At 43.9% G+C, this 115,343-nt stretch carries 89 protein-coding genes, 1 other RNA gene and 2 pseudogenes (1 of these 92 running past the window's edge); 29 read left to right on the forward strand and 63 right to left on the reverse strand.

Annotated features, from left to right (window positions below):
* Positions 1–158: 158 nt before the first annotated feature.
* Positions 159–2,006, reverse strand: a complete 1,848-nt coding sequence (locus H8S63_RS10955; RefSeq protein ID WP_186926789.1) for a VWA domain-containing protein — start codon at positions 2,004–2,006, stop codon at positions 159–161.
* Positions 2,007–2,193: 187 nt separating this feature from the next.
* Here H8S63_RS10955 and H8S63_RS10960 point away from each other — a divergent pair, with 187 nt between their 5' ends.
* The 5 genes and pseudogenes from H8S63_RS10960 to H8S63_RS10980 all read left to right on the forward strand — a co-directional run bounded on the left by H8S63_RS10960 (position 2,194) and on the right by H8S63_RS10980 (position 5,509).
* Positions 2,194–2,850: a CDP-alcohol phosphatidyltransferase family protein gene (locus H8S63_RS10960; protein WP_186926790.1), complete on the forward strand. Its 657-nt coding sequence runs from the start codon at positions 2,194–2,196 to the stop codon at positions 2,848–2,850.
* A 140-nt stretch (positions 2,851–2,990) separates the two neighbouring features.
* Positions 2,991–3,131 (forward strand): annotated as a pseudogene (locus tag H8S63_RS20340) (phosphatidate cytidylyltransferase); the annotation flags it as partial.
* Between the two features lie 15 nt (positions 3,132–3,146).
* Positions 3,147–3,803 carry a lysophospholipid acyltransferase family protein gene (locus H8S63_RS10970; protein ID WP_022275454.1) on the forward strand — a complete coding sequence of 219 codons (657 nt, stop codon included), beginning with the start codon at positions 3,147–3,149 and terminating at the stop codon, positions 3,801–3,803.
* 3 nt (positions 3,804–3,806) lie between these two features.
* Complete coding sequence (locus tag H8S63_RS10975) at positions 3,807–4,376, forward strand: RNA polymerase sigma factor (protein ID WP_186926792.1); 570 nt, start codon at positions 3,807–3,809, stop codon at positions 4,374–4,376.
* Positions 4,373–5,509 carry an energy transducer TonB gene (locus tag H8S63_RS10980; protein WP_186926793.1) on the forward strand — a complete coding sequence of 379 codons (1,137 nt, stop codon included), beginning with the start codon at positions 4,373–4,375 and terminating at the stop codon, positions 5,507–5,509. Before H8S63_RS10975 ends, H8S63_RS10980 begins: the two co-directional genes overlap by 4 nt.
* A gap of 9 nt (positions 5,510–5,518) precedes the next feature.
* On the opposite strand, the gene H8S63_RS10985 is transcribed toward H8S63_RS10980, so the two are convergent.
* The 5 genes from H8S63_RS10985 to H8S63_RS11005 form a co-directional block, all read right to left on the reverse strand.
* Positions 5,519–6,688, reverse strand: coding sequence for a DUF418 domain-containing protein (locus H8S63_RS10985; protein WP_186926794.1), 1,170 nt, complete (start codon positions 6,686–6,688; stop codon positions 5,519–5,521).
* Between the two features lie 83 nt (positions 6,689–6,771).
* The gene (locus tag H8S63_RS10990) at positions 6,772–7,644 is read right to left on the reverse strand and encodes a pyridoxamine kinase (RefSeq protein WP_186926795.1); all 873 of its coding nucleotides are present in this window, start codon (positions 7,642–7,644) and stop codon (positions 6,772–6,774) included.
* A gap of 18 nt (positions 7,645–7,662) precedes the next feature.
* Positions 7,663–8,244, reverse strand: a complete 582-nt coding sequence (locus H8S63_RS10995; RefSeq protein ID WP_022275457.1) for an LUD domain-containing protein — start codon at positions 8,242–8,244, stop codon at positions 7,663–7,665.
* Positions 8,241–9,626 (reverse strand): lactate utilization protein B, encoded by a 1,386-nt coding sequence (locus H8S63_RS11000; protein ID WP_007765470.1) that lies wholly within the window; start codon positions 9,624–9,626, stop codon positions 8,241–8,243. Before H8S63_RS11000 ends, H8S63_RS10995 begins: the two co-directional genes overlap by 4 nt.
* Positions 9,623–10,363 carry a (Fe-S)-binding protein gene (locus H8S63_RS11005; protein WP_186926796.1) on the reverse strand — a complete coding sequence of 247 codons (741 nt, stop codon included), beginning with the start codon at positions 10,361–10,363 and terminating at the stop codon, positions 9,623–9,625. The genes H8S63_RS11000 and H8S63_RS11005 overlap by 4 nt, the downstream gene beginning before the upstream one ends.
* A gap of 150 nt (positions 10,364–10,513) precedes the next feature.
* Between H8S63_RS11005 and H8S63_RS11010 the strand changes: the two genes are divergently transcribed.
* The gene (locus H8S63_RS11010) at positions 10,514–10,873 is read left to right on the forward strand and encodes a YbaN family protein (protein ID WP_186926797.1); all 360 of its coding nucleotides are present in this window, start codon (positions 10,514–10,516) and stop codon (positions 10,871–10,873) included.
* Here the strand turns inward: H8S63_RS11010 and H8S63_RS11015 are convergent.
* A complete protein-coding gene (locus tag H8S63_RS11015; RefSeq protein WP_007750594.1) occupies positions 10,843–11,409 on the reverse strand; it encodes an MTA/SAH nucleosidase in 567 nt (188 codons plus the stop codon). The genes H8S63_RS11010 and H8S63_RS11015 overlap by 31 nt on opposite strands.
* A gap of 379 nt (positions 11,410–11,788) precedes the next feature.
* On the opposite strand from H8S63_RS11015, the gene H8S63_RS11020 reads away from it, so the two are divergent.
* The 6 genes and pseudogenes from H8S63_RS11020 to H8S63_RS11045 all read left to right on the forward strand — a co-directional run.
* Entirely contained in the window at positions 11,789–12,202 is a 414-nt protein-coding gene (locus H8S63_RS11020) for an HU family DNA-binding protein (protein WP_007750595.1), read from the forward strand.
* A gap of 6 nt (positions 12,203–12,208) precedes the next feature.
* Entirely contained in the window at positions 12,209–14,008 is a 1,800-nt protein-coding gene (locus tag H8S63_RS11025; protein ID WP_186926798.1) for a hypothetical protein, read from the forward strand.
* 314 nt (positions 14,009–14,322) lie between these two features.
* Positions 14,323–14,616, forward strand: a complete 294-nt coding sequence (locus H8S63_RS11030) for a hypothetical protein (protein ID WP_007750603.1) — start codon at positions 14,323–14,325, stop codon at positions 14,614–14,616.
* Between the two features lie 14 nt (positions 14,617–14,630).
* On the forward strand, positions 14,631–14,930 hold the full coding sequence (locus tag H8S63_RS11035; RefSeq protein ID WP_007750604.1) for a cell division protein ZapA: 300 nt from the start codon (positions 14,631–14,633) through the stop codon (positions 14,928–14,930).
* A 119-nt stretch (positions 14,931–15,049) separates the two neighbouring features.
* Complete coding sequence (gene rny / locus H8S63_RS11040; RefSeq protein ID WP_007750606.1) at positions 15,050–16,585, forward strand: ribonuclease Y; 1,536 nt, start codon at positions 15,050–15,052, stop codon at positions 16,583–16,585.
* A 127-nt stretch (positions 16,586–16,712) separates the two neighbouring features.
* A pseudogene (locus H8S63_RS11045) lies at positions 16,713–16,820 on the forward strand (copper homeostasis protein CutC); the annotation flags it as partial.
* Between the two features lie 65 nt (positions 16,821–16,885).
* Here the strand turns inward: H8S63_RS11045 and H8S63_RS11050 are convergent.
* Positions 16,886–17,032 carry a hypothetical protein gene (locus H8S63_RS11050; protein ID WP_186926882.1) on the reverse strand — a complete coding sequence of 49 codons (147 nt, stop codon included), beginning with the start codon at positions 17,030–17,032 and terminating at the stop codon, positions 16,886–16,888.
* A 165-nt stretch (positions 17,033–17,197) separates the two neighbouring features.
* Between H8S63_RS11050 and H8S63_RS11055 the strand changes: the two genes are divergently transcribed.
* Complete coding sequence (locus H8S63_RS11055; protein ID WP_004301914.1) at positions 17,198–17,335, forward strand: hypothetical protein; 138 nt, start codon at positions 17,198–17,200, stop codon at positions 17,333–17,335.
* 97 nt (positions 17,336–17,432) lie between these two features.
* Positions 17,433–18,611 (forward strand): aminopeptidase C, encoded by a 1,179-nt coding sequence (locus H8S63_RS11060; protein ID WP_186926799.1) that lies wholly within the window; start codon positions 17,433–17,435, stop codon positions 18,609–18,611.
* A gap of 157 nt (positions 18,612–18,768) precedes the next feature.
* On the opposite strand, the gene H8S63_RS11065 is transcribed toward H8S63_RS11060, so the two are convergent.
* The 17 genes from H8S63_RS11065 to H8S63_RS11145 all read right to left on the reverse strand — a co-directional run bounded on the left by H8S63_RS11065 (position 18,769) and on the right by H8S63_RS11145 (position 45,340).
* The gene (locus H8S63_RS11065) at positions 18,769–19,470 is read right to left on the reverse strand and encodes a DUF4627 domain-containing protein (RefSeq protein ID WP_186926800.1); all 702 of its coding nucleotides are present in this window, start codon (positions 19,468–19,470) and stop codon (positions 18,769–18,771) included.
* A 49-nt stretch (positions 19,471–19,519) separates the two neighbouring features.
* The gene (locus tag H8S63_RS11070) at positions 19,520–21,454 is read right to left on the reverse strand and encodes a heparinase II/III family protein (protein ID WP_186926801.1); all 1,935 of its coding nucleotides are present in this window, start codon (positions 21,452–21,454) and stop codon (positions 19,520–19,522) included.
* A gap of 131 nt (positions 21,455–21,585) precedes the next feature.
* Positions 21,586–22,677, reverse strand: a complete 1,092-nt coding sequence (dinB, locus tag H8S63_RS11075; protein ID WP_186926802.1) for a DNA polymerase IV — start codon at positions 22,675–22,677, stop codon at positions 21,586–21,588.
* A 120-nt stretch (positions 22,678–22,797) separates the two neighbouring features.
* On the reverse strand, positions 22,798–23,478 hold the full coding sequence (locus H8S63_RS11080; protein ID WP_186926803.1) for a hypothetical protein: 681 nt from the start codon (positions 23,476–23,478) through the stop codon (positions 22,798–22,800).
* A gap of 33 nt (positions 23,479–23,511) precedes the next feature.
* Positions 23,512–23,991, reverse strand: coding sequence for a hypothetical protein (locus H8S63_RS11085; RefSeq protein ID WP_255467651.1), 480 nt, complete (start codon positions 23,989–23,991; stop codon positions 23,512–23,514).
* A complete protein-coding gene (locus H8S63_RS11090) occupies positions 23,969–24,472 on the reverse strand; it encodes a hypothetical protein (protein ID WP_229102199.1) in 504 nt (167 codons plus the stop codon). The genes H8S63_RS11085 and H8S63_RS11090 overlap by 23 nt, the downstream gene beginning before the upstream one ends.
* A 422-nt stretch (positions 24,473–24,894) precedes the next feature.
* Positions 24,895–25,291, reverse strand: a transfer-messenger RNA (tmRNA) gene (gene ssrA / locus H8S63_RS11095).
* 227 nt (positions 25,292–25,518) lie between these two features.
* Positions 25,519–28,020, reverse strand: a complete 2,502-nt coding sequence (locus H8S63_RS11100) for a hypothetical protein (RefSeq protein WP_186926804.1) — start codon at positions 28,018–28,020, stop codon at positions 25,519–25,521.
* 31 nt (positions 28,021–28,051) lie between these two features.
* The gene (locus H8S63_RS11105) at positions 28,052–29,590 is read right to left on the reverse strand and encodes a polysaccharide deacetylase family protein (protein WP_222619556.1); all 1,539 of its coding nucleotides are present in this window, start codon (positions 29,588–29,590) and stop codon (positions 28,052–28,054) included.
* Positions 29,591–29,737: 147 nt separating this feature from the next.
* Complete coding sequence (locus H8S63_RS11110; RefSeq protein WP_186926806.1) at positions 29,738–32,086, reverse strand: beta-galactosidase; 2,349 nt, start codon at positions 32,084–32,086, stop codon at positions 29,738–29,740.
* Between the two features lie 26 nt (positions 32,087–32,112).
* Positions 32,113–32,787 (reverse strand): SGNH/GDSL hydrolase family protein, encoded by a 675-nt coding sequence (locus H8S63_RS11115; RefSeq protein ID WP_004307934.1) that lies wholly within the window; start codon positions 32,785–32,787, stop codon positions 32,113–32,115.
* A 24-nt stretch (positions 32,788–32,811) separates the two neighbouring features.
* On the reverse strand, positions 32,812–34,323 hold the full coding sequence (locus H8S63_RS11120) for a RagB/SusD family nutrient uptake outer membrane protein (protein ID WP_186926807.1): 1,512 nt from the start codon (positions 34,321–34,323) through the stop codon (positions 32,812–32,814).
* A gap of 12 nt (positions 34,324–34,335) precedes the next feature.
* Positions 34,336–37,428, reverse strand: a complete 3,093-nt coding sequence (locus H8S63_RS11125) for a TonB-dependent receptor (protein ID WP_186926808.1) — start codon at positions 37,426–37,428, stop codon at positions 34,336–34,338.
* A 14-nt stretch (positions 37,429–37,442) separates the two neighbouring features.
* Complete coding sequence (locus H8S63_RS11130) at positions 37,443–38,813, reverse strand: hypothetical protein (protein WP_186926809.1); 1,371 nt, start codon at positions 38,811–38,813, stop codon at positions 37,443–37,445.
* A 12-nt stretch (positions 38,814–38,825) separates the two neighbouring features.
* Entirely contained in the window at positions 38,826–40,442 is a 1,617-nt protein-coding gene (locus tag H8S63_RS11135; RefSeq protein WP_186926810.1) for a glycosyl hydrolase 53 family protein, read from the reverse strand.
* A gap of 75 nt (positions 40,443–40,517) precedes the next feature.
* Positions 40,518–43,799: a DUF5107 domain-containing protein gene (locus tag H8S63_RS11140; RefSeq protein WP_186926811.1), complete on the reverse strand. Its 3,282-nt coding sequence runs from the start codon at positions 43,797–43,799 to the stop codon at positions 40,518–40,520.
* 158 nt (positions 43,800–43,957) lie between these two features.
* On the reverse strand, positions 43,958–45,340 hold the full coding sequence (locus H8S63_RS11145) for a sugar porter family MFS transporter (RefSeq protein ID WP_186926812.1): 1,383 nt from the start codon (positions 45,338–45,340) through the stop codon (positions 43,958–43,960).
* 171 nt (positions 45,341–45,511) lie between these two features.
* Between H8S63_RS11145 and H8S63_RS11150 the strand changes: the two genes are divergently transcribed.
* Positions 45,512–46,405, forward strand: a complete 894-nt coding sequence (locus tag H8S63_RS11150) for an AraC family transcriptional regulator (RefSeq protein ID WP_186926813.1) — start codon at positions 45,512–45,514, stop codon at positions 46,403–46,405.
* 15 nt (positions 46,406–46,420) lie between these two features.
* On the opposite strand, the gene H8S63_RS11155 is transcribed toward H8S63_RS11150, so the two are convergent.
* Positions 46,421–47,086, reverse strand: a complete 666-nt coding sequence (locus H8S63_RS11155; RefSeq protein WP_007757971.1) for a B3/4 domain-containing protein — start codon at positions 47,084–47,086, stop codon at positions 46,421–46,423.
* A 489-nt stretch (positions 47,087–47,575) separates the two neighbouring features.
* Between H8S63_RS11155 and H8S63_RS11160 the strand changes: the two genes are divergently transcribed.
* From H8S63_RS11160 to H8S63_RS11185, 6 genes are all read left to right on the forward strand, one after another.
* Positions 47,576–47,896 (forward strand): helix-turn-helix transcriptional regulator, encoded by a 321-nt coding sequence (locus H8S63_RS11160; RefSeq protein WP_007757968.1) that lies wholly within the window; start codon positions 47,576–47,578, stop codon positions 47,894–47,896.
* A gap of 109 nt (positions 47,897–48,005) precedes the next feature.
* Positions 48,006–48,686: a hypothetical protein gene (locus H8S63_RS11165; RefSeq protein WP_007757967.1), complete on the forward strand. Its 681-nt coding sequence runs from the start codon at positions 48,006–48,008 to the stop codon at positions 48,684–48,686.
* 21 nt (positions 48,687–48,707) lie between these two features.
* Positions 48,708–49,133, forward strand: coding sequence for a membrane protein insertion efficiency factor YidD (gene yidD, locus H8S63_RS11170; protein ID WP_007757966.1), 426 nt, complete (start codon positions 48,708–48,710; stop codon positions 49,131–49,133).
* A gap of 20 nt (positions 49,134–49,153) precedes the next feature.
* Positions 49,154–50,374: an SPFH domain-containing protein gene (locus H8S63_RS11175; protein WP_186926814.1), complete on the forward strand. Its 1,221-nt coding sequence runs from the start codon at positions 49,154–49,156 to the stop codon at positions 50,372–50,374.
* A 22-nt stretch (positions 50,375–50,396) separates the two neighbouring features.
* Positions 50,397–51,152 (forward strand): hypothetical protein, encoded by a 756-nt coding sequence (locus tag H8S63_RS11180; protein WP_007757963.1) that lies wholly within the window; start codon positions 50,397–50,399, stop codon positions 51,150–51,152.
* Positions 51,153–51,186: 34 nt separating this feature from the next.
* Positions 51,187–51,765 carry a zinc ribbon domain-containing protein gene (locus tag H8S63_RS11185; RefSeq protein WP_022275465.1) on the forward strand — a complete coding sequence of 193 codons (579 nt, stop codon included), beginning with the start codon at positions 51,187–51,189 and terminating at the stop codon, positions 51,763–51,765.
* Here H8S63_RS11185 and pgeF read toward each other — a convergent pair.
* The 13 genes from pgeF to H8S63_RS11250 form a co-directional block, all read right to left on the reverse strand.
* Positions 51,762–52,583, reverse strand: a complete 822-nt coding sequence (pgeF, locus tag H8S63_RS11190) for a peptidoglycan editing factor PgeF (RefSeq protein WP_186926815.1) — start codon at positions 52,581–52,583, stop codon at positions 51,762–51,764. The two genes, H8S63_RS11185 and pgeF, sit on opposite strands and share 4 nt — an antisense overlap.
* Positions 52,580–53,743 carry a GTPase ObgE gene (obgE, locus tag H8S63_RS11195; protein ID WP_022275467.1) on the reverse strand — a complete coding sequence of 388 codons (1,164 nt, stop codon included), beginning with the start codon at positions 53,741–53,743 and terminating at the stop codon, positions 52,580–52,582. Before obgE ends, pgeF begins: the two co-directional genes overlap by 4 nt.
* A gap of 44 nt (positions 53,744–53,787) precedes the next feature.
* Entirely contained in the window at positions 53,788–54,357 is a 570-nt protein-coding gene (locus tag H8S63_RS11200) for an adenylate kinase (protein WP_007757959.1), read from the reverse strand.
* Positions 54,358–54,390: 33 nt separating this feature from the next.
* Positions 54,391–54,927, reverse strand: coding sequence for a hypoxanthine phosphoribosyltransferase (gene hpt / locus H8S63_RS11205; protein WP_007757958.1), 537 nt, complete (start codon positions 54,925–54,927; stop codon positions 54,391–54,393).
* A 150-nt stretch (positions 54,928–55,077) separates the two neighbouring features.
* Complete coding sequence (locus H8S63_RS11210; RefSeq protein WP_186926816.1) at positions 55,078–56,406, reverse strand: hypothetical protein; 1,329 nt, start codon at positions 56,404–56,406, stop codon at positions 55,078–55,080.
* 96 nt (positions 56,407–56,502) lie between these two features.
* Positions 56,503–57,861: a TlpA disulfide reductase family protein gene (locus H8S63_RS11215; RefSeq protein WP_186926817.1), complete on the reverse strand. Its 1,359-nt coding sequence runs from the start codon at positions 57,859–57,861 to the stop codon at positions 56,503–56,505.
* Positions 57,862–57,883: 22 nt separating this feature from the next.
* Positions 57,884–59,470 carry a PKD-like family lipoprotein gene (locus tag H8S63_RS11220; protein WP_186926818.1) on the reverse strand — a complete coding sequence of 529 codons (1,587 nt, stop codon included), beginning with the start codon at positions 59,468–59,470 and terminating at the stop codon, positions 57,884–57,886.
* A gap of 1 nt (position 59,471) precedes the next feature.
* Positions 59,472–60,239 carry a DUF4843 domain-containing protein gene (locus H8S63_RS11225; protein WP_017142491.1) on the reverse strand — a complete coding sequence of 256 codons (768 nt, stop codon included), beginning with the start codon at positions 60,237–60,239 and terminating at the stop codon, positions 59,472–59,474.
* Positions 60,240–60,273: 34 nt separating this feature from the next.
* Positions 60,274–61,743, reverse strand: a complete 1,470-nt coding sequence (locus H8S63_RS11230) for a RagB/SusD family nutrient uptake outer membrane protein (RefSeq protein ID WP_186926819.1) — start codon at positions 61,741–61,743, stop codon at positions 60,274–60,276.
* A 36-nt stretch (positions 61,744–61,779) separates the two neighbouring features.
* Positions 61,780–65,121 (reverse strand): SusC/RagA family TonB-linked outer membrane protein, encoded by a 3,342-nt coding sequence (locus H8S63_RS11235; RefSeq protein ID WP_007757944.1) that lies wholly within the window; start codon positions 65,119–65,121, stop codon positions 61,780–61,782.
* Between the two features lie 35 nt (positions 65,122–65,156).
* Positions 65,157–66,239, reverse strand: coding sequence for a FecR family protein (locus tag H8S63_RS11240; RefSeq protein ID WP_186926820.1), 1,083 nt, complete (start codon positions 66,237–66,239; stop codon positions 65,157–65,159).
* Positions 66,240–66,321: 82 nt separating this feature from the next.
* On the reverse strand, positions 66,322–66,867 hold the full coding sequence (locus H8S63_RS11245) for an RNA polymerase sigma-70 factor (RefSeq protein WP_007757939.1): 546 nt from the start codon (positions 66,865–66,867) through the stop codon (positions 66,322–66,324).
* Between the two features lie 155 nt (positions 66,868–67,022).
* Positions 67,023–68,567 carry a peptide MFS transporter gene (locus H8S63_RS11250; RefSeq protein ID WP_186926821.1) on the reverse strand — a complete coding sequence of 515 codons (1,545 nt, stop codon included), beginning with the start codon at positions 68,565–68,567 and terminating at the stop codon, positions 67,023–67,025.
* Between the two features lie 407 nt (positions 68,568–68,974).
* Between H8S63_RS11250 and H8S63_RS11255 the strand changes: the two genes are divergently transcribed.
* Together H8S63_RS11255 and H8S63_RS11260 are read left to right on the forward strand one after the other, a co-directional pair.
* On the forward strand, positions 68,975–70,486 hold the full coding sequence (locus tag H8S63_RS11255) for a bifunctional ADP-dependent NAD(P)H-hydrate dehydratase/NAD(P)H-hydrate epimerase (protein WP_022275474.1): 1,512 nt from the start codon (positions 68,975–68,977) through the stop codon (positions 70,484–70,486).
* A 73-nt stretch (positions 70,487–70,559) separates the two neighbouring features.
* Complete coding sequence (locus tag H8S63_RS11260; protein WP_055279131.1) at positions 70,560–71,627, forward strand: DUF4831 family protein; 1,068 nt, start codon at positions 70,560–70,562, stop codon at positions 71,625–71,627.
* Between the two features lie 33 nt (positions 71,628–71,660).
* Here the strand turns inward: H8S63_RS11260 and H8S63_RS11265 are convergent, their stop codons facing one another.
* The 15 genes from H8S63_RS11265 to H8S63_RS11335 form a co-directional block, all read right to left on the reverse strand.
* The gene (locus H8S63_RS11265) at positions 71,661–72,011 is read right to left on the reverse strand and encodes a PqqD family protein (RefSeq protein ID WP_186926822.1); all 351 of its coding nucleotides are present in this window, start codon (positions 72,009–72,011) and stop codon (positions 71,661–71,663) included.
* Positions 72,012–72,016: 5 nt separating this feature from the next.
* A complete protein-coding gene (locus H8S63_RS11270) occupies positions 72,017–73,405 on the reverse strand; it encodes an MFS transporter (RefSeq protein WP_186926823.1) in 1,389 nt (462 codons plus the stop codon).
* A gap of 187 nt (positions 73,406–73,592) precedes the next feature.
* Positions 73,593–73,988 (reverse strand): preprotein translocase subunit SecG, encoded by a 396-nt coding sequence (gene secG / locus H8S63_RS11275; RefSeq protein WP_007765299.1) that lies wholly within the window; start codon positions 73,986–73,988, stop codon positions 73,593–73,595.
* A gap of 6 nt (positions 73,989–73,994) precedes the next feature.
* Positions 73,995–74,753 carry a tetratricopeptide repeat protein gene (locus H8S63_RS11280; RefSeq protein WP_186926824.1) on the reverse strand — a complete coding sequence of 253 codons (759 nt, stop codon included), beginning with the start codon at positions 74,751–74,753 and terminating at the stop codon, positions 73,995–73,997.
* 5 nt (positions 74,754–74,758) lie between these two features.
* The gene (lptE, locus tag H8S63_RS11285; RefSeq protein ID WP_007758308.1) at positions 74,759–75,286 is read right to left on the reverse strand and encodes an LptE family protein; all 528 of its coding nucleotides are present in this window, start codon (positions 75,284–75,286) and stop codon (positions 74,759–74,761) included.
* A complete protein-coding gene (locus tag H8S63_RS11290) occupies positions 75,273–76,502 on the reverse strand; it encodes a sigma-54-dependent Fis family transcriptional regulator (protein ID WP_186926825.1) in 1,230 nt (409 codons plus the stop codon). The genes lptE and H8S63_RS11290 overlap by 14 nt, the downstream gene beginning before the upstream one ends.
* 7 nt (positions 76,503–76,509) lie before the next feature.
* Positions 76,510–77,604 (reverse strand): 4-hydroxythreonine-4-phosphate dehydrogenase PdxA, encoded by a 1,095-nt coding sequence (pdxA, locus tag H8S63_RS11295; RefSeq protein WP_007758311.1) that lies wholly within the window; start codon positions 77,602–77,604, stop codon positions 76,510–76,512.
* A 4-nt stretch (positions 77,605–77,608) separates the two neighbouring features.
* Positions 77,609–78,649 carry a DUF4837 family protein gene (locus H8S63_RS11300; protein ID WP_007765287.1) on the reverse strand — a complete coding sequence of 347 codons (1,041 nt, stop codon included), beginning with the start codon at positions 78,647–78,649 and terminating at the stop codon, positions 77,609–77,611.
* Between the two features lie 18 nt (positions 78,650–78,667).
* The gene (gene rlmN, locus H8S63_RS11305; protein WP_186926826.1) at positions 78,668–79,702 is read right to left on the reverse strand and encodes a 23S rRNA (adenine(2503)-C(2))-methyltransferase RlmN; all 1,035 of its coding nucleotides are present in this window, start codon (positions 79,700–79,702) and stop codon (positions 78,668–78,670) included.
* Positions 79,703–79,973: 271 nt separating this feature from the next.
* Positions 79,974–82,115 (reverse strand): peptidylprolyl isomerase, encoded by a 2,142-nt coding sequence (locus H8S63_RS11310; protein WP_055279127.1) that lies wholly within the window; start codon positions 82,113–82,115, stop codon positions 79,974–79,976.
* A 119-nt stretch (positions 82,116–82,234) separates the two neighbouring features.
* Positions 82,235–83,491: a hemolysin family protein gene (locus tag H8S63_RS11315; protein ID WP_007758316.1), complete on the reverse strand. Its 1,257-nt coding sequence runs from the start codon at positions 83,489–83,491 to the stop codon at positions 82,235–82,237.
* A 3-nt stretch (positions 83,492–83,494) separates the two neighbouring features.
* Positions 83,495–84,106: an LPS export ABC transporter periplasmic protein LptC gene (gene lptC, locus H8S63_RS11320; RefSeq protein WP_007758317.1), complete on the reverse strand. Its 612-nt coding sequence runs from the start codon at positions 84,104–84,106 to the stop codon at positions 83,495–83,497.
* A gap of 43 nt (positions 84,107–84,149) precedes the next feature.
* Entirely contained in the window at positions 84,150–85,472 is a 1,323-nt protein-coding gene (locus tag H8S63_RS11325) for a hypothetical protein (RefSeq protein WP_186926827.1), read from the reverse strand.
* A 62-nt stretch (positions 85,473–85,534) separates the two neighbouring features.
* Positions 85,535–86,824: an outer membrane protein gene (locus tag H8S63_RS11330; protein WP_022275373.1), complete on the reverse strand. Its 1,290-nt coding sequence runs from the start codon at positions 86,822–86,824 to the stop codon at positions 85,535–85,537.
* Entirely contained in the window at positions 86,811–87,542 is a 732-nt protein-coding gene (locus tag H8S63_RS11335) for a type III pantothenate kinase (protein ID WP_186926828.1), read from the reverse strand. The genes H8S63_RS11330 and H8S63_RS11335 overlap by 14 nt, the downstream gene beginning before the upstream one ends.
* A 457-nt stretch (positions 87,543–87,999) precedes the next feature.
* On the opposite strand from H8S63_RS11335, the gene H8S63_RS11340 reads away from it, so the two are divergent.
* From H8S63_RS11340 to H8S63_RS11360, 5 genes are all read left to right on the forward strand, one after another.
* Entirely contained in the window at positions 88,000–89,172 is a 1,173-nt protein-coding gene (locus H8S63_RS11340; RefSeq protein WP_186926880.1) for a DUF4105 domain-containing protein, read from the forward strand.
* Positions 89,172–90,746 carry an alkaline phosphatase family protein gene (locus H8S63_RS11345; RefSeq protein ID WP_186926829.1) on the forward strand — a complete coding sequence of 525 codons (1,575 nt, stop codon included), beginning with the start codon at positions 89,172–89,174 and terminating at the stop codon, positions 90,744–90,746. Before H8S63_RS11340 ends, H8S63_RS11345 begins: the two co-directional genes overlap by 1 nt.
* Positions 90,747–90,941: 195 nt before the next feature.
* Entirely contained in the window at positions 90,942–94,262 is a 3,321-nt protein-coding gene (secA, locus tag H8S63_RS11350; protein ID WP_007758327.1) for a preprotein translocase subunit SecA, read from the forward strand.
* 162 nt (positions 94,263–94,424) lie between these two features.
* Positions 94,425–95,531 carry a DUF6340 family protein gene (locus H8S63_RS11355; RefSeq protein WP_186926830.1) on the forward strand — a complete coding sequence of 369 codons (1,107 nt, stop codon included), beginning with the start codon at positions 94,425–94,427 and terminating at the stop codon, positions 95,529–95,531.
* Between the two features lie 61 nt (positions 95,532–95,592).
* Entirely contained in the window at positions 95,593–96,039 is a 447-nt protein-coding gene (locus H8S63_RS11360) for a hypothetical protein (RefSeq protein WP_007758332.1), read from the forward strand.
* A gap of 175 nt (positions 96,040–96,214) precedes the next feature.
* On the opposite strand, the gene H8S63_RS11365 is transcribed toward H8S63_RS11360, so the two are convergent.
* Positions 96,215–98,851 (reverse strand): valine--tRNA ligase, encoded by a 2,637-nt coding sequence (locus H8S63_RS11365; protein WP_186926831.1) that lies wholly within the window; start codon positions 98,849–98,851, stop codon positions 96,215–96,217.
* A 156-nt stretch (positions 98,852–99,007) separates the two neighbouring features.
* Here H8S63_RS11365 and H8S63_RS11370 point away from each other — a divergent pair, with 156 nt between their 5' ends.
* The gene (locus tag H8S63_RS11370) at positions 99,008–100,063 is read left to right on the forward strand and encodes a DUF3810 domain-containing protein (protein WP_186926832.1); all 1,056 of its coding nucleotides are present in this window, start codon (positions 99,008–99,010) and stop codon (positions 100,061–100,063) included.
* A gap of 104 nt (positions 100,064–100,167) precedes the next feature.
* Here H8S63_RS11370 and H8S63_RS11375 read toward each other — a convergent pair whose 3' ends face one another.
* The 8 genes in view from H8S63_RS11375 to H8S63_RS11410 are tightly spaced (at most 27 nt apart) and all read right to left on the reverse strand, a layout consistent with a single transcriptional unit that may run on beyond the window.
* A complete protein-coding gene (locus H8S63_RS11375) occupies positions 100,168–102,915 on the reverse strand; it encodes a sugar-binding domain-containing protein (protein WP_186926833.1) in 2,748 nt (915 codons plus the stop codon).
* 5 nt (positions 102,916–102,920) lie between these two features.
* Complete coding sequence (locus tag H8S63_RS11380; protein ID WP_186926834.1) at positions 102,921–104,519, reverse strand: right-handed parallel beta-helix repeat-containing protein; 1,599 nt, start codon at positions 104,517–104,519, stop codon at positions 102,921–102,923.
* Between the two features lie 27 nt (positions 104,520–104,546).
* Positions 104,547–107,399: a beta-galactosidase GalA gene (galA, locus tag H8S63_RS11385; RefSeq protein ID WP_186926835.1), complete on the reverse strand. Its 2,853-nt coding sequence runs from the start codon at positions 107,397–107,399 to the stop codon at positions 104,547–104,549.
* 12 nt (positions 107,400–107,411) lie between these two features.
* The gene (locus H8S63_RS11390; protein WP_186926836.1) at positions 107,412–108,650 is read right to left on the reverse strand and encodes an alpha-L-fucosidase; all 1,239 of its coding nucleotides are present in this window, start codon (positions 108,648–108,650) and stop codon (positions 107,412–107,414) included.
* A 7-nt stretch (positions 108,651–108,657) separates the two neighbouring features.
* Positions 108,658–109,998 carry an alpha-L-fucosidase gene (locus tag H8S63_RS11395; RefSeq protein WP_186926837.1) on the reverse strand — a complete coding sequence of 447 codons (1,341 nt, stop codon included), beginning with the start codon at positions 109,996–109,998 and terminating at the stop codon, positions 108,658–108,660.
* 22 nt (positions 109,999–110,020) lie between these two features.
* On the reverse strand, positions 110,021–112,507 hold the full coding sequence (locus H8S63_RS11400; protein ID WP_186926838.1) for a hypothetical protein: 2,487 nt from the start codon (positions 112,505–112,507) through the stop codon (positions 110,021–110,023).
* Between the two features lie 11 nt (positions 112,508–112,518).
* Entirely contained in the window at positions 112,519–113,454 is a 936-nt protein-coding gene (locus H8S63_RS11405; RefSeq protein ID WP_186926839.1) for a hypothetical protein, read from the reverse strand.
* A gap of 19 nt (positions 113,455–113,473) precedes the next feature.
* Positions 113,474–115,343: the 3' portion of a RagB/SusD family nutrient uptake outer membrane protein gene (locus H8S63_RS11410; protein ID WP_186926840.1), read on the reverse strand. Its footprint extends 14 nt past the window's final position; 1,870 of the gene's 1,884 nt are visible here — the last part of the coding sequence; the start codon falls outside the window, past its right edge; its stop codon occupies positions 113,474–113,476.

Here is a 115,343-nt window from a genome sequence, read left to right on the forward strand (position 1 = left end):
AATATCTGCGCCGGCAACACGAGGCTGGCTAGCATGGTCAAATAATCGTTTTTCATAATGCGAAGTAAGCAATACTTCACGAGTATAAAAAATAATCCCCACTAAATTTCTACTGACCCGTTACTACTCTCGGCTCAGTTTGAAAACTCTCTCTTATACTAATTCTTACTCGTCTTTTCCAATCCTTTAGCAGCCTCAACCAGTCGGATAAACTCTCTTCGATATCCTCTTTCATCATTATTCAACCCCTGTTTAGCTAGCTTAATGACTTTGTCATAATCGGCAGTTCCTTTAAAGTCAGAATCACGAAGCAACTGTCCGAACATGGCTACTGCCGAAGCGAAACGGAAGTCGGAAGAAACACTATCTCCTTTGTTATCTACAAAAGGAAGTTCCATTTTCCTGCTGACATCCTTATCCGGAGCTTTGTAGCGCAATTTCACAGTAAGGAGTTCATCAGATCCGGTCGGCTTCAGCGTCATTTTTTCTTTCTTTTGGTATTTCAAGTCGTCTACTTTACCTACATATTCATTCTTCACACCTGCGGGAATCACTTCATAAAAAGCTGTTACCGTATGTCCTGCTCCCATATCTCCGGCATCTTTCGCATCATTATTGAAATCTTCGTCTTTCAGCAGACGGCTTTCGTAACCAATCAGACGATATGCCTGAACTTGAGAAGGATTAAATTCCACTTGCAGTTTGACATCTTTTGCCACAGTATGCAATGTAGCACCGAATTCGCCTACTAAAACACGGTTGGCTTCCTGCAAGTTATCTATATAGGCATGATTCCCATTTCCTTTTTCAGCCAATACTTGAATTTTCTTATCTTTATAGTTACCCATTCCATAGCCTAGTACAGTAAGGTGTACGCCACTTTTCCGTTCTTTTTCTATCAATTGTTCCAATCCTTCGGCGGAAGAAACACCGACGTTGAAATCACCATCGGAACAAAGTATGATACGGTTATTGCCATCAGAGATAAAGTTCTTTTTAGCTATCTGATACGCCAAATGAATGCCCGCGCCTCCTGCAGTAGATCCGCCTGCGGTCAGTTCATCTATCGCTTCACGGATCTTCTGTTTATCACCGCCCGAAGTAGCTTCCAGCTTCACACCGGCACTGCCTGCATAAGTCACGATTGCCACCTTATCTTTATTCCGCAGATTATTCACCAATAGTTTGAGCGATGACTTTACCAAATCCAACCGATTAGCCCCCCACATAGAACCGGAAACATCAATCAAGAATACAAGATTGGACGCCGGCAACTGCTCCGTCGGAATTTCCTTAGCTTTCAATCCGATACGAACAAGCCGATGAGCTGTATTCCAAGTACAAGTTCCGGCTTCCACAGTTATCTTCACAGGATCGTTGCCCGTTGGTTTCGGATAGTCGTAAGAAAAGTAATTCACTAATTCTTCCGTACGGATTGCATCGGCAGGAGGCAATTCTCCTCTATTGATAAAACGACGCATATTGCTATAAGAAGCAGGGTCCACATCAATAGAAAAAGTAGAAAGCGGAGTATCGGCTACACTTTTGAAACCATTCTCCTGAATCCGGTCATACTCTTCCGTATTCATTCTCGTATCCATATCATACATGGCAGTCGGACACACCGCTACATACGCACCGCTCATTGCCTTTGTTTTCATTGTACCGTATCCCACTACGACACACTCCTCCAACGCCACATCATCAGTCTTCATTTTAACATCCAGTTTGGCCGACTTAACCACTCTTTTTTCTTCTTTATACCCGATAAACCGGAATAACAATACGTCCCCTTTTTGGGCCTGAATGGAATAACGACCGTTCACATCTGTGATTGCCCCACTTTTGGAACGGTTATTCACTACCGAACAACCGGTAATCGAAGTTCCATCCGCTGCGTCCGTCACAATACCGGTCACGGTAATAGTTTGCGCATTCATTGTTCCTAAGCAAATAACTGCCATCAGCAGTACGAGCATGATTGCTCTGAATTGGTTTGTTCTCATAACTTCATTATTTTAAAATGTTACTATTCATCGCTTTTACTATAGAGATGCAGATTTCACACAGATTCCATAATTTGCCTGAACTTTTTTTACCCGAGCGGAAAAAAGTCACTTAAAAATTCCTACTTATTCCTTTGTAACTCTTAATATGATATGTATATTTGCCAAACATAAACATATCATAAATATGAAAAACGAAGTTGATGGAAGGCGGGAAATAGCCTCACGAAACACGGTCTGGGCCACTATTATCGCCCGCAAACTAACTCGTTGGGGTATCACTCCCAATCAAATTTCCATGATGAGCATATTCTTCGCTATGGTGGGATGCCTTCTGTTGATCGGCACAGTCATTGATCCCGGTTTTAACAAGTATGTAGCCTACATTCTGTTCATCGTTTGCATGCAGTCGCGGTTACTCTGCAACCTGTTCGATGGGATGGTAGCTATCGAAGGAGGGAAGAAAAGCGCCAACGGGGATCTCTACAATGATATGCCCGACCGCTTTGCTGATGCTTTGTTCATCATTCCCGTCGGATATGTAGCAGGCGGATTCGGTATTGAACTAGGATGGATGGCTGCTCTTCTTGCTGTGATGACAGCTTATTTCCGTTGGATAGGAGCCTACAAAACGCACCAGCATTTCTTTAACGGCCCGATGGCCAAACAACACCGCATGGCATTGCTCACGCTTGCCTTTGTAGCAGCCACCTGCACCATTCACGCAGGATACGACCGGATGGTATGTCTCATAGCCCTGATAATTATAAATGTCGGTCTTGTCGCAACACTGATACACCGTCTGTACCTCATGTCACACACAACAAACAATGAAATAAAATGAAAGAACTACTGGATACCATATTTCCTACGCTAAGTGATGAACTGATTATCGTCATTTCGCTCATCATCGGACTGCTCATTACGGCAAGCCTTATTCTTTTTCTCGTAAAGAAGATCTTTCCAAAAACAAATATCAGCGAACTCTCCGCCATCAAAAGGGATAAAGGAATTAAGGATATGGGGAACAGTATTCCCGGTCATGGAGGAGTATTCGACCGGATAGACTCTCTGTCCTACACCGCTCCCGTCTTTTTTCATTTAGTTTATTACATTGCATATTAAATGGAAAAGAGATTCATGCAAGCTGCTATCATGCAGATTATATATAAAGGTATATGCCAATGGTTCTTGAAACTGATCGTAGGAGTTCAGTTCACCGATTGCCGATTCCTCAAGAAAGAAAAGCAGTTCATCATTCTTGCCAACCACAACAGCCATTTGGACACTTTAAGTTTATTATCTTCTCTGCCCGGAAAACTTTTATGGAAAGTCAAACCTGTAGCAGCAGAAGATTATTTTGGTAAAAACCGCTTTCAGGCTTCCATAAGTAACTATTTCATCAACACACTGCTAATCAGAAGGAAAGGAGAAAAAGATTCGGAACATGACCCGATCCGCAAAATGCTTGAAGCCATCGATGCAGGATATTCACTGATTCTTTTTCCCGAAGGAACCAGAGGAAAGCCGGAACAGATGGGAAAAATTAAATCTGGCATAGCCCGTATCCTGTCTCTGCGACCTGAAGTAAAATATATTCCCGTATTCATGACCGGCATGGGACGTTCTCTGCCCAAAGGCAAAATGATACTGTTGCCATATAAAGCATCTATCTATTACGGTATGCCCACATTGGTAAAGAGCACGGATATACATGAAATATTGGAACAGATTGCAGATGATTTTGAAATAATGAAAGAAAAATATCAAGTCATTATTGACGACGAAGAAGAATAGGCATTGTTTTTTAAAAGAACCATATCCAAACTGTCGGACGAGGAGCTACTCACACACTACGCTCAGTCCGGTGATACGGAATATTTCGGTGAATTATACAACCGCTATATCCCGTTACTGTATGGACTATGCCTGAAATATCTGCAAGACGAAGACCGGGCACAGGAAGCGGTCATGCAGTTGTTTGAAGATTTATTGCCTAAGCTGCGAAATTATGAGATCAAAGTGTTCAAGCCCTGGCTCTACCGGGTGGCAAAAAATCATTGCTTGCAACTTCTGCGGAAGGAGAATAAAGAAATTCCGTTAGATTACACCATTAATATTATGGAATCCGATGAATTTCTGCATCTATTAAGTGAAGAGGAAAGTTCGGAAGACCGGTTAAAAGCATTACATCACTGTCTCGAAAAGTTGCCCGAAGAACAACGGACGAGCATTACACGTTTCTTTTTAGAGGAAATGTCGTATGCGGATATTGTCGAGCAGACCGGATTTACTCTGAATAATGTAAAAAGCTATATCCAGAACGGAAAGCGAAACTTAAAAATCTGTATCAAGAAACAAACCCTATGAGACTATCGGACTACATACAAGGACTCCGCAAAGGAAAAGAAGCACATCGGTTGGAAAAAGAGTCGATGAAAGACCCTTTTCTGGCTGATGCGATAGATGGATACAACCAAGTGGAGGGAAATCACGAACAACGGATTGAGCAACTGCGGATACAAATCTCTGCCCGTTCTACAAAGAAAAGAAATACCTACGCTATCATTTGGAGTGTTGCCGCCTGTCTGGTAATCGGATTCGGAATCAGCAGTTATTTCCTGTTCCTGAAAGAGACACCAGAGCCTGTCATTCCGATAATTCCACAAAAGGAAATCGCACTAGTTCCCACAAAGACAAAGACGGATTCCACTCCTATTTCCCCAGTTTCCACGAAACAAGCGGATAAGAAAGATATCATCGCCAAAAGCCGGACTACCATTTCCAAGCCTCCAAGTGCTCCCATTACAACAATGCCTATGGAGGAGGAAACTTCGGGTCAAATGGTTGCAGCAACAGACGAAGAAGTAATAATGACAACAGGAGCTTCTGATCCCGAATCCGTCAAAAAAATGAGAATAGCTAAAATGGCAGTTATTCCCACCAATGATATAATCAAAGGAAAAGTGACCGACCAAAAAGGGGAACCGCTTATCGGCGCCAGCGTAATGTACAAAGGAACGAATATCGGAACCGTTACAGATGTGAATGGAGAATTTTCATTACTCAAAAAAGCAGAGAACAAGCAGTTGACAGCACAGTATATCGGATATGACCCGGTAGAAGTTCCGGTAGATACCAGCCGGACAATGCTCATTGCCATGAACGAAGACCAAAAAGGACTCAGCGAAGTGGTGGTAGTGGGACACGGAGTCAATAAAAAGGCAAATAAAGATAACACTCCGCAACCCGTTGACGGAAAACGTAAATATCTGAAATATCTGAAAAAGAATCTGGTCCGCCCAACAGACGAAACGTGCGCACAAGTGAAAGGAAAAGTAGTATTGACCTTTCTGGTCAATAGGGACGGACGGCCTTTCCACATTAAAGTAAAGAAGAGTCTCTGCGAATCTTCCGACAAAGAGGCAATCCGTCTGGTTCAGGAAGGACCGGACTGGACATACGGGAACAAGCAGGCGGAGGTAACCGTCAAATTCGATTAACGCAAACCACTAAATCCAGGTACCCTTGCGCCATAAGAATTCAAGTGGTCCTTGCCTGTGTCGAACAAGCCACCAACGGCTGAAGACCAACTGAACGGTAAAGATAAGCAATGCAATAAGCAGGCTTGCCGTTGCTCCGGCATATTTGTACATAGACAACCCGAATCCATAATAGATAGTGACTCCCATAACAGATTGGGAAATATAATTCGTCAGACTCATGCGCCCGTAAGGAATCAGCAGGCTTTGCCAGCTATATCCTGTCTCTTTCTTAAACCAAAGCAGGGTGAAGAGAGAAACAAGAATCACCATGAACGCAAAATTAGCATAAGACGGAACAGCTATATTATAAGGAATCAGTGCGGAGGAATCCGTAATAAAATCCGGAACAAAAATTCTAAGGCAATAGAGAGGAATGAAGGCAATGACAGCACCTATCAACATTCTTTTCCAGAAACGTACGGACTCTTCACTCTTTATCAAATATTTCCGGCGTCCCAACAACATCCCGAACATGAACAGAGCAACCGTCTGGAACAAGCGTCCATTTTCCACCTGCCAGATATTGCTATACAACTGTCCGTCAATGATATTAGACTGTAATACATCAAAGAAACTGCCGTTGGCTGTCGCTGCCTCAGCACGCATAGCATAAGGAATAAAATGACCGGTCACCGCCACATAATCCGGATTTATCAGCGCATAGATGGCACGTCCCCACTCGTATGGCTGTAAAAGCAGAATCAAAGCAATCCAGAAAACCGTCTTATCCTTCAACTTACAAACCGGAATCAGTGCAAACCCGACTACTGCATATAGCAAAAGAATATCACCGTTATAGAACAATGCGTGCAACTGTGCAAACAGGAGAAGCAGGCACATCCGCCATGCAAATCGTCCCCTGAAATCGATTCCCCGTTTCTCCGCATTGTGAAACTGAATATAAAAGCTAAACCCGAACAACAATGAGAAAGTCGCATAAGCCTTTCCCGCAAACAAGAAAAATATAGTATCCCATGCATACTTATCAATTGTTTGCAACCATGCGGGTACATTCTCCGGCATAAAAAACAGATTGTAATGCTCCAGATTATGTAATAATACAATAGCTAACAAAGCGAACCCACGCAGAGCGTCCACTACTCCAAGCCGTTCAGTCGTTTTCAGTGTTTGAGTCATTAGATACAATTATTTCAGATTAATTCAACAACCGCAAAAATAAAAGAAATACCTGAAAAACAAAAGCTTACGAGTGTTAAATATTAAATCAGTTCATAACTGGCCATTTGTATCGGCATATCCAGATTATGGAGTACTTTTTCCAACAAAATACCCTCGCGGTTATCATACTCATATCCGAAAGTAGCGCGAATACCCTGTAGAATAAACTGCGTGGCACGGTCCAACGCCATTGGCAAACTGTCACCCTGCATCAAAGCCCCCGTGATAACACTTGTAAAAGTATCCCCTGTACCCGGATAATGGGCAGGCAGATAAGGACAAGTCACCTTCCAATAACGGTTTCCCTGACGGTTATAAGCATAAACAGAAGTTTTATGAGGTTCACCATGTACGGGAACACTGGTTATGATAACCACATCAGGACCTTTATCAGACAAGAGCCGAAGATATTCTTTCAACTCCTCATCTGTATTGTCCGCTTTATAAGGCCTGTCCAACAGATAAAACAGTTCTGTCAAATTCGGGGTAACTACATCCGCTTTTGTAATCAAGTGACGCATCTCCTTCACCATCTCCCCATCAAAATTAGCGTACAACCGACCGTTATCTCCCAACACGGGATCAGCCACGATTAAACTATCCGGCTGCCGGAAGTCCCTGATAAAATCGGAAACGATCTGAATCTGCTTCGGAGAGCCCAGATATCCCGTATAGATAGCATCGAACTGCACTTCCAGTTTTTTCCATTCGGCAATAATCTTCGGCATTTCGTCCGTCAGATCGAGAAAAGAGAAACCGGGATATTGCGTGTGATTGGAAAGCACAGCCGTAGGCAGCGGACAGACTTGAAAGCCCATAGATGAAAGAATAGGGATAACGACCGTGAGAGATACGCGTCCCATCCCCGAAAGGTCATGAATGGCAGCTATTTTCTTTACTTTATTGGCATACATATCATTTACATTTAACAACTACATCAATATTACCAATACGTCCCTTGCTCCATGCGCTCCCATCACCAAAGCCTGTTCGATATCAGCAGTCTTTGAAGGACCGGAAATAAACGTGCCGAATTTATATTCCTGCCCGTCCAATTCACGGTAAGCGTCATACATCGTATCTACTATTTTATTCCGGTCGAGCAAAATAACCAACTTCTCTGAAATGAAATAAACAGCTTTATACTTTACTGTTTGCGGAATCCAGACAGCCCCGTTCTCAGCAACTCCGATTTCTCCTTTCACCACAGCCACATCCGTGCCGTCCAACTCTTTCGGGTCATCCAGATTATCGGGATTGAACGTCGCGCACGAAATATCCGGCAACACGGAAGCAATGCGCATAGCCTCCGGATAGGTCCGGCGAATCACCGCATTCACATCTTCTCCCTCACCCAATACAACAGCCATACCTCCCACCGCACGGCTGATAGCACAAAACTGTTCTATTTTATCGGGATATGACAACCGTTTCATATCCGCAATATCCGGCTTATCATAACGAACTTGCGTATTTTTGCGGATACTGGCTAATATTTCTTCTCTACTGCTCATTTAGATTCCTCCTTTCCCTGCACTTTGTTCTTCTTCCACATCTCATTAAACGATTCTTTGGCAAATTCCGGCAACTCGCGTCCCTTTCCCCAATCATCGAAATCATTGTATTTCATAAATCGTGGCAGGCTGTTTATCATCGGAGCCGCCCACAAAGCAGCATTGAACAATGCCGGACGCTCCATCAGGAACTTCATTCCACCGGACATGATCTTCTTTCCCGTATTCGCCTTGCCCAGTCCGTCCAAATCCTGACGCCACTTATAAATCTGTTCGGCAAGATCCACTTTCACCGGACAGACATCAGAGCAGGACATACACAGAGAGCAGGCAGAAAGATTATCATAATATTTCTCCGGATCATGGGCCATACCCAGATTGATCCCAATAGGACCGGGAATAAAATAAGTATAAGAGTATCCACCGCTTCGACGATATACGGGACAAGTATTCATACACGCACCGCAACGAATACAATTCAGTGTCTTGATATGGTCGGTCTTGGACAGCAATGCACTCCGGCCATTGTCCACAATAATGATGTGATATTCACCTCCTTCGCGAGGGCGACGGTAATGGGAAGTGTAGGTTGTAACCGGTTGTCCGGTAGCCGAACGTGCCAGCAAACGGGTAAATACCCCCAACGCCTCCAGGTCCGGCACAATCTTTTCCATACCGAAAGCAGCAATATTCAACTTCGGATATGAAGTTCCCATATCGGCATTTCCTTCATTGGTACACACCACGATATCACCGGTCGAAGCTACGGCAAAGTTAGCGCCAGTCATGGCAGCTTCGGCATTCAGAAAAAGATGACGCAGGTTCTTACGGGCGGCATGAGTCAGATAAGTAGGATCAAAGTTACCTTTTTCCGTTCCCATCTCTTTCTCAAAGAGTTCACCCACCTGTTCCCGTTTGATGTGGATGGCAGGCAACACGATATGACTCGGTTCGAGATGCATCAATTGCAGAATACGCTCGCCCAAATCGGACTCCACGACATCGATACCACGCTCCATCAGGAAAGGATTCAACCCACATTCCTCTGCGAGCATGGATTTACTTTTGATGAAATGATGCACATTATGTTCATTCAGTATCTCGTACACAATGGCACAATATTCATCAGCGTCTTTCGCCCAATGCACGATAGCGCCATTGGCGGTAGCATTCTTTTCAAACTCCAGCAGGAGCTCTTCGAGGTGGCTGTTGGAATATAGTTTCAGTTCACAGGCCTTGTTGCGCAACTCTTCCCACTCGGGAACTTCTTTACTCATCTTATCCCTCTTGGCACGGACCATCCAAAGGGTTTCGTTATGCCATGCTGCCATCTTGCTGTCCTGCAAGAACTTCTCGGCAGCCTTTGAATGTTTTGTACTCATAATTGCGATGCTAGAATTTCTACAATATGGATAATCTGAATGGGCAGATGTTCCCGTTTGATAACGCCTTGCATATGCATTAGGCAGGAACTGTCGGCTCCGACAATATACTCGGCTCCGGTAGCCATGTGGTCTTTCACCTTATCGCGTCCCATACATACGGAAACAGCCTGCTCTTCTACGGCAAACATTCCGCCAAAACCGCAGCACTCGTCAATGTGGCTGGGTTCGAATACCTCGATTCCTTCTACCAGATTGAGCAAATCACGCAATTTATTGTAATAAGGGATATTTAATTCGCTGGGGGCGGAGTTGAACAATTCACGCACACCGTGACAACTGTTGTGAATACTGACTTTGTGTGGAAAGCGTGCAGGCAGTTTCGTGGGTTTGATCACATCGTGGATGAAATCGCAAAGGTCATAAATCTTTCCCGCACTTTGACAGACATGACCTTCTTTCTCTAAAATACCCGGATGATTCTCTTTCACAAAAGCGACACAACTGGCGGAGGGACCGACAATGTAGTCATATTGTTGAAACAAGTCATCAAAACGGAGTGCCAGCTTCGTTGATTCATCTTCAAAACCGGCATTCGCCATCGGTTGTCCGCAACAAGTCTGATCCAACGGATAATCGACGTCTACTCCCAGACTTTTTAATAGCTTATACGATGCCACTCCCACATTGGGATATATAGCATTGATATAACAAGGAATAAACAAACCTACTTTCATAATATATCATGTAATAATTAAGCTTCTTCCGCTGCATTGTTTATCCAATTGAGCAGTATTATTACAACAAGGCCGGAGGAAAAAATGTTCGCCACCGCACATATACTTTTATGATATTGCAGAATCCCTTTTTTACACTATCTTTGCCGCATGAAGACTCTATATATTGTTATAGGAACGATTTCCCTGGCACTCGGCATTCTCGGCATTTTTCTGCCGCTATTGCCTACCACGCCTTTCCTGCTACTTACTGCAGCCCTTTATTTCAAAGGGTCGTCCCGTCTCTATAACTGGCTGCTCAATCATCGTTATTTTGGTCCTTATATCCGCAACTACCGTGAAAACAAAGCGATTCCTCTCCGCGCCAAGATAGTTTCCCTCGTACTAATGTGGGGAACCATGCTTTATTGTATTTTCTTCCTGATTCCCCTGATATGGGTAAAGGTTCTCTTGGGACTGATTGCCGCAGGAATCACTTATCATATCCTTTCTTTCAAGACATTGAAATAATCAGATAGCCCCTGGCGTGCATCTGCAAGTTTATCTTCCCAATGTTTCACAGAATTCTGACCGATGATGTCTGTCACGTATTTCACGGAAATAAAAGGAATCTCTTTCGAACGGCAAACGAATGCCTGTGCATAAGCTTCCATATCTACAACGTCTCCATTTATATGGGTTAATTCCGTCAGGAATCCGTCTCCGGTATTACAAATCCCGTTTTCCGTCCAATGCTTACAGAAACCTTTTTCTTCGAGCAGAGCCGATGAATCAATCTCGCACTCCAATCCGAACTCTTTCATCTTCTGCATATCACGATCCACAAACTTACGGCAGACAAAAATATCTCCTACCTGATGATTGACTGTCCCGGCACTTCCCATATTCAACACCAAATCCGGCTGTACCTGGCGAATTGCTTCTGCCAGATGAAAAGCCGATTTTACTTTTCCAATGCCTGTGCGCACATAATACGGTTCGACATCAGGCCATTTTATCTCTACAAATTCGCCTTGAACGGCGTAGGTCACTAATATTTTCAACATATATTCTTTAATTCATTCCATTACTCACTATATATAGACAAAGATATGAAAATCACACTAGATACACAAGTAGATAAAATATTATCTATTTTACATATAATATAATAATGAATAATAGTAACCTACATAATAAGAAAAGTCCTATCTTTGTACCGTCGAAACCGACAAGATGTTTTTACCGACTCATAAGGAAGATTTAATAAATTCTACTGAACAGATTAATAACTTCCCCTTATCTTTTAGCAAAATCATCCGCACGAATTAATCTGTTGCACTTGAGCAACCATCCAGCCGCACTTGTGCAACTCGCCAGCTACACTTGTCCTACTCGGAAGTTACTCAACTGCAAACAAGTAGTAACCATAAAAAACGATCACTCGTGAGCATACTTTATAAATCAACCCGTTTTGCAGATACCTTTACGGGTAACAAAGAAACGAACGTACGCGTACAACTCCTGTCATGGGATACATTGGACACCAAAGCCTTCGTTGAGTACCTGGCGGACAAGAACAATCTATCGAAAGGGGATGCATACAAAAATCTTACTATGGTATTGGAAGGTATAGAAGCTGTTCTGAAAAACGGAAACATCCTCAATCTGGACGACTTCGGCAGTTTCTCACTGAACGGCAGTTTCTGCAAGGACAAACAACCCGGTGAAAATCATCGGGCGGAATCCATAGAAATAAAGAATGTTGTATTCAAAGCTGAAAAACAACTGAAGAAACGTATAGCAACGGCCGGATTTGAAAAGTACAATCCCGAAAGACACAACAAACGCAAATACTAGAACAAAATGGAATACACCAGAACTTACTCCATCCGGAAAGGCGAATACTTTGCGGATGCGTTGAAGCGTGCCGGGAAAGAATTTATACCGACAAATTGTATCATCAACAAGCTACTGCCCGGACTGGGTGCTACGCATTGCGAACTGATAGCTCCACGAAAATCAATCATCATCGAGCCTAATGTGCCTGTCATCGAATCAAAAGCTAAAAAACATAAGAATGCATTAGCCGTCTACAAAGGAGTGACTGTCCGGAAAATTATAGATTTCCTGGAAGATAACCACGACAGGCATTACAAACTGCTGACTACTCCCGAAGGTTTCGCCAAGATAAAAGAGGCGATGCAAACGGTAGGCATAGATATATACGAGGAATGTTTCATTTTATTCGACGAATGTGAGAAATTAGTGCAGGACGTACACTACCGTGACTCTATCCGTGAACCGATGAACGATTTTTTCCTCTTTCAAAATAAGGCGCTGATTTCCGCAACTCCCATTATTCCCGAAAAAGACAATCGTTTCGACGGCTTCGCACGGGTACTAATCCAACCGGACTATGCATACCGGCAGAAATTAAAACTAATTACTACAAATAATGTGCTGGAGACACTGCAGGAAGTAATCGAAGCCAAACGAGGAACAGTCTGCATTTTCTGCAACAGCATTGACTCGATAGACAGTTTCTACCGTCTGATTCCGGAACTGAGCAACGCCTGTACCTTTTGCAGTGAAGACGGGCAATATAAACTTTGGAAAGGCAACCGCCGGAAAAAGTCAATGATGATTACCGAACTGGAACGTTACAACTTCTTCACCTCAAGGTTTTACTCGGCTGTAGATATCATCTCTCCCAACCCTCCGCACGTGATTTTCATTAGCGATTTGTTTGGTGCTACCCAATCGGTTATCGATCCTGCTACCGAAGCGATTCAGATTATCGGTCGGTTTCGTGGCGGAGTAAATAGCGTGACACATATCGCTTCCATCCGTCCGGATCTGGAATGTATGTCATCCACAGAAATCGACGACTGGATTCGTGGCGCTTCCACCGTCTACAACAATTGGAAATTCCAACTGGCACGTACCTCTAATATTGGCGAACGGACTCTATTGCAGGAAGCGATCGGAGAAAATTCATACCTCCCCTATCTGGACGACAAAGGCAAACCGGATCCGTTCCTGATTGCCAACTTTTACGAAAAGGAACAGGTGAAACGACTATACACTTCTACTGACCTGCTTTGCGATGCCTATCGGCAGACCGATTATTTTGTTTTCTCTCATGAAGAGCGTCTAATGCCTGTTTCCGACAATGAACGCATGGCGATACAACACCGGCTGGCAAAGAAAAAAAGGACGGAACTTATCGTCCGCAAACTGGAAGAGATGGAGAAAATGAGCAGGACAACTGACAAAAAGTTACAAAAACGCTACCAGCGTATGCTAGGCAACCTGATTACTTCGACTGCCGACAGATACATATACGATTGTTTCTGCTGTTTCGGAGCGGATTTTATCCGCCAATCCGATTATAACGAGAATAAGTTGCGCACGGCATTGAACGCAAGCAGCGAACACACCATCAAGAAATCGGCACAAATGCGTATATCTATCCAACGAACTTTCCCCATAGGCTCCGAACTTTCCGTTCAGGAAGCGAAAAGTATGCTGAAGCAAGTATATAAAAAAATGGGACTGAACACGGGAAGAGGTATCACGACAAAGGAGTTGGAACAATATGCGGAGATAGAAAATAACCGAAATCGCACAGAAAGAACAATTAAAATACTGAAATTCAAATAATTGACTATAAAGTGCAACTTTTCTAGCGGAAAAGATCTGATTCTCTTATAGTTTTTTGTAAACTTCGCTTATTTGGGGGCTATTTTAGGTACTAATTAATTGATTAACAGCGATGTGACATTTTTGTTTTTCCCCGTATAATACTTAAAATAAAAACAAAAATGTCACACCGAACTACCACACATTCAAAGTCTATATCTTTCACACCCTAACGCTGAAATACAACTAATTTGAGCTAAAAAGAACATTTTATCCCGAAAAGTTTTTGTAATATCAGAGTTAATCGTATTTTTGTGTACAATTTTGGTGTAGTAATGACAGAAGAAGAAAAAAAGTTATTGAATACCTTTGAAACGCGGCTACGGCATTTGCTCTATTTGCATGATGAGTTAAAGCGTGAGAATGTCGAGTTGAAAAAGCTTCTTGATTTCGAAAAACTGAAAAATGAGAAGATACAGGCTCAATACGATGAATTGGAAGTCAACTATACGAACCTAAAAACAGCTACGGCAATCAGCCTTAACGGCAGCGACGTAAAAGAGACGAAGCTGCGATTGTCAAAATTAGTGCGTGAAGTCGATAAATGCATCGCTTTGTTGAATGAATAAGAAAGAAAGGATGTATGAGCGATAATATAATAAGAATAAACCTGCATATGGCAGATGCGTGTTATCCGGTATTTATCAATCCAGAGAATGAGGAGATAGTACGGGCGGCCGCCAAGCAGGTTAATACCATACTTGGTGAGTACCGGGAAAAATGGGGGCATCTGAATTTGGAACCGGAAAAAATTATAGTTATGGTAGCCTATCAGTTCTCATTAGAGAAACTGCAATTGTTGCAACGTAATGATACCGCTCCCTATACGGAAAAGGTAAAAGAACTGACTGAATTGCTGGAGGATTATTTCAAGAAAGAATAAATTTTATCCGGTTATTCGCTGATAAGAGAAAACAACCACGCACTGCACAATATCCGAGCAAGAACTTGCTTAGATATTTGGTGGTGCGTTTTTATTTATATACTTAAATTAAATGTAGAATGATAGTAATAATAGCAACAGCAATTGCTTGCTTCATCGTAGGTGGAGTACTCTCGTACATACTGTTCAGGTATGCTTTAAAGTCCAAATACGACAATGTCCTGAAAGAAGCAGAGACGGAAGCGGAAGTAATTAAGAAGAACAAGCTGCTGGAAGTGAAGGAGAAATTCCTGAACAAGAAAGCAGATCTTGAAAAAGAGGTAGCACTCAGAAATCAAAAGATTCAGCAAGCGGAAAATAAGCTGAAACAACGCGAAATGGTACTCGGACAGCGCCAGGAAGAAATTCAACGCAAGAAGATGGAAGCCGAAGCTGTCAAAGAGAATCTGGAAGCGCAACTTGTCATTGTAGACAAGAAAAAAGAAGAACTTGACAAACTGCAACAGCAGGAAATCGAGAAGTTGGAAGCAATCTCCGGATTGTCCGCCGAAGAGGCAAAAGAACGCCTGGTGGAATCATTGAAAGAGGAAGCTAAGACACAAGCCCAGTCCTATATCAACGACATCATGGATGATGCGAAACTGACTGCTAACAAGGAAGCGAAACGTATTGTAGTACAGTCTATCCAACGGGTAGCTACGGAAACGGCTATTGAGAATTCCGTTACAGTATTCCATATCGAGTCGGATGAAATCAAAGGACGTATTATCGGACGTGAAGGTCGCAATATCCGTGCATTGGAAGCTGCTACCGGCGTTGAAATCGTTGTTGACGATACTCCGGAAGCGATTGTTCTTTCTGCTTTCGACCCAGTTCGCCGTGAAGTAGCCCGTCTGGCTCTCCATCAGCTGGTAACCGACGGACGTATCCACCCTGCCCGTATCGAAGAGGTAGTGGCGAAAGTACGCAAACAAGTGGAAGAAGAAATTATCGAAACCGGTAAACGTACAACAATCGACTTAGGTATTCACGGTCTGCATCCTGAATTAATCCGTATTATAGGTAAGATGAAATATCGTTCTTCATACGGTCAGAACCTTTTGCAACACGCACGCGAAACTGCCAATCTTTGTGCAGTGATGGCTTCAGAACTGGGATTGAACCCGAAAAAAGCTAAACGCGCAGGTTTGTTGCACGATATAGGTAAAGTGCCCGACGAAGAGCCGGAATTGCCGCACGCATTGCTGGGTATGAAGCTTGCGGAAAAGTATAAGGAGAAACCGGATATATGCAATGCTATCGGTGCCCACCATGACGAAACGGAAATGACCAGTTTACTCGCTCCTATCGTACAGGTTTGTGACGCCATCTCAGGTGCACGTCCGGGTGCTCGCCGTGAAATCGTAGAGGCGTATATCAAACGTCTGAACGATCTTGAACAGTTAGCTATGTCTTATCCGGGTGTGACAAAGACATATGCTATTCAGGCCGGTCGTGAACTTCGCGTTATCGTAGGTGCGGATAAGATTGACGACAAACAGACTGAAAACCTGTCTGGTGAAATCGCCAAGAAGATTCAGGATGAAATGACTTATCCGGGACAAGTGAAGATCACCGTTATTCGTGAGACACGTGCGGTTAGCTTCGCTAAATAAAAAAAACAGAGAATAATTTCACCACAGATTACACAGATTCTCACAGATTATTTTCATTAAAAAACAATAGTTTAATGATTAATCTGTGAGAATCTGTGTAATTTGTGGTGAGTAGTCTTATTAAACTATGAAAGAGTATCAATTCGAGGTCTGTGCCAATTCCGTAGAAAGTTGCCTGGCAGCTCAGACAGGAGGTGCCAATCGGGTAGAACTATGTGCAGGTATTCCGGAAGGCTATGGGCGGAACCGTAAATATTGACGAATACGAACGAAACGTAACTACCGTCCGGAGAATAATGACTACAATCCACGAATATTCTTCATCAGTTGCTCGCCAAGACCGATAGTATACCCTTGCGAGACAAAGACTACCCGATTGAATGTGTCGGCAATAATGAATACGGAATAACTCTCTGTAAATAGATGTAATACGTTTGTAACATCCACCGTGTTCGGACCTCTTATAAAAAGTTTTTTTAAAGGATAAAGAAGATTTTTATGTTTTACAGCATATAATCCAAAAACATTTTGTACCTTTGCAGTGTTAATAAAGAAAACAAGATGTAAAACCGCTCTTCAAAACGTGGAGGGCAAAAAAAGAGGAAACAAATTATGAAAAAGAATGCAAATGAAAAGATTATGATGTTACAGTACCGTATCAAACGCTATCAAGCAATGGGAAACGGCGCTATGTGCCAAACCTTGAACGGTAAACTTCAAAAACTGCTGTCACAGCAGGTAGCCATGTAAATAAACACACTAATTATATTGAAAAAAGCGAGGAACTTTCGAGTATCCTCGCTTTTTTTATACATTTGTACTCAATAAATAATAAAACACATAGATTATGAAGAAACTATTGATGTCGGTTGCAGTACTTTTATTAGCCGCAACCACCTTTGCACAAACACCCGGTTATGAATTCACAACCATTGTATCGCACAAAGCGACTCCCGTCAAGAACCAGGCTTCCACCGGAACCTGCTGGTGCTTTGCCACCGCTTCTTTCATGGAATCCGAATTACTTCGTATGGGAAAGGGGGAATACGACCTCTCGGAAATGTTTATTGTCCGCCAAAAATACATGAACCAAATGGAAGACAACTACCTTCGCCGGGGCAAAGGAAACATTGGAGAAGGAAGTCTGGCACATACTTTCAAAAATGCCTATAAACAGGTGGGGATCGTACCGGAAGAAGCCTATTCCGGTCTGATCAATGGTAATACGGATCATAATCACGGAGCATTATGCCGCTACTTCAAAGCTTTGGTCGATGCCAATATCGCTTCCAAGAAACGTACACCACAGTATTATTCACTTATTGATAATCTATTCGATACGTATCTGGGCAAACTACCAGAGAAGTTCACTTATAAAGGAAAAGAATATACACCGCAGTCTTTCACTGAAAGTCTGGGACTGAACATGGATAATTATATCGAGTTGACCAGTTTTACCCACAAACCTTATTATGAAACTTTCTCACCGGAAGTACCCGATAATTGGGAAAACCAGCCAATGTATAACCTCCCTCTGGATGAATTGATAGAAGCCATCGACTATGCATTAAACAAGGGGTATACCGTATGTTGGGATGGGGACGTCAGCGAACAAGGTTTCTCTTTTAAGAACGGAATTGCCATCAATCCGCAAGTGGAAGATATAAAAGACTACTCCACTACCGACCGTGCCCGTTTTGAAGAGATGCCTAAATATCAACGTCTGGATGAAGTTTTTAAGTTTGAACATCCTTATCCGGAAATCAAGGTAACACCGGAAATCCGCCAAGAAGGCTACGAGAAATTTGTAACAACAGATGACCATTTAATGCACATCACCGGTATTGCCAAAGACCAAAACGGCACTAAATACTATATAACTAAAAACTCTTGGGGAGCGGACGGTAATAAATTCGGGGGATATCTTAATATGTCCGAAAGCTATGTACGCGCTAAAACAATCTGCGTCATGGTACACAAAGACTCCCTGCCGAAAGAATTGAGAAAGAAACTCGGAATCAACTAAAAGATATAAGTCCTATAATTGAGATAGGGATATTCTGAAAATAAAAAAAGCAACTACTTCATTGCGAATTAGTTGCTTTTTTTAGGGATATTCAGAAATGTCCTTGAAATAATCTGTGATAATTTGCGTTAATCTACGCTTTAACCACTTTTTCCTCTTATTTCTTTCTTAATGTGACATCACTGATTTCTACAACGCCACCTTTATTCTGAGCAAGAATAGCTACATAGCAGTCTTTCAAAATAGCAGCGTCATCATCCGTATCAGATACTTCCAAATCTGCATTCGCTTTCTTACTGCTGATAGCGTTCACAACTTGTCCCATATCGTAATAAACTACCACTTTCGTCCATTTGTCTGCATCCTTAATTTTGAAGTTGTACTGTGCTCCCGAAGCATTCGGTTGAGAATCAGCATCATAATCACGACGCATAAAGAAGGTGGTATTGTACTTGCCATTATCATTCTTTTCTTCATTCGTCTGCTTGATATATACACTTACCGGAGTACCGGCTTCTTTTGCTTTCGCATAGAAAGTAAGGACATAGATACCTTTCTGCAACCCGTCTGTAACACGCTGTCCCAAGAAAGCCTTGTACCAGGAAATGTTCTTTGCAGCTCCGGAGTTGTCTATCTTCATGGCATTAGGATATTTGGCATCACCCGTCTGTTCCCAAGCAATGGTAGTTGCACCGTCAGCTTCATTATTCATGATGAACCATTCACCGGCTGTCGCCTTATTCGGATTGGTCACCTTGTTCGTTACTTCTGTTGCGAATTTCTCGTTTTTAATCAGATTCTGAGCACTTACGCTTACTCCTGCAATAGCCAAAAGGCCGACAAATACTACTTTTTTCATCTTACTGTGATTTAATTGTTTAATACCTTTATAATTCTAAGTCCTTATTTTACTTCACTTGTTGAATGACAAACTTATAATTCCCAGTCGCTTTCTTTTCTTCTGTCTTCAGTGTGATGCGATAAATCTCCTTGCCCCAAACATTAGAAAGGCGAGGATCATCCAATTTAATAGTTTCCAGTTCTGCTTTAAACTGAGACGGATAATCCAACTCTACTTTCTGCCCTTTCACTTCAACACGCACTTTGCCGGGAGAAGGAAAACTAACCTTTCCCCAAGTCAGGAAATTTAGCTGATTGGGAGCCAGTGCCTCATTCAGTGTATAGTTGTCCGTAATCATCAGCTTACGGTCGTCCAATGCATACGAACGAATCCAACTCTTTACTTTTGCTTCTGCCGGATAAGCTGTGGCAATATCTGCAGAGAAAGTACGCTTCTTTTCATTGCAAACAGTATTGGTCGCTTTATATTGCTGACCGAATTTCTGCGGAACTCCATTTATCATCGGTAAGTTATGATAATTGCTTTGCATGGTCCAGATAGTATAACGGTCTTTTCCGAACGTCTGCTTGGTATAGGTACCGACTCCGGCATCAATAAATACAGGAATCGTGTTTACATACAAAGAGAACGTTCCTACATCATTATGGTTATGGCTTTCGTTATTGAATCCGCCTTTGGCAGCGAGCAGCATACCATTCTTATTTTTCATGTAGCAGAATTCAGTTTCGGGATACCAGGTAACATCCGGCATATCGTGTTTCGGAGTCGCTTTTGCCAGGTCATTACAGCAAAGCAGGGATTGAAGGGAACGGAAAGCGTCATTGCCCATAGTAGCGTACGGCTTTCTGCCATTCAGCAAGTAAGCTGCAAAATGCATCATTTCATCACTGCTGACCGCTTTACCGAAACGGAAAATCAACAGAGGGTCACCCCCACCCTGTGCCGAAGCATCGGCGAAGTTCACTACCCAGCCATTGCCTACGTAAGAACGGGACATATATTCCCCCATCCGGCGAATCATCGGTTCATTAAACAAGGATATCTTGCCTCCTGTACCATCGGAAAGAATTTGGAGATAATCATAGAGTTTTCCGGCAGCATGTCCCCAATAAGAGGTTCCTTCTTCACAAGCGCCATCGGACTTTACGAAATTAATGAATTTATCCACAGACTTCATAGAACGATAAACGGCTTTGGCCAGCTTGTCCTTATTATTTTCCATCAAGAGGAAACATTGCAAAGCATTGGAATTACACCAAGGATTCCAGTTATTGATAATTTCTCCCGGTTGCCAGTTGAAAGCCATCCACCACATTTCATCATCATTCATATAAGGATCGAGAATACGTTCTTTGATTGCTTTACGCATTTGTAAGGATACTACAGGATTGATCTTATCGAATGGCTTACGGAAAAAATAGTGTACCCACGCCATCAAAGCTCCATACCCCCCTGAGCCCAAATCAATAATCTGTTCACGGAAATCGGGAAGCGAACGTTTACTGCTCTGACGGGGCAAGTGTGCGGATAAAACCCATGAATTCATTTCGCAGCTCATATAAGCTCCATTGAGCAATTGGTCGATAAAGCGTCCTTTTCCCTCCGCCAGTTCGGCAAGCATCAGGGTATTAAGTGCTCTACGATTATCGTCGTAAGGAACCTCCATCACTTTCCGGTTGCCGCTACGCTCGTATTCCAAATAAGCGGTGGCAGGAATCAGTTGCCATTTGTAGTTGAGAAGTTTTTCACCGGCTTCGATAAGACGTTGTTTGTTGGGACCCATCAGCGAATCCCAAGCGGCACGATCCGTATAAGCAGGATAAGGCACCCACGCTTGTTTCATCACTAACACATTTTTCAATGTAGATTCGTCTGCCGCTTTTTGCAGCATATTGCGTTCGGTGCAAGCATTGGCTTTGAAAGTGAAACTTCCTAAAGCGGCTACTAAAAGAACACAAAGCAAATGTTTCATTCGATTCATGGTATTTTTGTTCATTTAAGTAAGGCAAAGATAGTGTATATCTTATGAAATAAAGTGAGTAAATCATACGAACCTAATGACAAAAAAGTACATACCTCCAAAATCGTACTCATCATTGCCTTATTTTAAGTTCAATCCCAATCACTAAATTCAAAACTCAACTGTTCCCAAACGCCGTGTTGTTCATCAGCCTCCTCCTTCGGATTAGAGACGGAAAGTCCGATAAGGCGAATCGGGTGCTGTTCATATTCCACACTTTTAAGCAATTCTTTTGTAAGCGGAAGTATACGGTCCAGGGTTGTTAACTCTTGCGGCTGGGTAAGACTTCGGGTTATCTGACTAAAATCATGAAACTTGATTTTCAGCGTTAGGGTGTTTCCTTTGAAATCCTTATGGTTGAGTCGTTCGACGAGCTCCACTGCCACATGGTATAGTTCGATAATCACCGATGAACGGGTAGAGATATCCCGCTCCAATGTACGTTCACATCCGATAGATTTACGAATACGGACAGCCTCCACCGGACGTTCGTCAATCCCCCGTGCACATTCGTAATAAAGAGCCCCTACCTTTCCAAAATGCGCTGTCAGCATTTCCAAAGAGCATTTCCGTAGTTGGAGCCCGTTACGAATGCCGAGTAGATGCATTTTCTTGGCGGTCACAGGACCTACTCCCCAAAATGATTCGATAGGGAGACGAGCGATAAAATCAAGCGCTTGTTCCGGATGAATGGTACATAATCCGTCCGGTTTGCGATAGTCTGAAGCTATTTTAGCCAGAAATTTATTATAAGAAACTCCGGCAGATGCAACGAGATTGAGCTGTTCACGAATCTTTTGCTTTATTTCTTTGGCTATGTCCACTGCCAATGAAATGCCTTTCTTATTCTCCGTCACATCCAGAAAAGCCTCATCTAAAGAAAGAGGTTCAATAATATCCGTATACTCATGGAAGATTTCATGTATCTGCCGGGAAACTGCTTTATAGACATCCATCCGCCCATGCACAAAGATCAACTGCGGACAAAGGCGTTTCGCCTTTTGAGAGGACATGGCCGAATGGACACCATAACGCCGGGCTTCATAGCTGGCAGCAGCCACAACTCCCCTTTCCTCTGCATGACCTACCGCCAAAGGCTTGCCACGAAGTTCAGGATTATCACGCTGTTCTACTGAGGCGTAAAAAGCATCCATGTCGATATGTAGAATCTTTCTATGAATCATTTATTCGATTATTACAGCAAACTTACTATAAATTCCCGAATAAATCCTCTCATCACTTTTAGAAATTAATGTTATATGGCAATCGCGTCTATTAAAAGCACATCATTATGTGTATCATAATCATCTGAGAGGATGAGTATCATACTGCGTGATCACCACCTTTACCGGCAAGTCCTTGCCACGCTGGTAATGCCCCTCAAAGAAATAATCGGGAATGCTAAAATGAAAATCAGCAGTCTCGCCTTTCTTAGGATATTTCGCCTTATAACGCATGGTCGCCTCACGGGAAGGGACAAAAGCCTGATAGTAATCGCTGAAACGATAATTCATATAGAACCTCTTTGAATTATAAGCTGTACCTGCCATATCACATAAATCCGTAGTCAGCCCTACATAGCCCAAATCGTATTCTCTTTCAAAATTCACATTAAAAAGAATCTTGCCGTTCAAGAGGATGCTACCATCTTTATCCACCTCTGTAATCACGAATTTGTCTATACTAAAGTAATCAGTTCGGCAATCTACCGGAATTTCACGCCCCACTATCTCATCCACTTTCTCGTCACGAAGTGTTTGGGGCAGTTCTTTGTGCAACAAATCCTCTTGTTCTTTCGTGTATTTTCTTCTCTCATCACCACTACTCCTATTGATTCGCAGCTGCAACGTATGCGCCTTATTATCATACCGGCACACGATGTCGGGCACCTTGCCAAATGTAGGCTCCGATTCATAATGAGTACACCCCGACAACAGACACAGAATAAATCCTCCTACAACTAAAAACCTCTTTGCTTTCACCATAACATACTATTCTTATATATATCAATTTACAATTCATTCTTCGCGTCGCATGGCTTCTTCCACTTGCTTATTCATCTTTTCAAACTCAGTCGATTCTTTTTCTTCACCGCCACTGTTCACTCCACGCAACCATAGAAATATCCCGATGATAAAAAACAATGAGACGTAATAGCCCACCGACAACCCAGACGGATAATCTTTAAATCGGAGATACACAAAAACATGACAACACAGAGCCATAAAAAAAGCTACCCAAAGCTCCCAACCAGGCATCTTTCTTTTCCACTTTAATGATGCGATGCAAGCATAAAACGCAACGTATGAAACGTAGATCGCATAACGTATCAATTGGTCATCTCCATCACTGCTATTGTGATAAAAGTCATACACCCTACTACCCGATTTTGCAAACGGCAAAAACGCTAAAAAGAAAACGGCTATTATCAATAAGAGAATGCCTATCCTGTTTTCAATCGGGATTTTACTTTCATCAGGCAATGTGGCATAAGCCAAGCAGAGATAGAATAGCAGCAAATTGAGAAGAATTATACTTATTGATCCGCTTGGCCCAATCTGTAACTTCATAATGATAGCCCACCAATGCAATCATATAACGAGAAGTATCATAACCTGCCGGTCCGGCACTTATGAAAGAGATACCATCCAAATGAGGATTGGCATAAACATATCGCGCATTATCTTCGTTTACTTCTATAAATTTATCATTATATTTGGGATTTAATTTGCTCCAATAAACACCACCTGGCAATAAGATGCCGTCTTTGATAAGTGCTTGGCGCGGGGTTCGTTTCAATTTAAAATTATATGAATCCAAAGCAGAACCAATACTCACTCCAAAAACGAATTTATCAATTTTCGGTTCCAGCCGGATTTGGCTCAAAATCTCACTTTCAGCTGGCATGGGCGGCTTAAAAGTACATCCAACCCAAAGGAATACTCCCAAAAGAGTTAAATAAAAAGGCTTGTTTTTCATAAGACAATCATTAGATCCTCCAGTTCTTTCAGAATCCTGATAATAAAACAAAAAGCGTAGAACTGCGTACCACCATTTGTCATTGAAGGTCCTGAGAAAACCCGAAAACACAAAATGGATGGATAGCAGTCCCACGCCGGAAACCAGCGTAGGAAACATACTATGCCATTCTTGTGTTTTCTTGAAAGTTTCTCAGGTTTTCAATGACAAGAATAAAGCACAACGCTTCTTACAATTTTTTCTCCACTAAAAATAAAGCCACAAACTCTTTTGTGCTTTGGCTGCAAATATATCAAAATATTCTTAGAAGCAAGAATTATATATAAAAAACATACGATACAAAACAAAAGATCCGACTTTACTACATCTCTGCATGTAAAATCGGATCTTTCATTTCCACCAATTCATTGATTACCAATATTTTGTGGAGCTGGAGGGAATCGAACCCTCGTCCAAACGAGGAAATCATAAGCTTTCTACATGCTTATCTTTGCCTAATTTTTCGTGCAGGAACAGAACCAAAGCCATCAATTCCTGCCTTATCCTCTAAAGTTTCATTAAAAGCGCAAGGCCACTTCCAACTATCCCCGATGTAACTGCACCACTAAACCGGAATGCTTCGGAGCAACAGCTTCCGAGTGATGTCTCGTCCTGGCACCTTGTGCCTGGATTAAGCTAATCTACTATGATTCGATTAAGCAGCAAGAGCGTAATTAGTTTCGCCAGATAAAATTTTGATAACTGAGATTTAAGTGGAAATTACCGACCCACTGCATGCTTACCTACCATTTCTGCCCGCTGTCAAATCCAGTCAACCCCAAATTTTTATTCGTACAAAATAGCGATTATTCAGAACACTTTCTTAGGATTGCAAAGATAGAAAATGTTTTCGGAATTACGAGAAGACATTAGCAAATATTATATTATATCAAAGCATTATCTTTACCATATAGATAAATTCGTGCATACCATGCTAAAGCCTCGCATCGATGAGCACATCGTGCTGATTGCCCGATATGCCCATCATATATGTCCTATTCTATCTGTCATTGAAATAACAATTCTATCTTCTCTACAACAATCCCCTTGTTCTTCCAGTTGCCTACATCGTACAATTCCTCTCGAAGTGAAACTTGAACAAAGTCGATAATCTTCCAATCCAACGCAATACCATTATTCTCTTGTGCAGAAGCCGGATACCAATAAGGATTCACTCCCGGCCAATCCTGCGGTAACATAGCCGCCTTAGTCGGTACAAGGTCGGATACCGGAATCAGAATATCCGATGCTTCAGCCTTCAAATTAAACGCAGCACCATATCCTCTTCCCTCTTTATCTACAAAATTGCAAATGGCTTTATCAGTATTGTTCAATCCATAAGCGCGAATACGAATATATGCAGGAGCCGTCTTACTTTTACTCCGACAAGTTATCCGATCACCTATATAATGGGAAAAAGTCACATCACAAGGAGCTATATAATCTCCCTTTTTCTCCAAATCAGGAACAGAAAGCTGAAAGGCAGGCAGCAATTCCGGTCCTGATACTACCGAGCTGAATTGTGATTCAGGGCTCCTGAACGTGCGTGTACGACGGATATGCTTCCAATTGTCCTGTGGTCCTAAAAGAGACAAAGGAGTTGTTTCGTTTATCAGACGCATGGCGTAAGTAGCTTGTTCATAATAGTCCCACCGTTCGGGAGTGCAATACGTCTTTTCCGGAAACAAGATTGTATCATCTCCCGTATCTATGCCGAAATGATACTCATAATCCCCCTTAGCAAGCCAGCTTATATCGGCTTTCGCCGTATAGAAGAAGCCGTCTTCCGCTGTCATCGGTATGCGCTTGCATCCCCAAGGTTTCAGCATCAGATAAACATCTACCTGTTGAGGACGTTTGGGACCGAACACTTCACACCGGAATGTCACCTCTTTATCAGCAGTAAACTCCGGCCATGTATGATTGGCTATTTTCCACTCTTTCATCGGAGTCTGATAGAATTTTTTGGCAGGAAGTTCTTCCCTGCTAACTATCTTTCCATCTGACAGCAGATATTTTCCGGGCAATACAGTCATTTCAGTTTCCAGACCGGGAAGCTTTATTTGAATGTTCCGTTCATTGTACGCTGATTTTCTTGACACCCTGTGTTCATTCAGCATTTTATAAGGATCATCTATATCCATTATATCAGGGTAGATTTCCAGTTGCCAAGTATTATTATCCTGTTTGTCAAGAAAATAAATACCTGTTCCCGAGTAACGGACTACCGGAGAAGAGCCGACTCCGGCAATATGCTTCAATGCTGCCGGATTTTTGGGACGGGTGGACGTAGTATTTGAATAATAGAACATATCTCCGGAGTTCAATTCGCTCAACTGCTCATCGTAACTCACCCGGAAATCACCGAAAGTTCTGTTGTCCGGATAATACCCGAAGTGTTTGCCACGCGGAATACAACGCATCACTTCAGCGGCAATCATACTGCTTACCGCCTTTGAAGGAGTAAAGACCATATTGAAAAAATGAGTCTGCCAACCTAAATTCATCGGGGCTATACGCAGCATATCATAAGAAAAGATGGCAGCAAACTGGATACCGCCCCTACGGAACTCACGCACCATAGCCGGGAGCATAAAACCGGAAGCCATATCCGTTGCATCAAATTCATAAACGATTTTTGCTTTTCCACGTAAATCAGGATGAAGCATTTGCTCGTAACGGTCAACGAACAACAAGCCGTTTCCTTCAATGGAATAATTGTTATTCAACGCACTCGGATACCAAGCGTGAGTAGAACCTTGTACATCCGATTTCCGAATAGCAGAAGCTACACGGAAGTCCTGACTGACATTGTAGAAAGTCAGTTTTTTACAGCCCGTACTGCGGATTGCCTTGCACATCCGGTTGATATAACGCACCATACCGGAAATGTCTTCCGGAAATTGGGTCGGTTCGTTGATTAGCTCGACAAACAATATGTTCGGCTCATCCTTCAGGCAGCGACCAGTGTAAGGATTACGATGATTGAGCAGTTGCTTCATGTAATTTTCCTGTGCACGAATAGCTTCCTCGTCGTGTATAAGTGTATTTTTAGGATAATATTTGGCCAGACCGGTATTTGTTGTATCACTCATTTCCGGCCATTGTGAATTATAGGTCACGATAGGGCTAAGCAACATATAAATATCCCGTTTATCCGCTTCGGCAATCAGATAGTCCAACAGATGCAAATGTTCATTCTCCAGCAAATTTCCCTCACGATCCGTATTCTGATAGTCTCCCCAAAAGCAGAGACGTAATCCGTCCCAGTTCATTCGCTTGAAATGTTCCAGGTCTTCCACAATCATTTGCTTACGTTCACCGCCAACATAACCTGCCGCACGAAAATCGCAAGCAGAAGGCAGGCAATAATTGGCACCGAATAAGGCTACTTCCTTTTTATTCTCCGTCCAACGTATCACGCCCTGCTTGTCCATATATACCTTCTCGGCACAATATCCCATTGTGCCGAGAAGAGTTATTAATAATGTAAATAAGCTTTTCCTCATGATATTTATGATTATGATACTAATTTCAGGGCTACAAACCCATTACAAATTGTTCTCCCCAATGCATTAACAGATTATGACCGGCGTTATTAAGATGAGCATTGTCATCTTTCCCTTGAAAATAGCGTGACCGGAAAACCGGGTCATTGGGATTGATACCACTAGTATATGCAGCATTTAAAACTTTGACGTCATTTTTACGGCATATTTCCTCTATGATGTTTATTGTCACCGGAAATCCTTCATAGGCTACATTCCAGGGAGTGACCCAACCAATTTTGGCACCGGAATACTTCCTTTTCAACCCTTTCAGCAGTTCATCCAAACGTTGGCACAACACTTTTTGCCGATCAATATCTCCGTTTACCAAATATGCATCATTATGACCGGCAATGATGAGTATATAGTCAGCGTTTTCCGGAATAATACTGTATCGCTTATATAATGGTGCTCCATATATACTGTCACGCTCGAATGCGATACTGTTGCCGTTTTGTCCGAGATTCTGATACTTCATGCCATGCTTTGTTGCCAGTTTATAATGCCAAGTCTCTGAAACAGGACAACCATGGTTATACACATAACTATCTCCAATAACGCACATCGTTTTTCCTTCAAGCGTTTTTTCCTTCATATAACTCACTGCGACCGGTGATCCATAAGGATTGATATCAATAGTAAGATAATCCCCCCGATATGATACTTGAAGGTTTTTGCTGTCCTGAACAGCTTTCATGCATCGATTCTTTTCCATTCCGGCAATCTTCAAGGTGAGTGGCATACGGAATATTTTGCTGTCAAGACTCAAGACGGGAGTTATTATGAAGGAATCATTACACCAGCGGGTTGTCAGAGTGACAGCATTCCGTTCTTTCACATAAGCTTGTATGTTCGAGAAAGTGTCAACCCATACCGAGTCTTTCTTGAAAGCAAGTTCACGGAAGAAGTTCCATAGAGCCCACGGTTCATCCCACTGGTCCCATGCTGTATAAATCCCGTGAGTCATGGTCACACCCCACCGCCTGTCATTAATAAGTTGACGTAACCAAGTATCTATTGATGCCGCAGTGCAACCTGAATTCCGTTGTCCGAGTCCGAACTGTTCAAGGCGTGCCCCTACTTTTCCTTCCTCGCATACAGCTCTCACCTGAGGTGTCATTGCATTGAAAGGGTAAAGAATACTTGTGGGTTTTACTCCTGTCTCGGCCTTAATAATGGAATCATTCTTTCTAATTTCCATTAAAAGAGTACGCCTGTCTATAGCTGTCAAGTTAGGATGACTCCATGAATGGTTACATATCTCGTGACCGTCAGCCACCATGCGCCTACATTCTTCCCAAGTGAGTCGAGGGGCAAAATGGTCATCAATATCCCCCATAAATTTGCCATTTATCCCGAACGTGCCCCGAAGTGCATACCGATTCAAATGGGGAGCTACTAAAGTATAATGCTCTTGGATACCATCGTCAAAAGTAAGGCTCACTGCGGCTTGACGATCACCCAAGAAATCAGCAACACTTACTGTTTGTGACTTGACAGAAAGAGACAAAAAAAGAAAAAAGATTGTCATGCAGAAAAACTGCTTATTTCTTGTTACCAAGTACTCCGTTCTACAATCTGGCATATCGCTGCACATTTTTTTGATTTTCATGATTGGATACGAATCAGTAGTTGAAAGTTCGGTTTCGATTTATATTCAACTACTGATTCACGTGAACTATTTACTTATCTCCACTTGATATTGAGGAATAATCTCCACGTTCTTAATTTCAAGCACCTGGTTATTTCCTTTAAAATCAGGAATAGCAGACTGGGGCAAATCTTGCAGACAAGTAGCATCCGAACGCAAAGGACGGAAGTAGAACGACATAGCTTCTTTGTTCATCATCTCTTTATGGCGGTTAAGACCAATCATCCATGGTTGGGCATGCCAGAATTCATCCTGTACCATTTTTCCACCGAGGAAAGCCATTGCCACATCACCCGTGTAATCTATCTTCATGAAGTATTCATTCACTTGCGGGGTATGAACGGTATCACTGAAAGCTACGGTAATACGACGAGTGGTTATCTTCTCTACACGACATTCGGGGCTGACAGGCTGAACCTGTACTGTTTGTGATTGCCATCCTTTTGCCGAAGGGTACAAGATATAATCAAAGGCGTTATTTCCAAGTTGTTGCAGGGTGATACCTTCTGCCGTCGGTAATACGGTAGCTGTCGTTATCAATAGTTGCCCGTCCACCTTGATGGCATTGAGTGCCTGTTCATGATTCAGTGTCGTAATTTTTATTTTCTTACCGCTACGGGGTGTGACAGTAATAGTACTTTTCAGACCGCTTGTGACGGTGTATTTAGCCTTACCTTTGACGGTGCGGGCATCAAAACAATACTCCGGTTTCATACCTTCCGGGGCGAAGAAAATATAATGGTCGATACCGTTATCATTGATTTTCATCAGAGGTTGTGCCGTAGCATAACGGAGTCTGGCACTTCCGAGCATCAAGTTGAATGGCAGAATCATGCTTTCATCTTTCGGCAATGTAAAAGTTCCCTGTTCAGGTATGCGCAGTGTTTCATTCCGAAGATTCAATTGTAGTTGCAGACCGTCCATATCATGCCGCAATGTGTCATGGTCCTGAAAGTTTATCATGAAAATGAATCCGCTGTCGTCTTTCATCCGGGCAGCATAACGCAGGTCATCACGATTTTCGGGTGTCATTTTATCCCAACCTTCCGGTAATACGGTTTCCATAGGAGCAAGATTACTGCCGAAGTCGGCAAGAAACGAATGGATGGTGCGCAGGTAACGATAAGACGGATGCTCCAGTCCGAATTCGCCAAGAGGAGCCTGGAAATCATAGGAAATCTTGGGCATACCCATCGGCTCATCTTGATAGCTTCCTATGTTATCTTGACGTAGCGGAGTGCTTCCTCCGTGATACATATAATATCCAATGCCGTTGCTTCCGCTACCGAGCGTACGAATCATCAACGCCTGTGCCGCACGTGCCGTAACGATAGGTCTGCGTCGGTAAATCATCTGTATACCTGCACCCATTTCCGCACAGAATGAAGGGAATCGTTCTGCGTCGTAACGCACCGGAGCATAATCAGGTACACGGTGTATGTCTTTGAACATGCAGAACGGCGACATTCGCGGTTCTTCCCAAAAAGGATAGGTGTAGGCGGATGTCACGGGGATTGCTTCATTGTCGATAACAGCCGCATTTCCCCAGCCGGTAGCAGTATAGAAGGGAGTGATGATACCTTCTTCTTGTGCCATTTTTTTAAGGGTACGCATGTGTTCCTCTCCAAGTTCGGCGGTAGTGACTTTCTTGTCCATCACACTTACGCCAATCATGGCATAGTCTATGTCATAACTTGCCACTGTAAAATCCAACGGTTCACCGGGATAATTCACTCCCCAGGGAGATGCAGAATGCTGCATCTCATTTTCCAACTGGCAACCGATGATCGGACCGCCATCCTTATAATACAATCCTTGCAGTTGCCGGCCTATCTCGCCATAAAGTCTTTTTACGTAAGAGAGGTATAGAGGCTGATTGCTGCGTACATCCACCGGACGGGCGAAAAGCCAGTCGGGTATGGAGCCGTTACGTATTTCACCGTGACAGAAAGGGCCGATACGTACGATGACCGGCATGTCATGTTTCTTGCAAAGTTCTATAAAATGGCGTAAGTCTTTATTGCCGCTCCAGCAGAACTTGCCTTCCTCTTCCTCATGTAATCCCCAGAAAATATAGGTTGGCAATACATTCACTCCACCGGCTTTCATCTTAACAATCTCCTGTTCCCACTGTGCACGGGGATAACGGGTAAAGTGGAACTCTCCCATAACAGGTATCACAGGCTTTCCGTCTATAGACATATAATAGCTGTTTACGGAAATATTTCCACCCGACGGGTTACTGCCCCCCATCTTGAGGTGTCCCGTATATATAGTCTTCTCTTTCGCCGGAGCGGAAAGCTCATAAATCTGCTGTGCATGAAAAGTGGTTGCATATAGAGCAAACGCTAAAGCTGCATAAATTTTCTTCTTCATAATATGTGTTTTTAATGATGTAATTCTTATTTAATCAGAGTCAATACTTGATTCGCAATTGTTTCCATTCCTTTTACAGTAGGATGCCCACTTTCTTTCTCGATTCCTTGCAGTTGTACGTATTTTATTCCGTAATGTTCGCAAACAACCTTGGTCGATTCCACAATCTCCGTTTTCAAGTCATCACTGATGATAAAGTAAAGCGTCACATTGGGATAATGCTCTTGAGCCAACTCTATCAATTTAGCCAATGCAGGACGATAGGTATACAGATCGGCACGCTTGAAATCTTCATATTTGTACTCACCGATAGGAGTGTTTGCCCAATTGTCATTGATTCCACCGAAGATGAGGATGATATCAGGATTCCCCAAACGGGGAACCCTTGTAATAAATGAACGGTCGGCATAGTCCTCATCATTATATCCCGAATAGGATACAGTAGCCCCGCTATAGGAGTCGTTTGCTCCCAACTTGAAACCGGCTTTCTTGATGACCTGCCACCACCACGTCTGTTTCACATTCACTACCCCTGTCTTAGACCAATCGGTAGTTGTGTAATATGTTTTATTGGTGTCCGGAATATACTTTTCAAAGGTAGAATATGAATCGCCCAAGACCGCAACAGTCGGTCTGATACTTTGCGCTACCGCATTTACCGTAAACAGGCAGGCAAGGATATATAAGAATATATATTTCATGGTTTATCTACTTACTACTATTTACTATCTATCATAATCATTTTGCTTGATAGCCCCTTTGGACTCATCAATGAAACTCTGCGGAATCCAGAAACGGTTGTGTCCTTCGTGTACATTGAAGTAGCCGCGTCCTTCGGATTTATTAATGGCATCAATGCGGTTATTGGCATATTCCACATACTTTCCAAAGCGAATCAAATCTTGACGGCGAAGCCCTTCAAGATAGAACTCATGACCGCGTTCCAGAAGGATGGCTTCATTGAAGGCTTCACCGGAAGCTGTTTGAGCGTCATCCAGTTCCGGCAATCCGGCACGCTTGCGTACACGGTTTACCAAACCGACGGCTTCCGTCGTAGGACTGCCCTCATTACGGTTGATACACTCGGCAAGTGTCAACAGCACATCAGCGTAGCGATAGATAACCACGTCAATGCCGCTTTGCCCGTCTTTCATATCCGGATCCATACCGTATTTCAAGGGTAGCGCACCCTTTGCCAACTGACTGCTATTTGAGCGGTCTATCTTTTCTCCATTTTTATTCGTATAAGCAGTCACTACGTTTTTCAGACGCAAATCGCCTTCTTCAAATGTGCCATAAAAATCCCAAGGCATTACATAGCCACCCCAACCGGTTGCCTTTTCAGCCCAAGGATAATCGGCGGGAAGCACTTCGGCAGTCATGTAGTTGGAGTACCAACTGGCGGTATTGTTGCAAGCCAGTTGCAGAATCACTTCATTGTTACCTATTCCCTCTTTGGAGAAGATATAGTTATAATCAGGTTGCAGGCTATACACACGTCCTTCCATCTCCAACAATTCACGGGCTAAAGTTTCCGCTTTATCAAAGTAGCCTTTTATCATGTAATACTTCAACAGAATCATACGTGCCGCCCCTTTCGTCATACGTCCGCGTGCCTCCGCCACTTCGGGCAAATCACGGATTGCATCGCGCAAGTCCGCTTCCATCATCGCGTCATATTCTTCTTCCGTCAGACGGGGAAGATAGACAAAAGTCTGCGGGTCGTCTAGCACCTCATCCGAAGCCACCGGCACAGGACCGAACATATCATAAAGGTAAAGCCCCATCCATCCGCGCAAAGCCTTCGCCTCACCTGAATAAAGCGCTTTTGCGTCTTCACTCACCGGAGAGTTTTCAATACGACGAATGGTATTACGTGCTTTCGAAAGAAAATTATAACGCTCGAAATTCGAATAAGCATGATTCTGAATACTGCCTCCCACAGTAGCATACCACTGCTGGAAATAAAGTTCATCTGACTCCCACGCCCAGCAACACCAAAGCACATCAGTCGTCATATCACCTATTACTTGATATCCCATATAATCCGCCGAATAAACAGCCTTGAAATCACCGGGATTAAAATCATAGTAAAGCGAGTTTACCGCCAGTTTCAAGTCAGTCTCCGTCTTAAAGAAGTTTTCCGGAGAGATTTCGGTATAGTCCAAACGTTCCAGTTCACAGGAAGTCATCGATAACAGCATCAAGGCTGTTGCTATATATTTCATTGTTTTCATACCCAGTATATATTAGAATTTCACATCCAGACCAATAGCAAATGAAGACTGATTCGGATAAGCTCCGATACCGTTTCCGGTTTCAGGATCCATTCCCTTATAAGGAGTAAATACGGCCAGATTGCGCCCCGCGGCATACAGCCTGACTGAACGAATCTTATTCTTAAACCATTGGGCAGGGAAAGTATAACCGATTGACACATTATCCAAACGCAGATACCAAGCCTTTTCGAGGAAAAAGTCACTCTTCTTGGGGTCAACGCCCGAAGAAGCTTCCGCCACACCCGGCAATGTACCCATAGGATTGGCAGGCGACCAACGGTTCTTCACCTCATCCAAAACATTGACGCCATACGTTATGTCTTCGATACCATAGATGGACTGTAACTTAATGTCGTTCACCTTCCATCCGTTCAGCGAACCATAGAGGTAGATGTTGGCATCCCAGTTTTTCCAGCGGAGAGTGTTGTTGATACTGAAAGGAATCGGGGTACTATTTGCCAGTACCACCATGTCAGCTTCGTCGAGCACGCCATCCTCTCCCGTTGTACGGATATAACGTCCTTCACTATCTCGCATCTTTTCACCCTTCTCATCCAGTTGGTAACCATTCAAATCCTGATACAGAATAGCTCCGGCACCGGATTTCTGGAGATGGTTGTAAGTCCGGTCCATCTGAATCAGACCATTCGTTCTGTATCCGTAGATGTTGTCCCATCTTTCCACATAATCCTGGTAGACAGCAGGAATGAAGTCCGGGTCGCGTTTCGTTGTATGATTGCGGTAATAGGAGAAATTGATGTCGGTAGTCCAACCAAAGTTCTTATTATCGAAATTCACGCTGTGGATACCAATATCTATACCACGGGCTCGGTAAACGGTCGCCGAATTGTAATCTATCTTCTTCACTTCATGATAGGACATCAAATCTTTCTCCAGAATAACATCCTTACGCAGACGTTGGTAGAGGTCGACAGACCCGGACAGACGGTTGTTGAAGAAACCGAAATCAATACCGAAGTTATAGTCGGTCAGCGTCTCCCATTTCAATTTATCATTGCCCAGTTTGGAGATAGCCATACCGTTTACCAGGCTTCCGTTAGGGGCAAATGCGCCTTGCGAAACTTTATAATAGGTATTGATACCGGTGAGGTTACCCGCATTACCAGTTTGCCCCACACCCGCACGGAGTTTCAGGTTGCTCAACCAACCGATATTCTTCAGCCAGTTTTCTTCATTCATACGCCAAGCTGCCGATACTCCCGGAAAAGCGCCCCATTGATGCTCTTTCGAGAAGTTGGACGAACCGTCTACGCGGAGATTCACAGTCAAGATATATTTGGATGCCAGCGAATAATTCAGACGTGCAAGGAATGAAGCCATTTCACTAGCTCCCTTATACGAGCTGATAGTCGGTTTTTCCTGCTCACTTGTCCCGATATTGTTCATCAAAGAGCCGTCGTATGGGAATTGCGAAGCGACGATCCCCATCCCTTCCCAAGACGACTTCTTATATTCAAAACCAGCCATCAGGTTCACGTCATGTATTTCATTGAATACTTTCGTGTAATTGGCAATCACGTTGAACAGGTTCATTTGAGATTTCGCGTTTTGCTTGGAAGCCTGACCGTCCACACTATATCCTTTTTTGGTCGTGGTAGGAATGTATTGGTCGGCCTGCACATCTTTCATATCAAAACCGACAGTAGCTTTCAGCAACAAGTCCTTGATAGGCCGGAACTCCAGATAACCACTGATAAAAAGGTCACGGCTCACTGTCTGGTCAGTAATATCTAATAACGAAACCGGATTCGGATAGATGTCACGAATCGGATTAACGGAATATTTACCCTCTTCATCACGTACCGGTACGGTAGGAATAAATGTCATAGCCGAATATATCAATGCTGAATTATCCTGCCGGGCATCACCCAACGGTACATCATGATACTTTATCTGTGAGAAAGTAGAATTAATGCCAGCTTTCAACATACGGTTGATAGTCTGGTCAACATTCAAACGCCCGGTGATACGGTTCATCGAATTATTCTTTGCGATTCCCTGGTGGTCATAATAACTCAATGAGAACAAGTATTTCGTGGCGTCCGTACCAGCAGAAACCGAAAGATTATGTTCATTAACGATACCTACACGGGTTACTTCATCCATCCAGTTCGTTCCATCACCTACGAAATTAGCAATCTGTCCATCAGTATATTTCTTTTCATCTCCACGCCCCAGTTCATCAAACACTTTATTCTGTTCAATCATGAAATCACGTGCCTTCAAGAAATCCGGCGCATCCTTGATATACTGGAAAGCAATCGAACCGGAATAAGAGATATCGGGCTTACCAGTTTTTCCTCGTTTGGTGGTAATCAGAATCACCCCGCCCGAAGCATCCGAACCGTAAATGGCAGCAGCCGAAGCGTCTTTTAAAATATCAATTGTCTCAATATCATTGGGATTAAGGTTAATCAGGGCGTTGTCTTTTTCACCGCCACTATATGCCGTTCCTGCTGTCACTGTTTTTGTTGACAACTGCGGCACACCGTCAATGACGATCAACGGACTTTGTCCCGAAAGTCCACCACGAATGGAGATATTCATCGAACCACCCGGATTGGCACTGTTTTGTGTGATATTCATTCCCGACGAACGTCCACGCAACATGGAACCTACCGAAGCAGACGCAGCCGTCGGCAATTCATCGGCTTTTACGGAAGCTACCGCACCGGAGATACTACTCTTTTTAGTCGTACCATAGCCGACTACTACAATCTCATCCAATGTTTTCGTATCTTCTTTCAAGATAAACTCCATCGGTGTAGCGGACGCTTTCTTCTCTTGAGAAATGTAACCGATATACGAAACGGTAATCGTTGCTCCCGAAGGTACGTCCGACAAGCTGAACTTACCGTCCAAATCGGTAATGGAGCCGTTGGTAGTACCTTTCACGACTACACTCGCACCAATAATAGCTTCACCAGCCGGGTCTTTCACCAGTCCCTTCACTTGGATATGTTGTGCCATCAGTGAAGTTGCCAATAACAGGAAGGTAAAAAAGAATCCTGTCCTCGCACATATTGAATATATTGTTTTCATAGTTGTTCTCTTTTTTAGTCTGTTACTTTCTTGATTGTAGCCCAAAGAATAGCTGTATCGAAGGTGATTTGCACTGCACCGTCATAGTCACTTGCATAGCTTGCCACACTGCCACCTGCGCTTGTAGTATCTTCCCACCAGCCGCATCCGGTTGCGTCGCCCCAATAGCGGAGAACATATCCCCAGTCGGACACACGGGCTGCATAGTATTGGCGCGTACCTGAATAACTGCCGATTTGGTGCAAAGTATAAGTATAGCGATATCCATTACGCGCCATCTCTGTAGCAGGCGTACCCCAATCGGCAAAATCACTGAATCCACAGCCGGACACGGTGAGCGAGCCTGTATAGGGTGTCGCTGAAGGTTCTAGTTTCCACATGCTATAAGTATGTGCCTGCAAATCAATCCAAACGCCATAATAACCTGACTCAGCAACCGTAACAGGTACCACATAACCATTGTTATTCATCAGTTTTGAATTAACGTAAGGACTTACACCGAAGAGGTCACCGTCCATTGTCTTCTCCGCCGTAAAATAGATTTGAAAGTTCGCCTTGTCTGCATAAATTTTTCCTTCATATTGGTATTCTCCCTTGCGGGTCATCGGTGCATAGTAACCGTCGAGGTAGTCGTCAGCTTTCTCTGAAGCATTAACCACCCACATTACAGGGTAATCTTCGAAGGGATCTTCCTCCTCTGCCAACATAACAACAACCGTAGTAGTGACAACAGTTTCATTGCCTCCGGCATCCGTTATCGTCAAAGTGACTGGAAATTCTCCCGTAGTAAAATCAATAGTACGTCTCAATTCTCCACTACGCCCGGTTACTTTTACCGTCTCATCTATTTGCATACTGGGGATTTGAAGACGAATATCTTTCAACTCGCGGTCATCGGTGAACTTCACATTCAGATTCCAACTTCCTTTATTTGCAACCGCGTCGAAATCCACTGCTATCCGCGACGGTAGCTGAGTTTGCATAACCGGACTCTCCATATCCGCTACATAAGTCAGCAACACCTTTTTCTTGCTTTCCCGACCGTCTACGTCACGGATAGTAATCAATAAATGTTCTTCAAAACTAGCGTTTTTGGGCACAATGAGTTGATAATCATAATTAAAGACTTTAGGCTTTTGCCCGCCCAATTCATACACCTTATGAATCCCCCATTGTTCACAACTTAACGTGACGCTTTCCAATCCTACATAATTAGATGCGGTTCCTGATACCAAAACGGTGTCACCGGGAAACGTCTCTATCTCATCACTCATTACATAAAGACCGGGAGCCACATCTTCCTTATCATCATCGCAACCGACAACAAAATACATAAGTGCCAGCAACAAACTGATTTTTCCGAATCTACTTAAAATATTCTTCATGGTATCTTCCTTTTAATTGTTATATTTGAATGCATCCAATACTTCCAATCTATTTCCTTCATAACCAAACAAGGTGGTATTGCTTACATAATTCTTGGCACCCAGTTCCCATCCCATGCCTTCCACTTCGATAAAGATAGGGTCCCAATAAAGAAAACCAAGTATGCGGCAGTCTTTCGCTTGCTTTATTTCTTTAATTTGTTCAAGCATGAAGTTTTTCTGTCCAAGCGGAGAAAAATCCAAATACGGCCCGTTGTCCGACAACTGTCCCGGAGTCTTGTCAGGCAAAGTCTTGTCCCAGCTATATCCTGTTTCCATAATCAAAATATCCTTATCAAATTTGGCTGTGATATAATCCGCCCATTCACGCATTTGTGCTGCCGTATTTTTCGTCCAGAAAGGATAATAAGAAGTACCGATTATATCATATTTCGTATTTCTTTTTTTCAGTTCACCATAATACCAGTTATACAAGTCTTTATCTCCGGCACCTGCCGAGTGAATAATGACCTTTGAATCCGGTGATACAGCTTTCACCGCATCATAACCAGTATTGAATAGTTCGGAAAGCTGCGCAAAATTGTCACAACTTCCATCCGGATATAACATGCCGGCTTGTACTTCATTACCCAACGAGACAAATTCGGGAGTCGTCCCCTGTGCTTTCATCTTATTCATGAAATCAAAGGTAAAATTGTAGAGTGCTTTTTTAAGTCCTTCAAAATCGAGCCCTTCCCATTCATGCGGTTTGTTCTGGTCTTCTCCATTTGTCCAGTAATCACTATAATGGAAAGTCAACTGTATCTGCATGCCGGCCTGTTTGGCTCTTTTTGCCAGCCTCAAAATATCTTCCGGTCCTGAAATGCCTGCGGGCAAACGGTTGGAAGGAGAATAGTCCGGATTTCCCGGGTCATTGTACAGACGGAGACGGACAATGTTGAAACCATTATTCTTCAATATTTCGATGCAGTCCTTTTCTTCTCCGTTTTCATAGAATTTGCCACCCATCTGCTCTACGTAAGTCAGTTGTGAGATATCACCGCCTTTCAGCAGATTATACTCCTTCTCTGTTTTCTTCAAACGCAGTCCGTCAAAGCGACTCCAGTTTCCTTCAGCCGATTCGCTGTGGATTTCAATATCACATTTACCGCCTTCTACTTTTATTCCACGCACATAGGAGCGAACCCAGGTAGAGGGAGATGCTTGTAATGAAGTCATTTTCTTAGTATCAGTGCCGGCCGCCACATAACAGGATATTTGCCCTCCGGAGCTCTTATAATAGAACTCAAGGTCATAAATACCATCTTCCAAACCGTTGACAGTCTGACGGGTGGATACCGTATATGACGCAGTTGCTCCATAATGTAAAGCATAGTTGCCTTCACATCCCCCTTGCACCACTTTTGCAGCAGAATAATCCCCGCTTACTGTCCAACCTTTAGGAGAAGCTGTTTCGGCAGCGTCTTCTTCAAAATTTCCGTTAGGTACTTTCACCACTGTAACAGCAGGTTCGGGGTTAGCGACTGCTACCGGGTCGTCCGAACATGCAGCCATACTGCACACAACGGAAAAGCTAATTGCAATAAAGCCTGTGATTTTCATGATTAAACTGTTTTTAATATTTCTCATGTCATTGTTATTTAAGGTTTATATAAAAAGGAGCTTGTGACGATGTTTACAATAAAACATCGCCACTAAGTTGTCCTATCCTATCAGGCTCCGGAAAGCCTGAATCCCCTGATGATTAATATCCAATCTTTCTACCTCACTTAATAACCGGACGGATTTCTCCTTCTGGTCCAGTCCCCAATATCCTAATGCCATCATATATTTGCAGTGAATTACGTTCCTTATCGTCAAGTCATCCTCCCAAATCAACAAGTCGGGTAGCGACACTGCAAAATAATCCATTTTAATCTTGTCAAACAAGTGTTTTTCGCCATAAGAGGTCAATTTATGAAAGCGGCCGTTAGCCTCATCCATACGCCCGAGTTTCAATAATGCCAAACCTTGATAGAATATTTTATCGGGTTTCGCATCGTTGTAGTACATAGCAGCAGCCGGTTCGGTAGGCCCGATGATTGCCTGTTCCCAACACTCCGTAGCCTTGTCATGTTGCCCCAATCCTTCGTAGGCACAGCCTAGGAAGTAGTAAAAATCATTTTCCTGTGCACCATACAATTTGCCTTCACCAAGATGATGCGGATATTCCAGGCATTCTTCCAATAATGATATTGCTTTTTTATTATCACCGGCAGCTAATGCTTTCTTTGCCAATTCCACACGAGCCAGTTGATACTGGGCAGGCACTTTTCCTTCACCGCCCTCCCAGGGGTGGAAGTTATGTGCATCCAATACCGTTTTCGCCTTTTCGTACTCTCCTGTCTGATTCAACAAGGTGATTTCTTCCAGTATCAGGTCATCACGCTGCTTAATCAAATCAGGATATTGTTGTAGGAAAGCAAGACGTTCTTTGTGTGAACGACGGACACGTTTGTAAAGTTGGTCGAGTTCCATCAAGATACGTGCGTCGGTTGAGTCAAGGCGGAAAGCACGTTCCATACACTCGATGGCTTTTGCCTCCTCATTTTTCTTATTGAAGAATGCCAGAGCCAGGTTACGCCATACAGTCGGGAAGCTATCGTCCAGTCTTGCGGAAGTTTCCCATGCCTCCATAGACAAGTCGTACTGGCGCTTGTCGTAGTAAAGATTGCCCAAATAGTAAGGAGCTCTCGCATCGTTCGGATTTTGTTCCATGGCACATTGCAAGGCAAGAATTGCTTCCAACCGGTTGGGAAAACAGTAATCGGGACATGCCTTGACTGCATCGTCAAATGCTTGTTTCACTCCGGGCAGTCCTCCCTGATGCAGGCACCAACCCAAGTAATAGTAAGTCATCGGAGTAACAATACCCTCGGCAATAGCTATATTCCATAAGGAAGCAGCTTCCTGCCAGCAACCTGCGGCACAGTAGTCGAGAGCTATTTCATCATAGTTGTGAGGTTCGCCACGCATCATCTCTTTCATGACAGCCAGTTCGTCGGCTACGTTCGTAATCAGATACTTCTCATAACGACAGCCAAAGTTGAATTTATCAATAGCCAATGAATCTTCAATCAGTTGCAGGGCTTCTTCGGTTTTGTCCATCCGGCGGAGAATAGCAGTTTTCAGAGCACGGGCTTTATGATTATGCCAGTTGCGGATAAGCGAGCGGTCTATTTCGTCCAGTGCATCCTCCAAACGATTCTGCAGGATAGAAATCTGCGCGCAGGCAAAGTATCCGGCATCCTGCCAGGCGGCATTCCAACAAGATTTATAGAAACGGTCGTAAGCCTCATTGTAGCGTCCCTGGTATTTCAGGGCAAGACCGAGATTATAAATCGGTTCTCCGTCGTATGGGTTGGGGTTGCGTTTCTGTAAGGTCTTTACGGCTGTAAGCAGATATTGCTCCGCTTTATGGAAACGACCTTTACGGATATACCACAGACCGAGTGCATTGTTATTGCGCACATCAATCGGGTCACGACGCAATGCTTCTTCGTAGTACTCTACGGGATTGTATGTGGCGTGTCTATACTGTTCCAAATGCAAGCCGGTCAGATAAAGCTGCTCGGTGGTCTTTATTTCTTCCGGGAGCAAGGCTGCTTCAGCAGCGTCGGGAATAGGTTTCACTTCTTCCGGTTCTGCATGCCAATAAAGTAATTCCTTTCCGTTTGCTGTGATTTCAAGAATCAGTTTATCGAGTTTCTCACCTTTCACATTTACTGTTTCATCCAGTAGTTCTTCCGGGGTGATAGTCACTTCCTTGCCATAATATATTTTCCCGTCTTCACCTTTCAAGACGACGTTTACCGTCTGGCGTGAAGTAGCAAATATCTTGAAACGTACGCTGTCCTCTCCTTCCGGTTCAATATTCATCAACAAATCCTTGCTGGCATTCTTCACCACTCCCAATTCCCGATAAGGCAGGAAATATTGAACAAAACTCTTTTCTTCGTAAGGTTGGAGCCAGGTAAAGTCCGGTTGATTTTCGGTATATACGCCTGCCATCAGTTCAATGTACGGCCCGTCTTCGTCTGTCAGGTTGCGGTCCCATGCGCGGCCGAAATCACCATTTCCCCAAGTCCACTGTTTCTTGCCCGGAGAAATGTGGTGGTTGGCTACATGAAGCATGCCGGCACGGGTATCGTTCTCATATCCGCCCTCGAAGTTAAAACGGGAGTTGACGGCCATATAGGAAGTAGGAACCTTGATATTCTTATAGTTCGAGATATCTACTCCGGCAGAATAGTCCATCTTGTAGTAAGTACCCGTTGCGATGGGGAAACTGGATACAGCACGCTTTCCATGATCGAACACGGCATTGATATCGGGCGGGAATACGCTCTGATAGTAATCGTTTACTGCTACGGCAGGGTTTGCCCACCACAGGAAAGTCTGCGGAACTTCGGTACGGTTGTAAAGCACCCCCTTGATTTCGAGAAAAGCATGTCCCGGACGAAGCGTAAAACCTGCCATTCCTTTCTGGTGGAACATACGTTCCATTTCATTCACCCATACCGTGACACTTCCGTCGGCATTTTCTTCAATAGTCGTATCTACGGGCATGTAGGTGCTAGGGCGGTGATGTTGAGGCCAGTTAAACTCAATGCCACCTGAAATCCACGGTCCCGCAAGCCCTACTAAAGCCGGCTTTATCACATGATTATAATAAATGAAATGACGTTCCCTGATTTTATCATATGCCATCTGTACACGTCCGCCCAGCTCAGGTAGAATCATCACTTTGATGTATTCGTTTTCGATAAAAATAGCATTGTATTCCTTATCCACTTTCTCATCGGACATCGATTCAATCACAGGATAAGGATATACGACCCCGCTGCTACCTTGATACACACGCTTCTCCAAGAAGATTGGATTCTTCTCTGGTTTGCCTACTTCATAAGTAGGAATAACCACTTTTTCTTTCCATGCTTTTACCATCGTATTATTGATTATAAATTTGTTTTTTTATTCGTTGACAAAGAGATCAAGAGACAAAGAGGGTCAGGGACAGGGAGATTTTACATTCTCCCTGCCTGATTGATGATGTTATCCAATACCTATTTACTTACTTGTTAATTTGCCAACCTGTTATTTTTTTATTTGATTAAATCCTTTTCCAATGCTTCCAGTGATTTGCCTTTCGTTTCGGGCAATGCACGGAAGAAGAACAGATAGCCGACAGCACAAATGGCTGCATAAATCCAGAATGTACCACTGCTTCCCAATAAATTATTCAGTAACGGGAAAGTGTATGTCAGCGTGAAACTACCGACCCACAAAGCAAACGTACAGGTTGCCATCGCAACGGCACGCACCCGGTTCGGGAAGATTTCAGCAAGCAACACCCAAGTGATAGGTCCTAGAGACATCGCATAGCAAGCGATAGCCAAAACGACGAGTACCACCATAAAGAATCCGCTGACTTCGAAGAAATAGCAAGTGCCAAGAATGAGATAAATGCCTGCCAACCCTCCGGCTCCCAACAGCATCAAGACACGGCGTCCCAAACGTTCAACCGTATAGATAGCCACAAAAGTAAAGATTACATTCGCCACACCTGTTACCACAATATTAAAGAGAACATCTCCCAACGAATATCCTGCAGACTGGAATATCTCCTGCGCATAATTGAAGATTACATTCGTACCGCACCACTGCTGGAACACCGCCACAATAATACCAAGAACAAGGACTTTGCGGAACGGACGACTGAACAATAACCGCAATCCCCCTTCCGACTTCGAAGAACCGGTTTCTTCCACCAGACGAAGTTCCTGGTCGGCATAATCGTCACCGCCTATTTTACTAAGCACATTCCATGCTTTCTCTTCTTTTCCTTTCATCGCCAGCCAGCGGGGACTTTCGGGAATGAAGCATGCCAACAACAAGAATATCGCAGCAGGGAAGGCAGCCGCCCAAAACATCCATCGCCATCCCATCTGCCCGTTCCATGAAGCACAAATATCCATAGGAGAAAAGTCTGCAGGAATAGGTTCTGCAATCAGCCAGTTAGTGATTTGAGCGCCAAGGATACCGAGTACAATTGTTAATTGGTTCAGTGAGACAAGCTTTCCCCTAATTGACGTAGGAGCTACTTCGGCAATATACATGGGAGAAAGTCCTGAAGCAATTCCTATTCCGATACCGCCCAAGAAACGGGCTGCCAAAAACCAGCTAAATATCGAAAATGCTCCGGTAGCGTAAGCGGAAGACAAGAATATGAAAGCAGAAATTATCAAAAGAGGCTTACGTCCATAACGGTCTGCCATCATACCCGCCACCATAGCGCCAATCAAACAACCGAGCAAAGCGACGCTCATAGCAAGCCCTTGCATGGCAGGTATATCAGCAATATCAAAATAGAGTTCGTAGAAAGGTTTCGCTCCCCCTATCACTACCCAGTCGTAGCCGAAGAGAAGTCCGCCCATTGCAGAGACTAAACATATAAAATAGACAAACTTTTTATTATAACTTTTCATACCATTAGAAGATTGATTAATTGATACTGCAAAGATAGAGCATGTCAAGAGCATAAAAAATAGAATTTCATTCGATAAAGATGGACAATCTTATTTTTTGCAGTTTATTTGATAGATAAGATACATTGTTATATATTTGCGCAGAACAGTCGAATCATATACTATGAGAATATGGTAAAATTAAAAGATGGATTTACCGGGGAAAGAGCCTTAGTGCTTCCCCGCATGATCGTTGACAAGATGGAAGAGGACCCTCTGACCTCTATGCTACACATCACCGACATCGGATATTATCCGAAAGCCAAACATCATTTCCGAGAACGGAAAGAGCCCATTAACCAATATGTATTTATCTATTGTATAGACGGAGCCGGATGGTACCGCATCGGCGAACAGGAATATACGGTATCCGCCAACCAGTATTTTATCCTTCCTGCGGGAATTCCTCATGCCTATGCTTCCGACAAATCGTGTCCATGGACTATTTACTGGATACACTTTAAAGGTATTCTCGCTCCCTTTTACGCTCAAGAGGCAAGCCGCCCAATGGATATCCAACCTGAATCGCATTCACGCATCAGTACACGAATCAATTTATTTGAAGAGATATTCAATACTTTGAAGAATGGTTATAGTAATGAGAACCTGCGTTATGCATTCTCTATGTTTCATTTTTATTTGGGAACATTGCGATATATACAACAATTTCGCAATGCAGCTGCAAACAATGATGCAGCAGAAGATGAAAATGTAAGCGAACTGGCTATTCATTATATGAAAGAAAACATGGAGAGACATCTCACCTTGCAAGATATAGCCGACCAAATTGGATACTCTCCTTCCCATTTCTCCTTGTTGTTCAAAAAGAAAACGGGACACAGTCCACTCACCTACTTTAATCTGCTAAAGATACAACAGGCCTGTCTGCTGCTGGACACAACCGACATGAAAATAAATCAGATATGCTATAAGATAGGTATAGAAGATACCTATTATTTCTCACGGCTATTCAGCAAGATGATGGGAATGTCACCACGTGAATACCGTAAGTCAACGAAAGGGTAATACAGGCAAAGCGGATTATTCAAAGAATAGAAGTTCGCCCCCGTCCGATTCCGCATAGTCTCTCAACAACGATTGAATCATTCCGGCAGCTTCTTTCAAACCTTCTTTGCCATTATAACCGTTGACAATAGCAAGAATATGGGTAGTATTGATATCCATTTTCGTACGCTCATGGTCACTGGTCGGTGTTCCTATCCCTCCGAAAGAATCACGATACACAGGCAATCCTTCGATATTCAGCACACCGCGTCCGATTCCCTCAAAGGGCTCTCCCGCCTTGCCGATACCCAGTTCAAGGCACGTGCCCTGTATCTTATCCGCATCGAACCCTCCGATAGAATGCCCCGTACGGAGAGAAACGAGATTTATGAGATCTACCAACGTATCAATCTGATATAAAGGAATCCCACGCATCAAACGACGGCGCAAAGCCTCTGCCGACGGGCGATAGCGTCCGGGATCCTTACCACAACGCTTATATGCCTCACGAGTGGCTGCAATCACAGGCTGCCGTTTGATGTCTTCCATCTGCGTTGTGGAAGTCAACTGTTCGGTGAAGGCATTAATTTCACGCCAGAGCCCTTCACTATAAGTTGTGTTTCTAACTTTTGCATATACAGCTGCTCCGGCAAATACCGGACAAGCCTCTTTAATCTCTTGAGAAATGGAAATAGTATACATATTCAATCGATAATAGTTTTTGGCAGTACAAAAATAGATATTTCGCCTCAATATATAACACCGATCCTGTGGTTATTATCTATATTCCACCCAAAAACTCCTCTCTAGAATCGTATTGTTTCTTTTTTTTAGTAACTTTGCAAAGCTGTGAAGAATAGAGATTCTATATCGCAGCTTTTTACATGTTAAAAAGAGAAAGCGTTTATGCTTTTATCCTAAATATCAAAAGATCGCCAATTTTTTAACAGAAAGGATAAAACAATACGACGTTCTCGCTTTGTTTTGTAGGCTCGTGGCGTCTTGTCACATTCCTATAATTCAGGCGTGGAGGGGAGTGTGTTTACTTTCTGTAGGGCGTTTGGCGATGCCTTGATATTGGTGGCACAATGAAGTTCTCCACGCTTTTTATGTCCTTTTCCATAAGGCCTCTTTTTTAAGTAATCCATCTGAGGAGAACCGGATATACGATTAATCTTAAATGAATATAAGATGAAAAAGGATGTGCATATAGGGAAGCTTATTAAACTAAAGTTATCGGAAAGTAACTTATCCATAGCTGATTTTGCAGAAGCAATTCACAAAACCCGCACCACAGTTTATGACATATTCAACCGGAAGAGTATCGACATCGACCTACTAGTCACCATATCTGAAGTGCTGCAATTCGATTTCATCTCTTATGCTTATAGCAACCGGTCTGAAACATCCTCTCCCGGCACATCCAATAGCTATCTCATCGTTAAAGTGGTGAAGGAATGCGAATTAGAAAAAGAAGAACCTATTTTATTCCGATGCAAATTAAAAACGTAGCAATTTATTGACGCTACCTGTCAGTTCTTTCGACAGATTTTCAAATCTCCATATCATTTACTCGTCTATATTTGCATTCATTATTAATCTTATATAAAATAAACATATTATGATTGGAGTTATTATTGTACTGCTTATCGTTGCCTATGTTGCTTATAAGTTTTTGGGGAACAACGACAATGATTACGTGAAACAACGTATTAAAGGAAGAAATGAGAATCAGAAAAAAGTAATCCGTTATTTCTGTAATGATGACGGCTGTTTCTCTAAAAGAATGAAAGATGAAGAATATGATGCGATGGTACGCAATGTATTGAACAGCATGGACTTCAAACAAAAAGCGCTAAACAAGATCGGTTTGGATGAAAGCGAAGTAAACGAGATCGAGCCGGTCCATTTCGAAGGATGGGTGTTTGGAAAGAAAGCATATGCACGCTTAGGCAAAGACAATATTTACCGCAGCTCAGCCTATCAGGTTTCCTGGTTATTCTTCAGTGCCAATCAGGTATATTTATACCAGTACACATTCAATATGGATGAAGACGGCAAAAAAGAAGCGACAGAAGAATATTTCTACAAAGACATCACTAACTTCTCTACTTCATCAGACACAGAAGAAACGCCACAATACGACCCGAAACAAAAGAAAAATATACTTATCAACGTGGACAGCAACCGCTTTGCACTGACTGTTCCGGGTGACAAGTTCTACTGCTCTATGGAACAGAACGATTATACAGAAAGGGCTATTCAAGGCATGAAGGCTAAACTTAGAGAGAAGAAAGCCTGAGATGTTTTAATAGATAAGTGAGTGACAGAAAAGTGCCTGCTCTCTAAAGAGCAAAAAGAAGCGAGAGAATACTGCCTCTTTCGTCCGTTGGAACGCCCGAAACTTAAATGGAGCAAAGTATTGGGCATTCTGATCGGAGTTGAAATTCTGGTAAGTTCTCTATCATATGCGCTATCTTTATGGAGGGGTACTTTTCTTATTTATTATATTCCGGGCAACTTATTATGTTTCATTTCCACCGGAAAACAAATACTCATAGGCATAGTTAAGTTATATCAACGCTATGCACCCGAAGAAACAAGAAGAAAATGCCTTTATAAACCGACCTGCTCTGAATACGCCATCCTCGCATTGAAAAAGTATGGTCTTGTAAAAGGACTATACAAAATCTACATCCGTTTATTCAAGACATGTCGGGGAATAGAATACGGCATTGATTATCCATAAACTAATACCTAAATTCATATATGGGATTCTTTAATAAACAACGAACAGACGGCCGGACATACGACGGTCAGGGGGAAGAACGAAAAGGATTTATCGATCGTATTTCATTCAATGGAGAAGCAGAAGACATTGTATGGAAGTTCCCGTACGATAATCTTTCCATTGGCACACAATTGATTGTCAATCACAGTCAGGAAGCAATATTCTTGCGTGGTGGTGCGGTATGTGATATTTTTGGCGAAGGTACACATACGCTATCAACCAATAATATTCCGGTTCTCCAAAAATTAATTAATCTACCCTTTGGAGGCAGAACTCCTTTTACAGCAGAAGTCTATTTCGTCAGCAAAACCGTACGTCGTAATCTCAAATTCGGAACAATCAACGCTGTTCCTGTATGCGACCCGCTTTACAGTATCCCCATTCCCGTACGAGCTTTCGGTGAATACGGTATCCGAGTCGTGGACGCTTCAATGTTATTAGGCGAATTGGTCGGTACACTTCATACATTCGACACGGAAAGTATCATAGAGCAATTTAAGTCTGTCGTTTTGCAGCAATTAAACGCCAGTTTCGGACAGTTCGTCAAACAGGAAAGAATCTCCGTAGTAGACTTGCCGGCTTACTCTCCGCAAATGGCACAATACTTACAAAACTGTCTGAAGAGTGAATTTGCGAGGTATGGCATCAGTCTGGAAAACTTTAATCTGGCCAGTATCAATTATGATGAAGGCCATCCGAATGTCCAAAAAGTACTCGAAGCACAAGCCAATGCCGCTGCAGAAATATTTGAAGCGCAAGGACGTGCGCAACGACGCAACATCGAACAATATACTTTCCAGGAAGAACGTCAGTTTGATGTCATGGAGACCGCTGCCGGTAATGAAGGAGGAAGCGGGCAAATGATGGGCGCCGGTATGGGGCTAGGTATGGGAGTAGGTATCGGAGGGGCATTCGGAACTCAGATGGGTAACATTGCCGGAGTGATGACCAGCCAACAGCCGTCTTCTGCCGCAACTCCGCCTCCACCACCTATGCCTGTAACGTATCATGTTCTGGTCAATAACGTACAACAAGGACCTTACGATCTCCCCACATTACAACAAATGGCACAGAACGGAACGCTTACACGTGATACTTACGTATGGAAAAACGGAATGCCGCAATGGACTAAAGCAGGCGAAAGTACCGAACTGCAATCATTATTCAGCGCAGTTCCCCCTCCTCCACCCATTTTATAATCACCCTTAATAAAATCAGGATATGGCAAATTCCAGAATATCTTTTGTATCCAATATTCTTATTCCCATCTTGACGGGTATCATAACGTTAGTATTATTCCTTTTATTCCGCCCGGAAAATGCCGGAGCTTTGTTCTACACCAATATGATATATACGTTACTACTGGAAGGCTTTTTATTCGGCTTTTTGAGTCTGCTACAAAAAGAGAGCAAGAATATTTCAGGAGCATTTTACAGCATTATCAGCGTCGGTGCAATCTACTATATCATATTCGGTAGTGGTTGGATGATAGCTTACTCATTGCTTCTGACCGCTATACTCTCATACAAAGTATATATCGCGGTTCATAGTATCATATTCTTGTTATTTATAATCGTAGGCTCAATAGTCACTCGGACCGATAATAGCTATCACGAAAAGACGGAAGAGCAGACGCAACAGATGAGAAGTATCCGGTTCTACACCGAAAAGATGAACCAATTAGCTTCCAAGTATTTGCAACAAGGGATTGATAAAGATACAGACCTTTCACAATGGGACGGATACAAGGTTCTCGGAACACTCATTACAAAGATAAATCACCTCACTCCTTCCATCTTCCGTAATGATATGGCAGTCAAACAGCTAAGCAATATGCTGGAAAATTGCGAAAAGATTGTTGCTGAGATGGAAGAAGTACCTGATTCGGATTTGAATATGATTGACCGTAAAATGAAACGATTCGCTTCAAATGCAATAGATGAAATAACGCTGTTGCGCAATCTGTCGCGAGGATAAATCACAGAATAACATTATAGATAAAACAATAATCATGGAAATAATATCACTTTCATGCCCCAATTGCGGAGCTCCCGTATCTACCCGGCAGAATAACTGCGAGTACTGTCAAAGCCCGGTTATCATCACCTCTTTTACGAACATTGCAGATATGCCTCTGCCGCAAATCAGCAAGTACGCAGACTCATACAAGAAAACATTGGCAGAGAATCCGGACAGCCAGGACCTGAATCTGTCTATCGGCATCTGCTACCTGAGGCTGAAGATGTACGAAAAGGCATCTGCCTCATTCGAAAAAGCGATGGAAGATAACTTTGATAATCCCGAACCATTCTTTCTGGCAGCAGTTTCATTGTTACGAGGAAAAAAACCGTTTGTCACTCTCCGCCCGGTAATCGACAAAATAGAAGAATATCTGAATGCCGCAGTTATGATTGAACCGCGAGCAGTTTTCTATTATTTCATGTCGTATATCAAACAGGATTATTATAACCGGAAATTTTTCAAGACATCACCCACCAGCGAGGAATTGTATGCCACAGCTATCCAATATGGATTGACAGAGACCGATATCCAGTCTTTCCATTCTATGATCGGTATGCCACGCCCCTAACCGCCGGAAGAGGTCAACATGATTCCGGACAAAATACGTCCGGAACGAATCCCTAAACGACGGGCGGAGAAGAACTCGTCACAATGGGTATAAGTGCAGATACCGGACAGTTCTATCTGACTGTCGGGAACGCCAAACGATAATAACTGTATCCGGTTAGCCTCCCACAAATCCAAATGATGTTTTCCGGTTTGCCCGTTCCACGTCGAAATACGGAGCATATCAAAATCTTGTTCTTTGAATGCTTCGTATACTTCTTCACCCACTTCAAAAGACTCCAATGAGATACTCGGACCTATGCAGGCTATAACATCCTTACCTTCCGTTCCGAAAATACAGTGCATTTTCTCTAAAGTACCGCGAAGGATATGTGCCACTGTTCCCCGCCATCCGGCATGCACCGCCGCAATGGCTTGATGAGTGCGGTCATACATCAAGACAGGCACACAGTCCGCCGTAGAAATACAGATGCAATATCCGGGTTCGGAAGTTATCAGCGCATCGATTCCATACAACGATTTTTCTTTCTGTTCCGGAGATAATCCGGTAAAAGTGTCCTCAATATGCAAAATCTCCGTACCATGTGTTTGCACAGGGACTACCAGCTCAACAAGAGACTGTGGCAATGCTTCCAAAAGTAGCTTTCTGTTAAGCCACACCCGTTCCGGTTCGTCCCCACTGTAATGCGAACAGTTGAAAGACGCATAAGCCCCTTCACTGTACCCTCCCCACCGGGTAGTTACAAAATGAGAAATGTTGGAATATGAGCTTAGCGACTCACATCCCAACATTCTTTTATCTTCTGTGAGTGAAATCATTTTTCTTCCCAATCTTCTTCTTCGTACTCATAGTCGATGTCCTCGTCATCATCCGCATCTTCCTCATATTCATAAACGATGTCTTCATCCTCGCCCATGTCTTTGAGTTCCTGTTGCAAGCGGGTCACGTCTTTCGGACGGTGGACAATCGCCTCTATCTTGTTACTCTCCTTATTCAGTTCTTCCCAAAGGATGTCTTTCAACACCGAGATTCCCAAACCGGAAACAGAAGAGATGAATACGTGCGGTATGCCTTCGGGCAATGTAGGCTCGATTTCGTCCATCAGTTCCTGATCGAGCATATCGCTCTTGGTAATTGCCAACACCCGTTGTTTGTCCAGCATTTCAGGATTGAATGTACGCAGTTCGTTCAGCAAGATATCATATTCTTTACGGATATCATCACTGTCCGCCGGAACCATAAACAACAACAAGGAGTTGCGTTCGATATGACGCAGGAAACGGAGTCCCAAACCTTTACCTTGACTGGCTCCCTCGATAATTCCAGGAATGTCCGCCATTACAAAAGATTTCCCATCATGATAGGAAACGATACCCAGATTCGGTTCGAGTGTCGTAAACGGATAATCGGCAATCTTCGGTTTGGCAGCCGAAATGGAAGAAAGCAAGGTAGACTTTCCCGCATTCGGGAATCCTACCAGACCAACGTCGGCAAGTAGTTTCAGCTCCATGATAACAGTCATTTCCTGCATCGGTTCTCCCGGCTGCGCAAAACGCGGAGCCTGGCGGGTTGCCGTCTTGAAATGCCAGTTACCTTGACCGCCGCGACCACCTTTAAGCAGAATCACTTCCTGCCCGTCTTCAGTCACATCACAAATGTACTCTCCGGTTTCGGCATTGTAAACAACCGTTCCGCAAGGTACTTCAATTACCTTATCCTCGCCGTCTTTGCCGAAACTACGTCCTTTACTTCCCGACTCTCCATGACCTGCCATCGCATGACGGTCAAACTTCAAGTGTAGCAAAGTCCAGTAATTACGGTTGCCGCGCAAGATGATATGGCCTCCTCTTCCGCCATCGCCCCCATCGGGACCTCCGTTAGGACAATATTTCTCGCGCCTCATGTGCGTAGAGCCTCTTCCGCCCTTACCCGAGCGACAGTATATCTTTACGTAATCAACAAAATTCGATTCAGCCACGTTGGTTAATGATTAATTGGTTAGTGATTTATATTTAAAGAAGACTACAGTCCGTCCACCGCTTCACAGATATCCGCAAAGATACCTTCCATAGTGCCCAGACCGTTGATGTGTTGGTATTTCTTTTCGTTCTTGTACCAGTCAATCAACGGAGCAGTCTGCGAGTGATATACGTGCAGACGTTTCTTGATCGTCTCTTCATTGTCGTCAGCACGGCCGGAGTCCTTACCGCGTTTGATAAGACGTACCATCAGTTCATCCTCTGGAACATCCAAATCGAGCATTACAGAAACATCCTGTCCTCTTTCCGCCAACATTTTCTTTAATGCTTCCGCCTGTGCAATTGTTCTTGGGAAACCATCGAAAATTACACCTTTGCTATCTTTAAAGCTATCAAATACGCTTGCCAGAATATCAATCATCAATTCGTCGGGAATCAATTGGCCTTGATCGATATAACCTTTAGCCGTTTTACCTAGTTCTGTGCCGTTCTTGATTTCAGCACGCAATACATCTCCGGTTGAGATGTGATTGATTCCATACTTTTCTACAATACGTTCGCTCTGCGTCCCTTTGCCGGAACCCGGAGCACCGAAAATTACAATGTTCAACATCTTTTTTACCTAAAAATTAATTTGTATTTGAATTTAGTCTACTACTGTATAAATGTCGGGATAGTTACGTCCGAAGCCGTCATAGTCCAGACCGTATCCCACGATAAAGTCATTCGGTATCTCCATCGCTACATACTCGATGTTGAGGTCTACCTTCAACTTCTCCGGCTTCACCAGCAGAGAAGCGATGTGAATTTCCTGCGGATTGCGTGTACCTAATGTATCCAGCAGACGTTGCATGGTGAGCCCCGTATCCACAATATCTTCTACAATGACAACCGTACGTCCGGCAATGTCTTCATTCAAGCCGATTACCTCTTTGATAACTCCTGTGGAAGTTACTCCCTGATAAGAAGCCAGCTTCACGAATGAGATCTCACAAGGAATCGTAATATGCTTCAATAGGTCGGCGGTAAACATAAAAGAACCGTTCAACACACTAAGGAAAAGCGGATTCTTACCTGCCAAATCGCGATTGATTTCGTTCGCTACACGAATCACTTCTTTCTGAATATCCTGTTCCTTAATAGAAACGGTAAACTGTTTGTCTTTTATCTGAATGGTATCCATAACCGGTTATTTTAAAAAAGTTGTCGCAAAAATACAATTTTTATTCTACTTAGTGAAATCTATATAGACGTTTTTATAAGAAGAAAAGGAGATGTGTTCTTGCACACACCTCCTCTCCTACTTGTTATAGTATGAATTCTTTATCTATAGCTATTTTTCATAAGTAATCTCTACTTTAGGAATATAAGCATTCATCAGAGCTTCCGGTCCACAATCGATGGACAAAACATTGTTGTTCATCGTCACATTCATATCAATAGTCTGCTCAGTTGTCTCTCCCGTATCCCAATCCATAATAGGTAATACCACTGAAACAGGTACTTTCTTGGATACCTTTCCCGTCTTGTTCAACAAGAATGCCAAAGCGGCATCTTCTTTACTCATAATCAAGTTAAACAAATGAATTGCAATAGCAGGATCTATTGTATTGGGAATTACCGATAGAGAAGCCTCTCCATAGTTATAGTGTATATCACCAACAAAATTTTCCAAGTTACCGTCCGCATTATACGCAAATGTCAGATTCATACCTTCATAGAAATCTCCAGGATTTGTAACAGAAGACAAATAATCACCTTCATAGCTCCAAGTATTAAATTCTTCCGTTTCATCATACTTATCGGCAGCGGTAGCTTTTACTATTTTACCGTCTTGCAATGTGTAAACTAAATTTTCCTTCGTATCATCCAAACTAATTGCCGTTATCGTATTTTCTTCATACTTAAACTCACGGTTTAAAAGCATATCATCTGTCGTAGCGCTGACCAAACGTCCTTCCACATCATATCCTAATTTAAGAAGTAAAAAGCCCATTTCTCCCATATCCATATTAATGGATTTTACTCTCATAGCCTTTTGCACCTTCAGCACAACATTCTCCAATTTCCAAGAATTGGCTCCACGAACCAGATTTACGGTATATTCTCCTTCGGGACAGTCAGTCGGCAAAGTGAATGTCAATCCATCAGCAGTAACCGTAACTTCGGAAATTTCAATAGCTTCTGCTCCTTCTGCTTTCAACACAATCTTATCGCCGTCCGCATATCCGCTACCTCCAAGCGTCACTTCGCTTCCTGGACTTACCTCTTCATTGGACAACGAAGGACTCGTAATCGGACTGTCCGCATCCGTCAAAGTGATAGAACCAAGTGTCCACTCGTTTCCGCTTTGTGTCAATATCACATTATAAACTCCTGACACCAACGTCATGGGAACTGTAAACGTGACTCCCGAATTAGAAAAAGCAGCATCCATCTTTGTCCGTTCTTTGGAGGCGTTCTCCAAATACAGATTAACGCCTGAAGCCGTAAATCCAGAACCTCTGATAATAACCTCACTGCCGACCGCAGCCGAAATTGGAATGTTCACACCGCTGACAGGAAGCTGTGGAGTTGAATCACCTTCATCGTCCGATGAACATGCTGTAAATGTACACATCACCGTACATACCATCAGCATCAATAACCAAATCTTTCTCATAACCAGTAAATTTCAAATTAATAATTAACTATACATATATTGTTAAGTATTTCTAAACATTTTCATACAAGATTATCCAGCCGAGCGCAGATGAGCTTAAATGCCTTCCAAAGTATTCAATATACGCTCTGTATCATCTGATGAAGGACGTAACATATCATTGTTTATAATCTTTCCTTCCTTATCCAAAAGCAAGAAACGGGGAATTCCCTCAATATTGTATGCTCTTTGGAAAGAGCTTCCACGACCGATAAGCAACTGAACACCGGACAAATCTCCACTTTTTACTTTTGCCTCCCACTTTGCCTTATCATGATCTATCGAAAGACTCAAAAAAGTAATATTCTTCCCCTCAAACTTTGACTCCAACTTTTTTAGGAAAGGTAATTCCCTCTGACATGGACCACACCAAGTAGCCCACAAGTCTATATAAAGATACTTTCCTTTAAAATCAGCTAGAGAATAAGACTTTCCATTTATATCAACCGCCTGAAAATCCGGAGAAGGCTTACCGGGAGAAGACAAATTCCATTTCTCATATTTATCCTGATAATCTGCCAAAAGCACAGTATCCTTCACATAAGTATGATAAATATTTTCCAAATCTGTAATATTCTTAATACCAAACCTTTCTACATATTCCGCAGCCAGACTGTTCAGCAACACTTCTTTGACTCTTTCATTCTTGAAATTATCTGCAATGTATCGCATTTGAGCAACGGTTTTCGGATAATAGTCGGTAACTTCCCGATTAGGAGTATCAAGTATATGAGACAGTTCCACAACAAAGTCACGGTACTCATCCATATCCAGCCAATCCTCATCTTCCACCATATACTTCCGGAGAGTATCGTAATAAGCCTCATCCGGGCGATAAGTACTATCTTGCGTCATCATAATATGTCCCATCGGATACATGACTACTCCTGTTCCATAAGAATAATGAATACGCGCCGCCTCCATTTTGTTAAAATTACCAATGTCATCCAGTCCGCGAACATTCAGCAATTTATATGCTTCCTGTTCTTTCTGCTCTACTTTCTGCATATACTCATTCAGAGGAAGAGCATACGTTTCATCCGGCAACGACGTGAGTGTAACAGTATTCAGATAATCAATTACTGGTGCCTTTTCACCTTCAAACTTAAACGTTCCGACATAATCATTGCCATCAAAAGTAATGTGTACACGATCTCCTTTTTCCAAATATATTTTCCGTTCGTTCTGGCCATAGAACAAATTAGCATATAAAGCATTTACACCGGAAATTGTATCCGCTCCATATCCCTGCTCATTCAGAGGAACTGAATTTATCGTTCTATGATACACCAACACAACTTCGGTAGCTGTAGGATTCTTAACATCAAATGTAACCACAATGTTATCCGGTTTACCGGAAGAGGTACAAGCACTTATCAAACCGGCCAACAACACTACAAATAAACAATTTCTCATATATTTCCTTTTTAGTAAAAATTTAATTATTCCTTTCACGATAGGTAGCGTCTACGATTCGAGCAAACCCAGTATACTTTTCCGGTGTAACAGAACTGAAATCACCTTCTGACTCCAATCCTTCATAAACCCGTAATATTCCCTTTCCAGCACCATCTACACTTCCTACAACCAAATCATATGAACGAGAGGCATTGGCACTTTCCCGATAAAGATTAAATTTGAGGCAAGTAATAGTTTCCCCATTCAAGGTAAATTGCCGTTCTGCTCCCAAAGGTGAAACAGATAAGTCGACCCGGTAAACCGTATTGTCCACAGCATAATACATATAATTTTTCAAAGAGCTAAAAGCATACAAAGTGCCCTCTTCCCCTATTCCCGTACAACCGGACAAGTCACCATAATAGGATTTTCCCAACACATAAGTGCAATCTGCATATAAAAGTAAATCCCCCAACTGAATGCCATAAAGATAAGACCTGCCATCCTTAGTCAGAATAGTATAAGTTGTCCCCATTTTGGCATTACCCGGATCATATTTCGTATTCTCCATATAAACATAATCATACCCTTCAGGATAATCATAAGACACACTATGCACCACTCCATTATCACCTTTAAAACTGGTAGCTATTTCTTCCATTTTATCCATCGTTACCAAAGGTTCAAGACTACCTAAATCTTCATAAGCCATCATCGGACAATACGCCATAAAACATTTATTAGTCGTATCATACAGTAAATACACAGCTACATACATTGATGCTGACACATTCGCCCCCACGTAGGGAGCTACATCAAAAGTCTTATTCACCACACTCTGATACAGACCATCTATCCCCATCCCCCTTTCACAGTAATAGGCTTCTTTACCACTGACAATCATTTTACCCAAACCAGCAGCAGTAATAGAATAAGGACGCAAAGATGCACCGTTTGCAGCTGCTTCATAAGCGAAATTATATTCTTCCTTCCACTCGAAATTATTCTTTCCCAAACGAGTAGCTCCATCATCTGTCAACAAGTAAAAAGGAGACTGGGCATCCGTCATTGTCGATGAAAGAGATTGAATCTTTCGCGGACCTTTCCATTGAGAGATTTCACTATAATTTTTCAGAAGATCAAAGTATGTATCTCCTGTAACCTTAGAAACCATATCCAAACGTGCACGTCCTTCTTCATCTGAACAAAGCACCATCCAACCTTCAGAAGTAGTATCGCTGACAGTCAAAGTATAATTTTTTTGCCAATATATGCCCGTATCCTTCTCCGTCACCGTAAAATACAGGGTGTATACATCAGCGTTCAAAGTTACTTCATAGTCCAAATTGCGAGTATTGCCAATCACAGTTTCCACTTCATTCTCTATATCCTGATTGATTACCTTCCACTCAAATTCATACCTGTCGTCAGGAAGAGCAGAAGTACCAAAATCCGGTGTCAATTGTAACCGGTTATGCGTCAAGACAGAAATATTATCATCCACTCCGGAAATTTCAAGTTCTGTCAGATTACGGTAATCATAATTTCCTTTATCTTCCGTACAAGCCACCAATAGAAAGCCTGCTACCAGAATCCTCCATAAATTACTATACAAATTCTTCATCATATCAGTTCTTTTTAAACGTCAAAGGGTCTCCATTTCCATCAAAGGCATTTTCATCAAACTCTTCACCTGCATTCTTCTTTTCCTCTTGTTCCTTCACATACTGAGTCATTTCCGAACTAATATATACCTGCATGGCAAAGGTCATTACCGACACGTCATTAAAATCAGCCGGTGCAACATCCAGCACATCACATATCAATTCAAACTTCTGTTGCGAAAATGCTCCTAACAGATTTTCTTCCCATGCTACAGGAGCAGAGGTAAACATATCTGAAAATATAATACGGTAGCGCAAGGTAGATACTGTATCTCCTCCAGCTTGTATCTCTTCCGTTACAGGAAGTGCAAAATAGTCGTTCGCACGAAGCTCCATATAAATAGTCTTTTTCATTGTTTTCAAAGATTCCGTGCGTTTTAGAGTAACTATATAATTTATACCTGAAGCTCCGGCCGGTATCTCTACCTTATCCGACAACACATAATCCGTTCCCTCTACAGCATTTTCGGAACTAACACGGATATCTACCGGGCGGGACTCATCTACAGGACGTCCCAACAACTGGATTTTCACAGGAATTTCCATATCATCTCCACTCTCGTAGACAAAAGTAACATCTATGCTATCCTGCAAAGCACTCGCAGAAGAACGGTTATTAAAATAAATACCGCTAATATTCTGAAAAGTACCGGGCTCGCGTTCGTCACAGGCCGACAGACCAATCAGCAGGCTAAGAAAAACCACGATATATCTATTTTTCATTTTCATCATACATCTTATTTTGTTCATTTAAAAGCATTTACTTTCAATTTTCTGTTTCCGAATCAGGAAGAGGAACTACGAATATCTGATCACTTGCTTCCGGATTTTTACTAGATACGGACGAGAATAAAACAGGTCTGTACAATCTCTTATAGAGATAAAAGAGTTGCCCTTCACCGTATAGCTCACGTATATATTCATACACAAGCAAATCTTGGGTCAATGATGAAACAGTAGTTACCCCACGATTCCGTCGCAACGTATTGACATAACTGGAACCTGCCGTCAAAGAAGCAGACTGGCTCTCGGCTGCAATAAGATACATCTCACCTATACGTAACATTGGAATCATTGTATTTTCTATTTTTCCGGTATCCTCCATATCCGCATATTTATAGAAATACCTGTTAGAACCTGAAGCCACCCAATTCACTCGATAACGGTAGTCGTCCTGGTTGCCTCCGGTAGCTGTGCCTCCGAAAATGAGATTATTCATCAGATCATTATCCATTCTGAATACATAGTTAGGAACACGAGTCGGGTCAAAATAATTTTTAAACAATTGGTTACGGCTTGCATGAGAGAGAGCAAAGATCACTTCAGAAGAGAAAATACGGTCCGGATCATCCGGTGAACCAGTAACCAGTTTTTTATCTACAAACGGAAAAATACCGCTATCTACCGCTTTTATGATTTCCGTAGAATAGTTGAATGCTTTCTTTCTTGCACTTCCACCTTCCTCATCATTGCTACTTGCATACAGACAAACACGTGCTAATAATCCTGTCACCGCATAATAATTCATCCGTAAAGCACGATAGCGCAAAAAGTTAGAATTCTGATTTACATCTCCACTCATCATCGTACCCTCCGTCTTTACCGGATCATTCACTAATAAGATTCGCGCTTCCTCTAGGTCGGTTATTACCTTTCGAATCACTTCTGAAGCAGGAAGCTGTTCTTCCGGCAAATTGGTCTGCGCTGTATAATAGGGGATACTCAGCTTATCTTTATTGCGTGAATACACCGGACCAAACAGTCGAAGCATGTCAAAATGTAGCATAGCCCGCAGGGCAAGTGCTTCTCCGCGTATAATATTATAATTATCACCGGTAAAAAGAGATGTCCTGCTCTCCATATTCTCAAGAATCTCATTACAATTCAAGATCATCGCATACGCTTCATTCCACGTCTCGCTCAGTCTTCCACGCCAATATTCCGTTTCATATTGATAGTCGGCAAGATCTTTGTAATTTCCCCACACGGAATTGTCCGTCCCTATTGTATAAGCACCTCCCATTATTTCAATCATTTCCACAGTCAAAGCGCATCCGTATAGCTTGTCATTATTCAATTCCACATATACGCCATTCAATAATTTTTGGAATCCCTCCTCCGTAGAGAACAGTTCGTCATCCGATATCTTATCATAAGGCTTCACATCCAACCAGTCACTACAGCCACATAGCAGAAAGCAACCGAGCAACATACCTGTATATATTTTATTCTTCATAACTCATTCGTTTTTATAAGTTTTCTCTTCCATTGTTTAAAAGGTGGCACCGATAGACAAAGAGATCGTTCGTGCAAAAGGATAATCAATTCCACGTTCCGCCTTAACGGTAGACCAACGGAATATATCATTCATATTTGCCTGTAAAGATAAAGCTGCCAAACCTAGCTTCTTGACAAATCCTTGATTGAACTCATAGCCCAGACTGACAGACTCGCAAGTCAGTGTGTTTTCATCCATCACAAAACGAGAAGATTTCTCAGTAGTCTGCACCATAGATATACCTTTGAACTGCGCTTCACGGTTGGACTCCGACCAACGATTGTATAGCGCACGCTTATCTTGATTGTTGTACACTTCTTCTGTACCTATATTCTCTACCTTGTCGAAAAGAGAAGTGTTGAATAACTGCCCGCCTATTTGATAACGGAAAAAACAGCTGAGTGAAAAGCCTTTATAATAGAATGTAGTCCCGAACAATCCTTCTATATCAGGTTCCGTATCTCCTACCACTACTTCGTCATTCACATCATAGGAAAAAGAATATGTACCATCCTTCTTTATAAAGAGCTCTTTACCGGTAGCCGAATCTATTCCGGCAGACCGCACAGCCCAGATAGCTGTAGGACTTCCCCCGTCATAATAACGGGTAGTACCCGCCAATGAAGCCTGTCCGCTCTTATTCAAAGCACTAAAAGAGTCACCGATATTGGCATATTTCGAACGAGAGTGCGTTGCATTCACGCTCAAATTCCAATTGATTCCCTGTTCCGGCAGATAAATAGGAGAAAACTTCAATGTAGCTTCCCAACCTTTTGTTTTTTGCATACCGGCATTCATTGTCAGGCTTGTCACTCCCATAGAACCCGGAGTCGTGATGACAGCCAGCAACGGATCAGTATTCTTCCAATAATAATCCAAAGTCACATTGATCCGGTTATTCCACATCGTAATATCAGTACCGATATTATAATTGATTGTTTCCTGCCATCCCAAGTCTTTGTTTCCCAATGCATTCAGAATCACACCTGTTCCGAATACATTCGTCATCCAGCCATTGAACTTGTAAGTCGAGAATGCCTGATAAGCGGCAAAATTCTGGTTTCCCGGGTTTCCGACAGAAGCTCTCAGCTTGAGAAGTTGAAAGAAATCTTTATCTCTAAGGAACTTCTCATTATGAATATTCCAACCAAGCCCGACAGACCATGTATTCCGAAAACGGTTATCCGTGCCGAACATAGACGCGCCATCACTACGATAATTAAAATCAAGCAAGTAGCGATTATCATAAGCATAACCGCCATTGATATAAAAACTTGCCGCACGTTTCTCCGTCCGACTGTAATCCGGACTTTCCCCGTTTGGATAGCTATTGGCAAAAGATGGAGAATCAAACTGATCATCCGTAAAACCATTGGCTGAGAATCCATAATTTTCTCTTTTGGTACTGCTAAAATTGAATCCGGCCACAGCATTAACCATGTGTTTATCGGCAAATAAACGACCAAATGTAGCGGCCAGATCCCCTTCATATACTAATCCTTTGGTTTGTGTGTGCGTATATAACCCTTTCTCCGTATCACTTACATCATCAAACTGTGAATGTAACGGAGACAAACGGACATCCGACGTATCATCCGATTTCGTCAGGCCGAATTTGGCTCTTAAACGAAAATCATGTGTAGCAAACCACTCGATGATAAAGTTGTTGGTAAATCCAAATTCCTGCCCTTTATTATAATTGTTCAGATGAGCGTTCCATAACGGATTGGAAACAGAAGAATCATTTATGCCATCCTCCGGATAATACAGGTATTTTTCTATCTCACCTGCTGAATTATATTTCCGGTAATAAGGATTCGCCTGTGCATATTCCGAGAAGGAAACAGTTGGGTCGACCGTCTCCAAATAATCAATTGTCAGCTTATTGCTGAACTGAAATTTTCCCGTACGATATATCAAATCGATATTTCCTCCAATCGTTTGGCGTTCGGATTCTTTCATTACCCCATTCACATGACCTATGCTTAATCCTATTCCATAACGTATCTTTTCTTCACCACCTTCTGCATAGATATTGTGTTTGTGCGTAAACCCGTTACGTACCGGTTCTTTCAGCCAATAAGTATCTACTCCTCTTTCTATTTCCTTCAGCCGCTCGTTCCGCAAGCTATTTAAACGCAACTGATTGGAAGGACTGTTGGTGTTGTCCTCATATACTCCTGCCAATGTTTCAAACTGTAACTTTTCACGGGCATTCATCAGGTTATAGTCAGACAAGTCGGCTATATCTACTCCAAAATCTCCTTTATACGAAAGCTGAAGACGTCCCTTCTCCGGTGTTTTAGTTTCAATTACCACTACTCCATTGGAAGCTTTCGAACCATAAATAGCCGTAGAGGCAGCATCTTTCAATATCGTAACAGAAGCTACACGGTTCATATTCAGGTTCATCACAGTTTCCAGCGTAGTCTCGAATCCATCTAAAATAAACAACGGCTGGTTGGGATCTGTACCATATTCTTCCTTCAACCCTACTACACTGCTCTTTCCCCGTATCTCGATATCCGGCATTTGATTAGGATTGGAACCGAACTGATTATTTTCCATGATCTTAAAAGAAGGATCGAGTGTCCGCAAACTTTGCAAGACATTCTGCGAACCTACCGATTTCAACTCTTCCCCCTTAAATGTTGTGGAAGAACCTGTAAAACTTTCTTTTTTACGTTGATAGATTCCCGTAACCACCACATCTTTAATCTCCTGCAACTGTTGTTGCATTACGATATTTGCAAAAGATGAAGCATTCTTTCCGTTAAAATGTCTCGTAATCTTTTCATAACCGACAAAAGAGAAAGTTAGGTCGCAGCCTTCTACCGGTAACTTTATACTGAATTCTCCATTCAGATCCGTGGTCGTGCCGGACATTCCCGGTCCTGTTCCTCCTACTATTACCGAAACTCCGATCATCGGAGATCGGTCACTTCCATCAATAATCCGTCCTTTAAGTTCCATTTCTTTCTCTTCTTCCCGCAGTTCCTGTTTTCCGGAAGCAGGTCGCGGAACAATAATGATAGTACGATTCTCAACCTTAAAAGTGAAATTTGTACCGGACAGAATTTCTTGAAGTGCCTGTACCAAAGAAATATTATGATAATTAGCTGTTATCCTCTTCGGACATTCCGACAATTGTTTTGAATTATAAAAAAATTCATACCCTGTGACAGCACTCATCTTCTTCAATGCTTCCGCCACTGTCGCTTTTTTCAGCTCCACACTTACCGTTTGAGCATACACAGTACGACAACAGACTGAAAACACAAGAAATATAAGCCCTATCTTCCAATCAATGTGAATAAAACTTTTCTTCCTTTTCATACTCTTATCTCATTCTTTTTATATTGTTGTATCTCTCATCTCAACCAGAGCACCCCATTCTCAACCTCACAGACAACCCCATTGGTTTCCTCCATCAGGCGAGTAATATAGTCAACGCCACGTTCATAACTGATTTTCCCGGAAAAGGAATAGTTTCTCAATCGCTCGGCAACCTTTATTTCAACCCCATATACCCTTGAAAGGCGTTTTGCCAAGTCCGGAAGAGTTTCATCCTCAAAATAAATCCAGCCATCCTTCCATGCCGCAAAAGCCGAAGCGTCTACTTGTGCCACCTTCATAGCTCCAGACACACAATCGAAGCTCACTTGTTGATCAGGAGATAAGATGACAGGTTCTTTCCCCTCCTCTACCTGATAACTGATTTTTCCCGTTACAAGCGTAGTGAAATGTTTACTATTTTCCGGATAGGCATTTATATTAAAGCTGGTTCCCAATACCTGTACAGACTCCTGATTACCAGTTTCTACATAAAACGGACATTTCTCATTACGACTGACTTCAAAAAACGCCTCCCCCGTCAGTCTCACCCTACGTTCTTTCTTACCTTCAAACGAAGCAGGATACTCCAATGTAGAAGAAGCATTCAGCCATACTTTCGTACCGTCCGACAAAGTCATCTGAAAGTGACGTCCGGCAGGAACTTCTAGTTTCAAGATACGCTCACTTGCCAACGCCAGCTTTTTACCGGCAGCAGTTTGTAGAGCCACATCATCTGCTGTATTCTGCTCAATACGTGCTGCACTGTCAAGGGACATAACAACCTCATTCCCCATCTTTAATATAACTTGATCATCAGATATAGTGACCCCCATATCCTGTAACTGCGCAATGGCAGTAGGAACCTGTTCCGACGGAATAAGTGTCCGAAAAATCAAAACGCCCGTAATCAATGCCGCAGCAATACTACCGGCTGTCAATATACGAAACCTGCGTTTTATACGAAGTTTTCTCTGAATCCGACCTTGCAAGTCTTTAAACCCCTGATCGGCTATAAAAGGATCTTCCTGAGAATCGGGCAACTGCTTCCACAATTGTTCCAGCAGTTCATCGTCTTGTTCACCTATCTCCCGGTGCGGGATATCGTGTTTTGTATCCATATATAATGAAATTTACTCATTATATATAATACTGCACCTGATGAATTTACGTATCCGGTTCGATATTTTTTTTGAGAAAAGGTTATTTTTTCTTGATTTCCTTCCGCAACTTCTTCTTTACTTTATATAAAATAGTCTCAACTGTACGGATAGATATTGATAGTTCATCAGCAATAACTGCATTTTTCTTTTCTTCCCAATAACTCATTTGAAGTACTTTGCGGCTCTGTTCCGGCAGACGTTCTATGGCAGGAATCAACAATTCGTTTCTTTGTGAAGAAACAGGCACTTCCTCCCAATCCATCATTTGTTCCTCCATAGCTTTTTCTTCACGGGCCCTCCGTATTTCTTCCGCTTTAATCAATCTTAATGAATTATTATGAACCGCTCTTAACAGATAATTCCGTAATGATTTCGTGTCATCCAACGATTTACGATTTAGCCAAATAGCCATGAAAGCATCTTGCACCACTTCATAAGCCGCATCGGTATCTTGTAAAATATTTGTTGCATAAGTCCGCAGCAAACCACTATATGCTTTATACACAGCCTCAAAAGCCGTTGAATCTCCTTTTTTCAACGCTTTTACAATCCGGCTGTTATCTGATAAATCATATAGTTTTGCCATAAGCTATTTGCTCTTAATTAAAGAAATCAAGAGCAAAGTTAATAAAAAATCATTTCGGCATATATATTATGTTAGTTTTTTCTATCTTATAAAAGAAATAGTATAACAAAATGAGGTAATCACTTTCTTTTTGCACATTGTCTACATATAATACCTTATTCTACTCCGTGCATCATCTTCTGTAATTTCTTCGACAGCAGGAACAGAATCAGTGAGGCGACGCCCGACATTACCACAAATACCATAAAGAAATCGTACATCGTCGCAATCTGGAAGCCCAGAATGGTCTTTACTTTTCCATCTTCGGGATAAAGGCCGCTCAACATACCGGCAAATTTGTTGGCAGTGGCAGTGGAAAGATACCATATACCCATCATCAGGGAAGCAAAACGCAACGGACTCAGTTTGTTCACCATAGAAAGCCCGATAGGCGACAGGGCAATTTCACCCATAGTGTGGATAAAGTAAAGTCCCGTCAGCCAAATCATACTTACTTTCACTCCCGGAACCGCATCTTTCACTCCGAAACAGATGAAAAGATATCCCAAAGAGAGTAGCAGGAGGCCGATGGCCTGCTTAGTAGGGGAAGAAGGTTCCATTTTCCGTTTGTTCAGGAAACTCCATACTCCCGGCATGATGTAAGCCAGTACAACGACAAAAAGCGGATTAAAGGATTGAAACCAGGAAGCAGGCATTTCCCAACCTAAAATATCGCGGTTGGTCTGTTCGGAGGCAAAAAGGGTCAGAGAAGCTCCCGCCTGTTCATAGGCAGCCCAGAAGAAAATCACAAAAAAGGCGACGATATAAATGACAAAAATACGGCTACGCTCTATCTTTGTCAACGAACCATCCAACAGAATAAGTACCGGAAAGACGATGCAAGCCGTGAAAATACCGACACTAATCCAGTCGCCTGTGAATATGTAGCCAAAGAATGCCAATAGAACAGCAGTCAAGACAGTTATTATTATGAGATTACGTATTTTTGTCCGTGCGTCCATCTTCGGGTGAGAGATGTGATCGGCTTTATCTTCTTTCTTCTCACGTTTTGCATCAGGAATGATACCGATAGCTTCGCCGGATGGAGAGAAAAGATATTTATTCTTTTGGGTCTCAAAAAGTACGACGGTAAATAGCGTCATGATTCCGGCTGCCAGAAATCCCCATTTAAAATCATGCGGATCGCCGGTATCTCCCAAGTAACCGCAAATCAACGGAGCAGCAAAAGAACCGACATTCACTCCCATATAGAAAATGGTATATGCCGCATCCAACCGTTTGTCGCCCGGCTCGTAAAGCTGTCCAACCAGCGATGATACCGTCGGCTTAAAGCAACCGTTACCCAGAATCAAAAAGCCGAGTCCGCCATACATCAGCCAATGTGCTAGTTCGGTATTATTCAATGTGGAAGCACTCATAAACATCAGGAACTGCCCGACAGCCATCATCACCGCACCCCAGAACACTGAACGGCGAATGCCCCAATATTTATCGGCTATATATCCGCCAATCAACGGAGTCAGATAAACCAATCCGGTATAGCTGCCGTAAATAGACGCGGCCGCTTCTTTATCAAACAATAAAGCTTGGGTCAGAAAGAGAATGAAAATCGCACGCATACCGTAGTAGCTGAAACGTTCTGCCGTGCTTGTTGCAAAAATCAGGTAAAGGCCTTTAGGATGCCCTTTCAATGCGCTCATGAGTTTATGTTTTAGTAGTTTATGGAGCGCAAAGGTACAAAAAACTAAATAAAATGCCTTAAAAAAGTTACTCTCTATTGAATGTAAACTTACTAACGATAGGTTATAAAGTTCTTTTCTACTATTCCTAAACTATAAACGAAGCTTGCGTTTATAAAAACGAAGGCTTTGATTATATAAACGAAAGTTTCATTTATATAATCAGAGGCTTCGTTTATAGTTTTATTACTGATAAAAGAAAGTTTATTACCTATACAAAAGAACTTTATATCCCGTAGAAAAAACTTATCGACCTATATTCTGCCGGTCGTCTACCTACAATAAATGTGTTTTCTTCCTATAACAAACCGGAAAAGTCAGAAGAATCATGTACATTTGTGGGTAAAAAACTAAAAAAGGACATCACAATGAAAATATTTCCAAGCAGCAGTATCAAGAAATTGGACGCTTATACCATTGAGCACGAACCGATTGCATCAATTGACCTGATGGAACGTGCGGCAACAGTACTGACAAAAGCCATCACAGACAGATGGAGCACGGATACCCCCGTCACCGTTTTTGCCGGACCGGGAAACAATGGCGGAGACGCGTTAGCCATAGCCCGCATGATGGCTGAAAAAGGATATAAGACAGAAGTATACCTCTTTAATACTAAAGGAAATCTTTCACCTGACTGCCAGACGAACAAGGAATTGGTGGAAATGATGGAAGAAGTTACATTCCACGAAATCAGTACGCAGTTCGTACCGCCGACTCTGACATCGGAACACTTGGTGATCGACGGGCTATTCGGGTCGGGACTGAACAAGCCGTTAAGCGGAGGTTTCGCTGCCGTAGTAAAATACATCAATGCTTCTCCCGCCACAGTCGTTGCCATCGATATTCCTTCGGGGCTGATGGGAGAAGAGAACACATTCAACGTGAAAAGCAATATCATCCGCGCAGACGTTACTTTCAGCCTGCAACTACCGAAACTTGCCTTCCTCTTTGCCGAAAATACAGAGTTTGTCGGTGAATGGGAATTGTTGGATATCCAGTTGAGCGAAGAAGGAATCGAAGAAACGGAGACAAACTACGAAATGCTAGAGATAGAAGAAATCCGTTCACTTATCAAGCCACGCAAACAGTTTGCACACAAAGGGAACTTCGGTCACGCGCTGCTGATAGCAGGGTCAAAAGGAATGGCGGGAGCCTCCGTACTTGCCGCCCGCGCATGCCTCCGTTCCGGCGTAGGATTACTGACCGTGCATGCCCCGATATGCAATTATGATATTTTGCAAATGTCCGCACCGGAGGCTATGGTAGAGACGGACGCCAGCGAAAACTATTTCGCCGTGCCGACCGACACCGATGATTACCAAGCAGTCGGCATAGGTCCGGGACTGGGACGGAACGAGGAAACAGAAGCTGCCCTGATAGAGCAACTGGAACATTGCCAGACTCCCGTAGTATTGGACGCCGATGCACTGAATATCCTTGCCAATCATCGCCATACACTCACACATCTGCCGAAAGGCTCTATCCTCACTCCCCACCCGAAGGAGCTGGAACGCCTGACCGGCAAATGTCAGGATTCTTACGAGCGATTGACGAAGGCTTGTGAGCTTGCCCATACCGCCCATGTTCACATCGTTCTAAAAGGTGCCTACTCCGCCATCATTACTCCCGAAGGCAAATGTTTCTTCAATCCGACCGGAAATCCGGGAATGGCAACCGGAGGTAGCGGCGATGTGCTGACAGGAGTGATTCTGGCGCTGCTCGCACAGGGCTACTCCAGTGACGAAGCTGCCAAAATAGGTACGTACATTCACGGATTGGCAGGAGACATCGCACAGAAGAAACAAGGTATGACCGGGCTGATTGCAAGTGATATTATCACCTGCCTGCCCGCAGCTTGGCGGCTTGTAAGCGAATAAAAGTTAAGAACTTAGTGTTTATTTCAATAACTTCATTAACTTTGTTTTCAAAACAGTTAAAAAAGAACCGAATATGAAAAAACTGATTATAGCGGCGGGTCTGCTGATGACGACTTCCGCCTACGCACAGACCGAAGTATTGACAGGAGTCACTCGTGGAAAAGACTACGGAGTGGTATATAGTCTTCCTAAAACTCAAATAGAGCTTGAAATAAAAGCGAATAAAGTGAAGTATACTCCGGGTGAATTCAGTAAGTACGCCGACCGCTATTTACGGTTGAACAACGTCTCTACCGATCCCGAAGTGTATTGGGAACTGGCAAGCGTAAAAGTGAAATCCGTAGGAGTGCCCAATGGCGACGCTACTTACTTTGTGAAATTGAAAGATAAAACGGTAGCTCCTCTTATGGAACTGACTGAGGATGGTATCGTAAAGTCCATCAACGTGCCTTACAGCCAAAACAGTTCTGCAAAGAAGAATACTCCGACCGCTCCTGCCGGGCAGGTGAGCGCCAATCCCCGCGACTTCTTGACCGAAGAGATTCTGATGGCAAACTCCACCGCTAAGATGGCGGAACTGGTAGCCAAAGAAATCTATAATATCCGTGAAAGCAAAAACGCATTATTACGCGGACAGGCCGACAATATGCCGTCGGACGGCGCACAGCTCAAAATCATGATAGACAATCTGAACTTGCAGGAAGAAGCCATGACAAAAATGTTCTCCGGCATACGGGAAAAAGAAGAAAAGACATTCACCGTACGCCTTACACCGGATAAAGAGTTCAGTAATGAAGTAGCTTTCCGCTTTTCCAAGAAACTGGGCGTGGTTGCCAACAACGATTTGGCAGGAACTCCGTTCTATATCAGCTTGAAAGACTTGAAAACGGTAAAAATACCGCAAGAAGACGGAAAGAAGAAAAAAGACTTGGAAGGAATCGCTTACAATGTACCCGGACAGGCATTGGTTACACTGACCGACGGAAAGAAGAAACTTTATGAAGGTGAACTTCCTGTCACTCAGTTTGGTATAATAGAGTATCTGGCTCCGGTTCTATTCAATAAGAACTCGACTATCAAAGTGTACTTTGACCCGAATACCGGAGGATTGCTTAAAGTGGATAGAGAAGAAGGAAAATAGAAGGAACACATTATCCATATAATTTTCTTCTCTTTACTCAATCGACTTCATTAACTTTATAAATCCGTCTTTCTGCATCTGAGAAAGATAGATAGTGATACGCGACTCGTAGCCCGCTTCATGATGGAAGTGGTCTGCGAGTTTCTCTATAATCTCACGTACCGTACGTTTCCCATCTATCAGTTCCCATACAGCCGTACCGTGTTCCTCCAAATATATCCGACGCTCTTTCGACATCCCTTTCGGTACAAGAAAGCGTTGCATCCACGAATACTTAAAACGGGGAAAGGAGAGCACAATAGTCTCCCCTTCCCGTTCTGCTGTTATATGTTCACTGCGACAGGGAATAACCTCTAACAGGTTTGTTTTCTCTTTGGCAGCCATCGTTTTTATTTCTGAATATTTGCTTCTTCCAAACCGTAACCTTTCTTTCTGTTCTCTGCTTTCAACATCAAAGCAATGATCAAAGCCAATATGCCAAAGAGAGCAAAAATACTCATCGGCAATGTATAGTCATAGGTTTGCGCGCCATCTACTACCGGACCTTTGCAATAAGAATTCAGTACCCATCCGATCAACAAAGGCACACCCATCAATCCCCAATTCTGTACCCAGAAGATCAAGGCATAAGCCGTACCCAATTGTTTTTCCGGAATGATCTTCGGAACAGAAGGCCACATGGCCGAAGGTACCAATGAGAAAGCAAATCCCAAGATAATCATGATAATCGTAGCAAACCACCATACATTCAGGATAGGCAGAGCGAACATGGTATGCACGAATATCAACATGACAGATCCGATAACCATCAATGTAGCCCCCTTACCGATACGGTCATACAAGGAACCGAACAGCGGTGTCAACACAATAGCGCCGATCGGCAGCAGCCCGGGAATAGTTCCCGCCAATTTCGGGTCCACGCTATACTTCTGAACCATCAAATCGGCGGCATACTTGATGAACGGGAACACAGCCGAATAGAACAGCACGCACAGAAGGGCAATCAACCAGAATCCCTTGTTGGTAATAATATACACAATATCTTTCATACGGAACGGCTCTTCCGGTTCCAATCCTTCCGCATCCAACGACGCATCCAGTTTCTTATCGTAGAAAGTATAAATGAAGAAGGCGATTGTACCTACACACAACATTATGAGACAAAACAAAATAGGAGCAGGAATATTGGTATGGAACGCACCGCCTTCGTCCGTATATCCGAAGAAGTCCGCCAAAGGAACAGTCATCACCATGGCCAAAGTCGTCCCGATACGTGCCGTAGCCATTTCAAGTCCCATAGCCAACGCCATTTCTTTACCCTTAAACCATTTGACGATAATCTTGGAAACAGTGATTCCCGCAATCTCGACACCTACACCGAAGATGGCATATCCCAGTGCAGCAAGAGTCACTTGAGTCTTGAAGCCGAAAAGCATGGCGCCTTCGGGGAAGGTAGTAGAAATGGCGTAGTATTTCAATCCACAGCCGAATACCATCAACAGACACGCCCCCATTCCGGTAAAACGGACCCCCATCTTATCCAGAATGATACCGCCGAAGATCAACATCAACAAGAATACGTTAAACCAGCCGTATGCACTTGTGAAGAAACCGTAATCAAGGCTATCCCATAATAATTCTTTTTCAAGCATGGGTTTTAGCGGAGACATTACGTCAGTGAGGAAATAGCCGCATAGCATAGTAAAAGCGACCAATGCAAGAACACTCCAGCGTAACACTGCGGAGTCATTCAATTTCTTTTTTAATTGTTCTGTCATTGTTATATTTAAAAAGTGATTAATAATCTAAAACAATTAAGCGCGGATTACACTGACCACCCGGAACATTGAGAATCCGTGTAATCCGCGTAATCCGCGCCTAACAATATGTTAATGTGACAATATGCTAATATGCCAATGTACTGCGAAACGCCGAACGAAAACTGGCATAACGGCAAATTATTAATTATTCTGCTGCAGGAGCAGGAGTTTCAGTAGCTGGCGCCGGAGTCTCGGTAGCTGGCGCATCAGCAGCAGGAGCTTCTGTTTGCGGTGCAGCTGTACCTGCGGGCAAGTTATACGGGTTAGTCTGTTGTTCCTTCTGTGCCTGTTCCAACACTGCGTCTGTAGCAACAGCCGAACTAGGAACCACATAAGCGGTAGCAATGCTCATTACAACCATAAAGATAGCCAAACCCCATGTTGCTTTTTCAAGAAAATCTGTAGTCTTGCGCACGCCCATAATAGCGTTAGATGAAGAAAAACCGGAAGCAAGTCCGCCTCCTTTTGAGTTCTGAATCAGCACGATGAAGCACATCAACAGGGCTGCAATCACCATTAAGATAACGAATAATAAGTACATTTTTAGTTATTTTGAATTAGCGTTAATAATCAATTTCTCCAAAAATCTGATTTGGTCTGCAAAGTAAGCATTTTTTTTTGGATATTTCAAGCTTAATTTTTTAATTATTTCAAGAGCTTTTGAATATCGTTGCTGTTTAACATAGATTTTAGCCAAAGTTTCTGTAAAACAGCTATCATCCTCCTCTTCTTCCCCACTCACCGTATTCGATTCATCACTCATTGCATCCGATTCCTCCCGCAAAGGTTTTATATGCAACGGAGCGTCGCTTTCACTCTTTTCTATGAAATCATCAATCAGTTCAAATCCCTTTAGCTTAGGCGCTTCTTCCATCGATTCATCCGTTCCGGGAGTCTCCTCAAGCAGATAGGAAGTATAGTCCATCGAATAGTCGAAGCCGGTTTGGGCGGTCACTTCCTCCGGTGCCGTAGCCAGGAAAGCGTCAATCAAAGCCAATGTACGGTCTACCGAAGGCTCATCTTTCAGAACCTCAGTCAAAGGAACTCCTTTTTTCCGCGACTGAAGCTCGAAACGGCTGCCTTCAATCAGTTGAAACAACTTCCGTCGGTCGGCTATATAGAGAACGGCCTTTCGCAGTTCCCCGCCGAAACTGATATCATGGAGAATATACAGATTTTTGAGATACAACAGACGAAGCGACTGAAAATACGGATACCTCGCAAGCAGATTGCGCAACTCGTACAAAGTATCCCTATTCAGCGTCTCCGGATGCTGAATCCATTGTTGAAAGTTAACAGAAGTCATTTATATTACCAGTTTGCTACGGTTGCATTGAATATTTGGTCGGTGATCTCTTTTGACATTTCAGCTATCAGCCCGTCCTGCACGGCAGTCAGCAATTGGCTGGAGTCGTAGGTACGGAAAGCGGAGAACTGCTGTTCAAAGTCTTCGGCATGATTTGTGTTGTTGACAAAACGGACGTTCACCGTGATGGTCAGCTTCGTTTCCGAAGAATAACCATCGGCGGACACCGCCTGGTTATACTGATTATATCCCGTGATCTCACCGTCAATCTGCAAGTCCGCATTCTGATTCGGCTTCAGCAATTGCAGACGGGTCTGGCGGATAAATATATCTTTCAGGTCTTCATTGAACTTCGTCGCCAACGGGGCATACACATACTCCGACTTTATCGGGAAATCGGCAATGGAAATCGTCTTCACCTTATCATAGTTGATAGATGAGCCGTTAAACTTATAGGAAACAGTGCACGCGATGACCGCCAATGGCAAAACCGCCAGCAGCAGAGGGCGTGTTATCTTTTTAATCCAAATCATATTCTTTTATTTTTCTATAAAGTGTACGCTCGGAAATGTTCAAATCCTTAGCCGCACTCTTCCGTTTTCCATGATGTCTCTCAAGTGCTTTGCGTATCATTTCTTTTTCTACTTCATCCAGCGACAGGGACTCTTCCACATATTCTTCCGTGTCCTGAATATCGTCATCATCTTTGCAGACAGCCGGTTGCTGCACCGGATGAATAATGGCAGGAACCGAAGGTTGCGCCGTCACTACCGGAGTGGCAACCACCGCACTGACCGGGCTTACCTGTCCGGCACGTTCAGCCATCAGATTGTGCACCATCTTTTTCAGTTCCGCCACTTCCTGCCGCATATCGAACAGAACGGAATAAAGAATCTCCCGCTCGCTTTCAAAACCCTTGCTCTCACGTGTACCCAGCAATGCGGGAAGACGTTGTGTATTCTGCGCGGGAAGATAAGTCTGCAAGATGGCAGCGTTAATCTCCCTGTTAGTTTCAATAATCGAAATCTGCTCGGTGATATTCTTCAACTGGCGCACATTTCCCGGCCACGGATAGGCCAGCAATTCTTTCTTTGCGTCTTCCGTCAACTGAATGGCCGGCATTCTGTATTTCTCTGCAAAGTCGGCGGCAAACTTACGGAACAACAGAAGTACATCGTCTCCGCGTTCACGAAGAGGCGGTATCTGGATAGGCACGGTATTCAACCGATAGTACAGGTCTTCACGGAAACGTCCCTCCGCAATGGCTTGCGTAAGATTGACATTGGTAGCCGCCACAATACGCACATCTGTCTTTTGTACACGTGACGAACCGACTTTGATAAACTCACCGCTCTCCAGCACACGGAGCAGCCGCGCCTGAGTAGGCATGGGCAACTCCCCTACTTCATCAAGGAAGATTGTCCCTCCGTCGGCTTCTCCGAAATAACCTTTCCGCTCGCCGATCGCACCGGTAAACGCGCCTTTCTCATGTCCGAACAGTTCGGAATCAATTGTGCCTTCCGGAATCGCTCCACAGTTGACAGCGATATACTGTCCGTGCTTCCTCCGGCTATATTGATGAATAATCTGCGGGAAACTTTCTTTTCCGACACCACTTTCTCCGGTAATCAACACAGACAAATCGGTAGGAGCCACTTGAATAGCAATATCAATGGCGCGTGATAAAACTTCGGTATTACCAATAATACCGAAACGTTGTTTCACTTGTTGTAACTCCGCTCTTGTCATTACTCTTTTACTCTTCGTCTACTGTATCCAGTTTCAGTTTGTCACTATCATCCCGTTTCTCGTAATACTGTTTCCGCAACGGATTCGCACGGGCCGCTTTTTCCCGCTGACGATTGCGGAACACATCAATGGCAACATAGACTGCCTGACGGAAAGAGTCTTCACTCGCCAGCCCCTGCCCTGCAATGTCGTATGCCGTTCCGTGTGCCGGAGAAGTGCGAACCACCGGCAATCCAGCCGTATAGTTCACTCCGTCGTCCATTGCCAGTGCCTTGAACGGAGCCAATCCCTGATCATGGTACATCGCCAGAATACCATCGAAATGAGTATAATTGCCCGAACCCATAAAACCGTCGGCCGCATAAGGACCGTAGCACAGAATTCCTTTTTCTTCCATTTCCTTCATGGCAGGAATGATCACTTCCTGTTCTTCCATTCCCAGCAAACCACCGTCACCGGCATGAGGATTGAGCGACAGTACTGCAATGCGCGGAGCACCGATACCGAAATCCTGTTTCAGGCAACGATGAAATATCATCAGCTTCTCTTGAATCAATTCTTTGGTAATCGTTGTCGCAATCTCCCGGACAGGGATATGCGTTGTCACCAAAGCCACACGGAAATCATTCTTCATCAGAATCATCAATGACTTATTGCCATTGCCCAGCCGTTCCTCGATATACTCGGTATGTCCGGGAAATGAGAACTCTTCCGACTGAATGGTATGTTTATTGATCGGTGCCGTTACAATAACGTCAATCAGCCCCTCACGATATTCTTCGATGGCACGCTCCAATGCGCCCAATGCAGCTTTACCGGCTTCAGGATCCGGTTTGGAGAATTCCACTTTTACCTCATCATCGGTACAGTTCACTACACTCAGCCGGTTGTATCCCGCTTCGGAAGCACTGTTGATTATACTGAAATTAGCCTGAACATCCAATGCTTTCCGGTGATAGGCAGCCACTTTCGGCGATCCGTAAATAATCGGAGTGCACAACTCCAGCATAGTAGGATCCGAGAAAGTCTTTAAGATCACTTCATAACCTACCCCGTTTATATCTCCTTGGGTAATGCCGATTCTTATTTTGTTATCTTCCATGTTTTTATTTATTAGTTTGTTCCGCTTCCTTAGTTTCCTCTCCCAATGGAATCTGGTTCTGCTGAACTTCGTTCGGAAGTTTCAGCGTGTACAGAGAGGCTTCCATCTGGCGAACCAGGTTGCGTTTCATTTTATCAGGTGAATAGACAAATATTTCTGCTGTAATGATTCGTTGGTTCTTCTCGTCAAGACGGGTATGCGACACATACGGACCACCCATAAAGTCACCCTTCATGCGCCACAGCCCGCGCGCTTCCATCGTGTAGCTGTTCTGCACATTGATGGGGCGGACATCCGTCAGCAAGCTGTCGGTTGCCATATAAACGCCTTCCTTGAATCCGGGAATGTTGGCTTTCATCACAGAGTCACGTTTATGGACAAAATATTCTTTGGTAAACGTATCCTTATCTGTATAAGGATAAGAGTACATCACGAAGTTACGGTCGGCAGTACCGGTATTGGTAGAAGCCCAGAAGAAGTCTTCCCCTGTCTTTGAATTAGTCAGCTCGGCAGGCAGCCAGATATCGCAACCGAACAAGCTGTCCACCTTGTTTGAAATAAAGTTGCTGTGCTTCTTTTCGAGCGAAGTGATCTGGCGGTTCATTTCCGCACGGGTGAAGAAATTGATAATCGTCTGTCTGTTCTCCTTCACAAACTTCTCGAACTCTTCTTCGTTCGGAGCCTGGATAGTCAATATCATCTGCGGATTGGCATACACATCTTTCGCATATTTGAAAGAGGCCTTTGTATATATATCCTGTATATCTACAATAATAATGTTGCGTATCAACTTCAGCGTAGAGTCATAATCTTTGGGTGAAGTGTACATGATACGGAAAGAAGGTTCCGATTGCGGCAATCCGGGCATATCGGAATCGAGTGCATCATGCAAAGCTCTTCCTGCCGCACGATCCCAAACACCGTGGTCTACTACTACCAAAAGCTCGTATGCACGTCCACTAGAAGTGTGGTTTCCTTTCAGACCACAAGAAGCAAAGACAAAGGTTACCAAAGCAATGCTCAAATAAGAAAAGTACTTTTTCATGATGTTCGGTTTTATATATTAACTCTTATTATTTTCCTCCTGTTTCGCTGTTGACAACATACCGCAAGCTGCAAAGATATCTTCACCCCGCGAAGCACGGATCGTAGTGAAAAGCCCGTGCGATGTCAGGTAATCGCGGAAACGGGTCATCGTATCCATATCCGCTCCCTCAAGGTTTACACCCGGTATGGCATGAAAACGAATCAGATTGATTCTGCAATCCAATCCGCGAAGGAGCTTCAGCAACTCTTTGGCATATATCTGCGAATCATTGAGTCCTTTAAAAACAATATATTCAAATGAAAGTCGACGCTGTTTGCTAAAATCATAGTTTTTTAACAGTTCCACCATTTCGGTAATAGAGAACGCTTTTTCCGCCGGCATTAACTCGGAACGCTGGACCGCCACCGGAGAATGCAGGCTGATAGCCAAATGGCAATCGCTTTCTTCGATAAACCGCCGCAGTCCTTTCCGCAGTCCTACTGTAGAAAGAGTGATACGCTTCGGACTCCATGCGTAACCGTAAGAGGCGGTCAGCACTTCCAATGCCTTAAGTACTTCATCGAGGTTATCAAGCGGCTCGCCCATCCCCATCATCACTACGTTGGTCAGTTTGTCACGTTCCGGCAATGAATGGATCTGATTGATTATCTGATTGGCAGTCAGATTGGCGGTAAAGCCTTGTTTGCCGGTCATACAGAACTTACAGTTCATCTTGCAACCGACCTGTGAAGAGACACATAACGTCGCCCTGTCGTCATCCGGAATATAAACTGATTCAACAAAATGGTTATCGCCCACTCTGTACAGATACTTCACCGTGCCGTCCACAGAACGCATTTCATCCACAGGAGGGAATACTCCTACCTCATAGTTCTGTTTAAGTAACTCACGGTGTTTCAATGACAAATTAGTCATCTCATCAATCGAGGTCACCTTCTTTTCGTAAAGCCAGGACGCAATCTGCTTGGCAGCAAAACCGGGCATTCCCAGTCTTTTTGCCAATGCTTGAAGCTCTACGAGGGTCATTCCTAAAAGGGGATATTTAGACATTCTTCTTTCTGTTGATGGTTTATATCTGCAAATGTAAGGAAATAAAGTCGATTTCCGTATAGTGATAATGTAAAAGTTAACAAAATTCGCTTATTCACCACAGAGTGCACAGAGGACACAGAGAAAAAAATCAGGCATAAATTATACGTATTCTTCTGATACATATAATTTATGCCTGATTATATAATAACTTCGAGTTCTCTATGTTCTCTTCACATCTCTATATTCTTTTCACCCTCAGTGTCCTCCGCGTCCTCTGTGGCGAAATAAGTTAGAAGAACAGGAAGCGTGTATCCTTTACATTTGCTTTCAGATACAAGTCGTTCATCAGACGGCTGGCGAAGCGAGCGTGCATATTAGCCAACGTAGCTTCTTCCGTTTTCGCGTCAAATGTCTCGTTCAGTTTGTCCTTGCCGTAAACTTGCAATACAAATACTCCGGCATTACCTTTGATAGGTGTGCTCAACTTGTTCATTTCAGCAACAGAAGCATAGGCGCCTACCAACGGTTCACTGCTGCGCAATGCGGAAACATAAGCAGGAGCGGCGAAGGTAACCATCTTCAAAGAATCGCTTACAGCGTTAGTCATAGACTTGTATTGGTCGAATGAAGTGGCATTTGCCGATTTCATATCCGCCATAATCTTTTCAGCCTTCTTGTCTTTTACGATTTCAGCTCTCAACTGATCCTGTACAGACTTCAAAGAGCGGTATCCTTCCGGTTTGATGCTCACCAAGCCTACAACCATCATGTGATCGCTTTCGCCACATTCGTACAGGCCGGAAACTTCACCCGGTTCAGCTTTATCAAATGCCCATCTCAAAGCTTCTTTAGTACCTCTCACGCCACCGATACCGTGTTCAGAGCTGTTCAAATCTGCTCTGTCAAGCAATCTGTATCCGGCTTCTTCAGCGTTAGCCACCATCTTCTCAACACTGGGATTGGCTGCGATAAACTGGCTGAAATCATTGTAAGCACGATTGTAAGTTTCTTTACTGAACTCTACTTCACGCTTGACAACAGCTACTTTATATTTGTCTTTTACAGCTTTCTTGTTGGTTACTTGCAGAATTACGTTTGCTTGTCCCATCGGTAAGTTCACCAATTCGTTCACACCTGTATTGTTGATGGCAGAGATGAATTTCAGGTTATCACCGTCGATCTGCGCACCTTCGTACTGAGCGGCAGTTAACCAATTAGAATCACCGGTCTGACCGTATTTTTTAGCCAGCTCCACGAAGTTGGCGCCACCTTTAATCGCATTGTAGATACTGTCTGCCAATGTCTTTGTTTTCAACGCGTCTTCCACGTATACCTGAATCTGGCGGAATTCGACAGAGTCGGCAACGGCAGCCTTAGCAACAATCTTGAAAGAGTTGATTGTGTTATCGGCACCATTGTAGTAAGGACCGTATACCGCACCTACGGAAGCAGAGTCCAAACGTGCCACTACATCCGACGGGAAAGCAGTCTTGTTATAGAACAAGTCTACGTACGGAGCATCCGAACCTACCGAGCGGATAAAAGAAGTGTAATCGTCTGTTGTAGTAGCCAACTGAGCAGTTGCCTCGTCCACTTCTTTCTGGATAGCAGCTCTGTCCTCAGGGCTTGCAGTCACCTGTACATCGATGTACTTGATGTCACGAGTTTCCTGATATTGCTTGAATTGTTCTTTCTTCTTGTTATACAGTTCTTTCAGTTCCGATTCTTTCACAACGATTGTAGAATCTACTACTGAAGAGTAAGGAATGCCTGCCAGCAACACATTGTATTGATTCACTCTTGCGTCGAAAGCGTCCTGAGCCTCTACCGGGTTAGAAAGAAGAGCTTTAGCGACCAAAGCCTGGTATTTTTCAGCCAAACGGCTTTGAATCAAAGTTTTCTGAATAAACGACCAGTATTTATACATATTATTGTATTGTTCGGCATACTGTGCCGGCATCTGTGATTCGTTCATCTTAGCATATTCAACAAGGAACTTATTCAACATATCCTTATCGAAGTTGCCTGTTTGCGGATTTTGGAAAGGAGTCTGTCTCAGCAGAGGATGCACACCAGCTTTCAGAATATCCTGAATTTCAGCAGTGGAGACAGTGAGCCCCAAAGCTTTTGCTTCCTTTTCGATCAGTTTATTGTTTACGTATGAACGCCATACTTCATCACGCACCTGGTTGGTTTGTTCATCGTTCAAGGCGTTCACTCCACGCATGAGTTTCACCACTTCGGTATATTCTTCCACCAAATTCTGATACTCCTGAGCGGAAAGAGCGTCTCCGTTCACCTCACCTACGTCATGCGCCTGATGCGGCTGCATCACTTTCCATGCGTCACCCGCAATGAAAGCAAACAGCGCCAAGCCGATAACAATCACCAATAGAGGTCCTTTCGACCTAATGTTTTGTAACGTTGCCATTTTGATTAATACGATTTATGTTTATTATTATTTCTTTCTTTTGTCGTTTTAGCGCACGAAGATACAAAAAATGCTAATATGCTTCTATTTATTAGCTAAAAATTTCTTGATTATCGTCATTATTCCAAGACTTTTAAACGAACAAGTTCGATTTTCGTCGCCGTCACCTTGATTATCTTGAATTGATAACGTCCGATCTGAATCACTTCATGTAATTTCGGGAAGCTCTGATATTGGCTCAGGATCAACCCTCCTACCGTCAGATAATCATCCGATTCGGGCAGGTCGAGTCCGAACGTCTCATTCACCTTCTCTATTTCCAGACGGGCGGCCAGCACATACTCATGTTCGTCTATCTGCTTGCAGATATAGGAGGTATTATCGTGCTCGTCCTCTATATCACCGAAAATCTCTTCCACCAGGTCTTCCAAGGACACAATGCCGGACGTGCCGCCAAATTCGTCTACCACTACGGCAATCGTCTTCTTCTGCTGCATAAACAGCTTCATCAGCTTATGTGCCGACATTGTTTCAGGCACAATCGGCACTTGCTTCACATTGTCGTGCCAGTCTTTCGGGGCACGAAACATTTCCGAAGAATGGATATAACCGACTACATTGTCGATATTCCCGTCGTATACGATTATCTTAGAGATACCGGACTCTATGAAACGGTTTTTCAGTTCGTCCAACGAGGTTGTCAGATCGACAGCTACCACCTCCGTACGCGGAACAATGCAGTCGCGTATTTTTATATTCGAGAAATCAAGCGCGTTCTGAAATATTTTTACTTCCGTATCCAACTCTTCTTCATTCTCGGCATTGTCGATACTACTCTGTACAAAGTAATCCAGATCGACTTTTCCGAATGCGATATCAGACGCTTCCTTATTCACCTTCATGCCAAAAATGCGAAGGAACAAACAAGACAGTCCGGAGGATAATTTGGAGACGGGATACAAAATAATGTAACAGACAATAAGCGGAACGGCAAAAACGTTCAGTACCAGATTGGGATTGATCTTGAACAATGTTTTCGGCAAAAACTCTCCGGTTACCAGGATGATTAAGGTAGAGATAACGGTCTGCGCCAGTACCATAAGGAAGTGATTTTCTATGAATCCCGACAATAAATTGTCTCCGATAATCTGTGCCATCAGAATACCGTAGATAACCAAGGCTATATTGTTGCCCACCAGCATAGTGGAGATAAACTCATTCGGATTCTTGAAAAAGACAGACAGGATGCGGGAAGTGACTCCCCCTTTGCGTTCCATTTCAAAGCGCAGTTTGTCTACCGAGACAAAAGCTATCTCCATTCCCGAAAAGAAGGCGGAGAAAACCATAGTGATAATTAGAGAGATATAAATATTCATAGCTTATTTCACAGAATCTTTTTTCACGGAATCCGGCAAGGCTTTCAGTTCCGGCTGCGTGGTGCCCGCTTCATCATCCACATAAAAAATACCCTCTATATTGTGAATGGTGTAAACTGTCATTTGCTGGTTGGAGTCGAAGCCATGTCCGGTGATAGTACGGTCCGGCTGCTGAATACGTATAAACTTGTCAGAATACACCTTCTGGGTAGCTTCGTTCCAATATAACAATTCCGTATTGAAACGTTCGCCTTTCCGGTTCTGTATATCTACGTTCCCTATCAGCTTCCAAAGCCTTTCTTTGTCATAGTAGTAGGCAGTATCCGCTTTGATACTGGCTTCTATATGAAAGATAGAGTCAAACTGTTCCAGATATACTCCTTTTTCAAATGCCCAATAAGAAGGTTTCTTTCGGTCGAACACCTGCCACTCTTCCGTATTCACTCTATAACGTGTCACTCCGGAATCGGATATAAGGGTAGTGACCCCTAGCGTACTCATCATCGGAAGAGAATCCCGTTCAGTGATAGCTTCACCTATCGCTTTCGACTTGCCGCCACAGGAAGGAAATAAAAGAAGCATAACAATTGTCCCCAGGACAATTGTTATGCTCATGCTTTTATGCAATAAACGTTTTCTTCGTTTTCGCAACATACATTTATCTAATCGTTGTAGTCTCTCCGATCCAACCGCCGATAGTGATGCGGTCACCGGCTTTATAACCTAACATGAAAAGGTCTTTAGCCTGCGGAGTATGAGCAGAATATCTGCCAATCAACTTGTTCGCTTCTTCAGCCACACTAGGATCTACCGCCTTTGCACGTTGCAGTTTGTCAATCACTGCAAAATAAGTACACTTGTTCAGAGCGGATTCATCGCTCCAGTTAGGACTCATCGCATAAAGGTTAGCTATCAGAATGTAAGGAGCACCATAATTTTCGTTGAAGCTGATGGCCTTCTGGCAATAAGATCTAGCCTGAGACAGTTTCTTGGCGGAAGCCAATACCGCTGCTGCCGCATACGCCTTTTCTGCTTTCTTCAAATTGTCAGTCTCCAAGTTCACTGCTTCGTCAAAGAACTTCACAGCACTGTCGATATCACCTTTCTTGAATGCCTGATATGCACATCCTGTGGCAGCTTCGGCAGTAGGTTCCATTTTATAAGCATAGAATGATGCCTGCAAATATGCTTCACTTTCAGTACATTTCATCATTTTCATAATATCAATGACTTTCTTCAAGTATGCCAGATCCGTTTGATTAGCTTCCACCTTCGGTCCGTAAATACCTTGCAATGATTCACAATCGGCAGTTCCGCTATTAACGAACAAAGCGACCAAGTTATCTTTGATACCCATATAGGCTTTCTTCTTTGATTCCTTAGTCTCGGCAGCAATAGCTGCATCTGCATACTCGGAAGCAGCCAGATAATCCTGAATGAATTGTTCCTTATGAGTAGGATCCGCTTTTAACTTATCCAATGACATCTGCAAGAAATAGAACAAAGTAGCGGCAGCCGACTCACCTTTCACAGCGTTGACAGACTGGCCCAACCACTGATAAGCCTGATTAACGTCCAACTTCGGAGCAAAAGCGATATAATCTACAGCCTTGATACCCAATGCTTCTTCAGGAGAAGAGACCTTTACTCCCTTAGCCAAGAAGTCAGGCGTATATTTGATACGCAAATCGTGCGTATTCATCAGTTCATTAAAATATTTCTGATAATCCGGATTGTTTCTGTCTTTGATTTGCCCCATCAAACCTTTCAGAATTTTATATCCGTCCGTAAAAGTATAGAAACGAAGCGTCGGGCAATTTTCCAACACAGCTTTCCATGGAGTATACGCATCTTTAAAGTTACCTGCACGCACAGCTTCATGCGAGATACTACTGTTTGAATTACAGTTCGCATCCTGTGCTACCACAGTAGTCGCCCCTGCTGAAAGGAACAACATAGCCACAAGCGTTTTAATCTTCATTGTATTTAATTTTTAGTTGTTATTATAAAGTCGTCTATTCTCTCTCACTTTGTTGCAACTAATTATTCTACCCGGCGCTTGAAGAACCAACGTTCGTTGAACGTCAATCCAATGCTCACACGGAAGATGTTTTCATTCACCATATTCGTTTCCAATCCTTTGACGCGGACAAACTGCCCACTTATACTGAGAATGGAACGCGAACGAGGAACAGGCAAACCGAAACCGGCAGTCACGCCATATTCGCGGGAAGCCTTTTCACCGTTGATTTTATAATACGGAGTCGTATAATAAGCTCCCAAACGATATTTAATATGGGCAAGATAAGAGCGTCCTATCAAATTAGGAATGTACTCCGCACCCATTGATATTTTATGACGGTCACAGTAAGTATATGTTTCATGCATATCATTGTCCACATCATCACCCTTATAGTTTACATCAGCCCATTTCTGAAGACTATAATCAACACCTACCGTCAAATGCCTATTATAATTGTAAGTAACTCCCACACCAAAAGAATTAGGCAATCCCAATGTTGCATCCAACTCATTGCTAACCGTTGTACTAGCCTGCGTGGTTACCGTTACATCGTTATTCAAATTATGCTTCGGCGAATAAACCGCACCGATTGTCACCGAATGTTTTTTGCCAAAGTCCTGCGTATACTGTGCGCCAAAATCCAACTTATAATCAGAAACAGACACAGCATTCTGTCTCACAAATGAATAAGAAGAAGATGTATTCGGATAAAGCATTGTCAATGAACGAGTGATATCTCCCCAAAAATAAGAAACATTGACTCCCAAAGACAAATTCTTTAAAACCTTCACTCCTACTCCCGCATACAACTGGTGCAACCCGCCATCTCCGGCAAGAGTCTTTGTATAGTCCGGCGTCGCGTCATTGGCGCCAGGTGTTGTTTCCGCAGTACCGCTATGACTTTCCGACACATTATATCCGACACTTGAGAAAGGCAATAGCCCCACACTCATTGCTATTCTAGGATGCAAGCGGAATTGCATTGCCAGATAGTCAAAACTAGAGTTCTTAGCGTTCAGCTTCACACCGCCGTTATTGACATTCATATTTTGCAGACTGACACCTCCTTCGAAAATGAAAGTCAGAGAGTCAATGGCTGTATACGAAGCAGGATTCAATGGATTGATCTGCGCTCCATCACGGAGTCCAAAAGCAATTCCTCCCATCGCCTTGCTATTTCCGAAACTTTGATCGGACAAATCGCCATAGCCATATCGTGTATAAGGAGAGTTTGTATTATTTTGAGCAATTGCCATTCCGGTAACCATCGTGAGCAAAAGCGCACATAGTGTGTGTTTAAATCCTACCATTATTATAGTTTAAAATTCTATTTAATCCTTTCAACACTAAAAATCTATCTGCAAAGATGATACTTTTTACGCTGCTATCAAAAGAAAATTCATCTCCACCCGTTAAAAAAACCAAAAGTTCAGGATATTTATGCTTCATAGACTCAATATAACCTGAAATTTCGTATTCCATCCCTTTTAAGACTCCGGCACGTATAGCCGTTTCAGTATCCCGTCCCATCGGGAGTTTGCGCCCGTTGGTATCCACCAGAGGCAAACGTCCGGTGAACTGCTGGAGCGCTTTGAAACGCATTTGCATACCGGGAGAAATATTACCGCCATGATACTGACCTTTCGAGTCAATGAACTCATAAGTAATACAAGTCCCTGCGTCAATGACTAATATATTTCTATGCGGGAACTGTTCATTCGCACCTACCACAGCAGCCATACGGTCGTATCCCAATGTTTCAGGAGTCTCGTACAAGTTGACCACCGGCAGAGGTGTCTCATGATTCAACCAGAGTAAAGGAAACGGCAAAGCAGCCAGATCCGCCAACACCCGTTCGTTCAAATCAATGACAGTAGCCACAATCCCCTGATTCACCGGATATTTGGCGCAAAGTGTTTTCAAGCAATCCAATGACTGATTGGATTCTGTGAGCACTTCCACCATCTCCCCGTCATTGAAGAGAGCGACTTTCGCCATCGTATTTCCTATGTCGATAATTAAATTCAATGCGTTTTTTATCTTTAGCGGGCGCAAAGGTATAGTAAAAAAAGAAAAGATGAAGCATACGAAAAGAATTATCTTATCAAAAACGTTGCAAACCATTGAAATATAAGTGATTTCACCATACTTGTATACTTGAAAGCTTTATAGATTTTCATACATTTGACAAGTTCCGATTAGCTATAATGAAAGCAAAATTAGCTATAAAGAGATGACCACTGTGCAGCACAGGGTATCTTGAGGGTAAAAGCCTATGATTTTCTTTATGTAATAACGTACACGGACGCAGGCGCGAGAGAACACGCTTTTTTTCTAATAAATATAATAATATAGAGAAAACAATAAGTAGTATACATCGATTCTTCGTATATTCGCCGCCGAATAAAAAGAATTTCCCCAAAAGAAACGTCCGATGAAACGATTTAATGACTTTTTCCGCTGTATGTCGCCGCTTGTGCTATTCATGTTGTTCTTTTCCACCACTGATGTGTCCGCAATGAAAAGCAACGGTCCGGCCGCAGACGGTCATGACTCCATCCGTATCAGCCTGCTGACCTGTGCTCCCGGCGAGGAGATTTATTCTCTGTTCGGACATACAGCCATCCGTTACGAAAATCCTTCACAAGGGATTGACGTAGTTTTCAACTACGGTCTGTTCAGCTTCAACACCCCCAACTTCATACTTCGCTTCTCTCTCGGAGAGACAGATTATCAACTAGGCGCAACCGATTATGCCCATTTTGCGGCAGAATACGCATTCTTCGGACGTAGCGTATGGCAACAGACTCTGAACCTGACCGAAAGAGAAAAGGCCGAATTAATCCGTCTGCTACAAGAGAATTATCGGCCCGAGAACCGGGTGTATCGTTATAATTTTTTTTACGACAATTGCGCCACCCGCCCCCGCGACAAGATAGAAGAAAGTATTGCCGGAAAAGTGATTTATCCCGCAAAACCGCAGGACGGCTCACGGTCTTTCCGCGACATCGTGCATCAATATTGCAAAGGTCATCCGTGGGCACGCTTCGGCATTGACTTATGTATCGGAAGCGAAGCAGACCGTCCTATCACACAGCGACAGATGATGTTTGCCCCATTTTATCTGATGGATGCTTTTGCCGGAGCGCAAATTGAGAATGACTCCATTCAGCGACCGCTTGCGGAAGCCGCCCGACTGATTGTAGACGCCACTCCCGGGACGGATGAAAGCGGCTGGATATTCACTCCGTTACAATGCGCCCTGCTTTTATTTATATTGACAGTCGGCGCTACCATCTACGGTATCCGTCGAAGAACCGGACTATGGGGAGTAGACCTCTTCCTTTTCAGCGCGGCAGGTATCGTAGGTTGTGTTCTTGCCTTTCTGGCTTTCTTTTCCGAACACCCGGCCGTCAGTTCCAATTTCTTATTGTTCGTGTTTCATCCCGGACAACTTCTCTTCCTTCCCTACATCATTTATTGTGACCGAAAAGGAAAGAAATGTTGGTATCTGACCTTGAATTTGATCGTTTTAACACTTTTTATAGTGCTTTTTCCGCTAATTCCACAAAGATTTGACTTAGCTGTTGTACCTTTGGCACTCAGTTTGCTGGTACGTTCAGTGAGCAACTTAATTGTGACATCTAAAAAGAAATAATGAAAGGATTACTGACTTCCCTTATCACCGTACTTACCTTCACCGGGCTACAAGCCCAGTCGTTGCCTGCCGCACCCAAGCTCGTGGTGGGACTAACGATTGACCAACTGCGTACGGACTACTTGGAAGCATTCTCATCACTTTACGGAGAGAAAGGTTTCAAACGCCTTTGGAAAGAGGGAAGAGTGTTCTATAATGCCGAATATACTTTCAGCGGTGTAGACCGCTCGTCTGCCATAGCCGCCATTTACAGCGGAACGACTCCCTCCATGAACGGAATCATCTCCAAGCGATGGATGGACGCGGCTACCCTACGTCCTGTCAACAGCACAGACGACACGGCTTTCATGGGGTACTATACCGACCAGACGTGTTCTCCTTCCAAATTATTGACTTCCACCATTGCCGATGAGCTCAAAATAGCGACTCAAGGCAAGGGGCTTGTATATGCCATCGCCCCCAAATGTGACGCGGCGATTCTTGCCGCCGGACATGCCGGGAACGGTGCTTTCTGGCTCAATCCCAACACGGGAAAATGGAGCGGAACAACTTATTACGGAGAATTTCCTTGGTGGGCAAGTCAGTACAACGACCGCCAAGCCGTCGATTTCCGTATTGCGAATATCGTATGGGAACCGGTATTTCCTCGCGGGATGTACACATTCTTGCCAGATTGGCGGGATATGGTTTTCAAATATAAATTTGATGACGACCGCAACAACAAGTACCGCCGTTTCATCACCAGCCCTTTCGTGAACGATGAAGTGAATGCGCTTGCCGAAGAAGCATTGAACAAGAGTTCAATCGGCATGGACGACATTACTGACTTATTGGCACTGACTTATTATGCCGGCAACTACGCACATAAATCCGTACAGGAATGTGCAATGGAAATGCAGGATACCTACGTGCGCATTGACCGTAGTATTGCCAACCTGCTCGAACTGCTCGATAGGAAAGTGGGCTTGCAGAACGTGCTCATCTTCGTCACTTCCACCGGATATACAGACAGCGAATCGTCTGATTCGGGATTATACAAAATTCCCGGAGGAGAGTTCTACCTCAACCGTTGCGCCGCTTTGCTGAATATGTATCTGATGGCTACGTACGGAGAAGGAAAGTATGTGGAAACTTATCACAACCAACAGATTTATCTGAATCATAAGTTGCTGGAACAAAAGCAACTCAATCTGACGGAAGTACAAGAGAAGTCCGCCGAATTCCTGATGCAATTCAGTGGAGTGAATGAGGCATATTCCGCCAACAGGCTTCTGTTGGGTTCGTGGACTCCGGAAATCCACAAAATACGTAACGGATATCATCGTAAACGCTCGGGGGATCTGGTAATCGATGTTCTTCCCGGATGGTCAATCGTTGACGAGAACAGCCACGAGAACAAGGTGGTACGCCATTCGTTCATCCCCTCACCGCTGATTTTCATCGGTCACTCGGTGAAACCGGCTATCATACAGACTCCTGTAACCATTGAACATATTGCGCCTACACTGGCTCATTTCATGCGTATCCGGGCTCCCAATGCCTGCAGCTCCGCCCCTATTACCGACTTGCGGTAAAAGTTTACTCATAAAAACAGGGTGCAAAACATAAATAAATCAGCATTTTAATGTAACTTTGCAGGGATTATCCACCATGGATCCCACAGATTCACTCAGATTGAAAAGAAAAATCTGTGTCCTGTATAAAAGATCCGTGAGAATCTGTGAAATCCGTGGTGCAAAAAAGATAAATAATAAACTAAATAATAGAACATGGGATTTAATGAATTTTTAAGCTCGATTTTCGGAAACAAATCCACACGAGACATGAAAGAAATCAAGCCCTGGGTGGAGAAGATTAAAGCTGCCTACCCGGAGGTTGAGAAACTGGATAACGACGCACTCCGCGCAAAAACGGAAGAACTCAAAAAATATATCCGCGAATCAGCAACTGCCGAACGTGCGAAAGTGGAAGAACTGAAAGCGAGTATCGAAAGCCTTGAACTGGAAGACCGCGAAGAAGTATTTGCGCAAATAGACAAGATAGAAAAAGAAATTCTGGAGAAATATGAAAAAGCATTGGACGAAGTATTGCCCGTTGCTTTCTCCATCGTTAAGGCAACTGCCAAACGTTTTGCCGAAAATGAAGAAATTGTAGTGACTGCCACGGAATTCGACCGCCAGCTCGCTACAACAAAGGATTTTGTACGCATCGAGGGAGACAAAGCCATTTATCAGAATCACTGGATAGCCGGTGGTAACGACACGGTGTGGAACATGGTTCACTACGACGTACAGTTGTTTGGTGGTGTCGTTCTCCATAAAGGCAAGATTGCGGAAATGGCAACCGGTGAAGGTAAGACATTGGTAGCTACCCTCCCGGTATTCCTGAACGCATTGACCGGAAACGGTGTTCATGTGGTAACCGTGAACGACTATTTGGCAAAACGTGACTCCGAATGGATGGGGCCTCTCTATATGTTCCACGGTCTGAGTGTGGATTGTATCGATCGCCATCAACCGAACTCCGACGCACGTCGTCAGGCATATCTGGCCGATATCACTTTCGGAACGAACAACGAATTCGGTTTCGATTACCTGCGTGACAATATGGCTATCAGTCCGAAAGACCTTGTACAACGTCAGCACAACTACGCGATTGTCGATGAGGTTGACTCCGTATTGATTGACGACGCACGTACTCCGTTGATTATTTCCGGTCCTGTGCCGAAAGGCGATGACCAATTATTCGAACAACTCCGTCCGTTGGTTGAACGTCTGGTAGAAGCGCAGAAGATATTGGCTACCAAATATTTGTCTGAGGCCAAGAAGCTGATCGCAACCGGTGACAAGAAAGATATGGAAGAGGGATTCCTCGCTTTGTACCGGAGTCATAAAGCATTGCCTAAAAATAAAGCGTTGATTAAGTTCTTGAGTGAGCAAGGCATCAAGGCCGGTATGCTCAAGACAGAGGAAATTTATATGGAGCAGAACAACAAGCGTATGCATGAGGTGACTGATCCGTTGTATTTCGTCATCGACGAGAAGCTGAACAGCGTAGATTTGACAGACAAAGGTGTAGACCTGATTACCGGCAACTCAGAAGACCCGACCTTGTTCGTACTCCCCGATATCGCCGGACAACTCTCGGAACTGGAGAATGTGCCGGACCTGACTAACGAGGAAAAACTTCAGAAGAAGGACGAACTACTGACTAACTACGCCATTAAATCGGAACGCGTACATACGATCAACCAATTATTGAAGGCGTACACCATGTTCGAGAAAGATGACGAGTATGTGGTTATCGACGGACAAGTGAAGATTGTAGACGAACAGACCGGACGTATCATGGAAGGTCGCCGCTATTCTGACGGACTGCATCAGGCTATCGAAGCAAAGGAACGCGTGAAAGTGGAAGCTGCTACGCAGACTTTCGCCACGATTACTTTGCAGAACTACTTCCGTATGTATCACAAGCTGTCCGGTATGACCGGTACTGCCGAGACGGAAGCAGGCGAACTTTGGGACATTTATAAATTGGATGTTGTGGTAATCCCGACCAACCGTCCGATTGCCCGCAAAGACATGAACGACCGCGTTTACAAGACTAAGCGTGAAAAATATAAAGCCGTGATCGAGGAAATCGAACAATTGGTTCAGGCAGGACGTCCGGTGTTGGTAGGTACCACTTCGGTAGAAATCTCCGAAATGCTGAGTAAAATGCTGACCATGCGTAAGATTGAACATAATGTATTGAATGCGAAGTTGCACCAGAAAGAAGCCGAAATCGTAGCGAAAGCCGGTTTGAGTTGCGCGGTAACGATTGCAACCAACATGGCAGGTCGTGGTACGGATATCAAACTAAGTCCGGAGGTAAAGGCTGCGGGCGGTTTGGCGATTATCGGTACAGAACGTCATGAGTCCCGCCGTGTAGACCGCCAGTTGCGTGGTCGTGCAGGACGTCAGGGTGACCCGGGTTCTTCTGTATTCTTCGTATCACTGGAAGATGACTTGATGCGTCTGTTCTCTTCCGACCGTATCGCAAGCGTAATGGATAGACTCGGTTTCCAGGAAGGCGAAATGATTGAGCATAAAATGATTTCCAACTCTATCGAACGCGCCCAGAAGAAGGTAGAAGAAAACAACTTCGGTATCCGTAAGCGTCTGTTGGAATACGACGACGTTATGAACAAGCAACGTACGGTTGTCTACACGAAACGCCGCCATGCGCTGATGGGTGAACGTATCGGTATGGATATCGTAAATATGATTTGGGATCGTTGCGCGAATGCCATCGAAAATAATGACTACGAGGGTTGTCAGATGGAACTGCTCCAAACGTTGGCTATGGAAACTCCGTTCACAGAGGAAGAGTTCCGCAACGAGAAGAAAGAGAAATTAGCCGACAAGACTTTCAACATTGCGATGGAGAATTTCAAACGCAAGACCGAACGTCTGGCCCAAATCGCTAATCCGGTTATCAAACAAGTATATGAGAATCAAGGACATATGTATGAAAACATTCTGATTCCTATTACGGACGGCAAACGTATGTACAACATCTCTTGTAACCTGAAAGCGGCTTACGAATCGGAATCGAAAGAGGTGGTGAAATCATTCGAGAAATCAATCCTGCTCCACGTGATCGATGAAGCATGGAAAGAGAATTTGCGTGAACTGGACGAACTGAAACATTCGGTACAGAACGCCAGCTACGAACAAAAAGACCCGTTATTGATTTACAAGCTGGAATCCGTAACGCTGTTTGACGCAATGGTGAACAAAATCAACAACCAGACTGTGTCTATCCTGATGCGTGGACAAATTCCTGTACAGGAAGCTCCGGACGAACCGTCCGCACGCCGAGTAGAAGTACGTCAGGCTGCTCCGGAACAACGTCAGGACATGAGCAAGTATCGTGAGAACAAACAGGATTTGAACGATCCGAACCAACAGGCTGCCGCCAACCAGGATACCCGCGAACAGCAGAAACGCGAACCGATTCGCGCCGAGAAAACGGTAGGGCGCAACGATCCTTGTCCATGCGGAAGCGGTAAGAAGTACAAGAACTGTCACGGAAGAAATCTTTGATCAATGAGGTAAGGAGCAGACGACAGAATTTGTACCCGGCGCTCCCTATCTTCCAATTATAAAAGAAAGCCTTAAACGGTTAAAAACTGTTTGAGGCTTTCTTTTGTTCTTTCAAAATAGTACTTTTGTTCAAACTACTAAATGTATTAAATTGTATTGACTATGGCAAAATCTTATTCATTGGCATTCGTTTCTCTGTTTCTATTGCTATTCGGCAGCTGTCAAAGTATAGAACAGATTTCCATTGATTATCTGCAACCTGCCGATTTGAGTTTTCCTCCTCAACTTCGTAAAGTGGCCATCGTAAATAATACAAGTAATGCACCGGACGATAAGCTGACTCCCCAAACTAAAAAATCGAAAGACAATAGAGTTGAAATAAGCCGTGCCATAGCTTATGCCAATGGCGATCCTAAGGTTGCGGCAGAAGCGATGGCGGAAGAAATAGCGCATCAGAACTACTTTGACGAAGTGGTGATTTGCGACTCTGCCTTGCGGACAAACGATAAAATCTCCCGTGAAAGTACACTTTCTCAAGAGGAAGTCCGCCAGCTAGCTTCCGATCTGAGAGTAGATCTGATTATTGCTTTGGAAAATCTGCAATTCAAAATAACGAAAACAGTACGTTACTTGGAGGAATTCGGGTGTTATCAAGGTGCAATAGATGCGAAAGTCTATCCAACGGTATCCGTATACCTGCCCGAACGGAGTAAACCGATGGCTACTATCCGTCTCAATGACAGCATTTTCTGGGAGGATTTCGGAATTTCACCTACAGAAGCCGCCGCACAAATCATCCCCACAAAAGATATGCTGAAAGAGGCTTCTGAGTTCGCAGGAACCGTACCCGTAAAATATATTGTCCCTATCTGGAAGAACGGGAAACGTTATCTGTATACCGGTGGCTCCGTCCCCATGCGCGATGCGGCTATTTATGTACGCGAAAATTCGTGGGACGAAGCATACGAACTTTGGAATCAAGCCTACCAATCGACTAAAAACGAAAAGAAAAAGATGCGTGCAGCTCTTAATATAGCTGTTTATTATGAGATGAAAGATAGTCTGGCAAAAGCGGAAAAATGGGCTACTACCGCTCAACAACACGCCCGGAAAACAGAATTGAAAAAGAATACCGGCAACAATAAAATCAATACCGACGAAGCACCGAATTACTTCTACATCAGCCTCTATTTAACCGAATTGAAGGAGAGAAACGCCCAATTATCCAAGCTTAAGCTACAAATGAACCGATTTAATGATGATTTTTAAAGAAATCGTGTATCAAATCTTATTTTTTTTATACCTTTGAGCTAACAAAAAGAAGGAATCCATGAAATTGAGCGAACAATCACTATCTATTATCAAATCGGCTATCCAAAAGGCAGTCGCTAAATACACCTGTAACTGTGAACAAACAGCAGTAACCGATATCCACCTCCAACCGGACCAGACTTCAGGGCAACTTAATGTTTACAACGATGATGATGAAGAATTAGCCAACGTCATGATAGAAGAATGGGCTACATACGACGGTGATGATTTTTTGGAAAATGTAGAACCTTCTTTGCGCAGTATCCTGTGCAGAATGAAGGAGGCGGGGGACTTCGAGAAGATTACCATCTTGAAGCCTTACTCATTCGTTCTGGTAGATGAAGAAAAAGAAACCGTAGCCGAGCTATTATTAATAGACGACGATACGATACTGGTAAACGATGAACTTCTGAAAGGATTGGATAAGGAATTGGACGATTTCTTAAAAGAGCTGTTAGAAAAATAAACTCCTTCACTAATTACAATTCTTTCTATCAAGCTGATTCGTTCCAGCGCTTAGATTGGAACGAAATATTCAATATTAAAAGTTAATTAAGAAGAAACAGCACTTATTGAATTAAAAACAGAAGGCATCCCAAATCTAATTGAGATGCCTTACATATACCAAAAGTATCAGAAAGTTATACCTTCTTCAAAGCCTCAATACTTTCTTTCAAAGATTTGATAATACTTTCCGCATCTGCCTGTTTCTTACGTTCCAATTCAAGAACAGCCGCCGGAGCATTATTAACGAATTTCTCGTTGCTAAGTTTTTTCAGCACTCCTTGCAAGAACCCTTCTTTGTGTTTGAGTTCCGCTTCCATACGGGCGATCTCCGCTTTCACATCAATCATATTCCCCAATGGAACGGCGAATTCAGTTGTTCCAATCATGAAGGAAGCTGCACCTTCCGGCTTGCTCTCCACTACTGTAAGAGAAGAAAGATTACACATCTTAATGATAACCGGATTCATCTTCTCTACCGGATGACTGCCTACAACCTGTAATTCAAGTTGTTCTTTCATGGCAATATTCTTCTGCAAACGAATACTGCGAACATTACTGATAATTTCCTTAGCAACCTCAAACTCTTGCAGGAATTTCTCATTCACTTCATTCGGCTCGAACATTTGGGTTACCATCAAGCTAGCCCCCGGTTTACGTTCACGCAGTTGCTGCCACAGTTCTTCTGTAATAAACGGCATGAAAGGATGAAGCATTTCAAGCAGACGTTCGAAAGAGCTAAGAACCATATCATAAATAAAACCATTTACAGGTTGCCCGTAAGCCGGTTTCACTATTTCCAGCAACCAAGAAGAAAATTCATCCCAGAACAGCTTATAAACCAACATCAACGCTTCACTCAAACGATATTTAGAGAAAAGATCAGCTACTTCAACTGCCGCCGCATCCAATCTTTGATCAAACCATTGAACAGCCAAATGCGCATCAGCGGGAATGGGAACGGACCCCATACCGTTTGTCCATCCTTTAATCAGACGGAAAGCATTCCATATCTTGTTGCAGAAGTTACGTCCCTGTTCGCAAAGGGCGTCGTCGAAAAGAATGTCGTTTCCGGCGGGAGCTGAAAGCATCATACCCATACGTACACCGTCAGCACCATATTTGTCAATCAGTTCGAGCGGATCAGGAGAGTTACCGAGCGACTTGGACATCTTACGACCCAGCTTATCACGAACGATACCCGTGAAGTAAACGTTCTTAAACGGCATTTTTCCTTCATATTCATAACCTGCCATAATCATACGGGCTACCCAGAAGAAGATAATGTCCGGTCCTGTCACAAGGTCGCTTGTCGGATAGTAGTATTTGATTTCTTCGTTGCCCGGGTTGTTGATTCCGTCAAACAAAGAGATAGGCCACAACCAGGAAGAGAACCAAGTGTCCAGGCAATCTTCATCCTGACGAAGGTCTTCCATTGTCAGGGCGGCATTACCCGTCTTTTCTTTTGCTTTTGCCAGAGCTTCCTCGGGAGTAGCGGCTACTACATAGCCACCTTCCGGCAGGAAGTATGCAGGAATACGATGTCCCCACCACAACTGACGGCTGATACACCAGTCTTTGATGTTTTCCATCCAGTGACGGTAGGTATTCTTGTATTTGGCAGGGTAGAATTTCAGATCGTCGTTCATTACCGGAGGCAATGCCATATCTGCAAAATGTTGCATCTTGAGGAACCATTGCATAGACAATTTCGGTTCGATCACAACGTTGGTACGTTCCGAATATCCTACCTTATTTGTATAGGCTTCTATTTTTTCCAGCAATCCGGCAGCTTCGAGGTCCTTCTCGATCTGCTTACGAACATCGAAACGGTCCATACCGATATACATACCGGCAGCTTCGCTCAATGTACCGTTGTCATTGAAAATATCGATACTAGGCAAGTTGTATTTTTCACCCAGCATATAGTCGTTTACATCATGGGCCGGGGTTACTTTCAGACAACCCGTACCGAATTCGATGTCTACATAATCATCCTCAATCACAGGAATGACACGGTTTACCAGCGGAACGATCACTTTCTTTCCTTTCAGCCATTCGTTCTTCGGGTCGTTCGGATTGATACACATAGCCGTATCACCCATAATTGTTTCAGGACGGGTTGTTGCAACAACCGCGTAGCGACCTTCCGGATCACCTTCTACCTTATAGCGGAGATAATACAGTTTTCCATGTTCTTCTTTGTAGATGACCTCTTCGTCCGAAAGGGCAGTCAGCGCTTTCGGGTCCCAGTTCACCATACGGACTCCGCGATAGATCAGTCCTTTATCGAACAAATCAACGAATACTTTGATAACGCTTTCGCTACGTTTCTCGTCCATAGTAAAGGCTGTACGATCCCAGTCGCAGGATGCACCGAGCTTGCGAAGCTGTTTGAGGATGATACCTCCATGTTCGTCCGTCCAGTCCCAGGCATGTTTCAGAAATTCGTCACGGGTCAAGTCGGTTTTCTTGATACCTTGCGCGGCAAGTTTGTTTACGACTTTCGCTTCAGTGGCGATGGAAGCATGGTCAGTTCCCGGCACCCAGCAGGCATTTTTGCCTTCCATACGGGCACGGCGAACCAAAATATCCTGAATGGTATTATTAAGCATATGTCCCATGTGCAACACACCGGTGACATTAGGAGGAGGGATGACGATGGTGTAAGGTTCACGACCATCGGGTTTAGAACTGAATAAATGATTGTCCAGCCAATACTGGTACCACTTTCCCTCCACATCAGCGGGATTGTACTTACTTGCTAATTCCATATTGCTTTATGTATATAATAGATTGTATATTCAGAAATAACGGGTGCAAAATTAATAATTTAAATTCAGCCCTTAACAGTTTTTCATTAAAAATAGAGGTATTTTTTCGCGTAACGTCTATTAAATGCATATTTTTGTTGACCAAAATCCGAATGAATGATAAAACGGTGGTTGAAAAACAGACATATAGTATTGGGAGTATTACTGCTTTTAGTATGGATGACGCAGTTGATTCCTGCCTTGGCAACCGTATATTCTCAAACAATCTACCCCTTTATTTCCTATGGTTTATCAGCTATTTCCAATCTATTCCCTTTTGCGATAGGAGATTTGTTTATCTTCCTCAGTATCGTAGGGGTTATCGTTTATCCTATTTACGGCCGTTTCCGCAAGAAACTGCCTTGGAAGAGAGTTTTATTACGTGACGGAGAATACCTGTTATGGATTTACGTGTGGTTCTATCTTGCCTGGGGACTCAATTATTCCCAAAAGAACTTTTATCAACGGACTGAGATTCCTTACACAGCCTATACGCCGGAGAATTTTAAAGAGTTTGTGAATGATTATATCACGCAACTCAATCGTTCCTATACTCCGGTGAATAGTATCAATCAGGATTTGGTGCGTGAAGAAACCGTACGAATTTATAATCAGCTGAGCGACAGCCTCGGGGTGCACCGTCCGCCACATGATTATCTCAAAGCAAAAACAATGCTGTTCACTCCGTTTATCTCGATGGTAGGGGTGACGGGCAGTATGGGGCCTTTCTTCTGTGAGTTTACACTGAATGGAGATTTGCTTCCCGCTAACTATCCGGCCACTTATGCTCACGAACTGGCGCATCTGCTGGGCATCACAAGCGAAGCGGAAGCCAATTTCTATGCTTATCAAGTCTGTACCCGTTCCCAAGCAATGGATATTCGTTTTTCCGGCTATTTTTCCGTACTCGGCCATGTATTGGGAAACGCACGCAGGTTGTTGTCGGGGGAAGAATACACTCAACTGTCTGAACGTATCCGCCCGGAAATAATTGAACTGGCAAAAGACAATCAAGCGTATTGGGCAGCGAAATACAGTCCGGTGGCAGGAGCGGTACAGGATTGGATATATGACCTCTATCTGAAAGGAAACAAGATAGAGAGCGGTCGGAAAAACTATTCGGAAGTGGTGGGACTGCTGATTTCGTATCGGGAGTGGGAAAGATCTCTTTAATGGATATCTCCGGTTAATAATCCTCACAATTAGAGCCTGTAAAAAACAAAGTTTAAAACAGGCTCTAACAAAGAACAATATTCCAATACATGATTTTCCTAAAATCAGGGGTGGAACAGACATTGAAGCTGTTCTTCCGAGAGTTCGTTTTTCGGATCAAATGACCTGCTATCCATATATTTCAACAAGCTATAACGCAGTTGACGGGATACAGGTCGTGTGTCCGAATTCTTCATAAAGTCTACGCTACAGACCAAAAGCCGTCCTTTGCCGACCCGAGCCTCGAACAACAGAGCCAAATTCCTATTCTTAAAAAAGTTGTCCATCATACAGATTATAGGTCGCAAATCAGCGTCAATTCTGTCTAATTCCATCACCGCAGCATGCTTGCAAATATCCCACCATTGCCAATTGCTATGCCTTTCCGTAGGAAAATGCACCAATGACGGATGGGTAGGATCGCAAAGTATTCCCATTGTCCCAACCTGTTTCGGAAAATGAAGCGGACTCCAAAACACGGGAACAAATTTTCCATTTATTCCATAAACAGCCTCCGGAGTCGGATTCAACAGCACCTTCTTTCCAAGCCGTAAAGCATCCTTGGCTTCCTCCAAATCCCTGGTATAGACGATGTCCTTCACTGCATTCGGCAATCGGGAAGGATATACCCATACATGCCAGCTGTTCTTCCACTCCCCCATTTCCAATGACAGAATCAACTGTTTCGCAACATCTATTTCCGATAAAGATATTGAAACGGCTCCCAAGGAACAAGCGTTGCCGACAGGTATGTTCCGAACAGGTAACGAACCTTCCTCAAAAGAAGTCCCTGCCATGTCTTTCAAACTCCACTTCGGGCACATCTGTTTCAGTTCTTCACTGCTGAAGTTAGCTGCCTCAAACATTACATCAAGTGTCTCATTATTCATATAGACAGCCTTTTCAAAACGGGCCAACGGTACTACCGGAGCACAAAACCGTCGGAATTCTTCAGCAGACACTATACCTTTACTGTCCCAAAATGCATCAAGGACTCCGACCAAAGACATACTTTGTCCGGGAAAATCGCGCAGTCCCAAAAGCTGGAATCCGCTGAAGCCAGGAGTTTTCAAAGCTCTCTCTATTTCTTCTTTATACAATAATTTGGCAAACATACCGCTGGCGGTCAAATAATCATCCGCCATGTCCAACCGTCCTTTTTTCTCCAAGTCTTTGGCTACCGCCTCAAGGCCCAACGGTAATAGACAACCGGTATATTTACCAATCCCTTTTAAATCCGGATATATGCCATACTGACCGACTTCATGCGCCACAACCGGTACGGTAAGACCCTCAATTGAAGCAGAGTAATCCTCATTGAAACAGATCGGTTTAGTATCAAAGATACCTTGTCCGCGTATCCATCCTTTCTTGGTCCATTGTGTCACCCAAAAATCATCATTGGATTCCGGCCACCGCCCATGCTTGTCGCCAAAAGAGAACGTAGTGGCACTATACAAACGACGTTTTCCGTCATTCTCCCTTAAATAGACGAGAATGTCATCCAGTACCTCATAATCCCCCTTAAGTTCGTTACCCAAACTCCAGAAACAAAAAGAAGGATGGTTTCCATACGTATTCATAATACGTTCTGCTTCACGGGACTGAAAAGCGATAATGCCTTTATCCGAACCTATCTTCAAATCCCACCACGGCAGTTCCACTTGCAAGTAGAACCCCATTCTGTCCGCGACACGGAAAGCTGCTTCCGGCGGACACCAGGAATGGAAGCGCAGATGGTTCAATCCATAATTACGGGCAGTACGAAAAACTTTCTCCCAGCCAGGTTCACCCGTAGGCGGGTAACCAGTCAACGGGAATACACAACATTCCAAAGTACCTCTGAGAAAAAGCCTTCTCCCGTTTATCTGTAACAGTGAGTGTTCGTTGGTAAGTTTACGCATACCGAACTGCTCGGTTCTACGCTCCTTTTTACCGTCTACCCGGAGAATTGCAACAGCCTCATACAAATTCGGCGCAAATTCATCCCAAGTCTTCATCTCATGTATAGGATAATCAAAACAGATCTCATTACCGACAACAGAAGACTTCCGAACCGGGAGCCTTTTACCTGCCGGTGTTTCCACAAAGAAGCGGAAATCGGGCTTCGAGAAAGACGCATCTTCACCGCCAAGACAAATTCTCACTCTTACTTTCTCATTGTCTACATCCGGAATCAATTCCATTGTTTCTATCCAGTTACGGTTCTTGACCGTCAATGCAATTTTCCCTACAACACCATTCCAAATCGTCTGAGACTGATTTGTATAGGCGTGTGACCAATTGGTAGCCTTGATTTCTTTTGGAGGACGGTTATCGATACGAAGCACCAACGTATTCTTCTTTCCGGGAAGTAAAAGCCCGCCTATGTCGAAAGAATGCGGAACAGACAAGCTCTCACCTGTATGATTTACAGGTTTACCGTTTACCCATATACGGGACTGCCAAATAACCCGTTCTAAAGTAAGAAATACTTGCTTCCCTTTCCAAGATTCCGGAACGTGTACTTCTTTTCTGTACCACGCCGCACCTACATAATCGTATTTCCGCTTCAATTGAGCAAATACACCTTTATCCATTACAGGCTTAAACGAACAAGGAATACCATACCCGCCTTCGCAAAGCGTTCCCGGTAAAACAATATGATCAGGAAAAGATCTGTCGGCCCATTTTTCAGTTACTCCAATATCCAAGCTGTCCAAGGCAACTTCCCACTCTCCGGCAAGGTTTATTTCTTGTGCCGACAAGGCACAAGAAATAAACCATAAATCCATTATGCACAAGAATGATTTTATAAATTCTACTTTTTTCATTAATTTCATTCCTTTTCCATCTCTGCAAAGAAAGCCTCAACTGCTTCTCTTTTTACAAAATAGAATTCTTTTCCACATACAGTCTTCTTCTCCATTAATTTGTAAAGTCCTTCGTACCCTTCGGCATCGACTCCAACCACTTGTTCTTGATAGTAATCAGAAGCCTTGCGCGCACCCGCATCTTCCGGAATGTCCGTGCAGTTCCCCAGATACCAGTTGTTCTCAAACAGTGCATCGGCTCCGTTCATGACGAACTTGTGCGGCTTGGTTTGATAAGGTGCATAAAACACGTTACTCCGGAATACAGGGTTCTTCACTAAAGCTCGTCCATTAGACGCCGTCACCAGGCTGAAGTCATAATCGTCTTTTACTTTGGTGGGAGAAGTGTGGATGATGTTATGATCTATCTGCGGATTTACGGCACCACCCGAAAAATGAATTAGGGCAGAGGGATCTTTCTCCTCTTTTTCAGGACGTATCCCATCGTTGATACTGATGTTATATCTTACTTTACTTTCCAACACACCGATATTATTGATATGAGTAGCGCTAGGATCATCGCAGAAAAGCACAAAACCACCATGATTGTTAGTGCTGTAATTGTATTGTATCACCGTGTTCCGGCAGTTATAATCGCAGTCAAAAGCCTGTCCGTCCGTCATGGCCTGATGACCGTCCACAAAGTTATATTGAATGGTCACATTGTCGCTGCTCCAAGGCCAGAACCCGGCTGCCGCCCTCCATTTCTTTCCCAACCACGGGCACTCCCTCATTACATTATACTCGACCAGCACACCGTCGCATCCCATTGGCAGGATACCGTCACCGGGTACTTTCTCCAACAGATTACCGCGAATAATGATATCACTATTTGGATACCAGTTCGCACGGTTGCAATAAGCGCTTCCCGAACCGCTCCAAAAGATGCCGTTACGGGTACAGTTGACGATGTGGCAGTTCTCGATAAGCAATTTCTCAAATTTCGTTTTTTTCTCCTTTCCTGTGTTGGAAAGCATGATGGCTCCACTGTATTTGTCCTTTGGAGCATGCTCCATTGTATAAGCTCCAGTGACGTTCTGCACAGTCAGTTCTCTAATGACAAGGCCTCTGGACGTACCATAATCTTTACATTCAATCTTCAGTCCTGAGCGCGAAGATAAGTATTCGCCTTTGTTTTCGATGGCAATGTGCTGCATCGTCACATAAGAAGAATTATAGATACGTGCAGCATACAAATCCATTTGTCTTCCCTTTACAAGAGGCTTTTCTTTCTCCTCTTCACCATACGCATCAATCACGACAGGCTGTTTTTTTGTACCTTCTGCCGTGATGTCCAACACCCCCTCAAAGGTCTCGCCTCTTTTTAAGAACAGGGCATCACCGGGCTGATACTTGAAAGTACTCGCTTTATCCAGGGTCTTCCACGCCTTTTCCGGAGAAGTACCTTCGTTCTCGTCGCTACCAGCCGTAGCATCTAAGTAATACGTTTTCGGGGTCTCATTTACCGTTTCTATTTTCCGGTATTCATAACTGTCTAGTCCATTCTCGCTGCATGCACACAATAAAGCAGCAAAAAGCATATTTCCGATACTCATATATTTCATATTTTTGTTTTTTATCAATTGAATAAATCATTTTCCTTGCAGGTTCACACTTCCTTTCAACCCCACATACGCATTAGGGACGGCTTGAAGCAACACACGCAAATCACATATTCCTTTCGTGGACGGAAAGTCCACCTTGAAGTCCTTTTCCTGAAGTTCGTCTTTCTTGCCCAGCAACTTGCCGTTCAGCCATATTTCCGCCTTTCCCGCCAAGTTCTTGAAGACCAGTGCTCCACCGCCCTCACGGTATTCCACGTAAGGAACAAACGTGGTGCGTACCATGACGTAACGCGCCTTATTGAGCTTGATGGATCTGCCCCGTCCGATAGTAATGGGCTGCCAGCTGTTCATGTCGTTGTCTGCAATCACACAGGTCACATCCGGCCTTTCCAACGAAAGCGGAGAGGCAGACCAGCTGCCCAGTGTCATAGGCGGATCTTCCGGTTGCACGAAGGGGAGGCAGTTCGCACGGCTCACCGGTATGGTTAGCCTAAAAGGCTTCAATCCGGATGCCGTAGCGGTCAGCACAGCTTCACCTACCGCCTCGTCTGCTTGCAAGATTACCTGCGCCAGTCCATTGAACAAACTCCGGCTATTTCCTTTTTCCGCTTCGTGGCAGTTAGGGTCCCCATTACCTAGTCCTATTATCCGGACAGGTCCTTCTACGGCAAATGTCACCTTCAAGTTGGCAGTAGGCACGGGACGTCCCTTCCAGTCAAGAGCTTCCACCGTCACGGGCATGGCATCCCTTCCGTCTCCCGACAAAGAAGTGCGGTAGGGTTGTAAACGAAGTGCCACCGGCTTGCCGGTTGTTTCCACCTGCGCACGTGCAGCGACTTTCCTGTTCCTATAACCCACGACTTCCAATTTGCCTGGAGCATAAGGCACGTGCCAGGTATTCATCTCAAACGAATCTACTTTCTGTTCCGACACCAGCTTGCCGTTGAGCAGGAGCTTCACACGGTCCAGGTTGCTGAATGCCATCACTTTCACGGGCTTTCCGATAGAATCTTCCGGCCAGTTCCAATGGGGTATCAACTCCAACACCGGTTTGTCTTTCCTCCACTGCGCCTGATGTAGGTAATAGGCCGATTTCGGGAAACCGCACAAATCCATTATGCCGAAGAACGAACTGGCAGAAGGCCAGGCAAACGGGGTTGGCTCGCCATGATAGTCGAAACCGGTCCAATAGAAGCAACCTGCCATCCACGGACGCTCGGCCACTGCGCGCCATGCCTTACGGTGAGTAGCTCCCCATCCTACGGATTGCGTGTCATACGAATCAAGCACATGGCGTGAGCGGTCGGTCACATATTCCCCTCGCACCATGATGGCCGATCCGTCTTCCGAGCTAGTCAGCGGCAATCGAGGTGTCTGAGCATGAAACCGGTCATAAGCATGTATCTGATAATTGAAGCCTGCCACATCTACGGCCATTGATACATTGTATTCCGAGAAGAAACCACCATTCATGGCCGCCGTCACCGGACGTGTTGTATCCAATTGTTTCACCACGGCACTCATCCGGCGTACCATCTCGTAGCCGTTCTCCGAGCCCTGCATGGGTTCTTCGTTAAACACCGACCACAGAATCACGCTCGGACAGTTGCGGTCACGGCGTACCAGCCATTCCAACTGCCGCACGTATTCGGGCGACGTATTGAAGAGGCGGTTTTCATCCAACACCATGATTCCCATGCTGTCGCACGCCTGCATGAATTCCTTCGACATTGGGTTGTGCACCGCACGGAAAGCGTTCACACCCATTTCTTTCAGCTTGCGCAGTCGAAACTCCCACATCGCATCAGGCATGGCCACGCCTACTCCGGCATGATCCTGATGACAGCACACACCTTTTAATTTCAAGTTCTTGCCATTTAGCCAGAAGCCGGTGTCCGCATCGAAGCGGATGGTGCGGAAGCCACAAGCGGTTTCCACTTCGTCTGTCACCGTCCCGTTCTGTCGCACTATAGTCCGGACTTTGTAGAGCACCGGAGAGTCAGGCGACCACAGTTGCGGATTGTTCACAGACAACTTCAGGTTGGCCGTGACCTGTTGCAAGGCATCTACCTGCACACGTGCTATTTGCGCAGCCACTTCTTCCCCGTCGGGTGTCAGCAAGGTGACTTCCACCTCGCTATCAGCAGACTTTTTGCCTGAGTTATAGAGCGTGACTTCCGCCGGGATTTCCCAGCTTCCATCTTCCCGTTTCACCGGATGCGCGAACACGCCATCGGTCGGGATATGGAGTGCCGAGCGCTTCACCAGCCAAGTGTGGCGGTAAATACCGGCTCCCTCATACCACCAGCCCTCCTGAGCTTCAGCGTCCACACGCACCGCCACCGTATTCAGGTCGTCCCCGTAGGTGGCATAGGGCGTGATATCAATATACATGGAAGTATAGCCACACCAGTTGCGGTGGAGTACCGTGCCGTTCACCCAAATAGTAGCGTGCGTGGCGATACCGTCAAACTGCAATTCAATGTGTTTCCCCTTGTCTTCGGGTGCAAGGCGGAACTTCCGCCGATACCATCCGAATCCGCGGTGGTAATACCCCTGCGAAAGGTTGGCGGTAGAATCTATCCGGCCTTCGATTGCCCAGTCGTGGGGCAGATCGAGCGTCCTCCACGAAGAATCATCGTAAACGGGGGCAGCAGCTCCCCTCACGCCTCCAGCCTTAGTGCTGCGGTAGGTCTCATTGTGCCCTTTTATTACCGGACGCGGGATGTCGCCCAAATGGAAACGCCATCCTTTATCCAGTGAAAGGACCTCTCTCCGGGTAAGGGCTTCCTGCGCCTGCAAGAAAACAGTTGTTCCCATACACAGCAACAGAAAGATTACGCATCCCCACACACAACGATTAAAATGAGATATTTGCATAAACGGATTCTGTTAGTTAGCTGTCTGGTTCACTTTCTCCTTTTCCACTTTCTGCACATTTTTCGTACGGAACTTCATGTAGTCCTTAGTGTTCAGTTTTGGAAATCCGTACTTTTCGATGTGAGCCCCCACCTCTTTCAGAGTCTTAATATTGGCTTCCTGAATGCTCCCGTCCGGATAAGGCGCGATATTCAGCAGGAGGTTGGCATTCATCTTTGCGCAGTTTTCCAGAAGTTCCAGCACCTCTTCCTTAGTGCGCTGGTGCTGGCGCGGCGATTCATAATATCCCCAAGCCATCGTCTGGATGGGAATGTTCAACTCGGCCGGCTTACTCATGTTGCTTTTCCAAGAACGGTCAGCCGCGTCCTGTACCGACTTGGGCAGTCCCGCACCTTTGAACAGGGGAGCCAGCGAACCCATGTTCCGCTCTCCGGTAATGAAGTCCTCGTTACCGTTAGCACCGGTCTTATACACCACCAAAGCATGGGGTTGTATGGCATGAATCATGTCATATACTTCCTGCACGTTGAACATATCGGGATGCTGGTATACGCCACCCACCGTATCGAACCAAAAACCTGCTATCGGACCATATTGGGTACAAAGTTCCATGATCTGTGTCTTGGCAAAGTTCATGTAATGCTTGAAGTCTTCCGGCTTTTCATATCTGTACTGCGCAGGCTGAGGATCGTACTTCGGCCGTGCGGGATTGTACATGGAGCGCGGCATATAGAACGGGTGATGCCAATCGAGCCCCAGCGAATAGTAGATAAAAAGTCCCACCCCCGCTTTCCGGCAGGCCTGCGCCAGCTCCTTCAAGAAATCACGCTGAGGCGTGAAGTCCATGCAGTCATAATCACTCGCTTTAGAATCCCACATTGCGTAGCCATCGTGGTGCTTAGACACAAAAGTGATGTATTTCATCTTCGCGCTGACGGCCAAGTTCACGTAATCTTGGGCATTAAAGCCCTCACCCGTAAGTTCACGAGCTTTCTGCACATATTCGTCCAAGGGAATGTTGCGGTTGTACATAATCCATTCGCCTTTCTTGTAAAGGCTATAAGGTCCCCAGTGGATGAACAGCCCGAAACGTGCATCCTTGAACCAAGTCAAAGAGGCTTCTTTCGGCGAACGGGCATACTCGGCCTCATACCCTTTCAGGAAATAAGGCATTTCTCTCCAAGTCTGTTCCTGCCCTCTTGCTATCCAAACCAAAGAGCAAAAATACAGTATTACTACAAATCTGTTCATAAACATCTTATTTAAAATATAATTTCACAGTATCTACCTGTCTGGTTCGTAACTCATTCGGAATGGAAAGCCTCAACACCCTATTTTTGTATTGGAAATTGATTTCGTCACCTGTCCGTAGCAAGACCGCTCTCACAGGTTCTTGGTTCAACTCTTTCACGGTAATTGTGGATTGAAAGTCGGGGAAAGCATGCAAATAAATGACATGTTCCTCCTCTTTCACCGTCACAGGCTGATTGGCAGTTTCTGACCAACCTCCTCCGCGAGTACCATAAATAGATTCGCCCGAGTGATTCATCCATTTTCCTATCACATTCCATGCCTCCAGTGCCTCTTCGGGAATACTACCGTCGGCAGCAGGTCCCACATTGGCCAAATAATTGCCACCCCACGCACGTAAACGTACTAGATTCTCTATCACGTCATCTCCGCTATCCATTCGGTCGCAATATGAGAATGACCAACGGCGACTTGGCCAACAAGGATCGCATGTTTCAAACCAACCGATAAATCGCTTCTTGGGTAATCCTCCTTCAGAATCTCCATAATCCCCTCTTTGCTTGTTGCGGCGGTTGATGACAATTCCAGGTTGCAGTTTCCTAATCCAATCATTCGATACTTCGGCCTGTCCGCCATCAAACCACATGAGGTCAATCCTTCCGTATTCAGTGAGTAGTTCCTTCAATTGGTTGCGAACCATCTTTATTCGCTTCTCGTCATGTCCTTCCGGTTTTTGTGGAATTGAGGCTACCAGCTCATGATTGTAATTATAATACTTATCACCTTTTTTACCAAAACTGCGATAAAGTCGATCGTAATGCCAATCTGGTGGCGAGAAATAAAGCCCGACCTTTAGTCCATACTTGTGGCAGGCATCCACCACTTCTTTCACCAAATCCCGACCGTTCATTTTTTGCTTCACACCAAAGTCACCGTATCTGCTTGGCCACAATGTATATCCATCGTGATGCTTGGCAGTAAATACCACATATTTGAATCCGGCTTCTTTAGCCGCCTTCACCCAATTGTCTGGATTGAAATTCACAGGCTTCCATTTGTCTGCCAGCTTCCAATATTCCGTAGGAGCTATTTCACCATCTTCCCAAGCCTTGTTTCCTATCATTCCCCAAGACAAGTCAATGCCGCCATGCACAGCAGCCATCCCAAAATGAACAAAGAGTCCTAATCCTGCATCAGGAAACCACTGCGCCAGAGGGTGATTATTGAGCAAAGGCTGTTTGGAACCTATCTGTTGTAACAGCGCATGTTGCTCCTTTGAATCATTGTTCTGTGACCACACCATTGAAGGAATCAACACTAAACAGAATAAAATATACTTTATTTTCATCGTTTTTATCCTCCAAATACATCTATTTATATGTCAACCAAGCCGTTGCTTCTGTATCCGCGTCAGTAGAGAACCGGATCCAACGTGCCTGGAATTCTTCTGGAAACTGCCAATTCCACACTTCACCGGCTTTCACGGTCTGTACTTTGTAAGTCATCCAGTCTCCGTTGCCGGTAGGATCGGCTTCAATAGTAAACGTTACATTCTTGTCGGCCTTATGTGACAAGGTCAATTCTTTCCGATCGTAGAATCCTATCAGGTAAGGATCAGACGGAATACCTGCCTTTACAATCGCATCCTTCCACGGACCTCCCTGCCCCACAGGCTTACCTAGTTTCCACAAGTCGTCGATGGCTCCGGCCCATACGGCAGCTTTCCCATCGTCCGACACGATAATGTGTGCATTGTCTCCCGCTTCCTCCGGCTTCACTCCGGTCAGCACTAGCATGCCGCGATAAGAGGCATAATCATGAATGCGGAATGGATGAGTGGCTATCGGACGAATTTTTGCATACCCGTCCGCATTTTCAGCAGGAAGTTCATAGAAAGTACCCATGCAAGAGAAGAGATCACGTTCCGTAGCCACTTCGCGGCAGATGCGGAGACGCGCCTGTTCGGTCAGGCTTCGGTAGCTCTCATTGCCCAAAGGCAACCGCCAGCGACGTCCGGCCTCGTCCACCACCAGCACCGAACCGGATTCGATATCTACCACACGTTCGGGGATAGCAAACTTCTCTCGGATAAAGTTGGCGGTAGCCGTGTCGGTCTTGTGCACCAACTCCAGTTTTTCACCCATTTCATAGTAACCGGTTTCCACCACTTTGCCATCGGTTTCCGTGCAGGCGAGCAAGCCTAGCGCACGGCGGTTGTCACCCAAACCATACAGCAAACCGCCAGTGAGCGTAGTGTCTTCTGCTTTGACCAGTCCGGCAAACATCGAAGCCGGTTTGGCAGCACGCGTATCGGGCACAGTATAGGTGAATGCCACGGTAGCACGTGTGGCCTTATCAGTCTTCACGCGAATCCATTCCCCTTTATCCGTGGCCGGGAAATTCACAGCGCAAGCTTTGCCCGCATCCACGGTGACTTGCTTCAGGTTCTTCCAACTATTGTTACCTTGTTCGTCCACTTCGTAGGTGAAAGTGACCGCTGTATCTCCATCGTTCTTTATCCAACCCATACGGACGTTCCATCCGGCAAACAGATAAGGGTCGGAGCATTCACCGGCCTTCACTTCCTCTTTTATCCACAATGCACCGTCCACGGTAGCAGGACCTAGCTCATCGGGTTTGGTAACCGATGTGAACCACAGGTTCGAGTTCGATTGGCCAGGACCTTCGATACCTCCTTTTGCCTTACGCCGGTTGAGAAACTCCTTCTGTGCCGAATCATCACAACCGAACACCAATTCGTCGTTCCAGCGGGTGAAATCACCAATGACTTTCAGATAGCTGGTACGCGGGCGAATGCCGGCTGACGAAGTCGTAGTAAACGTGCCGGGAAAACGCCAGAAAAGTCCGTGCATAGTCATCAGATAATCGGGCGATCCTTCTTTGCCGATATTGCGGATGCGCGGCCATTCGGTGTTCCATCCGTGAGCACCGTCATATGAGTGGCTCGCTTTGGGAAGACGGTAAAATGTCCATTCCTTTTCGGGTTCCCTTACGCCTAATAACACCGACTTGTGGTCCCAACCCGTTGCCCAAATGGGGTCTGTTTCCGGATGAGTACTTCCGTAAATTCCGTCAGGACCGGTAATTTCCACAAACTGGTTGCGACGCACAACTTTCCATTCCTTACCATCCCATTCGGAAAGCGATCCGGACTCCGCATCAAAGTATTTCATGGCCTGCGGTGTGTTCTCTCCATTATCTGAATACACCAGCACGCCCTGACCTGAATACAGACCTTTCCCGTGCGCACCCGGCAGCAAGTCTTTGTAAGGCGGATTGTGTACCGGGTCTTCCTTATGACGTCGGCGACCGGCATTACCGTCGGCGAAAAGTTCGGTGACTTCCAGAGAGTGCACGTCCACCTCGTAGAAACCTTCTTCCATAGTGGCGATATAGAGTTTGTTGTTCGGATCGGTCAGATGGCGTGCCGAACCGGTGTAGCGACCGGGTGCGGTCTGCCAGGGAATAACACGCACTGTCGAAGTGCTGTCTATCCAATAAGGACCGATGTTCAGCTGCTTCGATTCGCGGTGAATCATGCGGTTAGCATGTGTTCCACCAATACTTTCCGAGCGTACAATCAGTTTTTTGTCAGGTGTAATCTCATATAATTTGTCAGAGGAGCCGAAAGCCATGTGGGGTCCGTAGGTAACGGCCCAAAGACTGCCGTTCCAAGGAACCACGGCCCCAGTACCGCACTCGCCTTCATCATTGTAGAAGGCGAGGTGCGGGTAGATTCCTGAAATACAATCTATCTGTTTTTTTTCTTGAAGAGAACAAGCCAATAAACCCGCGCTCAATACCCCTCCATATAATAAATTTACAATTTTTTTCATAATCACATATATTATTCAGTTATTTCTACTACGTCATACATCTTAAATTCACTCATACAAAAGCCACTCTTATATGATCCATAGATACTCTTTGTCATAGTAGCTATAAATTTCACATAAGTAAAAGCAACGGAAGCCTTACATTCTTTTGAAATAAATTCCCCAGATGCTTGATCCGGTAACCCGTCTACTGTTGTAAGCGTGGTCACTTTCTGCCACTCATCTGTTTCTGTCGCTCTTACATAGCACTCTAATTCTGTAATGACACGGTTATTAGTTGTTGAAGTTGAATTTTTATAATAGAATTTCAAATAGGTCTGCGGTTTCGCGCATGTCACATAGATATTCCACACATCTTCAGTCCCTGCACTTCCCCAAGGATAAATGATAGTATTATCTTTTCCATCCGTCAAAATACCCTTTGATTGATAATCAGCCGGTGAACATTTTGTCTTTTCAGTTCCATTCGATTCAAGTACCAAAACTGCAATAGCTGAAGGTTCCAGATTCATCACGGTTGATTCAAGAACAGGTATGGCCGGCTCGCTTGGCTCGTCAGGAGTTTCCACCTTGTCTTCTGCTGTTCCTTTCACCGTTTGTATAGTCCCCGGTGTAAAGGTTTGGCTGAAAGGTTGCAGGGTGAAAGTGTATTCCCCATACTTGCTCCCGGTATTTTCGATACGGTAGGAACTTTCATAACCGCTTACCGTTTTCATAACATCCTTTCCCACCACCGGGTCGTGGTAACGGATTTCCACGTAACGGTTACGATTCTCTTCCGTATCTTCCACATAATGCCAGTTCAAGGTAATGGTACCCTGATTTGTTGTGAATGCCAAATCACTAATTTCATTTGCAGGAAGGGTCTGTCTTTCTTCATCATTACAACCTGCCAAAAGCAGACCCGTATATATCATATATAGCAAAGCTATCTTAAATTTCTTCATATCCATTCGTTTTTAAACATTAATCATTATATCCCGGATTCTGCACCATTTTGTCATTCATGTTGACTTCCTCAATCGGAATAGGAAGCAGATAGTGTGCGGAAATAAAACGACGCTGCACATCCACTGTCATGGGTTGGGCAAACCTTTCCAGTTCTTTTTCTTTCACGGACAGCCCCATGGGCTGTTCACCCAAAGATTCGGCTATACCCCAACGTCGTAAATCCCAGAAATTGTGGTTCTCCAGATAAAGTTCTATTTGTCGTTCTCTGTGGACTATTTCTCGCAATTTCGCTTGGTCAAGCGAAGCCACCCCCTTCCAGGAGTCTTCTACCTTGGGAATACCGGCACGCTCACGCACCTTATTCAAATAAATCTTTCCTTCATCCAACAAGTTCGCTTCGATACAAGCTTCCGCATAACCTAAATATATCTCCCCCAGGCGAATAATCGGCCATGGATACTGCATCACATCAATTCCCTTGTCCGATACGTTTGTGCTTGGATGAGTTCCCTTCTTGTTCAAGTAGCCGGTTTTTGTTCCATACTTTCCATCAGTGTTTATACCCATATTCTGCTCTTTACAAAACTGTACATATTGTTTGTAGGCATTCACCTTATATTCTGGAGAGAACGAATTCTTTTCACCCGTAGTATTCTGTCCTTTTACCTCATAATAGCCCTCGTGGAAAGCTACCCATGCATAAAAACGCGGTTCTCGATTAAGGTTCATTTGGAGTGTCCGCTTATTTTGTCGGCCGTATGTCCAATCAGCTGGAGTACTCACCAACTCATACATATCCAGTTCTCGGAATGCCGGATCTTCATCAATAGGCAAACCATTTTTAGTGTAAAAACGTTCAATCTGCCGTAAAGTAATGGCCAATCCTCCAAAAGAAATACTTCCCCAACGAGGTACCGACTTCGCCTGCAAATTCCACCGGTCTTCTTTAGCACAATAGGCCCAAATCACTTCTTCAGTATTCTCTTTGTCTACAAAGGTAAAACGCAGATTGCGCAGTGTCTTGTCGGCCGGTTCCGGTGCGGAGCTCATCAATCCGACACCTTCAGCCTTGTACAGTTCGTACACACCTTTCACCAGTTGCAGTACTTCCTGATAGGCTTCCACAGCCTTGTTCCATTTCTGAGCATCGTAGGCAGTACTGATGAGCTGCGTGCCGTCCGGATTACGGAACGAGGAATACATTCCTCGAAACTTCTCGCCTCCGTTAAACTGGGGGGAAGCCGCATAGAGCAGTAACCGTGCGCGCAGTGCCATAGCTACTACTTTGGTAGCACGTCCGTAATCATCCCCCTCACGGGTGAGTGGCAACCTTCCAGCTGCCGATTTGAACTGTTCGGCTACCCAGTCCACACATTCGTCATACGGGCGCCTGCCAAGTAGATTTTCGTCATTTAAATCTACCAACTGCTTCACTAACACTACCGGTCCATACAAGCGCATCAGATAATAGTGGTGATAGGCGATTAGAAAATCCGCCTCGGCAATATATTCGTCCATCTGTTGGCGAGTCATGCCGGGCACAGTCTCTATGTTCTGCTTCAACATGTAACATTGACGTATTCCTTTGTATAGGTCGTTCCAGTAATTAATAATCGGATTACTCGGTGTATAGGTTCCTTTTGCAAAGTTGGCAAACTTCTCATGTTCCCATGCTGTCACTACATCATCTCCTGTCAGCAAGTCTATGGATTCACTGGTAGCGCTCGGTGATTTCATATATGCATAGCAAGAATACAGGTATCTCTCCGCCGCCGCTAAATTCTTGAAGGCATCCGCCTCCGTGGCATTCTCATCGGGTACAATATCCAGATAGTTGCAGGAATAACAACTTACTACCAACACAAGCACTAGAACTATCTTATTT

Origin of the sequence: Bacteroides sp. NSJ-39, assembly GCF_014287315.1 — a bacterium.
In the GTDB taxonomy this organism is placed as follows: Bacteria; Bacteroidota; Bacteroidia; order Bacteroidales; family Bacteroidaceae; genus Bacteroides; species Bacteroides finegoldii.

Bases quoted from the DNA above. Each gene is read 5' to 3' on its own strand.
- H8S63_RS10955 (WP_186926789.1), bottom strand. From the start codon at position 2,006: ATGAGAACAAACCAATTCAGAGCAATCATGCTCGTACTGCTGATGGCA.
- H8S63_RS10960 (WP_186926790.1), top strand. From the start codon at position 2,194: ATGAAAAACGAAGTTGATGGAAGGCGGGAAATAGCCTCACGAAACACG.
- H8S63_RS10970 (WP_022275454.1), top strand. From the start codon at position 3,147: ATGCAAGCTGCTATCATGCAGATTATATATAAAGGTATATGCCAATGG.
- H8S63_RS10980 (WP_186926793.1), top strand. From the start codon at position 4,373: ATGAGACTATCGGACTACATACAAGGACTCCGCAAAGGAAAAGAAGCA.
- H8S63_RS10985 (WP_186926794.1), bottom strand. From the start codon at position 6,688: ATGACTCAAACACTGAAAACGACTGAACGGCTTGGAGTAGTGGACGCT.
- H8S63_RS10990 (WP_186926795.1), bottom strand. From the start codon at position 7,644: ATGTATGCCAATAAAGTAAAGAAAATAGCTGCCATTCATGACCTTTCG.
- H8S63_RS10995 (WP_022275457.1), bottom strand. From the start codon at position 8,244: ATGAGCAGTAGAGAAGAAATATTAGCCAGTATCCGCAAAAATACGCAA.
- H8S63_RS11000 (WP_007765470.1), bottom strand. From the start codon at position 9,626: ATGAGTACAAAACATTCAAAGGCTGCCGAGAAGTTCTTGCAGGACAGC.
- H8S63_RS11005 (WP_186926796.1), bottom strand. From the start codon at position 10,363: ATGAAAGTAGGTTTGTTTATTCCTTGTTATATCAATGCTATATATCCC.
- H8S63_RS11010 (WP_186926797.1), top strand. From the start codon at position 10,514: ATGAAGACTCTATATATTGTTATAGGAACGATTTCCCTGGCACTCGGC.
- H8S63_RS11015 (WP_007750594.1), bottom strand. From the start codon at position 11,409: ATGTTGAAAATATTAGTGACCTACGCCGTTCAAGGCGAATTTGTAGAG.
- H8S63_RS11025 (WP_186926798.1), top strand. From the start codon at position 12,209: ATGGAATACACCAGAACTTACTCCATCCGGAAAGGCGAATACTTTGCG.
- H8S63_RS11030 (WP_007750603.1), top strand. From the start codon at position 14,323: ATGACAGAAGAAGAAAAAAAGTTATTGAATACCTTTGAAACGCGGCTA.
- H8S63_RS11035 (WP_007750604.1), top strand. From the start codon at position 14,631: ATGAGCGATAATATAATAAGAATAAACCTGCATATGGCAGATGCGTGT.
- rny (WP_007750606.1), top strand. From the start codon at position 15,050: ATGATAGTAATAATAGCAACAGCAATTGCTTGCTTCATCGTAGGTGGA.
- H8S63_RS11055 (WP_004301914.1), top strand. From the start codon at position 17,198: ATGAAAAAGAATGCAAATGAAAAGATTATGATGTTACAGTACCGTATC.
- H8S63_RS11060 (WP_186926799.1), top strand. From the start codon at position 17,433: ATGAAGAAACTATTGATGTCGGTTGCAGTACTTTTATTAGCCGCAACC.
- H8S63_RS11065 (WP_186926800.1), bottom strand. From the start codon at position 19,470: ATGAAAAAAGTAGTATTTGTCGGCCTTTTGGCTATTGCAGGAGTAAGC.
- H8S63_RS11070 (WP_186926801.1), bottom strand. From the start codon at position 21,454: ATGAATCGAATGAAACATTTGCTTTGTGTTCTTTTAGTAGCCGCTTTA.
- dinB (WP_186926802.1), bottom strand. From the start codon at position 22,677: ATGATTCATAGAAAGATTCTACATATCGACATGGATGCTTTTTACGCC.
- H8S63_RS11080 (WP_186926803.1), bottom strand. From the start codon at position 23,478: ATGGTGAAAGCAAAGAGGTTTTTAGTTGTAGGAGGATTTATTCTGTGT.
- H8S63_RS11090 (WP_229102199.1), bottom strand. From the start codon at position 24,472: ATGAAAAACAAGCCTTTTTATTTAACTCTTTTGGGAGTATTCCTTTGG.
- H8S63_RS11100 (WP_186926804.1), bottom strand. From the start codon at position 28,020: ATGAGGAAAAGCTTATTTACATTATTAATAACTCTTCTCGGCACAATG.
- H8S63_RS11105 (WP_222619556.1), bottom strand. From the start codon at position 29,590: ATGACAATCTTTTTTCTTTTTTTGTCTCTTTCTGTCAAGTCACAAACA.
- H8S63_RS11110 (WP_186926806.1), bottom strand. From the start codon at position 32,086: ATGAAGAAGAAAATTTATGCAGCTTTAGCGTTTGCTCTATATGCAACC.
- H8S63_RS11115 (WP_004307934.1), bottom strand. From the start codon at position 32,787: ATGAAATATATATTCTTATATATCCTTGCCTGCCTGTTTACGGTAAAT.
- H8S63_RS11120 (WP_186926807.1), bottom strand. From the start codon at position 34,323: ATGAAAACAATGAAATATATAGCAACAGCCTTGATGCTGTTATCGATG.
- H8S63_RS11125 (WP_186926808.1), bottom strand. From the start codon at position 37,428: ATGAAAACAATATATTCAATATGTGCGAGGACAGGATTCTTTTTTACC.
- H8S63_RS11130 (WP_186926809.1), bottom strand. From the start codon at position 38,813: ATGAAGAATATTTTAAGTAGATTCGGAAAAATCAGTTTGTTGCTGGCA.
- H8S63_RS11135 (WP_186926810.1), bottom strand. From the start codon at position 40,442: ATGAGAAATATTAAAAACAGTTTAATCATGAAAATCACAGGCTTTATT.
- H8S63_RS11140 (WP_186926811.1), bottom strand. From the start codon at position 43,799: ATGGTAAAAGCATGGAAAGAAAAAGTGGTTATTCCTACTTATGAAGTA.
- H8S63_RS11145 (WP_186926812.1), bottom strand. From the start codon at position 45,340: ATGAAAAGTTATAATAAAAAGTTTGTCTATTTTATATGTTTAGTCTCT.
- H8S63_RS11150 (WP_186926813.1), top strand. From the start codon at position 45,512: ATGGTAAAATTAAAAGATGGATTTACCGGGGAAAGAGCCTTAGTGCTT.
- H8S63_RS11155 (WP_007757971.1), bottom strand. From the start codon at position 47,086: ATGTATACTATTTCCATTTCTCAAGAGATTAAAGAGGCTTGTCCGGTA.
- H8S63_RS11160 (WP_007757968.1), top strand. From the start codon at position 47,576: ATGAAAAAGGATGTGCATATAGGGAAGCTTATTAAACTAAAGTTATCG.
- H8S63_RS11165 (WP_007757967.1), top strand. From the start codon at position 48,006: ATGATTGGAGTTATTATTGTACTGCTTATCGTTGCCTATGTTGCTTAT.
- H8S63_RS11175 (WP_186926814.1), top strand. From the start codon at position 49,154: ATGGGATTCTTTAATAAACAACGAACAGACGGCCGGACATACGACGGT.
- H8S63_RS11180 (WP_007757963.1), top strand. From the start codon at position 50,397: ATGGCAAATTCCAGAATATCTTTTGTATCCAATATTCTTATTCCCATC.
- H8S63_RS11185 (WP_022275465.1), top strand. From the start codon at position 51,187: ATGGAAATAATATCACTTTCATGCCCCAATTGCGGAGCTCCCGTATCT.
- pgeF (WP_186926815.1), bottom strand. From the start codon at position 52,583: ATGATTTCACTCACAGAAGATAAAAGAATGTTGGGATGTGAGTCGCTA.
- H8S63_RS11200 (WP_007757959.1), bottom strand. From the start codon at position 54,357: ATGTTGAACATTGTAATTTTCGGTGCTCCGGGTTCCGGCAAAGGGACG.
- hpt (WP_007757958.1), bottom strand. From the start codon at position 54,927: ATGGATACCATTCAGATAAAAGACAAACAGTTTACCGTTTCTATTAAG.
- H8S63_RS11210 (WP_186926816.1), bottom strand. From the start codon at position 56,406: ATGAGAAAGATTTGGTTATTGATGCTGATGGTATGTACGGTGATGTGT.
- H8S63_RS11215 (WP_186926817.1), bottom strand. From the start codon at position 57,861: ATGAGAAATTGTTTATTTGTAGTGTTGTTGGCCGGTTTGATAAGTGCT.
- H8S63_RS11220 (WP_186926818.1), bottom strand. From the start codon at position 59,470: ATGATGAAGAATTTGTATAGTAATTTATGGAGGATTCTGGTAGCAGGC.
- H8S63_RS11225 (WP_017142491.1), bottom strand. From the start codon at position 60,239: ATGATGAAAATGAAAAATAGATATATCGTGGTTTTTCTTAGCCTGCTG.
- H8S63_RS11230 (WP_186926819.1), bottom strand. From the start codon at position 61,743: ATGAAGAATAAAATATATACAGGTATGTTGCTCGGTTGCTTTCTGCTA.
- H8S63_RS11235 (WP_007757944.1), bottom strand. From the start codon at position 65,121: ATGAAAAGGAAGAAAAGTTTTATTCACATTGATTGGAAGATAGGGCTT.
- H8S63_RS11240 (WP_186926820.1), bottom strand. From the start codon at position 66,239: ATGGATACAAAACACGATATCCCGCACCGGGAGATAGGTGAACAAGAC.
- H8S63_RS11245 (WP_007757939.1), bottom strand. From the start codon at position 66,867: ATGGCAAAACTATATGATTTATCAGATAACAGCCGGATTGTAAAAGCG.
- H8S63_RS11250 (WP_186926821.1), bottom strand. From the start codon at position 68,567: ATGAGCGCATTGAAAGGGCATCCTAAAGGCCTTTACCTGATTTTTGCA.
- H8S63_RS11255 (WP_022275474.1), top strand. From the start codon at position 68,975: ATGAAAATATTTCCAAGCAGCAGTATCAAGAAATTGGACGCTTATACC.
- H8S63_RS11260 (WP_055279131.1), top strand. From the start codon at position 70,560: ATGAAAAAACTGATTATAGCGGCGGGTCTGCTGATGACGACTTCCGCC.
- H8S63_RS11265 (WP_186926822.1), bottom strand. From the start codon at position 72,011: ATGGCTGCCAAAGAGAAAACAAACCTGTTAGAGGTTATTCCCTGTCGC.
- H8S63_RS11270 (WP_186926823.1), bottom strand. From the start codon at position 73,405: ATGACAGAACAATTAAAAAAGAAATTGAATGACTCCGCAGTGTTACGC.
- secG (WP_007765299.1), bottom strand. From the start codon at position 73,988: ATGTACTTATTATTCGTTATCTTAATGGTGATTGCAGCCCTGTTGATG.
- H8S63_RS11280 (WP_186926824.1), bottom strand. From the start codon at position 74,753: ATGACTTCTGTTAACTTTCAACAATGGATTCAGCATCCGGAGACGCTG.
- lptE (WP_007758308.1), bottom strand. From the start codon at position 75,286: ATGATTTGGATTAAAAAGATAACACGCCCTCTGCTGCTGGCGGTTTTG.
- H8S63_RS11290 (WP_186926825.1), bottom strand. From the start codon at position 76,502: ATGACAAGAGCGGAGTTACAACAAGTGAAACAACGTTTCGGTATTATT.
- pdxA (WP_007758311.1), bottom strand. From the start codon at position 77,604: ATGGAAGATAACAAAATAAGAATCGGCATTACCCAAGGAGATATAAAC.
- H8S63_RS11300 (WP_007765287.1), bottom strand. From the start codon at position 78,649: ATGAAAAAGTACTTTTCTTATTTGAGCATTGCTTTGGTAACCTTTGTC.
- rlmN (WP_186926826.1), bottom strand. From the start codon at position 79,702: ATGTCTAAATATCCCCTTTTAGGAATGACCCTCGTAGAGCTTCAAGCA.
- H8S63_RS11310 (WP_055279127.1), bottom strand. From the start codon at position 82,115: ATGGCAACGTTACAAAACATTAGGTCGAAAGGACCTCTATTGGTGATT.
- H8S63_RS11315 (WP_007758316.1), bottom strand. From the start codon at position 83,491: ATGAATATTTATATCTCTCTAATTATCACTATGGTTTTCTCCGCCTTC.
- lptC (WP_007758317.1), bottom strand. From the start codon at position 84,106: ATGAGCATAACAATTGTCCTGGGGACAATTGTTATGCTTCTTTTATTT.
- H8S63_RS11325 (WP_186926827.1), bottom strand. From the start codon at position 85,472: ATGAAGATTAAAACGCTTGTGGCTATGTTGTTCCTTTCAGCAGGGGCG.
- H8S63_RS11330 (WP_022275373.1), bottom strand. From the start codon at position 86,824: ATGGTAGGATTTAAACACACACTATGTGCGCTTTTGCTCACGATGGTT.
- H8S63_RS11340 (WP_186926880.1), top strand. From the start codon at position 88,000: ATGTTGTTCTTTTCCACCACTGATGTGTCCGCAATGAAAAGCAACGGT.
- H8S63_RS11345 (WP_186926829.1), top strand. From the start codon at position 89,172: ATGAAAGGATTACTGACTTCCCTTATCACCGTACTTACCTTCACCGGG.
- secA (WP_007758327.1), top strand. From the start codon at position 90,942: ATGGGATTTAATGAATTTTTAAGCTCGATTTTCGGAAACAAATCCACA.
- H8S63_RS11355 (WP_186926830.1), top strand. From the start codon at position 94,425: ATGGCAAAATCTTATTCATTGGCATTCGTTTCTCTGTTTCTATTGCTA.
- H8S63_RS11360 (WP_007758332.1), top strand. From the start codon at position 95,593: ATGAAATTGAGCGAACAATCACTATCTATTATCAAATCGGCTATCCAA.
- H8S63_RS11365 (WP_186926831.1), bottom strand. From the start codon at position 98,851: ATGGAATTAGCAAGTAAGTACAATCCCGCTGATGTGGAGGGAAAGTGG.
- H8S63_RS11370 (WP_186926832.1), top strand. From the start codon at position 99,008: ATGATAAAACGGTGGTTGAAAAACAGACATATAGTATTGGGAGTATTA.
- H8S63_RS11375 (WP_186926833.1), bottom strand. From the start codon at position 102,915: ATGAAAAAAGTAGAATTTATAAAATCATTCTTGTGCATAATGGATTTA.
- H8S63_RS11380 (WP_186926834.1), bottom strand. From the start codon at position 104,519: ATGAAATATATGAGTATCGGAAATATGCTTTTTGCTGCTTTATTGTGT.
- galA (WP_186926835.1), bottom strand. From the start codon at position 107,399: ATGCAAATATCTCATTTTAATCGTTGTGTGTGGGGATGCGTAATCTTT.
- H8S63_RS11390 (WP_186926836.1), bottom strand. From the start codon at position 108,650: ATGAACAGATTTGTAGTAATACTGTATTTTTGCTCTTTGGTTTGGATA.
- H8S63_RS11395 (WP_186926837.1), bottom strand. From the start codon at position 109,998: ATGAAAATAAAGTATATTTTATTCTGTTTAGTGTTGATTCCTTCAATG.
- H8S63_RS11400 (WP_186926838.1), bottom strand. From the start codon at position 112,507: ATGAAAAAAATTGTAAATTTATTATATGGAGGGGTATTGAGCGCGGGT.
- H8S63_RS11405 (WP_186926839.1), bottom strand. From the start codon at position 113,454: ATGAAGAAATTTAAGATAGCTTTGCTATATATGATATATACGGGTCTG.